Consider the following 115,343-nt stretch of genomic DNA (forward strand, 5'->3'; position numbering starts at 1 on the left):
ACTGGTACAGTTAAGTTTTTCAACGAAGCAAAAGGTTTTGGCTTTATCGAGCAAGAATCTGGGCCTGACGTTTTCGCTCATTTCAGCGCTATCAGCGGTGACGGCTTCAAAACGCTAGCTGAAGGCCAACGTGTACAGTTTACTGTTACTCAAGGTCAAAAAGGCCCACAAGCTGAAAACATCGTTTGTATCTAAACTATTGTTTTAGTTAATACGTTTTAACGTATTAATAGCCCACTGATAGTAATTTATCAGTGGGCTTTTTAATGTCCGCGCTATTTTGCATAGAGCCAGTCTAAACCTTGGATCAGCGTGGTTGGAAATGCCGTCGCATGTTTTGCTTCGGTAATAGCAAACATCAAGCGCACCTGTTTATTATCACTTTACCCCACACACCTAACATGTAAAGAAATCAGAGTGCTTTTTGCACATTAAACGAGGTTGGTCATCACAAGCTTTCATCTTCCTTTCGCTTTTTACAAACTAACTATCAGATTAATTGATTACCCCAATCGTTTTAAACATTGATCTTGATCTAGTTTTTAATCGTTAATCATCTATATTGAATTTATTAAATGAACTTCTATAAGACTGAGTTATCAACCAATTAAGTTAAATAGCAAGTTGGTTATTTTGAACTAAACTTTAAGCGTAGCTTTAATAAATAGAGTTTTTTTATTCCGATACAGGAGCTGAAAATGAGCAATTCAGGTGCGGGCAAATGCCCAATCATGCACGGTAGCAATACACAAGCGTCAAAATCCAACACTGATTGGTGGCCAAACGCCTTAAATTTCGACATTCTTCATCAACACGACACAAAAACCAATCCCTACGGTGATGATTTTAATTATGCCGAAGAGTTTAAAAAACTGGATCTTGAAGCGGTCAAAACAGATTTAATAAACTTAATGACGCAAAGCCAAGATTGGTGGCCTGCTGACTGGGGCCACTATGGTGGTTTAATGATCCGTATGGCGTGGCACTCGGCAGGGTCATATCGTTTAGCGGATGGCCGTGGCGGTGGTGGTACTGCAAACCAGCGTTTTGCACCTTTAAACTCATGGCCAGATAACGCCAACCTCGATAAAGCACGCCGCTTGCTTTGGCCTATCAAGAAAAAATATGGTAACAAGTTATCATGGGCTGACTTAATTATTTTAGCCGGTAACATGGCGTATGAATCAATGGGTTTAAAAACCTTTGGTTTTGCCGGTGGCCGCGAAGATATTTGGCACCCAGAAAAAGATGTGTATTGGGGAGCTGAAAAAGAATGGCTCGCGCCAAGTGATGGTCGCTATGGTGATGTAGCCAAGCCTGACACTATGGAAAACCCATTAGCGGCAGTACAAATGGGCCTAATTTACGTAAACCCTGAAGGGGTTAATGGCCAGCCAGATCCATTAAAAACCGCAGCACAAGTACGTGAAACCTTTGCCCGCATGGCGATGGATGATGAAGAAACGGCAGCCCTTACTGTCGGTGGTCATACTGTTGGTAAAACTCACGGTAACGGTAGCGAAGAAAACCTAGGCCCAGAGCCAGAAGCTGCCGATGTATTCGAGCAAGGGCTAGGTTGGAACAATCATAAAACCCGTGGTATTGGCCGCGATACCATGACATCTGGCATTGAAGGTGCGTGGACTACACACCCGACTAAATGGGATAACGGTTATTGCTACTTATTACTTAACTATGATTGGGAGCTTACCAAAAGCCCAGCAGGTGCGCACCAGTGGGAACCTGTAAATATTAAAGAAGAAGACAAACCTGTTGATGTAGAAGATCCATCAATTCGCTTAAACCCAATAATGACCGATGCCGATATGGCAATGAAAATGGACCCGACTTATCGCAAAATCATCGAGCGCTTTAACGATGACTTTGAGTACTTTAGCGATGTATTTGCGCGCGCTTGGTTTAAGCTCACCCACCGTGACTTAGGCCCTAAATCGCGTTATTTAGGCGCAGATGTACCAAGTGAAGATCTGATCTGGCAAGATCCAGTTCCAAGTGTCGATTACACCTTATCAGATCCTGAAATAAGTGAGCTTAAAGATAAATTACTAAATTGTGGGATTGCAGCGAATGATTTGATCAGCACTGCATGGGACAGTGCTCGCACTTACCGTAGCTCTGATCACCGTGGGGGCGCAAATGGCGCACGTATTCGCTTAAGCCCACAAAAAGACTGGCAAGGTAACGAGCCTGAGCGCTTGGCTAAGGTATTAAGCGCACTTGAAAAAGTACAAGCGGGCTTAAGCAAACCAGTTAGTTTAGCCGACTTAATTGTACTTGCTGGTACAGCCGCCGTGGAACAAGCTGCAAAAGCAGCTGGAGTCAATGTGACTGTACCGTTTACACCTGGGCGAGGCGATGCCACTGACGAGATGACCGATGCAGAGTCTTTCGATGTGCTTGAGCCAATCCACGATGGCTTTAGAAACTGGTTAAAACAAGACTACTCAGTATCACCTGAAGAGCTACTATTAGAGCGCAGCCAACTAATGGGTTTAACTGCACCAGAGGTCACTGTGTTATTTGGCGGTATGCGTATGCTTGGTACCAACTATGGCGGCACTCAACATGGTATATTCACCGATAATGTGGGTACTTTAACAAATGATTTCTTTGTTAATTTAACCGATATGAACAACCGCTGGGAGCCTGCAAGCAAAACGACCTTTAATATCGTTGAACGCAGCTCTGGCACCACCAAATGGACAGCAACACGTGTTGATTTAGTATTTGGCTCAAACTCTATTTTAAGAGCACTGGCTGAATTTTACGCCCAAGACGATAACAAAGAGCGCTTTGTGCAAGACTTTGTTAAAGCATGGGTTAAAGTAATGAACGCCGACCGCTTTGATATTTAATTAAAGCACTAAGCATATTTACAGAACAGCGCGAGAGTGTTAACTCTCGCGCTTTTTATCTATAAATAGTCCTCATCAAGCTCTTCATAAAACTGTAAACCCCCATTACATCATACAAATTACTCAGCCTGAGTTATGACGACACTGTATCCGCGGCACAGTTTTGCAACGACTTACTTTCTGACATATCAATAATCAAGCATCTATCTGGCAGCGCATGGTTAAGATTATCGTAAATGTTGAATGCTTGCGTTAGGGCGGACTTTAGCTGGCAAATGTTTTTACCCTTAGCCTCACGGCTAACAATGCACCTTGTATTGTTATTTAACACCTTGGCCATTGTTTGATAGATTTGCTGAGTAGCTTGAGTAATATCAGCGAAAGCAAGGGTTCCAGCATTTCTCACCAAATAAAAATCCACGACAAAATCGAGTACAGTTTTAGCCTGCAAGCCTTGTTGCTGTGTTTTAGATAGTTGAATATCAGCATTAAACAAAGCTGTAACCTCTAACAACGACATATTCAGTACTTGCTCACGAAATTCCTTCGGCCACTCCCTAGGAATAAACCGCCACTTTGCCAAAGCTTGCAAGTGCATTTTGCTGTAACTATGGTAACTTTTGGCTGTCAAAATACGCTTATTCCACTGTTGTTCTGGGGCGTTTTTCATCAGATAGTCATGCTCTTTATGATATGCACTAAAGAGCAAATCAAACTGGGCAACGTTATCAATTGTAATTGTATCCACCTTCGCTAACTGATTATTAAGTGTAACTAACTTATAAGCAGGGCGGTACGCCGCGATTGAAGGTGCTTGAATATTAAAGAGGGTGTTATGTTCACTCTCTATGACCGATGTGTCATTCATATGCATATGCCCACCAATATGCAGTTTTAAACCTGTTTCAGCGAGTAGTTTTCGAGTATCACTGTTAGGCTCTCGAGTGAGTTGAAAAGCATTGTCACCAAATAGTGATTTAATCGACGCAGTTTGGCCATCGTAAAACTCCCCCATCGGAAAATGACTAAACGCAATCAGGGTTTTATTTTCAGCTTTTGCCCTTTGCACTACTTGTGTGATCCAATTCAATAAAAATGGCTTTTCTGTGAGTACCTTGTTATAACCTGCGTTGCCTGAACCTTGAAACATTAAGTGGTCATTTTTAAACTCAGGAATATACACGTTCGCATCTATGGCCAACAGCCAAAGTCCTGCAACAGGTTCAACTAAATAGCTGGTATCAGGTACTTGATTACAGCGTGATTTATCATTGTGCGCACACTGAGTATAACTTCGCTCAGTAAGCGATGCCCGCTTGCCAAATGGTGTTTCCCAGAGTAAATCGCGGCTATCTGGCTGCAAACCAAAAGCCGCCATTATATCAACAATCTCCTGATAACCTGCATGAGCGATTTTATCGCTGCATACTAACAAATCATCTTTAGTATCTGCTTTACAACGTGGATGATCTGTTGAATAAATACCAATTTGCTGCCCTTGAGAGCCCAAAAAGTCGGCCTTGCCGCCAGCGCTTTTAAATGGCTTAACAGGGTCATGATTCCCCGGAATGGCAAAAAAACGCATGTCATATTGTTTAGCGTAATCAGCTAAAATCGCTTTTAAACCATTCAAATGGACGGGTTGGCCGTCATCAGTAAAATCGCCGGGTAATGCAACTAGTTTTATTCCTTTCGCTGCAATGTCATCTAAGGTCGCAATTAATGCAAAATAGTTTTCATTAAATAATCGAGTAGAATGAATTTGCGCCTGCATACTGCGAATACTGACGGGCTGTTCGCCTTTATACAGCTCAATTCCTTTAAAGCCATCGCCTGAGTAATCACCATAAATATCATGAAAATGAATGTCGGGCACAAAGGCAATTTGCGTTTTAATCGGTGGAGCTGCTTGAACTGTTGCACTCATTAAACCTATGAGCAGAGATAATAATAACTTCATATAAAAGTCCTGTGCCTAGCACTTAGAAAATTAATTCTAAGTAACGAAAAAGCCGGAAGCATAAGCTTCCGGCTGTTGCAGTAATTAAGGTTTAAAAAATAGCTCTAAAACCTAACGATACACGTCGGCCTGAAAACTCATACATTGTCGGGAAGGCAGGATCTAAGGTATAACCTTTAGTTTCTTCGCCAGTAATATTAATGCCCTCAAGAGTCACTTTAACAACATCATTAATATTGTAGCCTAGAGAAACATCGGTTTGACCGTATGCATCACGGTAAACTGGATACATATCACGCTCAATATACTCTACGTATTTATCTTTATAGTTATATGAAATACGCGCGTCAAAGCTGTCGTTTTCATAATAAAAAGTCAGGTTATAGGTTTCATCAGCAAGGCCTTCTGGCGGCGTTGGAATGCCTAAATCAGAGGCACCCGTTAACGAGTTATCTAACGTAGTGTAGTTCGCATTAATACCAAAACCTTCTAGCATGCTATGAAAACGCACAAACGGAATTTGCGCAATAAACTCAATACCACTAACGTCATACGAGCCTTCAGCATTCACTTTTTGATAAACATCAAAGTCATACACACCATCCACTGTGCCGTTATCGTTGTATTTTGTTACGCCTTCCACTACACCAGTAAGTGATTCACGTACTACGCCTTCAATTTCTTTTTCAAAATAAGAAACCGCAAGTAAACCACCTTCTTCTAAGTACCACTCTAAACCAACTTCCCATTGATCAGCATAGGTTGGTTTTAAATCGGGGTTACCATCGCGGTATTTAAATTCGCCTAAGCTTACAGTACGTTTATAAGCAATATCCGTAAGAGCAGGGCGCATTAACGTTTCTGATGCTGCGGCACGTAATACCACGTCGTCATTTAGCTCAAGGGTAAAGTTTACGCTTGGTAATAAGTCAGTGTAGTTACCACTTTTTGATACTGGTGCTGAGGTATAGTTTGTAGAGCCATCATCATTTTGAACCTGATGATAACCTGATGAGTTTACATCTGTATCAATATAGCGCACACCTGTATTAAGCGTTGCCGGCATATCACCAATATCGAAAGCAAAGTCAGCCATTGCGTAAATTGCCGTCGTTTTTTCTTCTACTTGGTAGTATTGATCTGGTTCAAAATCAACAGCAAAGCCAGCATATCTAAGTTGGTTGCGGGCATAGCTATTAGAGATCTGACTCCAATCTTGCTTAGAAGACACTTCAGACAAATACTCCCCACCGTTAACAAGTTCTGAAATACTACTAAGCTGACTGTCGGCAAGCGTGCGCGTGCCTACCCAAGATGAATCTCCCGCTGATGGCCCTGTAACTCGGTTAGTGCCATAGTTACGCTCTTTTGATTTGTCAGTATAACGAGCACCAAACTGTACTTTGCTTAATGCAGGAAAAAAATCTAAGTTAAGTTGGCGAGAAAAGTCTAATTGTGCAGCATATTTATCATCAGAAATAGCCTCAAGATTTACTTCGTTATAATCAAATAAATAGGCCTCTGGAGAATTATACATATCAAATGTATCTGGGTTATCACTTGGGATGGTCTCAGCGCCAGTACTGGTATAGCGTGAACGCGTTGCACGATAAGCTGTGTGCTTTAAGTTAGTTGTTTCGGTTGATTTATCTGCGCCACTGTAACCGATTAAACCATACACATCCCACTGACCAACTAACCAGTCCATCGCAATACTGAATTGCTGATAATCTGTGTCACTGCTGTTTTCTTTACTTAAAAACTCGTGCTGTGTTGCAGCATAGTCAACATCAGTTAATACCGTAATGCCGTAATCACTAAGGGTTGAACTGTCATATTCATTAACACGCTCTAACGAACTGATACTTGATGCGGTATAAGCCGCAGCATCATATTCATCTTCGTGATCATCAAAGTTACCTAATAAGCCATCAAACGTTAAGCTAAACTCGCTACTCGGTTTATATTGTAATGAGAGCGTGGCTCCCCACTTTTCTTGCTCAGTCAGGTAGGCACGATCACCTACTTTATCTAAAAATACTACTCGACTTGTTTCATCACTATCAAAGCGATCATTTATAGTAATGCCGGTATCACGCTCGAGTACATCTGCCGCTTGATCTGACTGCCATTGTGATGAGCCCTTCTTTTCTAACCAACGCGAAAGCGGACGAAAATTAATGCCAGAATTACTGTCAGTGCGGTTAGTACGCTGTGAATAAGCAAAAGAAGCAAGTGCTCCCCAGTCGCCAAATGTGTCACTGGCTAAAAATGCCACTTTAGGATCTGTTTGCTCTGAAATATCGTTATAAGCACCTTCAACCGACGCGACTAATTTACGGTCTTCATAATCAAACGGTCGTGCTGTAGTAATAGCAACGGCTCCCGCAATACCACCTTCCTCGTCCGCCGCAGTCGGTGATTTTTTTACTGTAACACTTTGAATAATTTCCGATGCAAAAAGGTCAAATTCAACATCACGACCACCACTTCCCGATGCCGTAGCAAGGTTATTAATCGACACAAAAGTAAACTCACTCGGCAAGCTTCGTACATTCACCTTTTGACCTAAGCCTTTATTTCGTTCAATGGTCACACCAGGCATACGTTGTAATGCTTCAGCAAGGTTTTGTTCAGGAAAATCAGCGATGTCTGAAGCGACTATCGAATCTGAAAAGCCAATATTGGTTCGCTTTAGGTCTATCGCTTTTTCTAAACTTTTAATATAGCTACCCGTTACAACAATTTGCTCCATTGCTTGCTCATCGTTTTCAGTGTCTTGTGCGTAGCTTGGCGCGACAAGTAACGAGCTTAATGCCAATGCTAAAGGTGATAGGGTAATAATTCGCTTAGTCATCATATTGTTCCTGTTGTATGTATTACGACTTAAAATTGATTTCGCTACTAATGACGCTGCAAAAAATTAATAGGGGACGTATTTATTCGATGAAGTTTTTGTGTCGGTTTTGCGACACTGTAATCATAAAAATGTCATCAAAACATCATAAAAAAGGTGTCACCTTTGCTCTAGTATGAGCGTCTATTAAAGACCCGATGCTGCAGATAACGATTAAAAAACTGATGCCCCAAATACAAACGCCGCTACCTCAGATCAGCGCACAAGGCCAACAAAGTCGACCTCTAGTCAAGTGCTTTATTGCCAATCAAGATGCACTAAAAAACTTCTTTTGTCGGGCTGTAGGCGAACAAGCTGATGCCGATGATTTATTTCAAAAACTACTGATGAAAGCATTAAAAATTGAATGTACAGCGCATATTGATAATCCGTTAGCCTATGGCTATCGCATGGCACAGCACTTAGTAATTGATCATCATCGAGAGCAAAATAAATCTCCCGAAAGCCTAGAGCACGAACCACAGAGTGATGAGCTGTCACTTGAGAATTTGCTAGAACATGAACAGCGCCTGCGTTTATACCAAAAAGTACTCACGCAAATGCCGGCACTGCGCCGTGATGTGTTTATTCGCCGTCGCTTACATGGTGAAAGCCGTCAACAAATATCGCAGAGCTTAGGGTTATCAGAAGAAGCGGTTAAAAAGCATATTTCACGCGCTATGGACATGCTTAAAGACGCAATAAGCGAATTTATTGCTGACTAAATGTCCCCTTAGTGAACGTTAAATCGTTATATTAGTATTAGAGATAGATAGAGAAATAACATGGTCACCTCATCCAAACATGACGATGAAAAGAAAGATCCACTAAAGCAAGCTATTTGGCAAGATGCGGCACTTACCGAAGCACTGCAAAAGCTAGATACGCCAGTTAACGTTGCAGTGTCAACACATAAAAAAACCAACACTCATGCTAACTTTTGGCTGTGGGGCAGTGCACTAGCAGCGAGCGTTATCATGGCGGTAATAGGCGTGGCACAATTAAACCCTGAAGTTACAACAACGCCTGCTACCTTCATTGCCTCGCAACAATTTACGGCAACGTCAGCGACCGAAATTACCTTATCGGATGGCTCTGACGTTGCGTTAAATACGCAAACAAATCTGCAATTTCATGAAAATAGTAAAACCAGACAGGCAACGCTGAGTAAAGGAGAAGCCTATTTTGCAGTTAAACGCGATGAGCAACGTCCATTTACCATTGATACCGGCAATGCAACAGTTAGTGTGTTAGGTACCGCTTTTAATATTGATAAAACTTTAAGTGAAACAACAATTGATGTGTTTCATGGCAAAGTGGCAGTAAACACACGTGATAATTCACAACGTGAAGAACTCATTAAGGGCCAACGCGCTCGCGTTAAAGGTAATAATATTGTCGTCACCACATTTAAAGCTGAGCAACCGGATTGGCAGCTTGGCTGGCTAGATTTAGAAAATGTCACTATTAATGATGCTATTTTTCAACTCAATCGCTATACCGATAAACCACTAATATTGAGTAATGTGGATGCAAGTTTGCGTGTAAGTGGCCGCTTTAAAACGGCAGATGTATTAGGTGCTGCATCTTTAATCGCACAGTTAAATCAACTTGAAGTTAATCAATTTGACGACAGCATTGTTCTATCAGCACCGTAATAAAAGAGTAGGTTAATATTATTTATGACTTAATAAAACAATGTCATAAATTGTTCATCTAAAGTATTCACACTGTGGGTTTGATGAAATAGGAAGGCCGTTCATAAATGTTGCGTATAAGTTGTTCTTTATGTGTAGCACTATTGGGCCTTTCTTTTACTGCCAATGCCACAACGACGAACTTAATAAAGCAACTAACACATCTGTCTGAGCAATTTTCTACAGCTTTAATTTATGATAACACAATACTAAAAGGGCTCTCGGTAGAGCCCGTTCAAGCTACATCCCTCGAAGAGACACTGAATAAATGGTTAACTCCTCATCAATTGAGTTGGCAAAGAACAGCTGCTGGCATCGTTATTTTTAAAACACCAACATCAATTAAAACGCCGCCTATAACTAATCACTCTAAGCAACTAGAAGAGGTTACAGTGACAGGGCAACTACCCTCAACCTCGTCTTCTCAAATGTACAATAACAATTACCAACAAGCGGTAGATTATGCACAGCAAGTAAAAAGTGATTACACCGGAGAAAGTGAAGTGGCAATAGGTGCAATGCTCACACAGTTACCGGCTGAGAACTTAGCTGAAGCTCTGCAAGCAGTGCCTGGCTTGAGTATTACACGCGATCGCGGCGAAGCACTTAATATTAATGCCATGGGGTTAGGTGCAGAGTATCAATTAACTTTATTTAATGGTCATCGCCTCGCCAACACCGAAAACGTTCGTAACTCTAACCAGTATGGGCAACAACATCGATTTGATATCTTTAACGCAGGGCTATTCTCAAATATTACTGTGTATAAAACAGCAGAGCCGAGCTTGCCAAGTGGCGCAATAGGCGCAACCGTAAATTTATTGAGTGATGATCCCCTCGCATATCAAGACAATAACGTGCAAGTAATGCTCACAGCCGCCGCGCTTGAAGGTGAAAAAAACTTTCAACCAAGTTTTGGCTTAACTGCAAATGGTAAAAGTGCAAACGGCGATTTAGGGGGCATTTTTAAAATGAATTACGAAAACCGTCTACAACGGCAATTTCAGTTTGAAAGCTGGCATTGGGGCGAAAACGGCGGCGCCACAAGTGGGTATCAATGGCCTGATATTAACGAAAACACTTTAGTGCCCACCGATGGCTTAGCGCTGACAATTGAAAATGAAGATCGCACCCGTGCGACCTATTATGGCGCTTTAGCTTGGCAGCCTACAGATCAATTAGCTATCAATACCCTCTGGTTTAGGTCCGATACTGACTTTTCATTTGATGAGCACCGTATTTCGATTAATCCACAGAGTCAGTCAGCTCAAGCTCATGTAAGTAATGAGCAAAATAGCCTAGACCAACTTGTCTTTAATAATGTAAGTGCTAAAACCAGTCGCGAAGAGTCTAATCTTTATTACTCAAACCAAACTCTGCAATTAGATGCCAAGTGGCAGCCAAATCAATACCTAACTTTATCTCCTTTTTACAGCCACAGCGAAGCCAATAGCAGTACCCATGACCCTATAGCCCGAGTCCATGTTGCGCTTACTCCAATGCAGGCTTATGTTGCTTTACAAAGTAACGTTGTTGATGAATACAGTTTTGAAAGCAATTTAGGGTTAGTAAGTAGCTACTCACATATTAATCAAATGAGCAAACGTACAATCAATGTACTTAACCAAGTTGATGAATCAGGGATCGATGGTCATTGGCATCGTGCTACTGAGTTTGGCTTGCAGGCTCTTGATTTTGGCTTTTTACATTCAACACAACACTATAACTATACGCGTAAAGATGTCAGCTTAAGCTCTGCTGCACTACAGGCTTTACCGCACTTAGATGGCCGCTGGCTTGAGCCCATCAGTAATGATTTTACAGCTGGGTTTATGAATTCAGCAGTACAACCTTGGTTGATCCCCAAAAGTGATTTGTTCCAACTGTATGATATTAATTTACCGTTTAATGAGATGACGCCTAGTGACCAACTCAATAGCTATAAAGTCGCGTTTGCATCGAAAGAAGGGTATCTTTCATCACACTGGCAATTTGCGCAATTATCTTTAGATGCAGGCCTGCGTTACAGCGATACATTAAGCAAAACATACGGCACACAACTAACCGAACAAGGTGAATTAATCCCTTTAAATAGCAGCCAAAGAGCCAGCGCTTGGTTACCTGCGTTCAAACTAAAATGGCAAGCATCTAACGATTGGCAATGGCGAACAAGTTATAGCCGCACACTTAACAGACCTAATTATTCTGATTTAAACCCTAAGCTACATGTTAACTCAGGTGGCCTACCTTATGCAGAGCTTGGCAACCCAAATTTAGAGTCTGTTATTGCTAATACCAGCACACTTTCTGTCAGTTGGTTACAAGAAGATATAAGCGCTCAGTTACTTGGTTTTAATCATGCTATGGATAACTTTATTGTTGAACAAGCAACACAGATTAATTATCAAGGTAAAGATTATAACTCACTACAACGCACGAACGACGGTAAAGCGCATGTAACTGGTCTACAAGCAAGCACGCAATGGCTGTTACCCTTGCACACCCCCTGGCTGTTACAAACTAGAGTATCAGCCAACCTTACTCATATAACAAAAGCTGATGTGACCACTGAGCATAAAAATAGCTTTCATATTGAAGGAGTGTCTGATTGGAATGGTAACCTGCGCTTTTTGGTTAGTGATGATAAATGGCAAGCGGCATTTAATATAAATTATCGCAGTGACTTTTTGGAGCAACGTGATATCAGTAATAATGCCGATACCTATGTTGAAGCTTATACCAGTACAGATTTAAGCTTTAGTTGGTTTTACTCTGATAATGCCAGTCTACGCTTAGATATATTTAATGCCACTAACGAAGCCCTTACCCGCACAGCCAAAACCGAGCATGCTAGTTCATTAATGAAGGTTGAAGAGTTTGGTCGCCGTTTTGTAGTTAGTTTATCACTAAAAATATAATAATAGCCTTAGCGGGGAATCTTCATTTAACAGCTCCACACATTAAATACATTGGGATAACACTTTTTAAAGCAATTAAATCTTTAACAGTTGCTTTAGTTTATCAGCTCCCGCGCGGCTGGTACTGAGCTCTGACTTTTCTTCATCATTAATAATCACCATCAGCTTGCCGTTAAACCAACGTTGAATTTCTTTTATGTGATCAACATTTACTAGGTAGCTACGGTGAATACGCACAAAATTTTGAGAAGACAAACTGTACTCTAGCTGATCTAAGGTATCACTTAAATGATGTAACGCTTTACCATCATGTGCAAAACTATTGCCCTGCTCTGATTTTATAAACTTAATATCAGCGGGAGATAATAAAAAAATTCGCTCACCACTTTTACTAATGAGTTTATTAAGTTTATTGTCGCTTAACTCGTACTGTGCTTTATCCGATCCATTATTAACCTGTATCACAGCTTGTTGTTGAGCAAGCTGTTGCTGCGCTTTTGCCAGTGCTTTTTTAAGTCGAGCGATAGGAAACGGCTTTAATAAATAGTCAACTGAGGCATGTTCAAATGCCTCTATGGCAAATTGATCATACGCTGTGGTATAGATGATCAACGGTTGATGGTTTAGTAAATCAACAAGCTCTAAGCCATTAATTTCAGGCATTTGGATATCTAAAAGCGCAACGTCAGGTTTGAGTTCATTGATCAATGAAATAGCTTCTTTACCATTTGTTGCAATGCCAACAACGTCAATATTATCCATTAAACTAAGCTGATGAGTGAGTTTTTCTCGTGCCGGCAATTCGTCATCTGCAAAAACCAAACGTAATTTACTAACAGCTTCACTCATAACGCTAACTCCAAACAAACCACCGCGCCGTTATTATTACTCAAATTTATTTTACTATTTCCTAACTGGTTAACCCGTTGCTGGATATTCTTCATGCCAACACCGGTGCCATAACCATGCTTTAACACATGCTCATTAAACCCAATACCGTTATCGCTGACTTTCACTCGAACTAGGTTATCAATAACAGTAAGTTCTATATTTACAGTTAAGCTGTTTTGCTGAGCATTATGCTTAATCGCATTTTCAATAATAGGTTGAATAATGAGAGGCGGAATATGAATACTTTTTAGCTGCTCAGGCAGGGTGTAATTTACCTGCAGTTTTTCACCAAAGCGGGCTTTTTCAATATTTAAATATTTCTCGATAATGGCAAGCTCTTGCTCAAGCGGGATCAATGTTTGTTCTGCTGTATCTAATGAATACCTGAGTATATCAGCAAGTTCATGCAACACTTCGTCTGCTAAATCAGGGTTAGTGTGAATATAAGCTGAGATAGTATTGAGGCTATTAAACATAAAGTGTGGGTTTAGCTGATAACGTAATGTGGCAAGCTGTGCTTTTTTGCGCGAATGCTTCTCAGATGCAACCTTTTTTTTGCTCTCAATATAAATACAAATACAGTAAATACATGAGCCCCAAATTAAGCCATTAAAAATAACAAAAACACCAAGCGGCCTATAATCATCATATAAGCTAACGAGTACGTGATCGGTTATTACATTACCAGTGGCCATAAATACCACCGCAATTAACCACTCTAGCGCTATTTTTGTATTACCATTTTTTCGCAGCTGAAAAATTAATGCCGCCGCCCATACAGGTATCCAGTAAAAAGTAACAAACCACACGAGTGAAGCTATAACAGTATCAATTGAGATAGGTGCTGAGTTACTAATAACAATGGCTAGCGCATAGGCAATATCAACAATGAGTAGTAAACAAAAACTGTATTTATAAAAAGGGTGTTTAAACATAATTAGGATTCTTTTTTAAAAACCATAGCAAATAAACAAGGCCAAAACCAAACTTATTGATTATGGCCTTAGCTGTTTAATAGTAACTAAACTCTTTAATTTCTAATGTATTGTTTAATATAGTGTTGGCTGCGCCTGGCATTTTTCGCCACATAACGTTGAATCCGGTAATCTTTTGTGCCGACCACGTAACAGAGTTACCAAAGCCAAACTGCTTAAAATCGCTAAAAGGGATTTCGATTGTACGCCACTGCTCACTCGGCTTAGCTAATACACTAAAGTTATCCCAATCTTTTACATCACTGTGATAGATTGCCAGAGCAAATGGTACTGTTGACCCTTTGTAAGTAAGTCGCACACCGGTAAAGCCTGATGCATCAACTGGCTGCGGGTATTTAAATTCAGCTCCCGCCCAAGCTCCAAAATTGGTAGGTTTAGCCACTGCTGTATTAATCGTCAGGCTGTGTTTATTTACCGTTAACTCTACGCTGGATTGACCACCCATTACCGCATCACTTAAACCTTGCCACGGCGATTTACCATCAAAATCATCGATAAAACGTTGTGCAGTTGTACTTTGTGCAGTTTTATTACAGGTAGGCCCTTGTGGTTCGATTTTAGCATTTTCGCTTAGTAGCTCTTCTCGGTTAACTTGTTGACCAGATTTATAAACCTGTGAAATTGTATGTATAGCGCTTATATCTTCAATTGGATCTTGTTCTAACAAGATAAAGCTTGCCTCAAACCCCGTTGCTAACTGGCCGATATTTTTACTTTGATTTATTGCCTGTGCGCCATTAACTGTTGCTGCATCAATAATTTGTGCACTCGTTAAGCCCGCCTTTTTTAGCGCGTCAATCTCGTTATGTAAGCCTAAACCATGCAACGTATAAGGGTTCCCTGCATCTGAGCCAGTTCCAATTACAACACCCGCTTGATGTAACTTTTGAATATTAGCGTAGGCAATACTGCGTGCTTGCCAGCTGTGCTCTTTCCATTTTGATGGCTCAGGGACTTTCTCAAATAAGCAGCCTTGCAGTTTATTTGGTACGGGTTTTAGTAACTCTGTTTGCGAGCTTAATGCATGGTTATGCTTTTCATCGCTGTGATTATGATAGACCGCAAGAGTAGGAATATACGTCACCTGATTTTGTTTCATTAAAGCAATAAACTCATCATCTATCGCTTCACTATTAATACCGTGAGCAAGCGCAGTAGCACCCGCTTTTATCGCTCGCTTACCATCTGCTAAAGTGGATACGTGCACAAAGTAAGGTAGGCCAGCTGCTTTAGAACGCTCACCAAGCTCTGCTAACTGGCTATCTGTAAGGGAGCTGCCAGTCCCCCCAAATGTTTCAATCACTGCTTTAGTAAGATGTGGATTAGTCGCCAGGTGCTTTTGCCATAATCCATCAATATCGCTGTCATTACTGATCTCATAGACGCTACCACCAAATTGAGTGCCATGACCCCCAGGATTAGTAAATAAGGTGCCAGCATAAAATAAATTAGGCGTGAGCTGCGTCGCGTTTAATTTTTCCGCTTCATCAAGGGTTTGTTGAAATGAAAACAAATCAACAATATTCGTCACGCCTAAATACAAATTAGCATTAAAATGCGACTTTACCGGTAAATATTGAAACTCTGTAAAATTGCTCCCTGAAGAACCTAAATGTACATGCAAATCAATCAGTCCGGGTAATGCAAATTGGTTTTTCGCGTTAAAGGTTTTATCAGCCTGCAGCTTCTCGCTCGACGCTTTAGTAATGTTTACTATTTTTCCGTCATCAATATACAAACTACTAGGCGCTGAAAAACTTTGCGATTCATACTGGTATACACGTACGTTATCAACTCGTAAGTCCATGGCGTGTACGTTGAACTGAGCGACTAGGCTGAATCCGATGAGTGTTTTTGTTATAGGTCTTGTTATAGCTTTCATTTTAAATTCCTTATCAACATAATTTCTGAGCTGTTGATATGAAATTTAGCGCTTTAAATTGCCTCATTCATTAATGTTTATTTGAACCGACACGATCTGCCTTTGAATCGACATAAACCTCTTTTAATAACTTCCCCCCTTTACCTGAATTTTTTATCTCTGCTGTAAACCCCCGTTACGTTTTGATTAAAAAAGCCACACACTAATATAAATAGTATGTGGCTTTTTAGTCTCTAAGTTAACTTACTGAGTTATTGATTCAATAAGTTCTTTTCAAAAAACTCGGCCATCATTGTGTGGTAATGCAAAGTGGTGCCTTTGCCTTCACTTAGGCTGTGTGAACGGTTAGGGTATGAGAAAAACTCAAACTGTTTGTTGTGCTTAACGAGTTCATCAATTAAGCGCTCTGAGCCTTGGTAATGCACGTTATCATCGCCAGTGCCGTGAATAAGCAATAGCTTACCCGTTAGGTTTTTAGCAAACGTGATAGGCGAAGTGTTATCGTAGCTTTCTGGGTCGGTATTTGGGTTACCCGCATAACGCTCTTGGTAAATGGTGTCGTATAAACGTATATCAGGCACTGGCGCTGAGGCAATCCCCACTTTAAATTTATCACCATGGCGGAACAATAAGTTAAGGGTAGAGCTACCGCCACCTGAGTGACCCCAAACGCCAACGCGGTCGGTGTCTATTACATCCCAACGTTTAGCCATGGCATCGAGCGCATCAACTTGATCTTGCACGGTAATTGATCCGATTTTTTTATAAATCGATTTGCGCCAATCGCGGCCTTTGGGTGCGCGTGTACCGCGGTTATCAACTGATGCGACAATAAAGCCTTTTTGCGTTAACAATGATTTGTACAAGTAGCTATTGCCTTCCCAGCGGTCTTGCACTGTTGAGCCCCACGGTTCACCGTATACGTAAAAAACAATCGGGTATTTTTTACTTTTATCCATGTTCTCTGGGAACATAATGTAGCCGTCAAGCTCGGTGCCATCCTGCGCATTCACTTTAAAAAACTCATGGCTTGGTAAGCTTTGCTCAGCGAGTTTTTCTTTCAGCCCGTTATTTTCAACTAAGGTTTTTACATTACTGTGATTGCTCACTTTAATGATTTCTTTTGTTGGTGGGGTGCCAAATTTAGAATAGCTGTGCATTGCCCATGAGGCATCTTTTGACATGTAATAGCTGTTTGAGCCTTCAAACTCAGCTGGGGTTACACGCACAGGTTTGCTGCTACCATCAAGTGGCGTGCTGTATAAATAGCGCTGGCCAGGATTCTCTGGCGAGGCAATAAAATACATGACATTTTTTTCTTCATTGATAGTGAGCATATCAACAATATCGTAATCGCCAGGCGTTAGGTCAATAATGGTTTTACCATCGCGCGATACACGGTAAAGATGACGCCAGCCGTCACGTTCGCTATGCCAAATAAAGAATTTACCGTCTTTTGACCAGTTGGCTTTATAAAACCATTCGATAAACGCATCGTCTTTGTCTTCTAAAATTTTAGTCAGTTGCTGCTTTTGCCAGTCAAATAACCATACCTTGTTGTGACTTTGCGGGCGGTTTAGGTCTTGGATCATTAATTCATCCCCAGTGCCTGCCCAGCTGATACGTGGAATGTAGCGGTCGCGATTATCACCTTCAAGTTTGGCCCAGCGGGTTTTCTTATCAGCAAGGCTTACCACGCCAACACGAACAGCAGAGTTAGTTTCACCGGCTTTAGGATATGGGAACTCTTTGAGAGTAGGGTAGAGGTCATCTGTGTTGTTGATCATAGTGAAAAATTTAACGTCACTGGTATCAAGCTGCCAATAGGCGATTGATTTGTTATCTGGGCTCCAACGAAAGCCATCAGCAATGGTAAATTCTTCTTCGTATACCCAATCAAAGTTGCCATTTACAATGGTGGCGCTGCCATCGGTTGTAAGGGCAATTACGTCATTGTTGCCAACCGCTTGCATATAAATGTTGTTATCGCGCACGTAAGCCACTTTTGAGCTATCTGGCGAGAATTTAGCAAACATAAGCTTTTTAGGCTCAACGTCTGCACCGCCTAATTGTTGTAATTGATTAGTCTCAAGATTGAGTAACCAAAAGTCACCGCGGCTGCGTGAGCGCCAAACTTGCTCGCTGTTGGTAAATACCATTAGCCATTTACCGTCTTTTGACCATTGGTAGCTTTCGATTGCAAATGGCTCGTCTGCCCCCTCTGGCAATAACTTTTCAAACTCAACTAATACTTTACGGCCCGTACCATCAGCATTGTAAAACACAATGTCGTTGCCTTTTACGCCGTGCTCTTTTTCATCATCTGCTTTAGCATTATCAGCGTCTTCTTTTTTGTTTTTCTCGCTCTCACGTTCTTCAAGTACGGTGTAGCCAGTGCCATCATCAAGCCATTTAAAGTACGTGCTACGCTGTGCTTTAAAGTATTTATCTTTATAGATTTGCTCAAGGGTGAGTGGGTTACTAACTTGGCTCATTACTGTACTCCCAGTGGTATTTTGCGTTACAGAGCAACCTGATAACGTAAGTCCGGCGAGTACCGACAGTACTAAAGCCGAGGATTTGAGTAGTTTCATGTGGAGATCCTAAAGTGAGGTAATGCTTTTGTTATTGTTAAAGATGTCTTGCGATAAGCTTACTTTAGCAAACTTTGTCAGCTAATTGTTGATAGCTTATCGCAGTGATCTATACAACCACCTCAAATATTGCATGCAATATACAAAATTAGCAATTGTTTTTATGTAGTAACCAGACTAACGCATTAGCAGGCTCAACGCCTTTAATACCATTTTTGATACGCTGGCACTTTATTAGCTCAAGCGTATAAACACGGTGGTAATGATCAAAGACTTCTTGAGCACTCACACTGTAAGGCGTGCCATCCCGTTGAGATTGATCATATACACAACAGATGAGCAGTTGTGGGGCATTATGAGTGATCTTAGTTAAATGAGCAGTATATTTTCCTCGTAATGCTAAAGGTAAAGCCACTAAAGCCCCGCGGTCATATATTGCATCAACAACGCCAACTAACGTGGTAGTTAAAGCAAAAATGTCTCCCACCCAAATAGCGAGGTTATGTGCTTGATAAAGTTTTAGTGCGCCATAAGTTGTGACTGTGGCAATTAAAGCTAATGAATCAAAAAGCTGGATTATTGCATCTTCGCTTAGTTCGCTCCCTACAACCTTAAATTGCTGTTCGAGTAACCAAGCAATATCGTTTGTTTTTCCACAAAGTGGCACGAATACTCTGCCATTATGTTTTACATTTAAGTTAGTAAAATAACGATCTAAAAATGGATTCACTTCTTGCTCATGAAAACCAATGTCGTTATTTTGCCATCGTTTTAGCCAATAATTATTCGACATGCCACCCCTCAAAATATCACTAATAAAAGTGCACTGAAATAAAGACCAATACCGAAGACACAATGTGCTGCGCAACTTTTGACTCTAGCAAAAACAGGCTTTTCAGTGTTGCGGGCTGCAATACCGAGCCCTAAAGCAGGTTGCATAACAAAAAATGGCATACATACTGTTAGCACACCAAATAACAAGGCCTGCCAAAAAGTGGGCGATTCAAGCCAATTGTTTGGCATCACCATTAAGAATACCAAAGCAAAAATGATCCCTACTAAATAATGTATAAGCCAACCTAACGCACACTCCTTATTTTGTGCCTTAGCCTTGCCAATAGCAGTATGCCTAAATTGGCCTGTGCGCATTAAACTCACCCAGCGACCTACCAAACAAAAGTTTAACGACGACACCGCAAATACTTTAGCAAGCATGAAACTCCATACATCGAGCAATAGCGTTGCACCAATGCCCATAACAACCACCGAAACCCAATCAATGCTTTCAAACATTAAGATTACCCTTTGCCAAGAAAACGTGGCTACAATGATATAGACTTACAAAAACGTTAAATACAAAGCTTTAATCAATCTTAAATTGCAAAAGTGGAATTATGTTAGACGATATAGTGTTATTTGTGCATATAGTGCAACAAGGTGGTTTATCTCAAGCTGGGGAGTACTTATCACTCCCTGCGGCAACAGTGACACGGCGGCTGCAACGCCTTGAATATCGGCTTGGGCAAAAGTTACTGCATCGCTCGGCGCGCCAGTGTACCTTGACTCAACAAGGCCAAGTTTACTATCAAAGCTACGTCAGTTTAGTTGAGCAATTTGAACAAACCAGCCATCAACTTAACCAACAAAAAGAGCAACTAAGCGGTAAGCTTAAAGTGCTTGCGCCACTGAATATTTGTCATGGTTTTTTAAGGCCTATGTGGTTATCGTTCACTAAAGCGTATCCCGATATTCAATTAGAACTTATTTTAAGTAATCAACTTGAAGACATAATAAAAAGCCAGGCAGATTTAGCCCTAAGAATAGGCCCACAGGAAGATTCGCTATTACAGCAAAAAAAGCTCGGGCAAGCCGATGCTATTTTGGTGGCTACTCCAAGCTATTTAGCCAATAGCACTAAGTTAGAGCAGCCAAGTGACCTAAAACAGCACCGCTTGATTGGCACTACACTAAGAAATAGCTGGCCACTTACTAATACCCAGACTCGCGCCAGTTATACACACATGTGCCGTTTTAGTAGTATTTATAACGATACGGGGTTTGTGAAATATCAACTGTGCGACCATCAAGGCGTGGGATTACTGCCGCGATTCGAAATTATAAACGAGCTTAAAACTGGTGAGTTAGTGAGAGTGTTACCTGCTTGGCAAGGTCTACCAAGGGAAATTTTTGCTATTTGGCCAAGCGGGCGTTTACTTAGTAAAAAATCGGTTTGTTTACGTGATTACATGCACGCATTTATACAACAGCAGCTCCCAGAAGGTTAAGTGTTTTTGTGCCACTGATATTCCATTTGCTTTGCCGTAAGCTCGGCATGTTCTGGGCTTATTAACTCTGATACCAATTGTAAGCTCATATCTATACCCGCAGAAATACCGCCTGAGGTGGTAAATTTACCTTGTGATACCCAGCGTTTATTTGCGATCACATTTAGGCTTGGAAACATAGTGGTGAGATCAGTTTGATCTTCCCAATGCGTCGTAACCGTTAAACCATCGAGTAAATCTGCTTTGGCTAATAAAAATGCTCCCGTACATACTGAAACAACTTTACTAGCAACGCCTGCGGTTTTTCGTATCCAGTTTATTACGGCTGGTTTTTCAAGCTCATGGGTATGCACACCACCAACAACTATGAGCAAATCAATAGCAGGGTGATCAGCAAAACTGTAATGGGGGTTTACAGTGAAACCACCGCGCGCCATAACCGGTGTATTGCTTTTTGCAATAAGGCACACCTGCCAATCGTTATCAGCGAGTCGTTTAGCAGTGCTAAATACTTCAAATGGGCCTGAGAAATCCAGCACTTCGGCATCATCGTAAATATAAATCCCTATGTTCATAATTTGATTCCCTTATGCTTTAGCTTCATTGGCATCAAACATTAAACACTACCTTGCGTTTCAATTACTAAAATACGCGCTTCACCCACAGGGTGGGCTACGTGTTCAGTGCCTATTGAGGCATAAAAAATATCACCACTTTGCAGCACCGTTGAGTGCGTTTCGCCATCTTGCTTATAAAACATTTCAACTTCACCATCAAGTACTACAAAGACTTCTTCACCATCATTAATGTGCCATTTATATGGCTTATCAGTCCAATGTAAGCGGGTCGTAATGCCATTCATGTTGGCAATATCTTTAGCTCCCCACGCTTTTTCTGCGGTAAACTCTTTACCACGAATGATCTGCATACAATCCCCTTATTCATCTAGCTCTAATTGCGCCCGCTCTAAGATTTCAGCAGGTAACTCTTTTTGTACTGATACGCCAAGCTCTTTAAACTCAGAGGCTTGCTTAATTAGGTTACCTTTACCGCGATATAACTGAGAAAACGCTTTGTCGTAGCTTTCTTTGGCTTTATCTAATTGCTTACCAACACCTTCCATACTGGTTAAAAAGCCGTTGAGTTTACTATAAAAACGCTCGGCGCGATTAGCCAGCTCTTTAGAATATTTCGTTTGCTCTTCGAAACGCCATAACTGCTTAACTATATTTAAGCTGGTTAAGAGGGTGGTCGGGGTAGCAACCAAAATGTTCTTCTCTATCGCTTGTTGGTAAATATCGCTTTGGTATTTAAGCGCCTCAACAAACGCTGACTCTATTGGCACAAACATGATCACCACCTCAGGGGAGTTAAGCCCAGGTAAGCGGTCGTACGATTTACTGGCAAGTTCATTAATACGTGCTTTAACCGCCTCAACATGCTCTTTAATTGCTTGTTGAGCCTCTAGCTCAGTATCGGCATTAACATAGCGGGTATAAGCGTTTAGCGATGTTTTAGAGTCAATCACTAAATGGCGACCTTGCGGTAAATATACCACTACATCGGGGCGCAAGCGGCCATCTTCAGTATTAAACGACACTTCGCGCTTGTAATCACTACCGGCTCGCAGTCCTGCGCTGTCGAGCACGTTTTCAAGCATTAACTCGCCCCAGTTACCTTGGGTTTTCTTTTGCCCTTGTAGCGCGTTGCTGAGCTTGTCAGCTTGTTCGGTGATTGCTTGGCTTTTCGCTTGTAAATGCAGTAACTCTATTTTAAGTGCTTCACGCTGTTTTACGTCTTCAACGTGGATCAATTCTAGTTTATCTCTAAACCCTTTAAGCTCACCTTGCACAGGTTTTAATAGCTGTTCAATGCTTTCTTGGTTAAGGGTTTTAAATTTTTGGGATTTGTCTTCAAGAATTTGGTTTGCGAGGTTTTCGAACTCTTTTTTAAGCTGCTCTTTGCTGTCTTTTATATGCTGTAGCTGTTGCTCAAAATGTGTTTGCTTTTGCTCAAGCATGGTACGCATGTTATTGAGATCAACATTGCGCTCATTATATTCTCCCCGCAAAGTGGTTAATTCTGCTTCTGCTTTGCGCCAATAATGACTGTATTGCTGGCTTTGTTTTTCTTGTTCAGTACAGCGAGTTTTATAGTGCTGAGTTTCGTCGCGTTGCTCTTGATGGCTTTGCTGAAGGAGATCATGTTCATCTGCAAGGGCAACATACTGCTGCTGCTTATCGTTAAATTGTGTTTGGGTTAATAACAGCTGCTGTTGTTGCTCATTAATTTGCTGTAATAGTCGCTTACGTCGACCTGCATAAACGGCACTTAAAAGCGCTGTAGAGGTGGCAAAACCAACGCCAACACTTATCCAATCAATACTCGTAAGTAGCTGTATATACATAAATTAAACTTAATTAACCAAAAGACACTTCATCATAACGAATATTAAAACCTCTAGATAGGCGTATTTAGCTAAGTGAACTAAAAATATTACATAGCATTACAAATCACTTGCGTAAGCTCGTTTTCTGAAAAGTTTTCTTCTACACTGAAATGCAATGATTAAGAATGATTAAAAATAACGACTCCTCAACACAAGGATTGATCACATGAACGATATAAAAACCCCTAATATTGAAGTGCAGTGCAAACCTGACAACTACTTTTCAGTTAAAACACTCACCGTTTTACCCCATACTCAAGAGAATTGGCTGACGTTTTTTAATCATGAAGCGACACCAACAGAAGAACTCAGTGTGTATTTTAATAACGGTAGCGATGCTCACCTCAAGAGTATTGAAAAAAAACAGTATCTAGAACTAATTATAAATATTGATCCTTCCGTAGCCGATGACTGGGAGTTTTACGGAAATGGCGTTGAGTACTGTGGCGCTGATAGCAACTGCCAATATAATATTTCCACACTCATCATGGATGACGACACTTTAGTGTTAAGAATTACGCAAGTTGAGCCAACCTATGAATTTATAGGCGCCGACAAAGACAACCTCGATCAAGTAATTGAGGTTACAGAAGGCCAAGAGACTGAGTATTTACCTATCTCGTTTAGGTATACAGCTAAACATGTCCCTTCGGGAAAAATTTATATGTCGCAAGACCCTAAAATAGTGGTGCGTAGACCAGGCACTCTCTAATTTAAAACACTGCGACAGCTAAAAGAAGGGTCATATTGCTGCATTAACACAATAAACTCTTCTTTTTGGCACCATGGTGTAAACCACGGTAATGTAAACCACATAGGGTGATAGCCTATAGTAAGCGATTTTTCTATATACATGATTGCTGACTGAAATTCACCAATCACACTATAAACAAGTGCTGCAGTAAACACGTATTCGTAATGTTCGGCAGCAATACTGATGGCTTTATTGAGTGCCTGCAGTGCCAATTTTGCTTCACCTAGTTGGCTATATGCTTGAGCCACTTCTAACAGGCTATCTAAAGTCTGCTGTGATTGTGTCAGTTCAATTACTTTTAAATAGTTAATAGGATAGGATTCATTGAGTTCAAGGGACTTTTCTATATCCGCTAGGTTAAGCCGATAACTAACATGCTCAGGGTTCATATCAACCGCCTGCTGGGCAACGATTAAAGCTTGCTCAAACTCTCCTTGTAAAGAATACGCAATACTTAAGTTACTTAAATCAATGCTTTCAGCTTTAACAGCTATAGCTTGTTTATACTGCTCAATTGCAACACTTAAATCCCCCTCTGTAAGCGCTATATCTGCCAGTAATTGGTTGGCCATATAGTTTTGCGGGCTAATACTAATTACCTCATTAAGCAGTTTTTTGGCTTCAACTATTTTACCTTGCCACCACAACACTTGCGCTAAGTTCTGCTTAATTCTTGGATTAGCACGTATTTCTAACGCAGACTCAAAGGCGTGCTGTGCCTCGGCTAATTGATCCTGCTGTAAATATAATAAACCTTGTAGCTCGTAAAGTGTTAGCGGACTTGCACCCACTTGCTCAGCTTTGGCTAAATACTGTTTTGCAGCATGCCAGTCCTGCTTAGCAACAGCAATAAGCATAGCGCTTTTAACAAATGCAGGGGTATTTTGATACTCAGCAGGAGCATTAAACAACAGCTTCCTAGCAATCTCTAAATAATCGCTTTGCTGTGACTGCTGATATAAACCAAGCGCCACTTCGCGAAGTAATTCATAGTTAGCGTATAACTGAGGAGTTAATTCAATCGCTTGGGATATTTGATTAAGTAACTCATCGCTATATTCACCCGCTAACTGAACTTGTTGGTATAGCTCTATATGTTGTTGTTGTACTTCATCACTAAGCTGTGCCAAGGGGATATATTTGCTATTAAAGTCAGGGAATAACGCCGTTAATTGCTGAGTACTTAACTGATACATTTGACTGTAATTATCAATCACAATAGGCCATTGCTTTCGCGCTTTAACTGACCATTTTGGAGCCTCTAAACGCTCTAACGTTAAATAGCATTGTGGCTGAATACAATTAAGTTCTGCTGTCACGACTTCTTGTATACCTGTTGCTTGGCTAAGCTTATTTAACTTATCGATAAACGTCAGTTCAGCGCTGGCTCCTTGCTCTATTATTTCGATTTCATCCTGTGAAATAAGGTTTAACCGCTTACTATTAATAATCCCTTGTCTGATCGCATCATCAATAGTCGCTTTAAGCATGCCTGTATCCACAGATAAGAGCTCTGCAGATTTAACTACCGGCGGCAGAAACGCCACAAAATACTCACTCGTTTGGCGTACTTTAAATTGATATATCAAACCGCCTGCAACCAATGCAGCCCCAACCAACAGTGTAAAGAGTAACGGTTTTTTCGTGGTACTTTTCGTTACTTCAAGCTGGTCAATAGGTTGCGTTGCTTGTGCCAAAATTTCTTGTTGGGTAATTGCAATTATCACACTTTGCAGCTTACGAGCTGTCGTAGCTGCGTCGGGAGGGCGACGCTCTTTCTTACGTTGTAATAATTGATCAAGTAAATCACATAATTCATCCGGTAATTTAGGCGTTATTTCGCGGGCATTCATAGGTTTTTCATTCAGAATACTATGCGCAATTGCTTGCGCAGAGCCATTGCCAAATGGATGACGACCACTGATAAATTGAAAAGCTAACATACCAAACGAGAATAGATCGCTGCGAAAGTCTAATGGCTGTTTATTTAGCTGCTCCGGCGACATCGCGCTAGCGCTGCCAAAGCTCGCAATCTCAGTTTGTTCGTTTGCAGCATTATGCTGCAATGTCGCAATACCAAAATCGGTAATTTTTAGTTTTTGTTTGTCGATAAGAATATTGGCAGGTTTGAGATCACAGTGCATCACCCCCTCAGAATGGGCATGTACTAAGCCATCACATAATTGCGCCAGTAGAGCTAACTTTTCAGGTAAGGTTGTAATATGTTGATGCTGAAACTGTTGTAACGTTTTGCCTTTTAAGTATTCCATAACGATACAAATTTGCTTGTCGTACAGTAATACATCATGAATTTGCACAATATTAGGGTGATTGAGCCGCGCAAGTAGCTGCGCCTCAACTAACGGATCACTAAGCGGTCCTTCAGTAAGCTTTAAAAACTTGATCGCTACATAGCGTTTTAACCGGATATCTTCAGCTAAATAAACGCATCCCATCCCTCCTTGGCTTAGTAACTTTATTAATTTGTAGTTAGTTGTTACTTTGTTAAATTGTGATACTTTTTCTTCTTGTTCTTGCGACATCCGAGGTACTCTCTAATTCGCATCCTTTGTAAATCGTATAGGATGCGCCAGCAAAACGCACTTTTCGCAGCTGCCTTTCAATTATATTTTCAGCGTCATGTACATTAGTCAAAACCTCTGAAAATTGCTTTCTAGCGCGATGAATTTGAATATTCAAGTAGCGCATATCAACACCTAAATCCTTTACTAATTGCTCAGTATTGACCCACCCCTGATTTGCTGGCAACACGCCTTTTTTGGCATCCGCGGCACGGTATCGGGCTAAGTTTAAAGTCAGGTAATGATGGCAGCGAACGTGTAAATCAATGTCTTTATCATGATGATGGACTGTTAACTCAGAAGTTTCTTCATCTAAGCTTAAATTAAAAATGAAATCTAACTCATTAATATAAAGTTGCGGAACACTACTCACTTGTGTGTCTACTTCCAAATGACTTGAAAGAAAAACCCACTGTTCATTCGCTAAATTAATCACACTATCATCTTGTAGCATTTCGCACGTGCTAAATTCATCATCATGCAACGATTCAAGATACCATTGACCGCAGTTCGGCTGGTACATTATGGCCCATTCAGGTTGTTCGGCAGGTAATAGATGGTAATTATTGAGTGCTAGAGTTTCTGTGGTCTTATTTTGCTGTGCGTCAAGTTTGACCAATTGATCAACGGGTGGACTGAGGTCTTTAACCACATAAGTAACTTGAGAGTTACCAGCAAAATAAATTTTATCCCCGATATGTAACTCCTCAACGCTATCTTTTTGTAAGCGCTTATGGTTTAACCAAGTACCGTTGAGGCTTAAATCCCTGATGAACCATTTACCATTTAACCACTCAATGATGGTGTGGATTTTCGATACACTCAAGTCATTGACAAAAGTATCAACCGAGTATTGAAAACGGCCAAAGCTATGGTGTGCATATAAAAAGCAACATTCATTCGAATCTTTATTTAATAAATAAGCCATCTTCAATACCCTTCATAAATTAGGTACGCATCTACCCATTGATATTACAATGATTCTAAAACAATAGACACACAAAAAAGAAAATAAAACACAAAAAATTAACATTTACTTATAAAACCACAAGATAGTAAATTATTACTACTGACAACAATATTTTAGCGACAAAATAATGAAATAAATATTACGTGTTATTACATGGCAGGCATAAAAAAAGCCAGCTCAAGGTGGGCTGGCTCAATCATTACTAAAACTAGTAACCAAATGGGAAATCAACATGATGCTTGTGCAAACTGCAATTTAACAACAAGCATAATAGTAGACGCGGGTAATTAAATTTAGTTCAAAAATAATTAAAAAAACTTTCGCACGTGCAAACATAAAAAAAGCCAGCTCAAGGTGGGCTGGCTCAATCATTACTAAACTTAGTAACCAAATGGGAAATCAACATGATGCTTGTGCAAACTGCAATTTAACAACAAGCATAATAGTAGACGCGGGTAGTTAAATTTAGTTCAAAAATAATTTGAAAATTTTGCACGTAGCAAACATAAAAAAAGCCAACTCAAGGTGAGCTGGCTCAATCATTACTAAAACTAGTAACCAAATGGGAAATCAACATGATGCTTGGGTAAACTGCAATTTAACCACAAGCATAGTAATAGACTAAGCAAGTCAAATTTAGTTCAGAAAAAATCCAATTTTTTATAGATTATTCTAACTTTTAATTAAAGACAGCATTTGTTCTTCATCAAACTTAGTAAAACTCATTGATTTTTCAGTAAATAATGCATCAACGAGTGCTTGCTTATGTTGCTGCATTTTAAATACTTTTTGTTCTATGGAATTAGCCATAATTAATTTATAGACAAAGACAGGGTTGGTTTGCCCAATGCGATAGGCACGATCTGTCGCTTGTTTTTCAACCGCGGGGTTCCACCAAGGATCGAAATGGATCACGGTATCTGCTTGGGTAAGGTTGAGTCCTGTACCACCGGCTTTTAAACTAATCAAAAACACTGAGCTTGTTCCGCTGGTAAATTCTGCAATCACTTTATCGCGGTGCCTTGTTTGCCCAGTTAATAAGCTGTAATTGATACCAAGCGAGGCTAGCTGTTCAGCAATAATATCGAGGGCTGAAGTAAATTGACTAAAAATAATAATATTACGACCTTCATCTAACATTACTGGTAAATGTGTACTTAACCAGTCAAGCTTTGCGCTTCTGGCCGTAGTACTTTCATCGAGTAAACGAGGGTGACAACATATTTGTCGCAATTTTAGTAAAGCTTCTAAAAACACCAACTTACTTTTTTGTGCGCCTTGTGAAGCAAATAGGTCGACTATTTTCTGTTCTAATGAATGAGTGATGCTTTGATAGAGCTCTTGTTGTTTAGCCTCAAACTCAAACTCTTTTACTAATTCAGTTTTTAACGGCAGTTCTTGCGCAACCTCTGCTTTAGTACGACGCAAAATAAATGGGAGAATTAATGACTTAAGTTCATTAGCACGTTCAACATCAGCATCTCGCTCTATAGGTGTTTGAAAATGTTCTTTAAAATGAGTCTGCGAGCCAAGTAAAGAGGGCATGGCAAAGTCGAGTAATGATTTTAACTCAAATAAGTTGTTTTCAATTGGCGTGCCACTTAAACACAAGTTAAATTGTGCGTTTAGCCGCTTAACCAAACGGGTTACTTGTGCACTGTCATTTTTAATATATTGCGCTTCATCAAGAATAATATTCTCAAAATATAGCGGCGCATAATAAGCGATATCACGCTTCAATAATGGGTAGGTCGTCAAAATACAATCAGCCTGGGCTAGATGCTGTAATTGCTCGACACGTGCAGCTCCAAAAATAGTGGTAACTTTAATACTACTGGCAAATTTACTTATTTCATTTTGCCAATTACTAATCAGACTGGTTGGACACACAATCAAGGTAGGCCCTGCTTGTTCTCGTTGTCGGGAGTTCGCTAAAAATGCAATCACCTGCAACGTTTTACCTAACCCCATATCATCAGCCAAAATTCCACCTAATTGATGACGCTTTAAAAACTGCAGCCACTGTACGCCTTGTTGTTGATATTCACGTAATTTCACACCATCATTTAGGCCATGCAAAGAGATGCTGTCATCGGTTTCAGAGCTATTAAGCTCAGTAAGGTAGGACTCTAAATGATCATCAACAAGCGTAATATCTAAACTACTGCAATCAATTAAATGCACTAAAAAGGACAGTGGCATTAGTAATTCGTCACGGGTTTTTATAAACTCAAAACGTTGCTTAAAATCAGCTAACACATTGAAAGCAGCTTTACTTATAACGCCAAACTTTTTGCCACTCGCATAATAATAAAAGTGTTCACTTTGGCGGTTTAACGATTCAAACTCAGGGTGATCGTTAGCAAGCACGAGTGAAGCTTTAACATCTGGGATCAATATTTTACTAACAATTTGATGACCTTTACCGCGCTTAACCTCTAAGCCAACACTGCTGAGCGACTTTTTAACAACTAGCTTTTTATCAGTTACTTTCCATCCACGTTGTTTAAGGCCTGGAATGACTTCATACTTAAACCAATGCTGATGTATAACTGATTGTTTGTTAAATATAAATTTATTTTGTAAAGCCCCTTTACAGAGTGTAAAGCCGAGGTTTGTAAGCTCAGTTATCACTGTATTTTCAAGCGAGCTATTAAGTAAGTGTACAGGAGCCTTATTAGGAGCGTAATGCTGATCTTGATAATTAAAGTTAAGCGTTAGCTTTAAATCATTATTGGTATTACTAACTTCAACAACCGCTGATGCATCAGCGACACGCTTTATTCTTTTTCGCTCAGATTGTTGATAATGAGGGATCACGCCATCCCCAAAATTAGCCGCTAACTGTTTATATACTCGATCAAAATTGGCGGTATGAATTGCTGGAATAGCACGTATATGTGCAACTTCTTCGCCGCTCAATGGGGTGCGTAAACGACCAATCCGCAATTTTTCAGTATCAAGATAAGTCGGTGGTGTAGTTTTTAATAATAACCAAGAGTCTCTGCTGTTAATAGATACATTAAGCTGTGTCAGGTCATTCTTGTGTGACCAAGAAAAAATAAGATCCTCAGCGCTATCCGCTTTAATTGCTTGTCTTGTGCGTCCAAAAAATAAACGCTGAGAACTGAGTAGCTGTTGTAATGCATTAAAACCCCATTGCCCTTTAAGCTCAAGGTTACCAAGCGCATTTTGCGAGCGTATCCAAGTATACAAACGAAAATCAGCTTCGAGTAAATCCGAAGGAGTAACAAAACTATTAAGCTGTTGATCAGTTAAGTTGCGGCCAAGGGTGTAATTATGTTCAGCAGAGAATGCAGCAATTTTAGGAGTCAATATAACTCGTGAGTTTTCCACATCGAGTACAAACAATAAAACATTTTTTGCAGATTGTGATTGGGTTTGTTTAAGCGATGTAAGCTCAGTAAACCAATCATTCATAATATAATCTTGGCCATAATCACCTGAGTGATCAATCTTAAGTTTCAACAACACTGCAGCTAAATGTCGACAGTTAGTTTTAGCATTACAAGAACAATGACGATCAACAGCAAAGCCATTGGCTAATTTTCTGATTTCAATATGCTGAGAAAATGTTGTACCTTGATTGCCTAGCATCGACGCATCAATCACAGAAAAATCATGATTGTGCTCTAACCAGTTAATTTGTCCATTTGCGACATACTCTTTTGCTTTACTGAGCACATGCGGTTTAAATAGTTGTTTAATAAACCGTTCAGATAAAGGGAACTGAGTAGCTTGTTCTTGTTTTATCTCTTCGAAAATAGCGAGTAAGTCATTTTTAGATAAGTTAGCAGACATATTGCTCAAGGCAGTAAAAATCAAAAATAATTTCACCAGTATATGATTTATCGGCGTTGAGCTAAAGCATTAAAATGTTTAATCAGACTGGTTGGATCTGAGAACTTAGTAAAAAAGTGTTCTCAACAAAAATATTTGGCTACTTTTTTAGTTAATCACATTTAACCAACAACTAACACACAAGTTATAAACAACTAAGCAAGAAACGAGGGGGTTTACAGATCATATTTTTACTAAGCGATAAGTTATTTACCGGCAAAAAGTGAAAATAAGGGGTATAAGTTAGTAAAAAAATGATCTGAGAGTTAAAAAATAGGTATTTCATACACTCTAGATCATTATTTTACTAACTTAATGAAGGAGGGAGATCAGTATATTACTAACTAAACCTCACCTTCAGATCAGACTTTTATCAACTAATTAAACGCATTTAATAACTTAGTTAATTGCTCTAAGCGTTTGTCTGTCATCACTTTATTATCAATTTTAATGGAGACATCACCACTTTTTAAATTACGTTGCACACTGATATAGTCATTTTCTAACAAAGCCTCACGACGTTGAGTTGATTGTGGCTCAGTGGTCAGCAATTTAGTGATCGCCATAGCACGTTTATCATCGCCAGTGATCTCATCTAAACTTATATCATCAGTTAATTGATTAACGAGTTGATTAAAAGCGTGTTCATCTCGCTCTTTAGCTGCTATAAGCTTTTTGGCGACTTCTCGACCAACATGATTAGCAGTGGGGTATAACGAAAGCACAGCTGCAGGAAGCTTCTCATAGGCTTTAATTGCATCGGCAATGGCAGTATGTGACACACCTTCAATTGCTGCTACTTCACGGTATGACCCTTTTTTGCCTTGCTCAACTAATTCATCTTTAGTTTGTTGATAAGCTTGACCCAGCTCCCATAAGCTCGGAGCAATATATTGATCCGAAGAGATTGCTAAAATCTTAGCATCCTGTTCGGTAAAGTCCGTTGAACTTAATACCATATAGTCGGCGTTACCTAAAATACAAGCCATACGACGACGTGAACCGGCCAGTACCAAGGTTTCATCGCCTTTATCCCAACATAGGGCTGGGTGTTGATTACGTCCGTCCTCGCTTATTGCAGGAAGAATATCAGCCACTGATTTTTCATTTAACAGGATCTGTACGCGGCGATTTTTAGCATAGACCTTAGTGCTAGTTTCAATTTCTGCATGGGGGATCACTTTACAAACAAGCGTGATCTGGCGGTTTGGATCACTTGGTGCAGGCATTTTAATTACATCACCAGCACTGGCTTGCTCTAACAACTCATCTAAACTACTGCTACCAATCGAAGTTGCAAAAGGATCTAAGCTGGTGTCATTTTTACGTTTTTTAGCCATTTTTTGTTAACTACCTTACTTAGGTTCATTCAATTGAGATTGGGTTGAAAGCCAGTTTGAGCGGATCAACATTTCAAGTTCATCGACCACATCCTTGATATTTTCTTGCGCACGCAATAAAGACTCACGGCTGGCAAGACTGTCAGATGTTTTTTGATCAAAAATGGTATTAAATGATGATGAACTGGCGGTAATTGCTGAACTATGATTAATAGGATAGCTCATTACTTGGCGACCGAATGCACTACGAACATCTTTTACAATGTCACGTTGTGAGTGATTACCTTTAACGTAATTAGTCACTAAAAATTGCATAAAATCCCAGCCCTCATGACCTAAAGAAGCCACAGTATGATAAATTTCACCTAATCGTTTAAGATATTTATTGTTTGCATCAAAGTCTACAGCTTCAGGATGAACAGGAATAAGCATAGCTGTTGAAGCCATTAAAGCATTATAAAACATAAAGTTAAGAGATGGTGCTGTATCTATTAAGATGATATCAAATTGATCTTTAACAGGCTCAATTACTTTTTCGAGCAATTTATGATAATGACGCGTAACATCATAACTTGAGCTATCTTTTAACAAGGTTGCTGTTTCGTGCTCAAAGTAAAAATCGTCCATACCAGAGGGTAATATACGAATATTTGGAATATGCGTAGGTAAAAATGCATTTGTAACCAATTGTTGCCAAGTCTCATCAGCATCTAAATCAATACAGTCACGCATTAAATCACCCACAGTGATTGGTTCAGGCTCACTAGGTGGGAAAAAACTTGAAGAAGAACCTTGTGGATCTAAATCAATAATACCAATACGATAGCGCTTGATGTTTGTAGTCGCTAAGGCAGCTGCAATATTAACCATACTAGTGGTTTTACCACAGCCACCTTTAAGTGAGTTAATCACGATAACTTGTAATTTATCATCTACATTACGGTGATCAGGCTGAATATCCATGATATCTGCCATGGCAAAAATATTAACTAAGGTATAAGCATAATGACCGTTAGCACCTCGTTTAATATTCAGTTCATCAAAATCGCCATTATCATGTCTTCGTTTTAACGTACGATTATTACAACCTAAAAGATCTGCGGCTGCTTTTTGGGTGTAGGTGCGCAGTTCTTTTTCTTCTGATTTTAAATGGGCACGATAATGCTGAATACGTCCTGCTAATGATTTTTCTGCTACTTCTGCAGTTGCTTTTAAAAGCCGATAAGTGGAGAGCGCATTATTATGAATTGACATACTTTCTTCCTCAAAGTTAGGCTTTTAGTATAATGTCCATTCAAATGACTGTAAACAACTATTTAAGGCGACATGGCTTTTAATAACAAGACATTAAATAAACTTATTGAAAATTTAAAATCGCTTAGTATAAATAAAGAAGTTTAAAGGTGGTTAAATATATAAGGTAGTAAAGGTTAAGAGCTTAATATTTACATATAACCATATGAAATATATAAATAATAGTAAAAAAAGCAGATCAGGTTTATACTTGGTTAAGATCAGATCTTTAGTTACTGACAGATCGCTATTTTACTAAGTAGAAATTTAGCTATTGAGTTATGCACAGTTTGAGCACAGTATTATGCACAAAAAATGCTGTTCAGATCAATTTTTTACTAAGTAAATTAAGATGTTATCCACTTAGCTCAGCTAAAAATAATGACTTTAATTAGTATAGATCTGATCTGTAGTAGGTATAGATCAGATCTATGCTAACTGATCGACTAATTATCCACAGCCTAATTAGAAAACACATGATTATGTCGTGTATTTTATTGTAAAAAATGAAAATAGACGGACAAAAATTTAGTTGAGTTAGTAAAATTTAGACTTATAACCGCTCAGTTAGTAAAAAAGTGATCTCAAAACATCAAAGATCATGCTATGTTAGTAAAAAAGTGATCTGAAAATATATTTTAAACTCAGATCAAGTTTATACTAACTTAAACATTTAACTTTTACAGTTTAATGTGTTGTTATTAGCTGTCGCAACAAATTTGGAAATAAGAACAATGAACCGAAAGGTCAACATCTCGGTAGATAACTTGCCCGATACATTACGGGGACAGATCCACGGGGTGGAAAGTGCAATTGATAACGAAAGCCTCGCATTATTTACAGATAATAAAGATGTACGCGTATCGCTAGAAAATGCAGCGCATGGCTTACGTGCCTATTCAAATACATTCAATCATTATGATTTGTGGGGACGTTTTGTTCGCTCTGGTCATAAAAAATTACCTCTAGAAGAAGCCCCGAAAAAAACCATTATCACTCGAAAAATATCAGAGAAGGTTGATGGAATTTTATATGATGGTGAAATTAAGATCACACCTGCTGTAGTGAGTAGTCGTAAAGATGGTGAAGATGTTGAATATTTAGTTTGGCCATCAGATCGTGAGGAAAAAGTTGAGCGTGCTCTTATTCGTTTAGCATCAAAAGGCAAAATCGTTAAAATTAATTTTAAGTCCGGTATTCAATATGCTGTGGTTTTTTCGATGAACGAATTGGCCCAAGAACTTAAAGCGGTTGGCCAGTCTATGCCTTACCCGCAAATTAAAGAAGCATTAGAAGCACTGCAAGGTTCAAAATTATCATTTAAGTATTCTGCGACAGATACCAAAAATACAGATATCGATGACTCCTTTTATGAGTCGAATATGAACTTTTTGTCGTCACTTCATTTTAGTGGCAAAAAAGGGCAGGGCGGTAACGTAAAGTGTGTGGCATGTTTGAATGCGTTTGTTCATAACATGATCGATAATCTTGAGTACAAAGGGTATTATTTTAACAGTGCACAAGAATTAAAACGGGGTTTATCCCGATGGATGATGCTTCGCCTTTATCATTTATGGCGGTATGCAGCACCAGGTAAAACATATCACTTCAGATTACTTTCTATCATGGAAAAATATGGTTCAATATATTCGACCGATGATATTACTGAAAATAAGTTAAAAGCATTGCGCCGTGATATGACCACAACAATGAAAGACCTTATTGAGAAAGGGGCTATTTCGGAATATAGCATCACTAATGTGAAAGATGATAAAACCGGAAATATTGTTGATTACACCTATGAGATGCATCCGTCGGATCAATTCTGCGATGAAATACTTACCTTAAACAAGCATAACAAACGTATTGAAATTCAAGGTGGGAAACGTATTGTTGAGAATGCAGTTTTAATTGATGAAGATAAAATTGAAGCTATAGTAGAAGATTGATTTTTATAAATTACGAAATGATACTGTAAGGCCGCTATGTAGCGGCCTTTTTAACATAATCACTTTTCAACTTGCTCCAAGTATAATCTATCAACAAGAAAATCATATTCACGCTTTCGTGGGTGGCTTTGAGGTTTTTGATAGTCTGGTAATGTACCAAGTTTTACATCTGGTTCAGGATTAATCAAAATAAACGGTAAGGCAGCACTTACGTGATAACGGTTTTCTGCCGTGTATCTGACATTGACTTGAGGGCTAACTCGAGTTGGTCGACGAATTCTGAGTTTGTCTTTATCCCCTAAACTGGCAACTCTTAATTGCTCTTGAGCTACGAGCGCTTGCCAACTGTGTTGGTCTATCATGCGCGGATTAGAATAACTCGCTGACTTTTCGAGCATAGCAAGTGCCATTTTTTTGGTAAGTGTTTTCGTTGCATGCTTATGCATCCACGTAAAGCGAACTGAAAAAGGGGAGTTTACTTCAAAATGGATTTTACGATAGGCAGCAAGCGTAATTAAATTTGGGATGGCATTATGGACAGCTTCAAAGCGTGCATCATTGTTATCGATAGCTAAAATACATTCTTTAAATGAAGCCTTTGCTTTATTTAATTGTTGAATACGTGCAACAAGTTGTTCTTGATCTGCATTATCAATTACCAATAGTCCAGGATGACGTTTTAAAACGCGACTGCTTAGGTCTGCTTTTTTATATATATCTTTAAACGAATTTAATATTGATCTGTGAGCTTCATCACCGGTGATTTTATTTACCTGAATAGATTGGGGAATAACCTTCTCATCACGACTTTCAACATCGGGTAGTTGATAATATTCAGCCTTTTTGTAGCCACAAGATTGAAGCTCATCAATAAACAAGTTTGTTAAATCATTGAGCAAATCGAATTGACTTCGAATTTGTACTTTAGTTACCATGAGAACACATCATACTGATTTGATAACATCAGTCTATCATACTGAATAAAGATTCTAAATTACCCTTCGCACATTCCTTTGATTATTTTCAGTTAAGTTTTATTCAGTGTTAAGCTTATTTTCTTATTCAAATAAAGTATGATGTGTTCTTTGTTGTCTTTTAAATAAATCTTGTCTTACATGGCAACTGAGAGTTAAATTAAAATACCCATAAAGTGGCTGTTATGTATTGAGTTTAATCTAAGCTAAAATGTAATCAAAAAGGATTTATTAACGAGGGCAGATATAACAAAATACTTTAAAGGTGTATGGTAGGAATAATACAGAGCTTGTCGTAATCATTAAGCTAAAACTGTGCAAGAATGAGATTGGAAACAAATCTAGCATACAGACAAAAGTAAAAAGTTAGTATAACACAACTCAGTGCTTGGTAAGGTCTAGAGAGTAGGTGGTGGCATTTAACAAATATACTGTGTTATCACTCATCATTTAACGTAATTCACCAACTAAACATGATTATTAATATCGAGAAGCTGACAACGTGTTGAGCGAGGACTTCAACCCTATTTGGAAAATCTAGTTCCTCAGGTTATGTGGCGTAATTAATATTCATGAAGCCTGGATGTATGCATTGTCCAACTGTAAGCTGTACATAAATCCGCTTAATACCACCAACTTAGCAAACAAAGTAATACTGGTGAAAAACAAAGGGCTTTACACTCCGTAGTAATATTTAAGTAGTAACGGAAGTTGTTATATAGTTCCTTACGACGCTAATTAGTGCTTACTGGGGTAATATTGTTGTAGAAACGTCTTCCTAATCATGATTTGGCTATTCAAGAGTCGCAACTTTGCAGAGAGTATATATAGTGCTGTAACCGCGTATTATCATTCTACAATATAAAGATTTACACACGAGCAATGATGAGTAGGTTCCTTTTAAATTGGATGACGATTATTTTAGCGTGTTGATCACAAGTTACACCACCCTTAGCACATAAAAACAAAACCATCCACAACGGTATTAAAATAAATTAAAGCTAGCTGTAAAGACAAGATTACATAGCAATGAATATAAGGTATGATGTGTTCTTTTACGGTTGTATTGTGCAACTTACTCGAAAAACAATGCGTGGGAAGGAGTTAAATAATATAAATGTTTTAAAAAACATTGGCTTATTAGTAAGAATAAAAACCTTCTAGGCTAAAAAAAACCAATAAAATACGAGTAAAATTCAATAATATTTATCTCATAACTAAATAATTGATAATTAGCGAATATAGTCCTTGAACAGGGCCACTGCATACGTTAATTTTCACCTATCAGGTAAATGTAGGAATGAGGAAATTAATATGCAGTCGTGGAACCCAAATAGCTGGAGAGAACTCCCTATACTTCAGCAGCCACAGTATCCGGATCAAGAAGCACTGAAAACTGTTGAAAGCCAATTAAAAAGTGCACCGCCATTGGTTTTCGCAGAAGAGACCCGTAGCTTATTTAAGCAACTGGAAGATGTATGTGAAGGCCGTGCCTTTTTACTTCAAGGCGGTGATTGCGCAGAATCATTTAGTGATTTTAATGCAGCTAACATTCGTGACACTTTTAAAACAATTTTACAAATGGCCGTAGTCTTAACATATGGCGGTAAGTGTCCTGTTGTTAAGATTGCTCGCATGGCGGGTCAATACGCAAAACCACGTTCTGCTGATCTAGAGACTATCGATGGTGTTTCACTACCTTCGTACCGTGGCGATATTATTAACAACTTTGAGTTTACTGAAGAAGCACGTATTCCCGATCCGCAACGTTTAATGACAGCCTATCACCACAGTGCTGCAACATTAAACTTGTTACGTGCCTTTGCACAAGGTGGACTTGCTGATTTACATCAGGTAAACCGTTGGAATATGGGCTTTGTTGCTGCAAATCCTCTAAAAGAAAAGTATCAACAACTTGCCGATAAAATCCAAGATGCTCTTGAGTTTATGGAAGTGTGCGGTATTAACTCAACAATTGCACCGAGCTTAAAAGAAACTGACCTATATACTTCTCACGAAGCGTTACTACTGGGTTATGAAGAAGCGCTTACACGCCGTGATCACTTATCAGGTGATTGGTATGATTGCTCTGCACACTTTGTATGGATTGGTGAACGTACCCGTCAACTAGATCATGCGCACATTGAGTTCTTTAAAGGCATCAAAAACCCAATTGGCGTAAAAGTAGGTCCTGGTATGGACCCTGATGACTTAATTCGTTTAATTGATGCATTGAATCCAGATAACATCCCAGGTCGTTTAACGTTAATTACACGAATGGGCGCAGACGTGCTGCCAGAAAAATTACCAGCACTTGTCCGTAAAGTACAACAAGAAGGCCGTAAAGTCATTTGGAGCTCAGATCCAATGCATGGTAATACCGAAAAAGCGACTTCGGGTTATAAAACGCGTAGCTTTGATAACATCCTACGTGAAATCAGCCAATTCTTCGCTGTACATAAAGCCGAAGGTTCATATGCCGGTGGTGTTCATTTAGAGATGACAGGTCAACATGTAACTGAATGTACCGGTGGTGCCTATGGGTTATCGGATGATGATTTAGCACAGCGTTACCGTACGCAATGTGACCCTCGCTTAAATGCTGACCAAGTATTAGAGCTTGGTTTCTTAGTGGCAGATCTGTTAAAAGACGCTCGAAAGTAAGCTATATACAAAAGTAAAAAGCCGCAACAGCGGCTTTTTTTATGTCCGATACTAATATTAAGCCCTGTAAAGGCTGAATCTGCATCTTGAGTTGGCTTGAATATAGTTAGTACTTACGACGCTCAAGCCCTGTATCGGAAATGATTTTTGCTGAAATTTCTTCAACAGAATGGTGTGTTGAGTTTAAATAAGGCAACTTATGCTTTTTGTACAGCATTTCTACTTCACGAACTTCAATCCGACACTGCTTAAGCGATGCATATTTAGAGTTTGCCATCCGACGTTGACGAATATCAGCCAACCGAACAGGGTCAATCGTAAGCCCAAACAACTTTTGCTTATATGCAGTTAAACAATCCGGCAATTTACCTGTTTCCAAGTCATCTTCTGTAAGCGGATAATTTGCTGCTTTTATACCATATTGTAGTGCAAGGTATAAGCTCGTTGGTGTTTTACCGCTTCTACTTACACCTACTAAAATAATATCAGCCTCAGCATAGTTTTTAATGTTCGCACCGTCATCATTAGTTAACGCGTAATTAACCGCATCAATTCTAAAGTCATAGCTTTTTTCGTGCATTGAATGAGTACGATGCACTTTTGGTACAGGAGCCACTTTCAGCTCATTTTGAATTTTATCGCTAAATGTAGTGAGAAAATCATAACTTACAGCATCTGCAGAACGAATTATTTCACTTAATGTATGATTCACAAAGGTAAAAAATACCAGGGGTTTTTCACCTTCACGTTGCGATGTTGCATTTATTAAGGCTTTTACTTCTTTAGCTTTTGCCTCAGTTTCTACAAATGGGATAGTTTTATGGTTAAATTCGACGGGAAATAAAGACAAAGTCGCATGACCAAATACTTCAGAAGTAATGGCTGTGCCATCAGAAATATAAAATGCAGTTCTCATATTAACCTTTTTCTTACGTTAAAGAGTAAATTGGGGTCCTTACGGTTTACGTAAGGTCTATTGCCAGTGTAGAATGAAGGGGACCTTTTTAGAAGGTTTTCTTTCTTAACTCTCACAGTTAATACGACAATTTGTTTTTTGGAGAAAGACCCGTGCAAGAATACGTTCTCTGGTATCAAGAGCTTGGTATGCAAGATGTTCCACGAGTTGGTGGCAAGAATGCCTCACTTGGTGAAATGATTTCTAACCTCGCTAACGCTGGTGTACAAGTGCCAGGTGGTTTTGCTACAACTGCCGACGCATTTAATGAGTTTTTAGAGCAATCAGGACTCAATGCAAAAATTCACAATATCCTCGACACCCTCGATGTTGATGATGTAAACACACTAGCCAAAGTAGGTGCTGATATCCGCCAATGGATCATCGACACACCATTCCAACCTAATTTAGACCAAGCAATCCGCGATGCATACAGCCAACTCCACGGCGACGCAACAGCAGATGTTTCATTCGCAGTACGCTCATCAGCAACCGCTGAAGATATGCCAGATGCATCATTTGCAGGTCAACAAGAAACCTTCTTAAATGTTCGTGGTATTGACTCTGTAATGGTCGCTATCAAACATGTTTTCGCTTCATTATTTAACGACCGAGCCATTTCATACCGCGTTCACCAGGGGTATGATCACCGTGGTGTTGCATTATCTGCGGGTATTCAACGCATGGTTCGTTCTGACAAGTCAGCTTCTGGCGTCATGTTTAGTATCGATACAGAATCAGGCTTTGAAGATGTCGTTTTTGTAACATCAAGCTATGGTCTTGGCGAAATGGTAGTGCAGGGTGCAGTTAACCCTGATGAATTTTATGTTCATAAACCAACACTTGCTAAAGGTAAACCATCAGTAGTGCGCCGTAACATCGGCTCTAAAGCCATTCAAATGATTTACTCTGCAGATGAATCGCACGGTAAGCAAGTTGAAATTGTTGATGTTGATACCTCACTTTCAAACAAATTCTCGATTACAGATGCCGAAGTGGAAGAACTTGCCAAGCAAGCTGTGATCATCGAAAAACACTATGGCCGTGCGATGGACATCGAGTGGGCCAAAGACGGTAACGATGGCAAACTTTATATCGTGCAAGCACGTCCAGAAACAGTTCGCTCAAACGAAGATACTAATGTCATGGAGCGCTTCCAGTTAAATGGCAGCAGCAACGTGATTGTAGAAGGACGTGCTATCGGCCATAAAATTGGTTCAGGTACCGTACGTGTTCTTAATTCAATTAGCGAAATGGACCAAGTACAAGTTGGCGATATCTTAGTAACAGATATGACCGACCCTGATTGGGAACCTATCATGAAACGTGCAGCAGCGATTGTAACTAATCGCGGCGGCCGTACTTGTCATGCAGCAATCATTGCTCGTGAACTTGGTATTCCAGCTGTAGTTGGTTGTGGCAACGCAACTGACTTAATTAAAGCGGGTCAAGATGTTACAGTATCATGCGCCGAAGGTGATACCGGTTTCATCTACGAAGGTATTTTAGATTTCGAAGTTCTCACCTCACGTGTTGATAAAATGCCAGAACTACCAATGAAAGTCATGATGAACGTTGGTAACCCTGATCGCGCATTTGATTTTGCACGTTTACCACATGCAGGTGTTGGTTTAGCACGTGTTGAATTTATCATCAACCGTATGATTGGTGTTCACCCTAAAGCATTGCTAAATTTTGATGCACAAACTGATGCATTAAAAGCAGAAATAACTGACATGATTGCAGGTTACGAATCGCCTGTAGAGTTCTATATTTCAAAATTGGTTGAAGGTATTTCTACTTTAGGTTGTGCATTTGCACCTGAGCGTGTAATTGTTCGTATGTCTGATTTTAAATCAAACGAATACGCTAACTTAGTTGGCGGCCAGCAATACGAGCCAGAAGAAGAAAACCCAATGATAGGTTTCCGTGGCGCTGCTCGTTATATCTCAGAAGATTTCCGTGATTGTTTTACTCTTGAGTGTGAAGCTATAAAACGTGTACGTAACCAAATGGATATGACTAATATTGAGATCATGATCCCATTCGTTCGTACTCTTGAAGAAGGTAAACGCGTAATTGAATTACTTGAAGAGCATGGCCTAAAACGTGGCGATAACGGCTTAAAAGTGATCATGATGTGTGAACTTCCTTCGAACGCACTTTTAGCTGAAGAATTTTTAGAGCACTTTGATGGTTTTTCTATCGGCTCTAACGATTTAACTCAGTTAACACTCGGACTAGACCGAGATTCAGGCTTAATTGCACATCTTTTTGATGAGCGTAATCCTGCTATTAAAAAGCTTTTATCTATGGCAATTCAAACCGCTAAAGCAAAAGGCAAGTATGTAGGTATTTGTGGTCAAGGGCCTTCAGATCATGAAGACTTTGCAGCATGGTTAGTAGAGCAGGGTATTGATTCTGTTTCACTAAACCCAGATACAGTGATCGAGACTTGGTTATACCTTGCTAAAAAATTAGCAAAATAACGAGCTAAGCTCAGTCATAAAAATGCCAGCTACTTTGCTGGCATTTTTGTTTTTTATTATCACTAAGATTAACGGGCTAATTTCTTATCTAAGAATGCACATGATTTTGTCAGTGCCTTTTGACATAATCGCAAATAATGCCGTGCCTTAGGGTAATAAAATGAAAAACACATTAAACCCGCAATAAAAAATATCAATGATGGCCCAGGTACTACAGCAAAAAATAATCCCAATAACATACACAGGCTACCTAACAATATTAATAAACATTTTTTCATTTTATAAATCCGAGTAACTAAGCGTTTAAACATGAGTATAAGTAATTTGCTTATTATTACGACAAAAAGAGTGTTACAAACTGTAAAATCTTCAATTTCTATTGCGCTTTAGCATGATATAATCGAGCAAATGCCTTAATTTATCACCGTCATGATAGCAACAATAAGCCAACAAGATGCCGCGACCGAATTAGTCGCAAGTTACCTAAAAACAATAACTAAACAAGGATTTACTGGCGATACTGATGCAAGTTACGGCACCCGTCTAATAGCATCAACCGATAACAGTATTTACCAGCAATTACCTCAAGGGGTCATTTTTCCAAAAAACGAAAAAGACATCCAAATTGCCCTACAAACAGCTGCTCACGATCCGTTTTTATCGTTAACATTTGGCCCGCGAGGCGGTGGTACAGGAACGAATGGTCAGTCTTTAACACCTGGAATTGTTGTTGATTTATCACGTTATATGCGTGAAATTCTAGAAATCAATGCTGAAGAAGGCTGGGTACGTGTACAAACCGGCGTTATCAAAGATCAACTTAATGATTTTTTACGCCCTTATGGCTTCTTTTTTGCCCCTGACTTATCAACCAGTAACCGAGCAACCATAGGTGGTATGGTTAATACCGATGCGTCTGGTCAAGGTTCATTGGTATATGGTAAAACCAGCGACCATGTTTTAGGGCTTACCACTTTCTTAGTTGATGGTACAAAAATGTGTACCAGCCCAATCGAGATTGAAAAAGCTAAACTGATTGCTGAGCAAGACACCACAATCGGAAAACTGTATTCAACGGTGTTGAATATCTGCTTATCTGATCGCGAAGCAATTTTGGCCAAATTCCCACGTTTAAATCGTTTCTTAACTGGCTATGACCTAGAGCATACGCTAAGTGATGACTTACAAACTTTCGATATGAGCCGTCTGATCACAGGTTCAGAAGGCTCGCTTGGTATAGTTACTGAAGCCCAACTAAACATTACGCCGATTGCTGAATTTAAAACCTTGATCAACATTAAGTATGACAGTTTTGATTCCGCGTTGCGCCACTCACCATTTTTAGTCGAAGCACGGGCAACCTCTGTTGAAACAGTTGATAGTAAAGTGCTCAACCTTGCACGTCAGGATATTGTTTGGCATTCAGTATCGGACTTAATAACCGATGTTGAAAATAAAGACATGCAAGGCCTCAACATGGTTGAGTTTAACGCTGTATCAGTCGACGACATTAAAGACAAGGTTGATACATTATGTAAGTTACTCGATGATTGCGTAACACAACAAAAAAATGGTGTTATAGGCTATCAACTTACCAGCGATAAAGCAGACATTCTTAAGATTTATGGAATGCGGAAAAAATCAGTTGGCTTATTAGGTAATGTAAAAGGGACTCAAAAACCGCTTGCATTTGCTGAAGATACTGCAGTTCCCCCAGAAAACCTCGCTGATTTTATAGTTGAATTTAGAGCTTTACTCGATAGCCATAATTTACAATATGGTATGTTTGGTCATGTTGATGCTGGCGTATTACACGTACGACCTGCACTGGATATGTGCGATCCAGAACAAGAAAAATTGCTACGAGTGATCTCCGACGCTGTTGTAAAACTTACAGCTAAATACGGTGGCTTGATGTGGGGTGAGCATGGCAAAGGCTATCGTAGTGAATACGGGCCTGAATTTTTTGGAGAACATTTATTCAATCAATTACGCCGGATTAAAGCAGCGTTTGATCCAAACAATCGTATTAACCCAGGTAAAATATGCACTCCTATTGACAGTGAAGACTCACTAGTCAGTGTTGACGATCAAAAGCGAGCTTGGTTTGATAGGCAAATTTCAGTCGATGTTAAAACCAGTTTTAACAATGCCATGACATGTAATGGAAACGGAATTTGCTTTAACTATGACGAAAAATCCCCCATGTGTCCGTCGTATAAAGTTACCGGGGATCGCCGTTATTCTCCAAAAGGACGCGCAAGTTTAATGCGTGAATGGCTACGGTTACAACAAACTAAAGACATCGACTTATTAGAAGTTGAAAAAGAGCTTAATAAAGGTGAAGTGATCACTTGGTGGGAACGATATCAACACAGTCGTGATAAGAAAAAAGGCGTTTACGATTTTTCCCATGAAGTAAAAGAGTCGATGGATGAATGTTTAGCGTGTAAAGCTTGTACCACTGCCTGTCCTATAAAAGTAGATGTACCTACATTTAGGTCTCGCTTTTTAAACTACTACCATAGTTATTATGCTCGCCCGCTGAAAGATTACTTAGTGGGTAATATTGAAAACAGCGCGCCAATTATGGCTCGCTTTTCACGCGTAATTAATCCAATTGTAAAAACTAAACTTGCTAGTTCGTTGATCAAAAAAACGGTGGGTTATGTAGATACACCGTTACTCAGTACCCCGTCACTTAAACAGCGTATTAAAAAACAACACCAGTTTAATTTTGCACAATTGCAGTCACTAAGTGCAGAACAGCAAAGTGACTATGTATTGATTGTTCAAGATCCATTTACAAGTTTTTATGAAGCAGAATTGGTCGAGAGTTTTATAAAAATTATTTCGGCGCTAGGCAAAAAACCCATCCTATTGCCATTTTTACCGAACGGGAAACCACAACACGTAAAAGGATTTTTGCATGAGTTTAAAATTACCGCTAAAAATGCCGCAGCATTTTTAAATTCATTGTCAGAAATAAATGCGCCATTGGTTGGTTTAGATGCATCTTTAGTGATGTGTTACCGTGATGAATACAATTCTATTTTAGAAGATGAACGCGGAAATTTTGAAGTCCTACTTGCTCATGAATGGTTAGCGACACAATCATTTAAACCGCTAGCAAACAAAGTAACTAGTGACACATCGTTTACTTTGTTAAGTCACTGTACTGAAACAACGGCATTGCCAAAAGCTGCAAATGTTTGGCAAACTATTTTTTCTGATTTAGGTTTAACACTTAATACTACGGCAACAGGTTGTTGTGGTATGGCCGGCACATATGGCCACGAAGCTCAAAACCAAAATAACTCCCGCGCTTTATACGAAATGAGCTGGCAGGGTGTAGTTGAAAAAAGTTCGCCAGAACAATTATTGGTAACTGGTTTTTCTTGTCGTAGTCAGGTAAAACGTTACGAAAAATTTAAACCGAAACATCCAATTGAATTGCTAGCAGCAAAGCTTACCTAACTTTTCACTTACTAGAAAAACGGCGAACTACTCAAGTAGCTCGCCGTTTTATTTTATCTGTAAAAAGTAATTTTAAATTTATTTTCTTTTTGAAAAACTATCAGCAATCGGTTTAGTCGTCATGCCATGAATAAATACACTTAATAAAATGGTGGTCATCGCAATCGTAGCTATTTGGTATTTATTTTCAATAGCCGTATCAATAACCATCAAGGTAAAAACGATTGAGGCTAAACCTCGTGGGCCAAACCATGCAAACGTTAATCGCTCTTTAAATTTCAAGTTGGTAAATTGTAGCGATAACATAACCGGAATGATTCTGATCAGCGTGGTACTTAAAAGTGCAAACACAATCACGGTCCAGCTTATATTTGGTAACACTAAATAACTGCAAACAAACCCAAACAAACACCAAATAAGTAAACCTGTAAAATCTGCAATGTGTTCGCTATCTTCAACGAGCTTTTCCCTCAATGGTTGCGCTGTATATTTATCAAAAATTAATCCGGCAACAAAAACTGCAATAAAACCGCTACTGTGAAAACTCTGGGCAATTGAAAATATAGTCATTGCCATACCAACAACTAGAAATGGACTCGTATTGTTTGAAAAATAATGCCGCTTCATTGCAAATTTTATTAATGGAATAATTACCGCCATAGCTAGCACTGCAATAATAAGTGCAATACCGAGTTCTCGGGCAAAAACCAGCGCGGTATCAGCCAAAGAAAATGTAGACGTTGGCTCTTGCGCTAATAACATCAGCACTAAAAAAATCGGCACGCAAAGCCCATCATTCAAACCACTTTCAGTATTTATACCCTCACGAATTTTTTCTGGTACTGCGCTGCTATTGAGTAAGCCTTTACTTAATGCCGCATCTGTTGGCGTTAAAATAATTGCCACTAAGGCAGCTTGCAACAAAGTTAATTGGGTAAACATTAAACTAGCAATAACAATGCCTGCCATTAATGTCAGCGGTAAGGCAACGAAAAGTAATAAACTAGGATACTGAAAACTATGTTTTAACACAGATAGTTTAGTTTTCGCTGCATCCGTGAATAAAAAAATGCTCAAGGTTAACTCAATCAGTGGCAACAAATGATCCATATCACTTTTTAAATAAGCAGTTTCATTAGGCAATAAAAAAGCAATTGCGCCACCTATAACAACAAAAAACATCGGGCCGGTAATTTCAACGCGTTCAAGTTGTCGCATTGAAAGTGAGTAAATTAAAAAAGCTAAGCCAACGCAGGCCAATATACTGTATTGCATTTAAATTTTCCTTTTGAGTCCTGACTTTGCACGTTCCTTTATATTAGTTTGAATATAAATTTGATCGGTGGTCGCAATTTTTGCATGACCTAAATCTTCTGATAAATGTTTAAGTGGGCGTGTTTGTGCATCATGAGTTGCTCCCGTATGACGAAGCCAATGTGCAGTGGCAGCTTCAAGTTGTTCAGCATCATCTTTAAAACCATCATCAAGTAAAGATTGTTTTGCTAAATCAAAACTTTGTTGCACTAGGCGGCGAATTTGTCGAACGGTCATGCCGCCTTGTCCACGAATTTTATGCACTAATGGTTCGGCCTCATCAACACGGGGGAGGGCGGGCAACCCTCGGTATAATCTATAACGTTTTAAATAAGTTACAAAATCATCACTTAACGTTACATCCCGTAATTTATTACCTTTTCCCATTATGCGTAAAAACCAAAAACCATCATTGTCTTGCCAAAAATGTGACATAACTGGTGACCACTGAGGTCGCTCTGATAATTCAGAAATGCGTAAATAAAGACCTTTTAAACAAGCTAACGTGAATAAATTTCTTTCTAAATCAGGTTGATGCTCACATTTATCACGCGTTACCCCAAATACATATTCCCATTGAATATCGCTTAAAGTATCCGGTATTTTAATCTGCGATTGCACCACTAAGTACGGGCTATTCTTTTTTACAACAGGAACAAAGTTAGCAAACGTTTTTTCTTCTAAAATGGCAAATTTATAAAACACATTTAATGCGGTAAACATAGCAGCTAATGTTTGTTGACTGGCAATGGATTCTTTAAGCATAAAAGGGCGCCAGTTTTCGTTTAATCGACGAATACCTTGCTCATCTTTATAACGCCATTGTACTGATGTCATCGTCCATTGTTTATCTGGCTCAACCATAAAATCAACATAAGCTTCGATATCTTCACGCTTTAGTTCAAATACTGACTTTTGTGCAATTAACCAAGACCATAAATAAAAGCGCTCAAGCTCATTGCGAAAACGATTAAACGTCGCCTCTGATTTACGGCCATAAACATAAAGAAATTGGTACAAAAAAACTAATTCTTGCTTTGATTCAGCGACAGTCAAGCCAACTTGCTGTATAAAGGTGGCAAGTTCTGGGTATTCTGATTGCAGTGTATCATCTTCAAGATGAGCAATTTGATACCGTAATTGTTTTAATGTATCGACCAAAGCTACAAGCATATTTGAGTTATTTCTAATAAAATAAGATAGTTATAGTCTATATTTAAAGTCCGATACTGTCTAGTATTGGACTTAACGCAGTTGCAAATTAGCCTAACTCAAAAGATAACTTTGGTTGTTTAAGGAAAGCATATGAAAAAGTTAATAATATTAAGTCTAGCCGCACTAACATTAGTGCTATCGGGTTGTGCTACAACGGGCAGCGCTTCACCAACTGAAAAACGTAACTTAGTGCAAAACATGCGTGCTGATACACTAAGTAAATTATATAAAGAAAAACCTGATGTTAAACAACAAATTGCTAATGCAGCCGGTTATGCAGTCTTTGATAATGCCAATGTAAATGTGGTACTGGCAAGTTTTGGTGGTGGCTATGGGGTTGTAAAAAATAACCTAACGGGAAAATCTACATATATGAATATGGGTGAAGCCGGTTTAGGCCTTGGTTTAGGTGTTAAAGATTTTAATGTTGTTATGGTTTTTCATAATCAAGCCGCGCTAAATCGTTTTATCGAGCACGGTTGGGCTTTTGGCGGTAACGCAGACGCAGCCGCAAAATACCAAGATACCGGCGGTGCAATCACTGCTGAGGCTATCGCCGATCAAGTTACTGTTTATTCATTAACCGAAAATGGCCTTGCATTACAAGCTGTATTAAAAGGCACTAAATTTTGGGTAGATTCTGAGCTAAATTAAGCTTTTAAAACCCCTCTAAAAGTGGGCTAGTTTGTATAACTACGCCCACTTTAATTTACTTTAATCTATTTAACATAACGTAATTTATGGGTTGTTAACTATCAGCTATCAGCTATCAGCTATCAGCTATCAGCTATCAGCTATCAGCTATCAGCTATCAGCTATCAGCTATCAGCTCAAAATAACTTACAGCTTAAATTTTTCAATTAGTTCTAATTCAAACTTTCTTATCACTATACTTTTATCAAACCAGTCCACTAAAGTAAATTTCAATAATTTATATCGACTATTAACTCCTACTCGCCCGTGGGCAGATTGTAAAATTTCCTATCACGACCATATAATGACTCACATTGGGGGAAGTTAAACCATCTGATGGTCAGCGAGGAAATCTGAAACCATGTACAAAATACTTAAGGAGCAAAATAAAACACAAGATGTATATTTTTCAAATCTACAAAGTCAATTACTTGAAATTGTTACTGAAATAGCTATGAGAACTAAAACAAATTAATAAAAAAGAGCCTTAAAAAGGCTCTTGTAATCTCTATTATTTCTTAATGAGATCTTGCTGTAGTTTCTTACGAATTTGCCTCTTTAACAATATGCCTTCCCGATAGTAAGCACATTTAAATGCAAGAGTTATAATTAACGTAAGAAAACTCATGTAGTCAAACATGGCATCTCCTAATTTATCTATTAAAGTAGAAGCTCGCATATTTGACAATCCAACCTAAAAATAATACAATCCAAATGTCACTAAGGTTTGCTATTATTTTGGCGATCTATCTTATAAAACGAACTTCGTTTTGAAATTACGAGCTTTTAGCTCGTTTTTTTTTGTCTATAAAAACTCCTTTACTAAACCAACGAGATTAATTATAACCCCAAGCAAATATTAATACAAATGGCAAGAATATTTAAAAATAACACTATACTTTTTAGTTATATCAAACTAAATTTAGCCATCTAAAATCTCAACCTATTGATAAGTAATCGTTAATTTTTTAACGACTTTATGTTTGATAAAATTACATTCCATAATTTTATTAGTTACCCACAGCCAACTAACAAAATAAATTGTGAAAATTAATTTTTTTCATGTTCATATCGTATGATATCTATTATTGACTGAAGAAAAATATAAGGCTATAGCGAATGACAATATTTGTGAGAAATCTCTCGTAATTTACTAAAAATGGATATGATTGGTTAAATAAAAAGAATATGCAATGCAAAACTGTCAAAGCTGATAGCGAAGTCAAACTATTAATAAAAAAGGTCTTTTCGCCCTTTTCTTTAATATTACGTACCATGAGTTATCCGTTGATAGCCATCAGATCAATCAGCTATAAAAAATAACTTACTGATTAAAATTATCAATTATTTTTAATTCAAAATTACCTGTGGTTATATTTTTATCAAACGCGTCAGCTAACCTTTCTGTTTCACTAAATACTGTGCGCCAGTATTTAATTCGGGTGTCGGCGTCGAGATCAGTGAAGTCGGTTCTGTCGGGGATTTTGCCGTAAGGTAATCCGGCTATAAATTTTTGAGACGGGGTGATCATTACCACGTTGTCGTAATTTTCAGGGGCGACGTTGCGTTTTAAACTTTTATCAAACCACCCTGCTTTTGGTGTTGAATTAAAATGTGGGTATAAAATTAACCCAGGGTTGTTAATTTTTAAATCAAAATGGTAGTCAATTATACCGCCGTCGCGGTACATACCTGGGGGTGACCCTGCTATATTTTTTATACCTTGCATCACTAATGGAATTGAACCCGATGCGAGTAATGCATCTTTTAAATTATCGTTCGTTAAATCTAGTTGTGTGGTTTTAAATTTATAACTGTCTTCAATGGCTAAGTCGCTATTTGGTGCTTGATAAATAAAGCGCTCATATTGCTTGGTCAAAAATCGGCGGTGCACTCGATTACTTAAATAGCTTTTGGTTAACCCCAGTAACTGTAATGCTTTTTTCTCACTGGCTACCAAACCATTTGATTTTGCTACAATAAAATGTGATTTAAACACTGGGTTATTAATTATTTCAGCAACGCCATTATCACCAAAAACATCTTCAAGTAATACCCGTGCTTTTAATGTAATTTCTGCTGGTGTTGGTTTATTGGTCGCGTAACGAGTTTCACTGTAGGATTTTGCTAACCGTGTAATAGCTGCCACAGGATCATTTTGTGAAAAGCATGCCGCGCGAAACGCCCCAGCTGATGAGCCAATTAAGTTTAATTGCTGCGTTCTACCTTTAAAAAACTCACCAAAAAGGTATTTATCTAATCCAAATAAGGTGAACCATTTTGGCCCACCACTTGCGCCTAAAAATGATGTAAAAAGCTCAGGCTTTAAGCCTTGCTCGTTTATTATTTTTGCAGCCGTTTTACCGGCGTGTATTTCAATCATCAAATATCTTAATCTACTTAACGTTCAAACTGCATAAGTATTCAGTTTGAACGTTTTTAAAAATGAGTTAATGCCAAATACCTTTTTCTGTTTTTCCCTGAATTTTAACCTTGTTTGCATCAAATTCGGGCTCGGTATTTTCTGCTCTTTGCTTATTATAATCCGCAGTCACAGCGAGTATTGTTGGCGTTAAGGTGATGATAGCAATAACATTAACCACCGTCATTAACCCTAACGCAATATCGGCTAAATCCCACACTTCTTTTAGTGTGGCCGATGCGCCCCACATCATCATTGATAAGTATAAGAGTGTATAAATGCCGCGCCCGATTTTATTATCGAGCTTAAATAAATGCAGGTTACTCTCGGCGTAGGCATAATTTGCCACCACAGAAGTAAACGCAAATAAGGTAATCGCCGCTACAACAAAGTATACTCCGCCTTGTGCTAAGTGCGCAGTCATGGCTTCTTGAGTTAACCGAATGCCTTCCATTTCGCCACTGATATCAACATCAGCTAATAATATGATCACCGCGGTACAACTACACAGTACGATGGTGTCAAAAAACACCCCCAACATTTGAATGTAGCCCTGAGTAACGGGATGGTTTGGGATTGGAGTCGCGCAAGCAGAAGCGTGAGGCACACTCCCCGCACCGGCTTCGTTTGAATACAACCCTCGTTGAATACCGTTTTTAATTGCTGCGCCCATTGCGCCGGCACCTGCTTCTTGCAAACCAAATGCTGATAAAAAGATATCTTTAAGCATCGCAGGTACTTGGGTGAAGTTTATTAGGGTGATGATCACCGCAGCTAATACAAATATAATGCCCATGATGGGCACAACGCGCTCTGCAAAACGGGCGATTGCTTTAAAGCCCCCGAGTATAATTGACCCAGCAAGAATGGTAATAACAATACCAGAATAAAAGGTTGGAATTTCAAACGCGTAATTAAGTGCATCGGTTATGGTATTTGTTTGCATTGCACTGAAGGTAAAACCGTAACCTAAAAATAAACACAAAGCGAATGCGATGGCGAGAGTTTTGCTGCCTATACCTTGTTGAATATAGTAAGCAGGCCCGCCTCTAAATTCGCCATTACTATCACGCACTTTGTATACTTGACCCAGTACGCTTTCGGCAAAACCCGTGGCCATCCCTAAAATAGCAATCATCCACATCCAAAATATCGCGCCACTGCCACCCAATGATATCGCAACAGCAACACCGGCTAAATTACCCGTGCCTACTCGCGCGCTTAGACCAGTGCACAAAGCTTGAAATGAACTAATATCGTTTTTATCGCATTTGCTGCTTGTGCGTAATAACGAAAACATGTGCTTAAATTTTAAGATTTGAATAAGCTTTAAACGCACTGAAAACCAGATACCCGTAAACAATAAAATATAAATGAGTATTTGCCCTTCGCCCCACAGTAAGTTGTTAATTGTGCCTACAATCAAATCAAACATGCTTTCCCTTTATAGTTTTTATAAAACAACTTCAGAATATTAATTCTTTATTTAAGAATATTTAATTACAATCACTTTATCTTTATCGTATAAATTAGCAAGCACTTATTGGCTGCTGCTACTTTAAAAAAGAATGTTTACAACCCACTACTATTAGCTACATCATAGTGAGTATTGCTTATATTAATATCATGTTTATGAATAGTTTATCTGTTAGATACTACACCCGCACAATTCAAAGCCACCAGCATGACTATCATCAGCTTGTACTGCCCTTGTACGGCTATATTGAAATTGAAGTAGCTAATGTTGCAGCTCGCGTAGGTGTGGGGCAATGTATCGTGATCAAAAAAAAGCAACTGCATGCATTTAAGTCTGATGAGAACGCGCGGTTTATCGTCGCTGATCTAGATAACTTACCAACTAATCTACTAACGATGCCATCTCCTTGCTTTACCATTGATGACAAATTAATGAGTTACTTAAACTTCATTGATAAACAATTACATAGCAAAGCAGCTGATGATGAGAGTCATTTAGCATTTGAGCTTTTTTTACTATTACTTAGTCAACAAACTGCTGGCAACTACATCGATCCTCGTATTAATAATGTGCTGTTATTGTTAAAAAATAATTTAGCTAATAACTATACTCTGGTTGATATGGCAGATACCGCCTGTTTGAGTGTTACTCAGTTTAAAACGGTTTTTAAACAATGCCTACATACAAGTCCTGTTAGATATTTAACTCGTTTACGAATGGAGCACGCAAGATCACTGCTGTGTAACTCTGACTTACCTATTGCGATTATTGGCCAACGGGTCGGTTATGAAGATCCATCGGCTTTTAGCCGTGCATTCAGCCTTTATTATAAACAAACACCGCGGGAGTTAAAAAGGCACCTTTAAGCCAACTAAACCGACTTTATAGCACATTAATTTACTGAGCAATTGCTAAACTCAATCCATCAAATTTTAACTATGAGTTTTATATGTCGACCAGTTTAGGGATATTAGCAATTATTTTGTGGGGTGCATTAGCGCTGTTGGGCAATTTAACAAAGTCTATACCGGCTTTTCAGTTACTGTTTATGTGTTTTTTTATCTCTTTTTTATTGTTATTCATAAAACGAGTGCTCAGTAAGCAAGCTTTATTCACTGCACCAACACTTAGTTTAACGCAAACTGTGATCGGCATTACAGGGTTATTTGGTTTTCATTTTTGCTATTTTATGGCTTTGAAATACGCTCCTCTCATAGAAGTTAGCCTAATCGTTTATTTGTGGCCGCTGCTACTAGGCGTATTTGTGGCTAAAGCTGCAAATAAGTTAAATGCAATTTTAGGTGGGTTACTTGGATTCATAGGTATCGCTTTTTTAATTTCAGACGGCAGTGGCTTTTCTATCAGTACACAGTATTGGCTAGGTTATTTTTTTGCTGCAAGTTGTGCTCTGCTTTGGTCTAGCTATTCATTTATGATGTCTGGGTTTGAAAATCACGTTGATGACATAGGTTGGCTTTCACTTTATGTTGCAGCACTTGCCTTTTTAGCACATATTTATTTTGAAACTACGGTCATCAGTTTTACTGTTAATGAATTACTTGGCATTGTCTTGCTCGGCTTAGGACCTGTAGGTGGCGCATTTTATTTGTGGGATAGTGCATTAAAACGAGGTAATAAAACATTATTGGCTTCGTTAAGCTTTTTAACGCCGCTGCTCTCTACCATTATATTGGTTTTAGCTAAACAGATTAGTTTTTCCTGGTCGGTTGTATTTGCCTTAGCTTTTGTATTAGTCGGCGCGGCTATTAGTAATGTTAAACCCGCAAGTAATAAAAACAGCGAGCCCATATAGACTCGCTGTAATTTTAAAGTGCTGTTAGTTTATAACAGGATGATTAACCGTAGTATTTGTCAGCTTGCTGATATTGCTCAGTTAAATAACAATTACCCGCCGCTAGGCCTAATTTGTAGTCATTACGTAAATCCGCATCAGTACTGCCAAGTAACTTACTATGCAATTTGCTGCCAGCAAAAATCTGTATTACTTCGAGATCTTCAGGCGGGTTTTCCATAAAGTTTAATTCGTCTAAGTAAGCCTGCTCATGCTGTAGTAGATAATCGAGTGATTTAGGGCAGTAACCTGATGCGCAAACAAAGGTTTTCAGTTTATTTACCCAAGCTGATTGTATTGGCAAACTGGCATCAACGGTACGAATAACAACTATCTTGCGCGCACCGCGATTATAAGCCTCTCTTACAGGCAATGGCGCAGCAAGCCCCCCATCCAAAAAGAAGTCATCATCAGCTAACGAACATGTTTCGCAGTCTAACGCTTCATTTGCAGCTGTTTTATCAAACCAAGGGGTTAATCTAACACCTTGCTTATATAAAAACGGTAACGCGCTTGACGCTTTTAGTAACTCACGCCACTGCTGCGCCTCACCTGTTGGAGTTAAGAAATATGGTTTTCTATCGCGTGCGTTTGTGGCTGTGATCAACAACTCTCTTTGACCTAAGCTAGATTTAGCTGTTTTAAAATCAAGGGCACGGTTAAACTCGGTGGTTTTATCAAAATACCAATCTAAATCAACAATGCTTTTTCCAAGTAGACCACGGCCAAGTTGAAAAAACCGTTTATGCCGTGATAAACCTCTAATGAGGCGTTTAGCGTAGCCTTTTTGACGCGCTAAAAAACTCGTTAAGTTTTGTGAACCGGCGGAGGTACCAATAAACAGATCAAAGGGGTCGTAATTGTGCTCAAGCCACGCATCAAGCACACCAGCTGTAAATATGCCACGCTGCCCACCCCCTTCTGCGATCAATGCTGTTTTATTGAACGTGTTTGAGATTGTAGCGTCTTGAGGTTTCACTGTCGGCCTTCCTTTGATTAATTTTGCTGGTTTATACCTTTATTTTAATGAGTTTTATATAAACGTTAAAATTGATTATATAAATTGAATTGATTAATAAAACAGAACGGAAATCAGGATGATCACCGTACTGTCTAGTGAGATCAAGCATAACAATAATTAAATGTATGCCTGCTTAATTTAGTCTTGGTTAATTTAACTATTTTTTAGGTCTGATAAGATTTCAAGTGCGCGATGTCTATCTTTACTTTCATATAAGTCATTAGTAAAAATAAACTCATCAACACCAAGCTCTTTGGCTATCATCTTTAATTTATGAGCAACAGTCACAGGGCCGCCCACCACCGACAAACCTAAAAAGCTTTCAACCTGTGCTTGCTCTTGCGTGTTCCAAAGCCCATCCATCGTTTTTACAGGCGGTGTTAACCATAATGGATCACCTCTTAATAAAGCTAAAATACGTTGTTTTGAGGTGGTTGATAAGAATGCGGCATGCTCGTCGGTATCGGCTGCAACAACAGGTAACCCCAACATGACATAGGGCTTATCAAGAACATTTGATGGTTGAAACTCACGACGATATAACGCAATAGCATCATAAACAAAGCGTGGAGCAAAGTGCCCTGCAAACGCATAAGGCAGGCCTTTTTTAGCCGCTAATTGGGCGCTGTATAAACTAGAGCCGAGCAACCAAATGGGCACATTAGTGTTTTCGCCAGGTATTGCGCGTACTGGGGATACACCATCACTTGGGCCTAGTAATGATTGCAGTTCAGTAACTTCATCAGCAAAATTTTCAGCTCTGCGCTCATCACGCCTAAGTGCTCGGCTGGTTATGTGGTCGCTGCCAGGGGCACGGCCTAACCCTAAATCAATACGACCCGGGTATAAACTTTCAAGCGTACCAAATTGTTCCGCAACGATAAGTGGTGGGTGATTCGGTAACATTACGCCACCTGCTCCAACACGAATGTTTTGTGTTTGACCCGCAATATGACCAATTAATACCGATGTTGCAGCACACACAATACCCGGCATATTGTGATGCTCAGCCATCCAAAAGCGATTAAAACCCAGTTCATCCGCTCTTTGTGCATACGCAACACTGTTGGCAAGTGTACTTGAAACTGTCGAACCTTGTTGCATCGGGCTTAGTTCAAGTAACGAAAACGGGATTGCTGCGAGCTTAGGCATGCTTACTCCTACCAGAGTTTGATTAAATTCATTAAATCGTACCTCAGTAATGGGTCCTGATTATCAAAATTCAACTTACTTTAAGTGCTTTGGATCTGGTGTGCGTAATTGCATTACTAATGGATGTTGTAGGTTTCGCATTTCACGTAACACAAGTTGTGCTACCTCTCTTGCCCCTAATTCATTAAAATGAGTATCATCTTTAACACCAATAGGGTAATTAGGGTGCAGCCCTGCATCTAAATGCATAAAGCGCAAGCGTGAGTTCAATTCTCCCATCGCTTGAAAGTGCTGCTGTGTTACTCGTTCCATATCAATAAAGTCAACCCCAGTTTCACGGGCGACATCTCTGACAATATCAGCATAGATAGGGTGCGTATCTTTGATTTTCCCCTCGTCATCAAAATAACGACGTGTTACCGGAGTCATCAATAATGGGAATGCCTGCTTAGCTCGCACATCAGCTATGAAGTTGCTCAAATTATGCTTGTATTGTTCTGGAGACGTGTAGCGATCTATTTTATGCTTAGACTGATCATTATGACCAAATTGAATAATAACATAATCACCTTTATTGAGTTCTCTGATAATACCGACCCATAACCCTTCACTAATAAAAGTACGCGTACTGCGGCCATTTTTAGCACGATTTTTAATTTCAATATTATCATTAAAAAATATACTAAATGGCATCCCCCACCCTGTTTCAGGGTAATCTTTGATCTCTTTAATTGACATGGTTGAATCCCCTGCCATAAAAAGTTGTATTTTATTGGTTGCTGCCATGTTCGAAAAACTCATGATAAAAAGTATAACTGCTATTAATTTACCCATTCTACTCACTCTATCTTGTTTAAATAAATCAGTTTTAGCTAGGCTGAAATTATTTTTTACGCGTAAATAAAAAATATTTTCAGTAAAGACTTACGTAAATTAAAACATAACACCAACTGCCACCGGTGGCAAATGATAAGTAAAATCATAGTGCTAAATTAAATTTTCGTAATTGGTGATACCGTTTTTCGGTAACATAAATGTAAATAAACAATGAAAAATGTAATTTTTTGCGTTTGACAATCAGTAAAATAAGCTATAGGTTGCTACTTGTGCCACCGGTAGCAAATTGATGTATTAGCTTTATTAACACCAAAGGTTATTACATTTCCTATTTATAATTATAGGCTTATGCATAAGTGGCAAAATAAAAACAAAAGCACAAATCAACAGCATAATATTACGTATGTAATAAAAAGGAACACACAATGAAGACTGCAAGTAAATTCGCGCTAAAGCCATTAAACTACCTCATAAGTGCCTTACTGTTAGGATCCACCTCTTATGCAATGGCAGCAGATGAACAGCCGCAAAATACCACCAAAGCAGACAGTGATATCGAACTCATTCAAGTCACTGGATTTAGATCATCATTAAATAAATCATTAGCAACTAAACGCTTTGAAGTGAATACCACTGAATCTATTGCTGCTGAAGATATAGGTAAGTTTCCAGATCTTAACATTGCAGAATCGTTACAACGGATCCCTGGGGTTGCGATTTCGCGTGAAGGCGGCGAAGGCCGTCAGATCACGTTACGTGGATTAGGCCCGGCATTTACCCGTACCACACTCAACGGTATGGAAGTCCCAGCAAGTACAGACGGAACCGATTCAGGGGGGGGTGTAAATGGAGGCCGCGCTTTTGACTTTAATATATTTGCATCAGAGCTATTTAATCGTGTTGATATTCAAAAAACCCCTACCGCAGCTACAGAAGAAGGCGGTATCGCAGGTACGGTAGATATGTATTCTGCACGCCCTTTTGATTCAACAGGATTTCATGTTGCTGCATCAGCACAAGCCGGTTACAACGACTTAACAGAAGAAGTAGACCCACGCATGGTGTTTATGATCAGTAATACATTTGCTGATGATACGTTTGGTGTTTTATTCTCAGTTGCTAAATCTGAGCGCACAGTGCGCCAAGAAGGTTTTGGTACAGTGCGTTGGACAACGCCGGTTCTAGATGGTGGTGGCATTTATGCTGATACTTCTAATACTGAAGTTATAGGCGCGACAAATACTGGAAACTGTGAGTTCGAAGGACAAACGGTTGATGCCGTAAACTGTTTATATACCCCACGTCTTCCGCGTCCTGACTTTTTTGGTAATGAACAAGACCGTTTAGGTTTTACAGGTTCATTACAGTATGCACCAAATGACGATCTTGTGATTACCCTTGATACGCTGCACAGCACACTCGATAATGACCGTACTATGTACAACTTTTTTGAGATGTTTAGAAATACTTTCAGCGAGATCACTCCTGAGTCAATTACCGTGGCAGAAAACGGCAAGCAGATCCAAGCTGCAACTTTTAATGGTGTAAAATCTCGCGTTGAAAGTCGCCAGCAAATTTCAAAAACAGAATTTAAACAATATGTGTTATCAGGAAAGTACCATTTATCTGATTACCTAACGTTAGATGCCATGGTGGGTACAGCTGAATCCGATGCTCGCTCTGAGCAGTATCGTTATAATATGACCAATAACACACCTCATAGAGTGTCAATGGACTTTGGCACCACTAATAATACAGCGACTATGGATTATGACTATGACACATTAGATGCCAGCTCATTTGATTTAGCCGATGGCCGCTTAAGAGCAACCGATGTATTAAGAGAAAATGATACTGCAAAAATTGATTTATCTTATGAGCTAGACAGTATGAATATACAAGGTGGTATTGCTTATAATGATAGAACCGTCAGCTATGATGAGTCGCAAATTAATGGTTTTCCTGATCAAGATTCTGCTGTTGGGTATTCCCATATGATCCCATACGATGATTTTGGTACTGGCTATGATGGGAGTTTATCACCTTTTTTAGTTGCTGATTTTGATGCCATCAACTCACAGCTGTTGGTTAAAGAGTGGGTACCGCGCAGTGCACAGAGTTGGAAAGTAGAAGAAGAAACCATGGCTGCCTATATCGAGACAAATTTTGAATATGAAATTTCCGATATGTTACTTCGTACCAACGCAGGTGTGCGCTATGTTAAAACTGAAACAACCTCTACAGGGTTTATTCAAACAGACCCCGTTTCAATTGAGAATAGCTATGACAACGTGTTACCGGTATTAAACTTAGCACTTGATGCAACTGACGATGTTATTGTAAGGCTTGGTTTGTCTAAAACAATGACACGTCCGAGCTTAAGTTCATTAAACCCGGGTAACCCATCATTTTCTTATCTAAATGGTACTGTTAGTGCAGGTAACCCATTTTTAGACCCATTCACCTCGACCAATACTGACTTTGGTGTTGAATGGTATTTTGAAGAAGAGTCGTTACTTGCAGCAACCGTGTTTTATAAAGACATAGGCTCGTTCATCACCAGTGATACTGAAGAAAAGTTAGTTGATCCTGCCTACTTACCTTTTATTGATAACGATCCACAATATGACCCATCAAGTGCACTCGATCCACGTACAACGCCATACACACACTATGTACCTGTTAATGGTGAAGGCACTGTAATAAAAGGGATAGAGCTGATTTATCAACAACCTTTCACATTCTTACCTGGCTTCTTACAAAATACAGGCTTAGTTTCAAACTATACCTATGTTTCTGCAGGTGAAATTACTGGCTTGTCAGAAAATTCATATAACTTTACCTTGTACTATGAAGTAGAAGATTACGGTATACGTGCATCAATGAATAAACGTGACAACTATATTACTGATTATACAGGTAATAATGGGAATGCAGAGGAAGCCACCACAGGGCCGACTCATTTCGACCTTTCAGCATTTTATAACATCACTGAAAATGTAACTGTGACATTAGAAGGTATTAATCTGACCGATGAATATGAGCGCCTTTATACTACAGGTGATGGTACGTTAGATTTACCTCGCGAATATAACCACACAGGAAGACAGTTCTTCTTAGGTATACGCTATAACCTATAAGTAGTGTTTGTCTGTGGTCATTTACACAACCATAGACATTCAACATACTCGTTTGTATACCCATTTTGTAGCAAGCTTGCCAGCCCAATTTGGCAAGCTTGTTACGCTTCTCTACAATGGCCATTTTAATATTATTGAAAGTGACATTTCCCCCCCCCCTTCTAATGAACCTTAATAAATCAATATATTTACTGTTATTTTTTGAGCAGCACAAAAGAAGCACCTTGTGTGAATGAACTGTTAACGATGTAATTTATAGTTTGACAACTAATGAAATTGGTTATACCTTTAATTGCCACCGGTGGCAGAGGAATAATTAACTAAACACACGATCGCTTTCCTGTGTGTGATTAGTGACTTAGGTACGAGTTACAGAAAAGATAAGCAATCTAATAATGATCATTAACACTGTTGCTTGTGTTAATTTAATAACAATGACTCTTGATGGACCCAATATGACAACCAGCACACATAATTTTCAATTAAATAAGCTCATGTCTTGTTTACTCTTAAGTGGCGCAATAACGTGCGGACAAAGCTTTGCTGCACAAGAGAATAATGAAATAACAGACACTGATATTGAAGTAATACAAGTTAAGGGCTATAGAAGTTCAATTAATGCCGCATTAAATTCAAAACGTTTTGCCGTAGGTTCCAAAGAAACCATTATTGCTGAAGATATTGGTAAATTCCCTGATCTCAATGTCGCTGATTCTCTCGCCCGTGTGCCTGGTATTTCAATTGAAGAGGATGCTGGTGAAGGTCGCCAGATCACTGTACGAGGTTTAGGTGCTCGTTATGTAAAAACAACTATTAATGGCATGGAGTCAGCTTCTGCTGGCGCAGCGACAGATGGCGCTGGCGGCTCTAATACATCTCGTGCTTTTGACTATAATGTATTTGCATCTGAGTTATTCACACAAATCGATATTAATAAAACCTCATCAGCAGAGCTAGAAGATGGCGGCATAGCAGGTAATGTAAACTTACAAACGGCACGCCCTTTTCAATATGACGGCTTTAAGGGCGCATATAGCGTAAATGGTCGCTACAATGAAATATCTGAAGATTTAGCCCCTCGAGCATCGTTTATGCTTAGCAATAACTGGGATAACACTTTTGGTGCTTTATTTTCTGTGGCTTATTCTGGCGGTACAGTGCAAAGTGAAGGCCCGACCACGGTACGTTGGACTGTTAACAATCCAAACTATTCAGCAGATGGCTTACCGGTTAATCAAGCAGGTGGAACTAATTATCTAACCGCCAGCCCAAAAACTATTCTAATGGAAAATGGTAATTACACTGACGATAACTTGGATGGCTTGTATTTACCACGCATTCCACGTTACTCAGTGTTTTCTAAAGATCAAAAACGTTTAGGTGCAACAGCGGCTTTTCAATACGCCCCCACAGATAATTTATCGCTGAACTTAGATATTTTACATGCCGATTTAGATACGACAATGGAAGAATATCAATATTCGGTGTTATTACGCGATCAAAAAAATATTGTCCCTGAAAACATTTATACTGATGAAAGTAATACCATCGTTGCAGGCTCTTTTTCTAACGCTGTGATCCGCTCAGAAGCCCGTGAAGACAAATCAGAATCACAGTTTGATCAAATTACTTTAACCGGTGACTGGTTTATTAATGATCAATTAAGCCTCAGCTTTTTAGCTGGTAAAGGAAGGTCAAACCTCGACATTCCCTACACACGCACTTTTGCATTAGACAGTGAAGGATCAACGGTGGCTTATAGTTATGATGGTAATATTGATCCATTAATGCTCATCAATAATACTGGTGGAGTTGCCATAGGTAATGGCAGTATGACGACAAATACCCCCTCCTTCGCTTTTGCTGCGGGACAACAACCGGGCGGCACTTACACTCAAGCGCAAATTCAACAACAAATGCTTGATGCTAATAACTATACAATGGGCCTAACACGTAACCGAGCACAAACTATCGAAAGTGAAAATAGCTCGTTTAAAGTTGATTTAGCCTATGAGTTTAACTCTGAGCTTACACTTAAGTTTGGTGTCGGTAAGCGCGCATTTATTACTGAGCAACATGACTTTAGAAATGCATGGAAACAGCTTGATAAAGAAACCAATAAAACCAGCGGTAAAAGTGCCGAAACACAAGTTGTTGATCTAGATCCGGCGCTTATCAATGGGAGTTTATTTGCAACGAATTTAGATCAATTGGGAGTCTCTTTTGGTAATAACGTTGATATCCCAAGTACTTCAACATTAGTAACAAGTACGTGGTTAACACCTGATTATAGCGCTGCGATAAATGCCTTTGGCAATGCCTCTTTCTTTGAGGCAAAAGAAGAATATAAACGGGCCTATTATATAAAAGAAGAAGTAACCTCTGCCTATGTACAACTTGATTTTATCAATGACGTGTTTGATCGTGAACTTCGCGGTAATATTGGCGTTCGCTATATTGATAACAAAAATACCAGCAAAATTGTTAATTTAGATCATATTTATAAAGATGGCTACACTGCAGGCTTTGGTGATGGTGCTAATTATGCTAATGGTTATGGTTGGCGCACAACAGTGAGTAAAGGTGATGATTTTTTACCCTCGTTGAACTTAGCGTATGACTTAACAGAAGCGTTAATTGCCCGCTTTAGTTATTCACATGCCATAACACGCCCTAAGTTATCTGATTTAAGTTCAGCAATTAGTGTTAATGTCCCCGATGCAGAAGACCCCAGTGCAGAAATAAAAATGGGTGCAGGCCCGACGCTAGAACCTTATAAATCCAAACAATATGATGCAGGTTTAGAATGGTATTTTGATGAAGAGTCATTACTGGCTGCCTCTATTTTTATTAAGGATATTTCTGGCTTAACAAAAGCGTCTTCAGATCAAGTACTCACCCAAGCACAACTTGATGAATTAGGCATCGATATTGGTTCGCAAGATCCAAGTACAATAACTTGGCAAGTAACTCAGCTTACCAATACTCCTCCTGAAAATATGTGGGGAGCAGAGTTTATTTACCAACAACCTTTTAGTTTTTTGCCTGAGCCATTTAATAACCTTGGATTACAAGCAAACTATACCTACATAGATTACACGCGAGACATTGAAGACCCATTCTATGGCACGCAACTTAATTTGGTTGAAGAAGAAACATCAAAAAACACGTATAACTTAACACTTTACTATGAAGTAGATAAATGGTCTGCACGCTTCTCTTATAATTACAGAGGTGAATACAATAAGCAGTACCTCAGTGAATACGCTGATGAGTCAACATTTGTTCGTGGTTACGATGCTAAAGCCAAACTTAACTTTTCAAGCCGCTATAACATTAGTGAAAACTTAAGCATTAACTTTGAAGCTGTAAATTTAACTGATGCCTCACAAGATCAATGGAATGATATTTACACTAAACGCCCTTATGAAAACTTGTCAACGGGCCGTCAGTTTATTTTCGGTTTAAGAGGCTCGTTCTAGTACTTTGTTTTTTCAATACTCTCCCCTCATAATCGGTGGTTTTTATCACCGATTATTTTCGCAAATACGCCTTCGTCACTTAAAAAATAACCATTAAAAATTTCAAAAACCACATTGCCACCGGTGGCATTAACTGTTATTGTTTAGCTCTATAATAAAACCTCTCATTGATTTAGAGAGTAATAATTCAGCAGGAACTTTTATGAACAATCAACGCAGGTACTTTTTAAAAGCATTAGCCTCAAGTACTTTACTAACTGCAACCTTAGTTGGCTGTAAATCAGCACCATTATTAACGGCCTTTGATGCACCAATCAGTGCAGATGATTGGCAATTAGCTGAAGATATAAAAGCCGCGATTATTATTCCTAGCTTTGCAAATAAGGTATTTAATATTAAAGACTTTGGTGCTAAAGAAAATGGTCAATTCGATTGTACACATGCAATTAAAAGCGCCATTGAAACCTGCCACGCACAAGGAGGTGGTCAGGTATATATCCCAGATGGCCGCTATTTCACAGGCGCTATTCATTTACTTTCAAACGTTAATCTACACTTAGCAGATAATGCCATACTTAGTTTCAGTACAGATCCTAAACATTACCTACCAGAAGTATTTACGCGCTGGGAAGGCCTTGAAATGATGGGGTATTCACCACTTATTTATGCCTATGAACAAGAAAACATCGCCATCACGGGTAAAGGCACATTACAAGGCAATGGCGATAATCAAACTTGGTGGCCTTGGAAAGGGCCACATAAAGAAGGCCATTGGGATTTAATTAAAGATGAGCAAGGCAATGTGCTTCATCAACGCCAAGCTCGAGATTTGCTAATGGCTGATGCTGAAGCTGGGGTACCTGTTCGTGAACGCATTTACAGTACCGGTGCTTATTTACGCCCTCCTTTTATACAGCCTTATAAATGTAAAAACATTTTAATTGAAGGAGTGACAATCAAAAACTCACCGTTTTGGTTAGTTAACCCCGTTTTATGCCAAAGTGTTACCGTTGATAACGTGAACTTTTCAAGCCATGGACCTAATTCTGATGGTTGCGATCCAGAAAGCTGCGATCTGGTACACATTAAAAATTGTGTATTTGATACAGGCGATGATTGCATCGCAATTAAATCTGGCCGTAATGCCGATGGCCGTCGTGTAGCTGTTGCCTCCCAAAATATTGTTATTGAAAACTGTCATATGAAAGAAGGTCATGGTGGTGTTGTTATTGGTAGTGAAATATCAGGCGGTGTGAACAATGTCTTTGTACAAAACTGTACGATGGATAGTCCCCATCTTGAACGTGCTATTCGCATCAAAACTAATTCAGTTCGCGGTGGTTTAATTGAACATATTCGCATTCGAAATGTTGAAGTTGGTACAGTTAAAAACGCTGTTGTGATCAATTTCTATTATGAAGAAGGTGATGCTGGGCAATTCGATCCAACGGTTCGTGACATTCAAATTGAAAACTTACATTGTAAAAACGTACTGAGTAAAGCGTTTTATCTTAATGGCTTTGAACGTGCGCCCATAAGCGATATTCATTTCACAAACTGTCACTTTGACCTCGTTGGCGATGATTCTATCGTAGCACATGTGAATAATATGAGCTTAACCAATGTCACTTTGAACAAACAGCCGTTAACTATGGCTCAACTAAACAAATAATTGTTAATTAGGATTTTCAATAGGATAAAGTATGACGGCATTTTCAACATTATTAGGCACGCAACCCATACTGCCTATTATTCAAGCAAATAGTACAGAAGAAGGTGTAGCAATCGCTACTGCAATGCACAAAGCAGGCATTCATTTAGTTGAAGTAGTGCTTCGTACTCCCGCATCTCTTGATGCGTTAATTGCGATTAAAAAAGCACTACCAGAATTATGTGTTGGTGCAGGTACCATCACAGATCCTAGCTTGCTAACAAAAAGTATTATTGCAGGCAGTGACTTTATTGTCACACCTGCAGTATCGCCACGATTATTAGATGCCCTGACGCAATCACCGATCCCTGTAGTACCTGGTGTTTCAAATACCGCTGATATTTTACTTGCTAAAGAATTTGGCTTTACTGAGCAAAAACTATTTCCTGCTTCTTTATGTGGTGGTGAGCAATTCTTAAAAGCGGTGAGCAGTGTATTTGCTGATATTCGCTTTTGCCCAACAGGCGGCATTAATGAGCTAAATTATCAAAGCTACTTAGCGCTCAGTAATGTTATTGCCGTAGGTGGTACCTGGATTGCACAATCACAGTGGGTGCATAATAAACAATTTGAAAAAATAACCCAAGCTTGCCTTCAGGTATTAAATAACCATTAATTCTCATATTGACTGCCGTACATTGCCAGTTTAATTTAGCTTTCGATGCCACCGGTAGCAAGTGATAAGTAGAACAATTAAGGAATCTTCTATGTCCAGCAATATTGAACCTTTAGAATTGCACCCAGATCGTTTATTTTCAAGCGACCCTACCGTAGTTAAAATCGCTAGAAAACTTTATGAATCAATTAAAGACTTACCTATCGTTAGCCCTCATGGTCATACTGATCCACGCTGGTTTAATGAAAACAAAAATTTTGGTAATGCAACAGAACTCTTTATAAAACCTGATCATTATGTGTTTAGAATGCTCTACAGTCAGGGGATCCCAATGACCGACTTAGGTGTACCAGAGCATGGCCTACAAGGGGATATGGCACGCGCTAAAGCAGCAGAGCCGGAAAAGGTCTGGCAAATTTTTGCTGATAACTATCATTTATACGCAGGCACTCCTAGTGGCTATTGGCTAGATGCCGTATTCAGCGATGTATTTGGTTTTACTCAAAAGCTATGTACTGAGAATGCACAAGAGTACTATCAAAAAATCACTGCGGCACTGGCCACCGATGCATTTACACCACACGCATTGATGGACCGTTTTAACATTGAACTGATTGCTACAACCGAAGGTGCTCTTGATCAATTACCTCATCACCGCGCAATTGCCGGTACTGGCATGGCAAAAAGAGTGATCACCACTTTTAGACCCGATGATGTGGTTGATGCAAGCCGTGAGGATTTTATTGAAAATATTGCTAAACTCGGGGACATAACCGGTCAAGATACCAGCACTTGGCAAGGCTATTTAGCAGCTATTCAGTTACGTCGTGATTACTTTCGTATTGAAGGGCGTGCAACAGCAACCGATCATGGCCACCCTACGGCATTAACTGCTGACTTATCTACCGCTGAGTGTGAGGCACTATTTGAAAAATGCCGCACGGGCAATTCGTCAGAGCAAGAACAAGAGTTATTCCGTGGCCAAATGCTCACGGAACTTGCTGGAATGAGTATTAAAGATGGCTTGGTAATGCAAATACACCCTGGAGCACATCGTAATCATAACCAAGCGGTATTCGATCAATTTGGCCGTGATAAAGGGTGTGATATTCCAAGCCAAACTGAATACGTTAATGCGTTAAAACCGCTATTGAGCAAATACGGCAACCACCCTGATCTAAAAATCATCTTATTTACCTTAGATGAAACAACCTACAGCCGAGAACTTGCACCACTTGCAGGACATTATCCTAGCCTTAAATTAGGGCCAGCTTGGTGGTTCCATGACAGCCCAGCAGGTATGCTACGATTTAGACAACAAACAACGGAAACAGCCGGATTTTATAATACCGTTGGGTTTAATGATGATACTCGTGCATTCTTATCAATCCCCGCACGGCATGATGTTGCGCGACGTGTCGATTGTCGCTATTTAGCGGAGCTAGTTGCCAATCATCAGATCAGTGAAACAACAGCCCAGACGCTAGCTTATCAACTAACCTATGGGCTAGTTAAAAAAGCATATAATCTCGATAAATAACAACAATAGAGCCACTTGAATGAGTGGCTCAATCATTGAGGACACACAATGACTTTAAAAACAGCACTGTTATCAAAACGCGTTATGATGGGAACAGTTCTTGGTTCAAGCCTATTATTAACGGCCTGCCAAGAACAATCTGAACTGAGTACACCACTGCAAGAGAGCGAGACCAACACCCTTGGTAGTGCCCTCGTTGCAAAATTAGACATTGTTAATCCGTCATCATTTAAACGCCCTGATGAACCTATTTATATAAGCTATTACGACTTAGGCCTGAGTCAAGCCGCTGCATTAACGGTGAAAACAGCCGAGCAAGTGGTAGCAAGTCAAGCTGTCGATGTTGACTCTGATGGTGAACTGGATGGTGTGTATTTTATTGTCGATTTAAATGATAAACCTATTGAAGTGACTATCACTCGACAAAGTAAACAACCTCTCACTAAGCAAACAAAGCGCGTTCAGGCAGATCTTGCCCATAAAGAAGGCGGCGAATGGCAGCCACATTCTCGCCCACCCAAACATCAAATTGGCACTGGTAAAAAAGAGTACGTTGGTGGTCGCTTCAAAAATGTTAATGAGCTTACCCCACCCGCTTATTACACCGATCATTCAAACTGGATCCGATATGAGGGCCCTGGCATAGAGTCAGATAAAGTCGGTTATCGTTTTTACCTTGATTGGCGCAACGGTTTCGATATTTTTGGTAAATTGACTACGAAACCTGTATTACACACTGTTGGTCTTGATGGCTATGATTCGTATCATGACAAACAAGACTGGGGAATGGACATTCTTAAAGTCGGTCATTCACTCGGTGCTGGTGGCTTTGGCCTTATCAATGAAGATGATCAACTAGAACATGTTGCTGAAGTGGCATCACGGACAGCCAGAATTCTTGACAATGGAGATTTACGAGCGAGTATTCAAATTGATTATCAGGGCTGGACTAACAGCTACCAACAACAAAATTTAACCGCAAATATCAGTATGCATGGCGGTTCACGCTTAGCACATGTACAACTGAGTACGGATAAAGATTTGCCTAATTTAGTCGCCGGTGTGGTTAAACACCCTGACACTGAGTTTATCCAAGGCGATCTCGATGCAATGAGTAATTATGGCTACAGCTATATTGCCAGTTGGGGTAAACAAAGTTTAGATAAATCATCACTTGGGATGGCCGTTTTCTTTAAAAAAGGCGATGTTATTGACGTACGCCAAGACAAAAATAACTACCTTGCAGTGCTAAAGCCAAAAGGCCACACGACCCAACGAACAGACTATTATTTTGCCTCTGTATGGCAGCCAGAAAGTGGCATCAGTGATAAAGAAAGCTTTATTGAGTACCTTGATCAACAAGCCCAAAGGTTGACTATTAAACCGCGTATTACGTTGCATACCACAGTCACTGCAAAGCAAACAACACAGAAACTCAATGCCGTAGCTGCAATTAATTGGGCTCGTGCCCTTGGGGATTCTGAACTACAGAGAAAAACGCTGAGCTATCAGGCCAACGGTTGGGATGTTAACCGCAAACGCACTCCAAAATTTGAATATGACATTATAGGCTTACAGCCATATGCATATTACCAGTTGGGGGTAGCAACTAATGAGCAAGTATATAAAGACGTAATAACACAAGTTACAGGCAGTTTTATTGATCAACAAGGGAAGATCAGCGCTTATAAACAAAGCAATTATAACATTGATAACATTCCGCCTGGACGCAACTTGATCCAGCTATATCAAGACACTAAACAGCCACAATACTTAACGGCTGCGAAAGCCTTACGCGAGCAATTACACTTACAGCCTCGTACATCACAAGGCGCATTTTGGCATAAAAATAAATACCAACATCAAGTATGGCTTGATGGAGTTTATATGGGCATGCCTTTTTTAGCTCAGTATGCTAGCTTATTTGAAACGGGCCACCAGCAACAAGAAAGCTTTGCGGAGGTGGTCAATGAATTTAAGCTAACTCGTGAAGCACTACGCGATCCAAAAACAGGACTTTACTACCACGGTTGGGATGAATCTAAACAGCAAGCATGGGCTGATAAACAAACGGGTGTTTCTGCAGAGTTTTGGGGACGTGGTATGGGGTGGCTTGCCATGGCTGTTGTTGATGTACTTGACTACATTCCTGCACAAAACACGAAACAGCGCGCAACCTTGCTTGCTATTGTAAACGAATTGGCCACAGATATTGCCAAAGTGCAAGATGCTGAAACTGGCACATGGTGGCAAGTTTTAGATAAACCAAGCGCTTTGGGGAACTACCAAGAATCAACAGCAACCGCCATGTTTGCTTATTTTTATGCCAAAGCACTTAATAACGGATATATCAATATAGATTATAAAGACACTGCTCTTTTAGCATACCAAGGATTACTTAACCAATTCGCTTTAGTGCACAGCGATGGCACAGTGAGTATGACCAATCAATGTTATGTTGCAGGCCTAGGCTTCGGCCGTGATGGTAGTTACCATTATTATATGAGTGAGCCGGTCAGTAAAAATGATCCAAAAGGAAATGGTCCATTCATTCTTGCAAGCCTTGAAGTAGCAAAACTTCTCACCAAGTTAGACTGAACCATAATTAACACTCCCAGTGAGCATATTACAAATATGCTCATATCACCATCACATCTATTTGCAGATTTTTACCTTTCATGTGATATAAGCTGAGATCTCATTGAATATGTTTAATCATCAAAAACTGAGTGTTTTTACCTTGCTATTACTGTGTTTTAAGCCCTGCACAGCCGCAGATTACACAGTTGCAAACACCTATAACAAACTCGTTAAGCAGTATCCACAGATCCAGCTCCCTGACACCAAGCTACCGAACTCAGTGATAGCACATAAAGCACTCTCCTACAAACAAACTAAAAGCAGTACACAGACTATCGATATTTATCAAAAAAATAAGCAAAGTAAAAAGGCGCCACTGATCATGTTAATCCACGGCGGTGGCTGGCAGTCAGGCACACCAGCATTGATGGCAGCTCTTGCAATTAGTCTTGTAAAACGAGGCTATATAGTTGCCACCCCAAGTTATCGCCTCAGTGATGAAGCGCCTTACCCAGCTGCCCTTGAAGATATAGCGGATGCGTTACTGTGGCTTAAAAAATATGCCTCACGGTATAACATTGATAGCACTAAAATTGCATTAGCAGGTGGCTCTGCGGGTGGTCAATTAGCCGCACTATTAGCGTACAGTGGTGGCATTATTGATGACAGCAACACAAACGCACAGCGTATTAATGTTCAAGCACTTATTAACATCGATGGATTAAGTGATTTTACCTCGCCAGAAGCATTACCGTTTGAAAACAATCCAAATAAAGCAGTCACTTCAGCAAGTAAATGGCTGGGCGGGCGCTACGAATCGATACCAGAGCAGTGGCGCAGCGCTTCCCCTCTTTTCTATATTGATCAAACAGCCCCAGCAACACTGTTCATTAATAGCTCAGTGCCACGTTTTCGCGCAGGCCGCGACAGCGCCATATTAAAATTAAAAGCATTACACATAAGCTGCCAAGTTTATCAATTTAAAGACGCACCTCACTCATTTTGGTTATTCGAGCCCTGGTTAACGCCAACTTATACTGCTATAGATGACTTTTTAGACCGTCAATTTAATAATGGTTTATAGACTACGGTTGGCTATAATTTATAGGCACAATGCCAATTACAGCTAATGTTGTAACTGGCATTAATAATATTACTGAGTCAACGAAATTAAATAGCTGGATAAAATTTGCTGTGCAGTGGCACTTTTAAATTGCGCTTGATGTAGCTTAAACCAGTTATCATCAATGCCATCTTGATCTTCATCGTTAATTAAGCTGAAACCTGCAAATTCTTTTTCATACGCCTGCCAACTGCCTATCAATTCAAACTCATGATCTATTAGGCCATTGTTCTTTATCGTAATACTGTCGGTTAACTGCTGATAAACTATCGAATCAACACTGTCATGAAAAGGGCCATGGGCATTGCGGCTTGCACCAATGTCTTGCAGTTTTATTGCATTATTAAATGATTGCTCTGCACTAATATAGTTCAGCGCTGTTTGCTCTGTAGAGGGAGTAATTGCTTTAGCGCTTAACCAAGGGCTCGTCGCAGTACTGAGTGTTCGCTTAGCTTTTTTAGCCTTTCGGTAATTAACCCCTAAATAGTTATGCTCAGTCAATTGTGGGTTATTTTCAAGTACATTCCCCATAATATATGCTTGATTTTCTTTGATCTGTGGTGAGTACCAAATATCGGCAAACTGCATGATCTTGCTTGCTTTACCTGGCTTATAATAATTATTGATCAGGTTAAAACGACCATTTTCAGATCCATACACATTATTATGCCCCCAGTTAAAAATAATATTATTGATAAGCTCAACAAACTCTTCACTTTGCGAGTACGGTGATTTGAGCCGATGACCATTGATCCTAGGTGTTCGGCTGGCATGATTGGCAATTATATTATTAATAAAACTGGCGTTGGCGCCCCCCCAAATACCACCATAACCATGATCTCCTTTAGGGTGAATCGAATGGCTTAAACTATGCGAGATAATTGAATTTTGTAGGGTAAAGTTTCGATTATTATAAAAACTCGCGGTTTCATCAACTGACCAACTTAACGAACAGTGATCAATAATGACATTATTACTATTACGCACCGTTAATGAATCATCAGCATAGCCAAAGGTGCCTAAGCGAAAGCGTAGATAACGGATGACGACATTGTCAGCAGCGGATACTGTCACAGGAGCACCTACAATTGCGATCCCGCCCGGTGAACTTTGCCCTGCAATGGTGATATTGCCATGTGATATTTTAAGCTCCCCAGCTAATTTGATCACCCCTGATACTGCAAAAACAATCGTACGAGGATGTTTTTGCTTAATAGCATAACGAAGACTACCTGGTTGCGGGTTTTCTAAGTTATCGTCTAATGTGGTTACTCTATACAGTGTGCCATTAATGCCACCACGGCTATATTTGCCAAAGCCTTGAGCCGTGGGAAAAGCCAGATGCGCATCAACCTGCCCTGCATATAAATTAGTCGATAGAGCAATAAACAGCAAGACTATAATACTTAGTAACGCACTGCTTAGATATTTTAAATTATTATTTTGCAAAGTTTGCATAATATTCCTTAGATAATTCGTTTTAAATACTCAATTAAAGAAAAAATTCTCGGTATGAAAATTGACAGCTTCATTAATACAGTGTTAACTTCATGTTATTCCATTTTGCCACCGGTGGCAACTAGGAATTAAAATCAACAGGAATCGCATAACTTGCACACAATTATAAGCCTGAAAAAGGAATAAAAATGAAAAGCATGAGTTTAAGCACGATCGCGACGGCATTAATGATGGCAATGCCACTTTATGCCCAGTCAGCCGATCCTGCACAGCCTAAAGTTGAAAATGATAAATTAACAACTAACGCTGAAAAAAAAGTAGAAGCTGATGATGATATTGAGATTATTGCCGTTACAGGCGTGTATCAAGCTGACTTGAAAGCACGCGCGATGGAACGTGATAGCAAAGCATTTAGCTCAGTTATTGCAACCGATGATATGGGCAATTTCGTTGACCAAAATGTCGCTGAATCACTTCGCAGGATCCCAGGTGTCACTCTGGAACGCAGTGAAGGGGAAGGTAAATATATTGCCGTTCGTGGTCTTGGTCCTAAGTTTGTCTCTGTGAGCATGAATGGTGCAGAGCTATCTGGTGCGGGTGACGACCGCAAAATAGGTTTAGATGGTATTACCAGTGATTCACTTGGTGCTATCGAAGTTTTTAAAACCCTCACCCCTGATATGAATCTAAACTCTATAGGTGGTGCAGTTAACGTTAAAGCAATCTCAGCGTATGAACGTGGTAAAAACACATTAAAAATCAAACTACAAGATTCGTACAATGAACTAAGAGAAGAACAATCACCTAAATTCAGCCTTGACGGTACACAGTTATTTTTAGATGAGAAGATTGGCGTTGGTTTTGCTCTTTCATATGAAGATAGAAAAACACAAGTTGATGAAGTACGTCATCATAGCACTCGTGAATTAAACTTTTTGCAAGGTGGTATTGGTCTCAGCGAAGAGGAACTCAGTGTAGCGCCAGAAATCTTAATCCCTGCTCAACTTGAGAATCGTCGTGAAATTGCTGATCGAGAACGTACAACCGCAACAATCAATGTTGAATTTAAACCTAACGAAGACAGTTTTTATTACATACGTGGTAACTACTCAAATTACACCGATGGTGATGTGGCTCAGCGTGAGTTTTATAACTTCTACAATGGTGATTTAGCCGATGAAGTCATTTACGTTAACCCACAAACTAAAGAGTTTGCCCTCTCTGATATTGATGTATTCAATCAGTACTTTATCCAAGAAGGTGAAACCACGACCACAAACTACAGCTTTGGCGGTGAAAACTATTTTGCTGACACTTGGCGTGTTGATTATGAATACGCGTATTCTAAAACAGACGATGAGTCTGTTGGCGATCGCCGCGCCCAATTCCGTGAACGTGAGAACATTGTTTATGGTCAAGCACGCAGAGACAATATCATAGCTAAAGTACTGACCCCAGCTGAAGCCGCCGCCCTTGGTGGGTTTGCTCTTAAAGATGACGAAGATGTATTTGCAGGTGAAGCAGATGGTGATTTAAGCGATTTATCGAATATGGAATACGATAACTTGTTTATGGAAGACAGCACACGTACAGATGAAATTACCAGTATTAAACTCAACCTACAAAAAGATTTTAATTACGAATACCTTAATTTCGTGAAAATAGGTGGAACCTATAATCAACGCGAACATTACAATAATAAAGACCGTTGGAGTTACACTGTCGATAGTGCCGATTGTGGTGGCGACCAAACCTGTATGGATGTTGCAACATCAAATATTACAGATTACAACTATGCAGTACCTGAAGGTGATTTATTCACCTACCCGTTCGTGTCTCAACAAGACGTCGAATATATTGTAAATTCAACCAAAATTACACGCGACAGTGCCACCGGTGGCGAGGAGTCCATTGATAGTACGAAAGAAGACTATACATTAACCGAAGATACCTATGCAGCCTATGTGATGGCTGAAATTCCTCTGTCTGAGCAGTTAACAGTAATAACGGGTGTTCGCTATGCCCACACTGAGTTCTCATCTACCGGCTTTATGTCACTTGAAAACGATGATTGGAATTTTGGTAATGACAAGATGCTTGATATCGCAGTGCCGCTACCTGAGTCATCGATCACTTACAGTGAGTTTTTCCCAAGCCTCCATGTGCGTTATGAACCAAGTGATACTGTATTAGTTAGAACGTCGTTATGGACCAGTTATACCCGCCCTTCTTTTAAGCAAGCCCGTGGATTTGCAAAGTTTGACGATGATATTAGCTTATGTGACCCAACAACCAATGAATGTTTCAGCACACCAGATGGCCAAAGTGCGATTGAATTACAAGGTTATATTTTAGGTCCTGATAATGCAGTTCAAGTGGGTAACCCCAATTTAGTTGCAATGACATCCGACAACTTCGATGCATCATTTGGTTGGTATCCATCAAAAGAACTCTTTATGGAAGCAGCGGTATTTTATAAAAATATCGATAACTTCATTGTTGATGTTACCGGCATTCAAATGGGTATCGATGAGTTGCCACTGACTTTACCTGTAAATCAGGTCTCAGACTTTGCCATTCCTCAAGATCTCGTATTAAACCAAGTGGATATTACACTCAATGGCGATAAAGCAACCGTTTATGGTATTGAGCTTAGTTACAATCAATTCTTTGACAATGGATTATTTTGGCAAAGTAATATGACCTTTGTTGAAAGTGAAGCAGAACTTGATGCCACAATCCGTCAAAGCAAAATGCAACTACCTGGCCAAGCTGATATGACCGGTAATATCTCGGTTGGTTGGGAAAATGAGTCATTTTCATTTCGGTTAATTAGCAATTACCGCTCAGACATCCTCGAAGAAGTAGGCTCTTGCCCTGTCTCTGCCTCGCTATCAGATCCTCACGCTTGTAAATCATGGGCAGATATCTACCAAGACGATATTTTAACCTTTGATATGAAAGTTAAATATGATTTCACAAAAAATCTAACTGTGTACTTTGATGCCATTAACTTAACGGATGAATCCGATTTACGTTACTTCAAAGGTAATGATTTAGCGGGAGGCGAGATCCTCTATCAACGTGAAGATTATGGTCGTACTTTCCAATTAGGTATGAATTATAAATTTTATTAATAATCAATGAATAACAAAACGTTAATGCCACACACAATTAACGCGTAAATGACACGCTTCATCCTTGGAGGGATGCATGAATAATACAATAAAAATACCATCGTGTTTGCTGATCACAGCGATCTTGGCAGGCTGTGGTGAAGAAAGCTCTATCAATGTCAAAGAAGCCCCTTTGCCACCTATTCAAGGGGTATTTGTTGACAGCCCAGTCGCTGGTTTAACCTACAATAGCCCGTCGGTTACTAATGGAGTAACAACAGCCGAAGGACAGTTTGATTACTTTAGAGGTGAAGCTATCGATTTCTCAATCGGTGCTCTTACCTTTCCAACGGTTTCAGCTGCTAATGTACTCACGCCACTGGCTTTATTTTCTACAGATACCGTGTTTCACCCCGCTGTTATTAATAGCCTACGTTTATTACAGTCCCTTGATGTCGATGGTGATCCTAGTAATGGGATTACAATTAGCGCACAAGCGGCACAAGTTGCACAGATGTCTTTAGCAGAAGGACAAACAGTAACTGACTATTTTAGCAGTGATGAATTTGAGGCCAACGTAAATGCGTGGCTAGCGGATGCAGGTTCCGTGAATAGTACTTTGATCCCAGCAGATCAAGCAATTGTGCACTTTGTTGATTTTATTTTTAAACAATATAACAGCACACAACCTTTAGCATTTAATACCAGTGATTTTACGGGTACCATTTACAACCCGCTAGTTCAAGGCAGTGAAGCAAGTATTGCTCAGTTAGTGTTGACACCTGACGATGAATTAAACTTAGCAGGGACTTTTAGCCATGTTGCTGATGGAGAAGAAACCACAACGGGCAGCTATGCATTCTTATTTGGTAACCGTGTTATTGCGCTTACATCAGGTGAAGGAGAATCTGCAACTACGCAATACATTGTTTCTCGCTCACATAATACTGTAAATAATACCTATAGCGTATGTGCCACTAGCGATCCAAGCGCACTGGCAACACTTGTATTAACGTGTGATAGTAATGATGATGCTAAAAACAATATTTTAGCCTTTTCAGAACAACAAGCCCAAGAAGAGCTGGTTAAACTGAACGATTTAGCACAACAAGCGGGTTTAGCTTTAATTGAAGAGTTTGATACCGATACTGAGACATTTTTCTCATCAAGTTACAAGAGCTTGTCAGATGAGCAAGGTAGCGGCCCGTTATATTTTAAAAGCGGCGGTAGTGCAAAAATTGACGATGTAGCAGGCCAGCTTATTCTTGAAGGTGACCGCATAACAATCGGTAATACCCTACCCGGCAAAGAGTCAGCAGCCTCTGATAGCTCCGGTGTTGGTATTTATAATTTAAGCGAAGGCTTTACCATAAGCTTTGATGTTATCGCCCATAACAATGCGGGGGGATTATCGCTGTATGTTGATAATAATACTGCCAGTCAAAGTAATTCTGTTCACGGTGGTGCATCTAAGTTTTATGGTAAAGATATCAACGAGACCAATACCCCTGTAGGTCAGCGTTTTTCTTATACCTATGTGCCTGGCGAAGATGTCAACACTGGTGCTGATCTCACGCATGTTGATGCCCGTGGTATTTTGAATCCAGATATTAAAAACTCGTATTTCCAAATACGCACTGATTCAGCTGCAATGATTGTCATTGATAATTTAACCATTGAAACAGTGGCGACCGATGTGCCTGATGTTGAACCACCCGTTGAGCCCCCTGTTGAACCGCCCGCTCAAGGTGAGATCCCAACAATAGAATTACCAATCACCACTGACTTTACTATGCTTACAGCAGATATTTTCTCTGTTGATCATCAAAAAATTATTGATGCTAACGGCGATGAAATCCCCATGTTTAGCAAAACGGGTGGCTCAGTTACTGTCATTGATACAGGTTTAGAGCTCAATGGAGGACGTTTTACATTAGGCAACACCACCCCAGGTATTGAAACTGCAGCAACGGATACCACCACCAGTGGTGCGCTGGATTTATCTCGCCCGTACCAAGTGGTGATGGATATCGTGAGTGTAAGCGACCCTGAAGGTGATAATAAATTCCAAATCTATGTGGATAACAACTCCTCAAGCAGTTCTAAATCACTACTCGGTGGCGACTCTCGTTTCTATAATGAACTAATCAACTCGTTAACGCCTGGCCAAACTTTAACTGTACCAGGCCTACTTGCGTCTAAAAATTCATTTTTACAGTTACGCACTGAGACAGGTGGCACTGTGGTGATCAATAACCTCAGAGTTGAATATGTAAAAGATCCATCCGTATTTAGTTGTGACGACGCTCCCCAGTTGTATTTTTGTGACGACTTTGCCAATGGTGACTTAAGTAATTGGCAGATTTTAGCCAAGCCAGATAACATCGAAGCTCCAATGGGTGAGTTTGATGTGCTCGACATGATGGGTAATAGCATGATGCGTTACACAGCAGGTGGTGCAGGTGGTGAAATTATTTTAGCCACTGAAGAAGCGATGGCTAACGTGCCCACTACAGGTAACTACTTTGTTGAAGCGAAAATTCGTCCACGTCAAAATAGCACCACGGCCAATAAGCAAATTTTCCTAATGGCTCGCTACTTAAATGCTGGTAATTGGTATGCTGGTGGCTTAAATGTGCAAAACTCATCAAGCAGCACCCAAGTAGAAGTTGCAGTCAGTAGTGAAGGCTCAATCTCACGCCCAGTGCAAACGAAATCGCCTATTTTACTCGGTGAAAAAGGCGCTACTGAAGACGGTGTGTGGTATACAACACGATTTGAGATGATTGATGATCAACTCACCGTATATTTAAACGGTGAAAAAATGGGCACTGCTAGTGATAGCAGCTATACTGCGCGTGGTTTGATTGGGGTATTCACAAACAACCGTTCGTTTGAAATTGATGATGTTAAAGTGGGCGATCCGAGCATCAAACCTATCCAGCTAACCCTTGATTACAAAGAGCCAGCTTGGGATACCAGTACCACTATGGACCCACTTGTGATCAATGTCACAGCAATCAAAAACGATGGTATTACAGCCGATACCTACACTGTCACATCAAGCAATGATGCTGTGGTCAGTGTGACTATCGATGCAAATATGATCACCCTAACGCCTATTGCTGCAGGTGACGCCACTGTGACGTTTGTATCTGATTCTGATCCAACCATCACTCGAACCATTACAATCTCTGTCGCTGAAGGCTTCGTTATGCCAGATGCTGACTACGGGGATTTAACAAGTAAAGTGATGCCAGCGATTGCTAGCGATAATCAATTTGTTGATACTCAGTTATCGATTACTTTTGATAACGCGCCCACTTTCGGCAGTTTAGGTGAAGTACGTATTTATAAACAAAACGACAACACCCTAGTTGATACCCTAAAAGTAGGTAAGAATGTCGATGTGATTGGCTACACAGGCCAAGATAAATTGCGCTCTGTGTATTACCACCCTCTTACAATTGAAGGTAACACCTTAACCATTAAGCCACATAATAATGTACTTGAATATGGCCATACCTATCGTGTTGTCATTGGGGATGATGTGGTAATTGGCGCTCAATTAAATGGCGCTGACTTTGTCGGCTTAGGTGATAACAGTCAATGGACATTTACTACTAAAGTAACTACACCTGCGAGCAACCAACTACTGGTTGATGATGACGGTGTTGCTGACTTTAGAACTGTGCAAGGTGCCCTCAACTTTGCGATGACAAGCCTTGGTAAAGATGAGCAAACTACGATTTCTATTAAAGATGGCATCTACAATGAGTTGCTGTTCCTACGTAATAAAAATAATGTAACGTTACAAGGACAAAGTCAGGACAATACCATCATTCAGTATGAAAACTACGAAACACTCAATGGTGGCTCTGGTGGCAGTGCGCCAGTCAGCTCAGGCACACCCGGTGGTGGTCGTAGTGTATTCTTGGTTGAAGGCGCTGATATGTTAGTGATCAACAACCTAACATTGAAAAACACCCATTTACGTAACAAGGTTGACTCAAACCAAGCAGAAACGATTTACTTTAATAGTAATGGTCGTTTGGTGGCTAATAATGCCCGCTTTATCAGCGAACAAGACACCTTGTTACTTAAAGGCTACACATGGTTTTACAATACCTTAGTCGCTGGTAACGTAGACTTTATTTGGGGCTATCCTGTTACTGCACTCTTTGAACATAGCGAAATTCGCACGATTGGTGATTCTAAAGACGGTGATCCAACTAAAGACTCATCAGGTGGCTATGTACTGCAAGCCCGTGTGCCAGTACCAACAGATCCTGGTTTTATCTTCTTAAATAACCGTTTTACTCATGGCCCAGGCCCAATTGGCAATGATGTGTTAGATAACTCAACCTACATTGCACGCAGTGGTGGTAATGACAGCTACTTTGACAATGTAACCCTTATCAACAATAAATTTGATACGCATATCGCAACCTCAGGTTGGGCAGTGCAAGGGGTAAATGATCAACCGGCATCAAATCCTGAGATTGCCACAGCGACCAGTGGCTGGCGCGAATACGGCAGCATGGACTTAGCAGGTAATGCGCTTGATTTAAGTGCTCGTGTTGGTGGTTACATTATGCAAGACAGCGACGTGGTTAACTTACTTGACCGAAATGCAATTTTTGCCAACTTTAATGATGGTCAAGGTTGGACACCTGAACCTCTTGCCATACCAGTGTTACCCGATGAGCCTGTAGCAATAACGCCTGTGAATAATAGCCTTGGCTTTGCCGGTTATAATTTTAACCTAACCGGTGGCGCTGGTGGAACTGTAGTAACGGTCGATAATGGTGCAGCGCTTAAATCAGCTTTAGCTCAAGCTAAATCTTCTGGTGTTCCTGTCACTATCTATGTAGATGGTGTAATTACCGATGCAAACAGTGGCGGCGACAACACATCAATCGAAATTAAAGATATGGATAATATCTCAATCATTGGTGTTGCAGATCGGGGGGAGCTCAGTGGCATTGGCATCGCAATTCGTCGTGCTAATAACATCATTATCCAAAACTTGAAAATTCATGAGGTACTTACCGGTGGGAAAGATGGTATTTCAATTGAAGGTGATGAAAATAAACCGACTGCCAATATCTGGATTGACCATAACGAACTTTACTCATCGTTAAATGTTGATCAAGACTATTATGATGGTTTAGTTGACTCTAAATCAGGTGCGCAGAACATCACTATTTCCTATAACTACATTCACGATAGCTGGAAAACATCGCTGCATGGTCACAGTGATGATGACTCAAGCAGTAATAAAAATCGCCATATTACATTTCACCATAACCGGTTTGAAAACATTGTATCGCGTGTTCCATTATTTAGATTTGGTTTAGGTCATATCTTCAACAACTACTATAACAATATCACCTCGAGCGCGATTAACTCACGAATGGGCGCAGAGCTACATATTGAGAATAACTACTTTGAAAATACTAAAAACCCTGTAGTGTCATTTTATTCAAAAGTCATTGGCTACTGGAATACATCAGGCAACTACCTCGGTGAAGGTGTAACTTGGGGCGATGTAGCTGATGGCGATGTGGCTGCAGAAGTAACGCCAACAGGTTTAACACCTACAAGCTCTTACCAAGCGCCTTATGACTATACGTTAACACCCGTAATGGATGTTAAAGCCCATGTAATTGCTCATGCCGGTATTGGTAAGATTGATCAAAGTGATTTAGAGATTCCTGAGATTGCTGCGCCAAGTGAGCCGCCAGTACAAGAGCCCCTTGGTTTACCATTTACTGAGAACTTCTCAGCAGCGAATACTGACGAGTTCTTTAGTAATAGTTACCGTGATTTATCAGGCCTAGCCGGCTCAGGCACGCCTCTGTTTCATCGTGTTACAGGCAGTGTGGAAGTATCTGCTGGGCAATTAACCATGACTGGAGCGCGTATTAGTATTGCTAATACGACACCGGCGGTGGGTACAACCTCAGCAGATGCAAGTACGACGGGCTTACTTGACTTAAGTAACAGTTATCAAGTGAGCTTTACAGTGGCGGATGTTACAGGTAATACCGCAAAAAGCTTCCAGATCTATGTAGATAACAATACTTCTGGTAGCGCTAATTCAATCCACGGCGGCTCATCAAAGTTTTATTCAGTTAAACTTGAAGAGCTTGTCCCTGGGCAAACGTACACAGTTGATGGATTGGTAGCCACAGCGACCTCATTCATCACTATCAGAACGGAAAGTGAAGCCACTATCACACTGGATGAGATAACCATTCAGTAGTTGTAATGAGAGCAGCCAAACGCTGCTTTCATACCAATCGTGTTAAGTTACTGACCATTTATAGCGACAGATAAATGGCGTGATAACAAGGCATAAATTTTGACATATAGTTGTTCTCGGCAATTGCTCCTGCATTGCTCTACCTCCTGCATCCATGCAGTCGTACATGAAAAATTTATAACGCAGTTAGCGCTTTATTTAGCCCGCTAGAATGGTTAAATATTTAAGTCGATTGGTATCCCACAATTTGATAGTTACCAATACCCTTGCCCCGCACAGCAAGGGTATTTTTTTATTCCTATAATTTCATTACCTGACACAGCGAACCTCAGATTGAAGCCCTCATTTACTCCTCATTCTTTTCTCTTTAATGCAATAAAATTTTTAAGTGAATAATTCACAAAGAGATTAAGAAACGCTGAGCTTAAAGAGCTAAGGCATCATGAAATTAAAGTTTTTAAATTAATATTAGGGTCAAACGTGGCGGGACTTGCCCCATTCAAAATGTGCCAGACATAAAAAATAAACGCCCTACTAAGTAAGGCGCATTGTATGTCCGTAACCAAAGGTTCTGAGGGGTTAATTTGTACTACTTAGCGCATCTATTCGTAGATTCACGCTTCACTAAATAGGGGGTGATCACCTCATCGAGTTTTACACGTTCACTTTGAGTTGATTGACTTTTATTAATCAACTTTTGCACCGCTAAGCACGCCATATTCTGCACTGGACGCCGAATAGTGGTTAACGATGGAATAATACGTGAGGCCAAAATATTATCATCAAAGCCTGCCACTGAAAGCTCTTGCGGCACTTTTATATTCAAGTTATTAGCAACACGTAACACACCCGCTGCCATTTCATCATTATTAGCTACTATGGCGGTTGGACGAGGCTCTGTGCTTAATAAACTCATTGCGCACTCTATCCCACTTTCGTAACTGTTTTTCCCTTCTACAATACGATGTGGCGGCAATTGTACATTACACACTTGCAACTCGGCCAAAAAGCCTGCCAAACGCTCAATTGATGAACGATACACTTGCGGACCTGAGATAAAACCAATGTCTTTATGGCCAAGCTCAACTAAGTAGCTGGCCATTTCTTTCATCGCTGCGCGCTCATCTGAAACAACAATGTTATCAGCATCATCTAAATCAACGGATGCTAAACGCACATACGGGCAACCCGCATCACGAATAGCAGCAGCAAGCTCTTTATTTTCTGACACCGGTGGCAAAATAATGACGCCATCAAGTTTAGAGCGTGAGATAAATGACAAACAATCATCAATAAATTCAGCACTTTTAGAGTAACTTGGATGCACAACCAGCTCATAACCTAGCTCTGAACACACACTGAGTGCCCCGCGTTGAACTTGGTCGATATACAGGGCATCGGGGTTATCGTAAATCAAGCCTAATAAGTAAGAACGACTAGACGCTAAACCGCGTGCCTGTTTATCTGGTGAGAAGCCAACTTCCTTTATTATTTGTAAAACCCGTTCTCGGGTAGCCTCGCCAACTGCCCCAGAGCGGTTGATCACACGCGATACGGTGCGTTTCGACACACCGGACAATTTCGCCACATCATTAATCGTTACTGACATAAAAGTTCCTGTTTTAGGATGTAATCAAAGTTTAACACTAACCCTAGATTCATAAAAGTCTCTCGTCAGCCGTTCTTTTAATGAAAGTTAATAACCTGTATTTCAGGGGTGTTAACCGGTGAACGGGTTAAATAAAAGCATGATCTAATAGTAGAAAAGAAAATGGAACTACTTGAGTTCCATTCTAAATAATAATTAGGCTATACGTTACTCTATAAGCCCAAATAAGCGAGGTAATGTTTCACTAATTGCCGGCACATACGTAACCAGCATTAACACTAAAAACATCACGCCATACAGTGGTAACATTGGTTTGATGATTTTATGCAACGATGTTTTGGCCACCGCACAACTGACAAACAATACACTGCCAACCGGTGGTGACACTAAGCCGATTGATAAGTTAAGCACAATCATAATACCAAATTGAATGGGTGACATACCAAATTCCATTGCCACAGGTAAAAAGATAGGTGTAAATATCAACACCGCTGGGGTCATATCAATAAACGCACCAACCAAAATTAAAATTAGATTGATCAACAGTAAAATTAATAATGGGTTATCACTGAGTGTTAAAAAGAACTCACTGACCAATTGTGGAATATGTGTATATGACAATAACCACGACATGCCCGACGATGCCGCAATGATCAACATAACAATGGCCGTTGTTTCACATGCTTTTAATAATAAAGCAGGTAATTCAGCAGGGTTTATTTCACGATAAATAAATACCGACAACACTAACGCATAAATAACCGCGATCGCCCCAGCTTCGGTTGCTGTAAATACTCCACCAATAATGCCGCCAATAACAATAAAAATAAGCAATAAACTCGGTAACGCAGCGAGTATTTTTTCGAGTACAATTTTAAATGGTAATCGTGCGGTTACTGGGTACTTATTTTTAATCGAGTAGATTGCACAAACAATCATCAGTGCCAGGCCAACCAAAATTCCTGGTAAGTAACCTGCAATGAACAAAGCAGCAATCGACACCCCACCACTTGCAATCGCATAAATGATTAAAATATTGCTCGGTGGTATTAACATTCCGGTGGTGGCGGCACTGGCCGTTACGGCTGCAGCAAAACTGGCACTGTAGCCATGTTTTTTCATTTCAGGCACCATAAAACTACCAATTGCTGAAGTTGCAGCCACTGCTGATCCTGAAATTGCGCCAAATAGCATACACGACATCACATTCACTAAGGCTAAGCCGCCAGGTAAAAAACCAATCATCGCCATCGCACATTCAATAAGCCGCTTAGCAATACCGCCTTGCCCCATAATTAACCCAGACAGAATAAAAAATGGGATAGCTAATAATGCAAAGCTATCTATGCCCCCCGCCATTTGTTGGGCTATGGTGGTAGTCGCGGGGGTAAAATCAATGTGCATTAATAATGCAGCTAAAGTCGATAATGCAATACATAAAGATATTGGCACATTAATAAACAATAACGCAAAAAAACAAACGATTAATACTATTGCCGTTAAATCCATTATGCTTCCTCTTTAAATGTTTGCTGAGCGTAGGTGATCAAGTTTTCGATGCAGTTGATAACTATCAATACACCACTGAGCGGTAATACCAGATACACGTAACCCATATTAATACCCAGAGCCGCTGATGTTTGCTTTAATTCAAAACTCAACATCATTAAGCGGCTACCGCCATAGACTAAAATGCTGAGCGCAGTGACTAGCACGCAAATTTCAATAACAAATGAACATTTATGTCTAATTGATGGGATCATTTTTTGGTAAAACAGATCAAGTCCTAAATGGGCCTTAGTTCGATATGCATAGGAGGCCCCTAACACCCCGATCCAAATAAGTAAAAAGCGGGCTAACTCTTCGGTGTACGAGCTTGGTGCACGCAGAATGAATCGTGAAAAAACTTGCCAACAGACAACGGTTACAATCGCTATCATGGCTAAAATCAGTAATCGCTCGATGATGCGATTTAAGTGTGTGTTTAGTTGTCGCATTGTGTGCCTCTACATGCTTTTTATTTTTTTAATATGCTCTGCAACCGCTGTATTAGCGAACGAAGCATGAAAATCAGCCACTTTATCTTGAAACGCTTGCTTATCTGGGTAAGTCACTTCTACCCCCTCTGCAATGACCGCTTTAAGGGCTTCATCGGATGCGCTTTGCCACAATGAGCGTTGATACTCAACCGAGTCTGCCATTGCTTGGCTTAACCATTGTTGTTGCTCACTATTGAGTGAGTTCCACACTTCAAGGCTTGCTAAAATAACGTCAGGAACAAAAGTATGTTCATCTAACGAATAGTATTTGGCAATTTCATAATGACGAGATAGGTAATAACTTGGTGGATTATTTTCTGCGCCATCCACAACCCCTTGTTGCAATGCCGCATACAATTCCCCCCATGCAATCGGTGCTGCTGCGCCGCCTAACGCTTGCACTGTTGCAACCGCTGTTGGACTATTTAACACGCGGATTTTTTTACCAATTAAATCATCCGGCGTATTAATCGCACCATTGGTCGTATAAAAGCTACGGCTACCGGCATCGTAATACCCTAAGCCTTTGAGCCTTGCGGTACTCACTTTATTGAGTAACTCAGCCCCTAAATCACTTTTTAGCACCCGCCAAAAGTGCTCGCTATCACGAAATAAATACGGAATACCAAACACTTTCATCTCAGGCACAAATCCTTCAAGAGGACTTGCTGAGACTTTCGTAATGGATAAACTGCCAATTTGCAGTAATTCAATAAGTTCACGCTCTGAACCAAGCTGACCACCGGGATAAATAACAATTTCCATTGTGTTATTTGAATAAAACGCTAAACGTTCGGCCATATATTCCATTGCTTGGTGTACCACATGGCGGGTATCGAGAGTATGCGCCATGGTCAGTCGCACTGTTTTTTTCTCATTACTGCAACTGCTAAGTAACATTAACGAACACACCAGTACTAATTTTATGAGAAGATTTCTATGCATTATTATTTCTTCTTATCGCTATATGATCACAAAAGAGCTGATTATCTCAGCTCGCTCGGTTGATATTTATCCATATCATCATAATCGAGGTTTTCTCCTGCCATGCCCCAAATAAAACTGTAATTTTGTGTCCCCGCGCCAGAGTGAATAGACCATGGTGGTGATACGACTGCTTGCTCATTATGTACCCAAAGATGGCGAGTCTCTGTAGGCTCTCCCATAAAATGACACACAGCTTGTTGCTCGGGAACTTCAAAATAGAAATACACTTCGTTACGACGATCATGCTGATGAGCTGGCATAGTATTCCAAACACTACCCGGTTTTAATTCCGTTAAGCCCATTTGTAACTGACATGTTTGCACCACAGTATTGATCAGCATTTGATTAATATCGCGCTCGTTGGAGGTTTCAAGCGCTCCTAAATGCAATACATTGGCATCATCGCGGGTGACTAACTTGTTTGGGTACTTGTGATGTGCCGGTGCAGAATTAAGATAAAATTTTGCAGGGTTCTGGCTATCGTGACTTTTAAATACCACATCATTAGTATCTTTACCTAAATACAATGCATCTTTATAGCCAAGCTTAAAATCTTGACCATCAGCAGTCACCGTGCCACTACCACCGACATTAATGACCCCCAGCTCTCGGCCAGCTAAAAAGTTTGCGGCTTTTAAATTATCTACCGTCTCTAGTGTAAGCGGTGTATTTGTTGGTACTGCGCTGCCCACCATAAAGCGTTCATAGTGAGTGTATAGCCAATAAATGGTGTTATCTTGCATGAGTTTATCGACCAAGAACTCATCTCTTAACTGTTGGGTGTTATAGCCTTTCACTTCATGTGGACCAACTGCATAACGTGACTCTATTTGTGTGCTCATAATTGCTACCTAAAATTAAAAATTATCGTGCTAACCAGCCGCCATCAACGGCAAGAATATGGCCATTGACGTAGTCACTGGCTGTTGATGATAAAAAGATGGCTGATCCAATTAAATCTTCAGCTTCGCCCCAACGCCCTGCGGGTATACGTTTTTCAATTTCGCTATTACGGGTCGCATCATCTTGCAAAGCTTGAGTGTTATCTGTTCTGAAATAACCAGGTGCAATGGCGTTAACCTGAATATTATGTTGTGCCCACTCGTTCGCCAACGCTTTAGTTAAACCAGCCACGGCATGTTTGCTCGCAGTGTATGCCGGCACTGTCATACCGCCACTGTAGGACAGCATTGAAGCAATATTTATTATTTTGCCAAAACCTTGTTGGATCATATTCGGCGCTACAGCTTGTGCTAATAAAAAGCTGGCATCGAGATTTACTTTCATCACGTTCTGCCATTGCTCATATGGGTAATCCACTGCGGGGCTACGAAATATTGTGCCACCAACATTAACCAAAATATCAATACTGCCATGGTTTGCTAAAGCTGTTGCTGCTAGGGTATTTACTGAATCTGCATCACTTAGATCTGCAGCATAATCATAAGCCTCCCCCCCCTGTTCTTTGATCATCTGGCACGTTGTTTGGCAGCCCAGCTCTTTACTGCTGCTACAAATAACCTTTGCGCCTGCAGCAGCTAAACCCAGCGCAATTTGTTGACCCAATCCACGGCTTGCACCGGTGACGAGCGCTGTTTTTGAAGTAAGATCAAACAAAGTGGTTGTCATTTTAAATTCCTATAAAAGTATTTATTGCTTAATTACTAACTTGATGTAAATCGAATTAGCTAAACTTGTTAACACCCATTCTTCGCTACCGGTGGCAGTTTGTCAAATATTATTTGCCACCGGTGGCAAATGTGGCTAAGATATAAAAATCAATCAGCCCATATAACGTTTATAGGTTCATATTATGCAAGCACTGAATAGAAAAAACTTTAATAAAAACAAATACCCAACAAAAATAATGCAATACGGTGAGGGAAACTTCTTGCGTGCTTTTATCGATTGGCAAATTGATAAATTGAACGAAACAAGCGATTTAAATGCCGGTGTAGCAGTGATCCGACCTATTGATTATGACGCAATTCCTTTACTTAATGTCCAAGATGGTTTGTATACCACCATTATTCGTGGCCTAAATGAGCAAGGAGAAACGGTCGCTGATCATCGTATTATTAGTTCAATCAATGAAGAAATTCCTGTTTACAAAGATTTCCCACGTTATATGGCACTGGCTGAAAACCCAGATCTGAAAATTATTTTTTCAAATACCACTGAAGCTGGGATTGAGTACATTGATACGGATAAGCTCGATGATGCGCCAGCAAAGGCATTCCCAGCAAAATTAACGCAATGGTTATTCCATCGTTTTAACCATTTTAATGGCTCGCCTGACAGCGGTATGGTGATCATTCCTTGTGAGTTAATCGATTATAACGGCGAGAAACTTAAAGAAATCGTCTTTCAATACTGCCAGCTTTGGCAACTACCACACACATTTGTAACCTGGCTTAATGAGTCTAATTACTTTTGCTCAAGCTTGGTTGACCGAATTGTGACAGGCTTTCCTCGCGATGAGCATCAGCAACTACAAGAATCATTAGGTTACTTAGATAACTTTATGGTGACAGCTGAGTATTTCCATTTATTTGTTATTCAAGGCCCGCAGCATCTCGCTGAGCTACTCTGCCTACAAAACAGTGATCTAAATATCAAAATTGTTGATGATATTTCACCATATAAACAACAAAAGGTGGGGATTTTAAATGGGGCACATACCGCGCTAGTACCACTGGCTTATATGGCAAATATTGACTCTGTTGGGGATGCTCTGGCGGATCCATTGTTTGAAAAGTATTTAACACAATTAATTTTTAGTGAAATCATCCCTACCCTTGATTTGCCAGAAGAAGAACTAAAACGCTTTGCTAATGATGTGCTCAATCGTTTTAGGAATCCGTATATTTGCCATTTATTACTGTCTATCTCTCTCAACAGTATGACTAAGTTTAAGACCCGTATTTTGCCGCAATTACATACTTATGTAGCAACTAATAACGCAGTTCCAAATATGATGGCACTGGCTATTGCTGGGCAAATCTTAATGTATAAAGGTCTACGCAATGAGCAACCAATTGAATTAAGTGACGCACCACAATGGTTAGAGTTATTTAACACCTTATGGCATGACTTTGATAACAATGCATTGTCCCTAACAGCCCTTGTTGAACAAGTTTTAGGCGCAAAATGGCATTGGGAAAGTGATTTAAATGAAATCCCAGAATTAACTGCCACCGTTACCACTCACCTACGTACTATGCTCACCAACGGTGTTGGTGCCACGCTTACTAATCAGTTAGGCCAATAATATGAAAGCACTAATAAAATTACATGCAACCGATGATGTTGCTATTGCAATGCGAAATATCACTGCAGGCGAAATACTCCCTGTTGATAACGAAGAGCTCTTAGTCAATGAGAACATCGATAAAGGCCATAAAGTGGCACTGCGTGATATTGCTAAACAAGAAAATGTAATTAAATATGGCGCGCCCATTGGTTTTGCCCTAGAAAATATTCAAAAAGGCGGCTGGGTGCATACTCATTGTGTTAAAACCACCCTGAACGATGAGTTAGATTATCAGTATATTCCTGAGTTTATTGAGCAAAGTGAAGCAACGCCCTCACCTGCTGTGAATATTTACCGTCGAAAAAATGGCGAAGTCGGTATTCGAAACGAAATCTGGTTGATCCCCACAGTAGGTTGCGTTAATGGCATGATCAATCAAATGATCAAAGAATTTAAACAGCGTAACCCACAGTTAGAAATAGATGGTATTTATGCTTTTCCTCACCAATTTGGCTGCTCTCAGTTGGGTGATGATTTAGACACAACACGGATACTGCTACAAAACATGGCACTGCACCCTAATGCAGGTGGTGCTTTAGTCGTTGGCTTAGGCTGCGAAAACAACCAATTACCAGCCTTTCGTGATGGTTTAGGTGATTACGATGACAGCCGAATTAAATTTTTGATCACCCAACAAGCTGAAGATGAAATTGAAGAAGGCGTGGCTTTACTTGAGCAAATTTATGCGCAAGTAAAACAAGATAAACGCCAACCGGGCACTCTATCTGAAGTTAAATTTGGCCTTGAATGTGGTGGCAGCGATGGTTTGTCTGGTATTACCGCGAACCCAATGTTGGGTTATTTCTCTGATTATTTAATTGCTCAGGGTGGAACCACAGTACTGACTGAAGTTCCTGAAATGTTTGGCGCAGAAACCTTATTAATGTCGCGCTGCAAAGACGAAGACACCTTTAATAAATTGGTTAGCATGGTGAATAACTTTAAAGGTTATTACAAAGCACATAATCAACCGATTTACGAAAATCCATCACCGGGTAATAAAAAAGGCGGTATCACCACCTTAGAAGATAAATCACTGGGTTGTACGCAAAAAGCTGGCACCAGCAAAGTACAAGCAGTATTACATTATGGCGAGCGCTTACAAGTGCCAGGATTAAACCTATTGGATGCACCAGGTAATGATCCTATTGCCACCAGCGCGCTCGGTGCAGCTGGTTGTCATATGGTGTTATTTACTACGGGCCGCGGTACACCTTATGGTGGTTTCGTACCAACACTAAAAATTGCCACTAATTCGGAACTTGCAAATAAGAAAAAACGCTGGATTGATTTTGATGCTGGCGTATTAATTAACGATGTCACGATGGAACAAGTACACGGCGAGTTCGTGCAGTTACTCGTTGATATTGTAAACGGCAAGCCGACTTGCAATGAAATAAATGATATTCGCGAAGTCGCAATTTGGAAAAAGGGAGTAACATTGTAAATGAGCCCTAAGTCCATCGCAATTATTGGCGAGTGTATGGTTGAGCTAAGTGGCCAACCATTTACTGCCATGCAGCAAAACTATGGCGGAGATACCATGAACACCGCCATTTACTTAAAAAAACTTGCTGGTAACACGGTCAACGTTAATTACGTAAGCGCGATGGGCACCGACCCATTGAGTCGTGCATTGATCGATAAATGGCAAGCTCACCATATCAATACAGAGAGTGTACTACTTAGTCATAACAAGCAACCCGGTTTGTATATGATTCAAAATGATGCTTCGGGAGAGCGTACTTTTCAGTATTGGCGAAATGACTCCGCGGCTAAATATTTAGTGCAGCACGAAAACTTTGGTGATGTAGTTAAAGTCCTTGCCCATGTTGACGCCGTTTATTTATCAGGGATCTCATTAGCAATTTTGCCAGAACAAGACTGCCATACCTTGTTGACTCACTTAGCGCAGCTTAAACGACAAGGGGTGATGATCATCTATGACAGCAACTACCGCCCTGCGTTATGGTCTAGTAAAGAACACAGTCAGCAAACTAATAATAAAGCATATGCTCTTGCCGACTTAGCCTTAGTTACCTTTGATGATGAAGTCCAACTTTGGGCAGACACCTCTATCGCCGACTGTACGGCACGCTTGCATCAACAAGGTGCTAACGAAGTCATTATCAAGCTCGGCGCAGAGGGTTGCCAATATAGTAAAAAGCACGTTGATAAATCAGTATCCGTTGAAGCATTTAGTACACAAAAAATAGCAAAAGTGATCGATACAACAGCCGCTGGTGATTCGTTTAATGCAGGGTTCTTAGCATACTGGCTAACAGCACAGCCTATTAAACACTGTGCTCTAGCAGGTAATTTACTCGCAGCCCAAGTGATCCAACAACGCGGTGCCATTGTTGAAATTGACAGCCAAGCAATAAAAAACACAATAGAAAATAATTAACATGATGATGAAACAGTTTTTATTATATTTTTATTTATTCATTGGCTCTTTTGGCTTGCTGGCAGCAACACCACCAATAGGTAGCGAACCGAGTAAAATATTGTCTGTTAATAAGACACAGCCTACTGCCTTTAAAACCATACAAAGTGCCATTGACGCTAGTAGTCAGTATAAGTCTGTCATTATCTTGATTGGGCCTGGGTTATACCACGAGAAACTGTACATCACTCGTAATAATCTAAGCTTAGTAGGCAGTTCGCTTAGCGATACCCGAATCGAGTATGCTGAGCTGCGTAATAACTGGCGAGAAAAACATGACAGTGATTGGGGCGCAGCGGTGATCAATATCGCTGGCAGCGATATTAATATTGTGAACCTGAGTGTCACCAATAATTATGGTCGCTTGCATGATACCGATGAGCACCAATTTGCTATTCGCGGTTTTGAAAGCGCTACGCGGATCATATTACATCAATGTGATATTAGCGCCGATGGTGCTGATACCTTGAGCTTATGGAATAAAGAAAACGGGCTTTATTACCATTCTTATTGCTCATTTACTGGGGCAACGGATATGGTGTGCCCTCGTGGTACAGCGCTTATCGAGCACTCAACGTTTTTCAACCTGAAACAGACCGCAACCTTGTGGCATGACGGTGAACTGGACTCGGAGCAAAAACTAGTGGTCGCAAACAGTACATTTGATGGTGTAGAAAACTTTTGGCTAGGACGTCACCACTACGATGCGCAATTTTATTTGTTTAATAATCAATTTTCTAAAAACATGGCTAATAAAGCTATTTTTAAGAAAACCTATAAAGACACAACGCGTAACCGTAGCAACTATTATGGTGATCGTTACTACTTTTATGCTAATCAGAGCCCGCGAGATCACCTGTGGTTAGCAACCAATATAACTCCTGAGCAATACACACAGTTCACTGAGCCATCGTTAACGCAATGGGTATTTAAAAGTAAATGGCGACCTAAACACGTACTCAATGAACTACAAAAAGTAATACAACAACAGCAGTTTAAAAGCGAGCCGTTTACCTTATAAAAAAATTAACGCCTCGAAACCAAACCTGAGTGCATACCTAAGCCTATTTTTCTAAAATAAATGCTGTGAGACGCTTATTTTATTTAAGTAGACTTCCTCTCATGGGTATGCACTCGAATTGACTGTTTCACACGTTTTACACTGAAAAATATATAATCAAGCCGTTAACTTGCCGTCAGCATCAACACCACGCTGCCAATACGCTGAACATACTATTTTCTCTCGCGGTATCGCATAATTATCAATCGCTAAGTCTTTAATTGTACGCAGCAAAGAGGCTTCGAGTGCCATAAAAATCAATGGCTTTTGCGTATATTGGCTAAGCAACACCGTGATCTGATTAACTACATCGGTTTGTGGCTGCGCTGTCACTAACCAATTAACGCTGTGATTGCTGTGCGCTTTAATGGTATCAAGCGCGATAACATCGTTTGGATCAGCAATATGAATGATCACATCAACATTCGCACTGGCGGGTAGTTGCTGTAAATAGCCGTTGATGGCGTTAATTGCGGTCAGATCAGCAATCATTAAATACTGTGACTGACTAAAATCTTGCAGCTTCTTAGGTCCTGGGCCAGCAATAGCGAGTTTATCACCAGGCTTGGCTTGCTTGGCCCACTCAGTTGCAATACCACGATGCTGATCAACTACAAAATCAAGGGTAATTGTGTGGTTAAGCGTATCTATTGCTCTGATTGTATATGAGCGTCTAGGTGCTGGCTTATCCGCCTTAAGGTCTATTTCCACCTCATCTTGTCCCCTATGAGGTAATAGTACTTTTACATAAGCACCTTGTTGATCTGCTGGGAAATCATGAAACTCATCAGAGCCCACAACCAAACGCTTTAAATGTGGGGCGATATCGGTTGTACTGATCACAGTGGCACGACGTACTCTTCTAGTCATTGTTGTCTCCTCACGATTTTACTCATTGTTTAATTGCACAACGCCCCATTAGTTGATAAAGTCTACTATAAACATTTAATTGACTTTGTCAACTAACTAGGTGTGTAATGCCACAACAAAATTTAGCCTCAACCTTATTTACCCTTACACAAAGTTATCGACTGATTGTAAGAGATGCTATCAATGCCACCGAATTGGGATTGAATGCATTACATGTAAAATGCCTGCATATCATTGCTGATACTCCACACTGCACAGCAAATGATATCGTTAATAAAACACAACGCGATAAAGCACAAATAGCGCGTTTAATTAAAGAACTTTTGTCTTTAGCGCTGATCGCCAAGTGTGCAGATGAAAATGATAAGCGCTGTTTTATTTTGTCATTAACAAACAGCGGCCAAACACTTTATAAAACGTTAAAGCAAGCCGAGAGCACGGTTGATACCCTACTCTGTAAGGGCCTTGACCAAGCACAAATTGATAATTTTTTAATGGTCGCTAACACTATGATCAACAATGTGAATAACCAAAAATAGAAGGGGATTTACGCTTTATAGCGATCTTCTGCTTGGTAATTTATTAACGATTACACTATACTGTACAAACGTACAGTATAGTGTGTTTTTTATATGCTTGTTATTCCAATTTACATCGAAGCGGGTATTTGTGGCTTTGAATCCCCCGCAGCACAATACAAAGAGCTGGGGTTATCCCTTGATCAATTATTAATTAAGCACCCTGATGCAACCTTTATTGGCGTTGCCTCAGGGGAATCAATGCAAGGAGTGGGTATTTTTGACGGTGATTTACTGCTGGTTGATCGCGCTATTGATGCCAAAAATAATGATGTCATCGTAGCCAATCTAAACGGCTTATTTGTCTGCAAGTTACTTGATAAAACCAATGCGCGCTTATTATCAGCATCATCATTGTATGGCCCAGTGCAATTAACCCAAGAAGATGAGTTTCAACTAGAAGGCGTTGTTACCCTTTCTATCCGATTACACCGTACAAATCCTGAGTTACTGCAATGTATGCCTTAGTGGATGCAGTGGCATTTTATGCCAGCGCCGAGAAAGTGTTTAACCCTGCTTTGCGTACTAAACCGGTTGTGGTACTTACTAACAACGACGGCTGTATCTGTGCTGTGTGCCCGATTGCACGACGGCTAAATATTCCTAAGTTTCAGCCTTATTTTAAGGTTAAACATTTATTAGCCAAACATAATGTGGTTATTTGCTCATCTAACTATGAGTTGTATGCCGACTTGAGCGATAAGATGATGAATATCATCAGTCGCTTTTGCGATAATCAGTATGTGTATTCAATTGATGAATCATTTTTGCACTTTAACGGCTTTACGCCACTCATTAATGACTGGCACCAGTACGGCCAGTTAATTCGCCGTACTGTGTGGCGCGAAACTAAACTACCTGTGGGGGTTGGCTTCGGTCCTACGCCAACCTTGGCAAAAGCAGCTAATCATGCCGCAAAAAAACTCAGTGGTTTTAATGGCGTTGCCGTGATTGATAACGAACAATCGCGCACGACAATATTAGCAGCCATGGATGTAGGTGATGTTTGGGGGGTTGGCAGACGCTTGACTAAGAAATTAAAACTACTGAATATTAACAGCGCGCTCGATTTAGCCCAGCAATCCCCATCACATATAAAACGATTATTTAGTGTGGTACTTGCCCGCACTGTGGATGAGCTAAACGGTCGCCCTACTTTAAATTGGCATGATGTACAGCACAATAAGCACGAGGTGTTTTCAACTCGCAGCTTTGCTAATAGGTTAACTTGCCCTATTGCTTTAAAAACAGCGCTAGTGAGTCATGCCATGATTGTTGCACGTAAACTACGCGCCCAGCACTGTGTCACTAAGCGATTATTGCTGTTTATTGCCAGCTCCCCTCATGAGCAACATTACGCAAAAAAATCTCTTATTTATGAACTACCGACCCCCAGTGCCGACAGCACTATCTTTGCTAATGCAGTAACCGCTATTTTCGAACAACTGTATCAAGTGGGTGTACGGTATTATAAATGTGGAGTTGGGGCATTAGAGGTAAGTGCGGCGCAGTTTCAGCAACACGATTTATTTAATCAAAAAACAGATAATATTAAACTTATGTCCTGTTTAGATGCTGTCAATAAACGTTATGGCGCAGATACATTAACCCTTGCCAGTCAGCAACAAACTAACCAATGGCACATGAAACGCACTTTTTTATCGCCCCACTATACAACGCGCTGGCACCACTTACCGAAAATAGCGTGTTGCTAGCGTTGTAACTCAAACTGACAAACGTTATCACTATTTTCCACACTATAATGTAAGCGGCTATCGGCAATAAATCGTAAGGTCTGGCTAGTATTAAGATTATCGCTGTCGTTTTCACAACGAGTATGGCGTAAAGACATAGTGATGCTTTGCGTAGTGTATTTATATTTTGTGGTGACTAAACAGAAATTTGCTACTTTGTTAGTTTGTGTTCCATTATGCAGAGCATTAAACATGATACTATTGCCAAGTTTAAAGCCCAGATCAGGGTTATTTTTATCAAGCCAGGTAAGCGCTCCAGAAGTGCAATTATCCGCAGTACCAGCCACGACTTGATAATTACCCACTTTGCTATTCAACAAAGATATAAACTGACTTTTATTACTGGGCAACTCAGTTTTAGCGCAGCCTAAGGCGCTCATAGATAAGCAGATGGTATACAGTAAGACTTCACTATAACGCATTAAAAACCTAATTATTCGTGGTGTGTACCATCAGCATAGCATAACTACAATAATTAAAATAACATCAATCAGCTAAATGCTTATCTAAGTTATTGAATAAACCGACGTATTATTGCCAATACTTAGCAAACAACTGCGGGTAGGCAAGTTTTAAAAACTTAGCTTTATCTTTAAAACGTTTACCTTTTGGTTGCTCAAGACCTGATGGTACAAACGGTAACTCATCGTCATTACGCGCTTCATAAAGCAACCCGGCTATTAGATCATATTCATCTAAATACGGATAAGGCTGCTCATTTAGGTGATAAACTGGCGTACACTCAGCGAGTGAATCTGGATTTTCCAGCGCAGCGTTAAAGGCGGCCTCACCACGAGAAATCAACCAACAGCGAAATTCAGAAAAACCATAGTCATCGTTACAACCCGCCATTACAAAGGCTGCACCAAATAATTCCCACGTATAGCTTTGGCGCATACAGATACTAAACTGTTTATCAAATTCAATTAGTTGATCATCAGTTAGATCACTTAACAGGCTTTTCAAGCGCTCACTTACCGACTCTGGCTCAGCGGTTTTGTCTTCAACAGTCACTAATTGCCAAAACTCGCTCGATGAAAGCACGCTCATGAGATAATCTCTTTTACACGGCCCACTTGACCATCTTCTAATTGCACCTTAATACCATGAGGGTGAGAGGGTGATTTAGTCAGTAACCGTGAAACAATACCATTAGTAAGGGTACCACTGCGTTGATCTTGTTTTAAAACAATATTGACTTCAATGCCAGGGGAAATTTGAGAACGAGTAGGAACAGCCATAAATATATCTCTTTTACTATTTGGCTCGATTATAGCGGTATGTGAGGCCTACACCAAATTAAACTACAGTGATAGTAATCGTTTGTTGTTCGTTCACTGTTAAAATTGAATTTACCTGTGTATTGATCTCACCCGCTTTCCCAATTAATTGAAAATCAAAACCTTGTCCATTACCATCAAGGATACAACTGAGGTAATTATCACTGATTGTGATTTGGCTTACTCTGCTAATATCAACCTCAGCTATTTTTTTTATTGGCGCCTGTTTTATCACTAATTGATTGTTCACTCGTGTTATTGCATTAACCAAAGCATGTTGTTTTATAAATTTTTCACTGTAGCGTCGTGAGAATGCCCAAAAAGCAATTGCGATAATAAACCCATTACTAAAAACAAGCATCGGCATACCATTAGTTGACGCTGTACTTTGATAAATACCTAAAATAAAAAATATCACAGCAAGGGTTAACAAACTGCGGCGCTTTTGTTTATTCGTCAAATTCGCAAACATAAACTCCCTTACATTGCTAAAAAATTGATTGTCTGTGGCTTTATATCTATAACGGTGAGTTGTTTGTTTATCTCACTTTCAATAGCCGGTAAGTACAGCTCACTCGCAGCGTGTGACAATGCTAAGTCATCAACAAAGTAGCAGGTTACTTGCAATGTATTTGTTGGCTTTTTTAAATTAACTATATGAGTTAAGTGGCTAAAATCGCTATGACTGTCTTTTATATTTTCACAAGCACATGTCAACGCTTTACGCAGCATACTGTTGAGTCGTTTTTCTGTTTTAGTCATTTTTAGTTGTTTGTTCTGTGGCTCTATTTTTTTTATATTCGTCGTAACTATCTTCTTGGCGCTTAATGCATTCATGGTATTCTTTATCGGCCATGTAACTACATTCACCTAAACGCGCAGATTGAATTTCGTGATAACGGCTATCTGATGAGCACGCCGATAAGATAAAAACAATTGAAGCACTAAAAAGTAACTTCAGTGTATTGAAAACCATTAAAAATTCCTTACATTTTATACCGCAAAACTAATTCATCAAACGTGGTTTTGCTGTATATTGCAAACGTTTCAAATTAACTACCGTTAAGGCCGTATTATGATGTTGTCGCAGTTACAAGAGCTGTTCCAGCGTATCGATAAAAGTAAAATATTTCAATCATTTGTTATCGCCGTTATTGTTGTATCTGCATTGACTGTTGGTGCACACACTTACTCATTGCACCCGAGTGTTGAATTTGCGCTGCACTGGATGGACGTTGGGATCACCATATTCTTCTTAATCGAGCTTGTGATCCGCTATGTTGCAAGCAAAGGGATCAAGGATTTCTTTTCCAAAGGCTGGAATATTTTTGATTTTATTATCGTCGTTGGGAGCTTATACCCTGCAGCGGGATCAACTATCTTTATTGCCCGATTGTTAAGAATCTTCCGCGTCTTGCGGCTGGTCTCTATGATCCCAGAACTGCGTTTACTGGTTAACTCATTACTCAAAGCCATTCCACAAATGGGGTATATCGCATTATTGATGTTTGTTATTTTCTACATATATGCCGCAATGGGCAGTATGTTATTCGCAGACATAAACCCCGTGTTATGGGGTGACGTGTCAATCTCAATGTTAACACTATTTAGGATTGCCACATTCGAAGATTGGACCGATGTCATGTACGAAACCATGGCGGTTTATAAGTTAAGCTGGATTTTCTACTTAACCTTTATATTTTTAACGGCGTTTGTATTTTTAAATATGATGGTCGGGGCAATTTTAGAAGTTATGTCTGAAGAGCACCGTAACGCCCGAGAAGAACAAGCAGATGTCGACTCTTTACCAGCAACACAAGGACAAATTAATCAATTAAAAGCTCAACTCGATGAATTAAAAGCATTGCTTGAGAAAAAATAAATAAAAAAGGCTGATAGGTTCTATCAGCCTTTTCACTATCAATTATTAAATTGCTTGATGTACTGGCACTAACTAGAAGCGATAATTTGCACTTAACACAACAGAGCGAGACTGTCCGTAATAACAATAGTAATCGCATGCTGATACATACTCTTTATCTAAAATATTATTCACGTTCAGCTGTAGCTGCCATTGTTCAGCGATACTATAGCTTACAACCGCATCCCATAGGGTGGCACTTTTAACTGTTAAGTCGCTGCTGGCGGGGCTATCTTTTGACTCCCCCATATAACGAAGACCCGAGCCAATATTCAGGCCATTAATACCCGCAAACGATGCATCGTAATCAACCCACACTGAAGCGGCATTTTTAGGAATAAGTCCAGCTTGTTTAGTACCTTGCCCAGCGGTGTCATCGGTTGTGGCATCAGTATAAGTGTAGCTTGCTGTTAATTTAACACTTTGCGATGCCTGAGTGACCGTTTCCAGCTCAATCCCTTGCGAACTCACTTCACCTGTTTGCGTGGCAACAAACGTCGCTGGGTTTGTTACCAAAGCATTTTCTTGAGTAATATCAAACCATGATGCGTTAATGTAACCATCAATGAAGCTTGGTTGGTATTTAACGCCAAGCTCAACTTGTTCACCTTCCAACGGTTTATATAACTCTCCCGTTGCTGGATCTATCGTACTTAACACCTCAAATGACTGCGCATAACTGGCATACGGAGATAAACCACTCTCAGCTAAATACATCACCCCAGCATTAAGTGATAACTGATCATCTTTTTGTGATTGCTGCTGAGCAAGTTTATTACTTTGATTATCTGTTTTAACTTCATCGTAACGTGCACCAACAAGGGCAATCCACTGTGAATCAAATTTAACTTGATATTGCGAATACGCACTTACTTGAGATTTGCTTATTTCGCGGTCAATATTATTAGCAGAATCTAAGGCTGTATAATTACCATACTCAGGCTGCCACGGATCAATGGTCCCAAAGCTATAGTTATCTTGTTCGTCACCATTGGTTTCATGATATTGTAAATCGATACCTGCAAGTAGCGTATGTTCAAGGCGTGCGCTATTCCAATTAGCAACAGCTTTATTATCAAGGGTTACACTTTGATTATTACCATCACGAAATACAATGCCGCGATATAATTGTGTCGCTTGCGGATCTGAATTTGGAAATGCATAAGCGCTACGTAAAAATAAATCGTTATGACCATAATTAAATTTTTGCGATAACACCCATGTATCATTCAAGGTATGTTCGAGGGAGTAACCAACAGACATTTGACTACGCTTATATTTATCATAGTCCGGCTCGCCTAAATTGGTAGCAGGATCTATTTGACCATAAGGCGTATCAATAACCGTACCCGCTGCAGGAAAAAATGGATTAGTAGGCGTACCATCGTCTTTTAGGTAAGTTGCCATTAATGTCATTATTGTTTTATTTGAAATATCAATTTCTAAGCTAGGCGCAAAATAAATACGATCATTTTGTGATCCATTTAGTTCACCGTCATTACTTTTCAATAAACCAACCATACGATAACGCATTGAGTTACTTTCATTCGCTTGACCTGACACATCTAAGCCAATTGATTTAAGGTTGTTATTACCCACTTCCAAGCGTATTTCTCCAGGCGGCGCATAACTTGGTTTTTTTAAAACCGCATTGACCACCCCACCTGGAGGCGCTTCACCAAATAAAATCGCTGAAGGGCCTTTAACAACTTCAACTTGCTGCAAGCCAAATGGCTCAAGCAACCAAGTATAATAGCCATCACGGAATAAACGATTGCCATCTAGATAAGTTGCAGCGTCAAAGCCACGTACTTTAAACCAATCGGTATCATTGTCAGCGCCATATGGCTGCACTGTTACACCTGAGGTATAGCGCAGAGCTTCATCTAATTTTTGTGGAGCTCGAATAGCGAGCTCTTCTTTTGTTAAGATAGAGACCGCTTTAGGCGTTTCTTGGGCAGGGGTATCTATTTTCAATGCCTGAGCGAAAACTTCAATTGATTCAATATCATCTGCTGCTTGAGATTGAAAACTAACAAATCCCCCGAAAGGAACAGCGATAACCGTCAGAATTGCTTTCGTTAATAGATTTAATCTGATGGGGTAACTCACGCGCATGTGCACCTCTGTTTAAGCTTATACAATAATCTAAATTATTATCAAATACATTTAAGTCATTATACTGAACAAAAAACAACGCTGTACAGATTATTCACAAAAACAGAAGAATATTTATATTAGCAATAAAAAAAGAGGACATAGTCCTCTTTTTAAAAACAAAGCGAAAACGAATTAATTGTTATCAACAATAATTCGTAGCATACGACGTAAAGGCTCTGCAGCGCCCCATAATAATTGGTCGCCAACGGTAAATGCGCTGATATATTTAGGACCCATCGCTAATTTACGAATACGTCCTACAGGGATACTAAGCGTGCCAGTTACTTTCACAGGTGTTAAATCAGTAGCTGTAATATCTCGCTCATTAGGAATAACTTTAACCCACTCATTATGTGATGCTAAAATTTGCTCGATTTTCTCAACGCTAATATCTTCACGTAATTTAATGGTCATTGCTTGTGAGTGACAACGCATGGCACCAATACGTACGCATAAACCATCTACAGGCACAGGTTGTTTAGATGAGCCTAAAATCTTATTCGCTTCAACTTGCGCTTTCCATTCTTCTTTTGATTGGCCTGATGGCATTGGCACATCAATCCAAGGAATTAAACTACCAGCCAAAGGCACGCCAAATTGATCTTGCGGCAAATCACTTGATGCAATTTGCTGCGTGACTAGTTTATCAATTTCTAAGATAGCCGCTTGTGGGTCGGCAAGTTTATCAGCAACACTTGCGTGAATAGAACCCATTTGAGCGATTAGCTCTTTCATATTACGCGCACCAGCACCTGAGGCTGCTTGATAGGTCATTGGGCTTACCCACTCAATCAAGTCTTGCTCAAATAAACCACCCAGCGCTAATAACATCAGTGAAACCGTGCAGTTACCACCCACATAGGTTTTAACACCTTGCTCAAGGCCTTGTTCAATCACATCTTTATTGACAGGGTCGAGTACAATAATACTGTCATCACTCATACGAAGAGCAGACGCTGCATCAATCCAGTAACCATCCCAACCGGCTTCACGTAACTGCGGGTAAACGGCTTTGGTATAATCACCACCTTGACAGGTAATAATAATGTCCATTTGCGCGAGTGAGTCAAAATCCATTGCATCGAGTAATGGTTTAGCAGGACCCGCTAAATCAGGGCCAAGTTGACCGGTTTGCGAGGTAGTAAAAAAAGTGGTGTCGATATGAGCAAAATCATTTTCTTGTTGCATACGCTCTAATAATACAGAGCCAACCATGCCCCGCCATCCGACCAATCCTACTTTTTTCATTGTTTGTTCCACTGTTTGAGTCATAAGAAATACCTAATTCATTAAAAATTAAAATTCATTGCGTGAGATTTAATTTTTAGAACAGTTAATCTAGCACTGTGATCGAGGCAACACCAGTGTTACTCATAGAACATAAAATTTTTTCATATTCAATCTATCATCAATTGTTGATAACAACATTGTTTTGCTTCTTAACTAAAGCAGATAATCTTCAAGGCACAAAGCTAACGTCGAAACTAACTACAGTACCCAGCTTATTAATGTGTACATACTGTATTTTCATTCCTAAATAGGTTAATAGAAATGCAATAAATAAGATTTACAATGAACTTGCACTTTGAAGTTAGATGTATTGTGTATTATTTTATTTTTTAAAAGGAATCAAACAAATGAAAACATCATACTTATCTAGCCTAATTGTAGTCTTGTTATCTTTAGGTGTATCAGCACAGGCTAACGAAATCAATGTAGAATCGAATACATCTTTTGCCAGCTCAACAACCAGTGTTGAGCAAGTAACAGGTTCCACAACCAGCTTATCTACAGCGACATATATCAACCCTACCGTACGAGTAAATAATAGTTATAGAAACTTTTTTGTCGGTTCATTATCTGGCAACCAATTTTGCAAAGAGCAAGGCTATAAAGAGGAAGTAACTGGCAGTGCTGTAAAATGTGGTGAAGATGAGTCTTCCTATGCAGAATACGATTGGTACGATAGCGCATGGGCTTCAAAAAGTACTGGGAGTAAAAACCAGTGCTATCCTTTGTATGCAAGCATAAAATGCGGTAACTAGAGTCCACAAAAGAACCCAGAATTATATTTCTGGGTTCTTATAAAGCCTCACTGTATCTGCAGTTTAAAATCCCTGACCTATCTGTTTAAAATCTTAATCCTAATAATAACGCCATATAAAAGTATGTATGCACAATAAGCCACGACAATAAAAAAGCCCTACACAAGGTAGGGCAATTATTGTAAGTTTTTATATTCGCCTTCCTAGGCTATGTTTTAGAACTCGTAAGAGTAACTGATACTTAGTTCAGTGCCTTCATCACGTGAACGAACAATGATATCTGACTGAGTAACCTCTTTATCTTCATTAAGTAAGTTTTGTACTTTGAATTTAACTTTAGAGTTAAAATTTGGATACCAAGTATAAACTAAATCCAATGAGTTAAATGGTTGCTCATACGCATCATCACGACCCGCAACACCCGCAGCAAGAATACGTTCACCAAAAACGTTATAGACTAATGATGCACTATGAATACCATCGGGTGAATCATAGTTTAATTGCATATTAACGACATATTTTGAATGACCTGTCATACGCTTTTTAGGATTAGTTAAATTACCAGCTAATGCAGGGTCGATAGTCGCTTCGGAGTCACTCAATGTAATATTACCACTGGTGAAAAGACCTTCAGTTAGCATTGTAAGGTCTTGTAACCACTCTGCTTCAACACCGTAAACTTCTGCTGTATCGCCATTAACAAAACTAGCAGAGTAATCATCGTCGCCGACTCTTAATACTGTTTCAATTGGCGCTTGAATATCTTTATAGAATGCAGCTACGCTGAATGAGTTACCAGCTTGGCCATAGTATTCATAACGTAAATCGTAGTTTTTAATCGGGCTGCTTTTGAGGCCAACACGTCCAAATGTACGAATATCAGTGAGCGGATCAAAGTATGTAACCGGTACAACTTCACGAAAGTCAGGTCGAACAACAGTTTCACCATAGCCAGCACGAATTTGATAATCTTCACCGCCTAGGTAGGTTAACGACAGAGCTGGATACCAATCATCTTCTAAGATAGTCCCTGCCTCAATCTTTTCAGGAGACCAAATATTTTGTAGGTCTTCACCATCAAAGATTAAACTCGAAGTACCCACAGATGATTGACTAAACTGCTCATAACGAATACCACCGCTAACACGTAGCCATTGATCATAGATAACATCAAAAGAACCGTATCCTGCATCTATTTTTTGCGCAGCGATATAATCATCAGCATCAGGAGCTGTTGGCTCATTAAAGTCGACTAAGACACCATTATTATCGATAAACTCATCTGAAAGATAACCGCTATTAGCAAGAGGATCATTTGTACCATCGTTTATTGTGATTGGTGAGCCTGAGCTGTTATTAACTGTAAAGCTTGATGTATTATACACACGTGCTCTATCTGAAAAATCATAACCAACTTTGAATTCTACCTCCATAGAATCAAAAGTAAGTGGCAGGTTAAAATTACCACCGTATGAAGTAACATGCTCCTCCATGTCTGTATAAGACATGATCACACGGTTGTCATCACCTGTGATTGTTGACCCAGCGTAATTACCTTCACTATCGTATTGGTCTCTAAATTTATAGTTAGCATTTGTTGGAATATCTGTAGTCGCTTCAGAGCGTGTATATTGCCAATCAAAACCAACCCCCCAGTAATCAAGGAAAGTATGTTGGCCTAAAAATTGGCTAATATTTAACTCTCTTTGCTCTAGGTTAAACTCATGGTTACGGTTTGCAATGCCATTACCTGCAATACTAAATGTAGAACTGCCCGCAGGGCTTTGAGAAATTGAAACTTCAGTTTCATCCTCATTATCTACAATGTATAAATGCTGCGCTGAAATACTATGAGTTTTATAAGAATAACCAACACTTCCAGTTAAGTTATAGCGCTCGTTTTCAGTCGTAACTGTAGAGTCTTTTAATGTATTGTAACAAGATGCGGCAACATCTTCCGATGTTTTCAACGTAGTTGAGCAGTTTTCTAAATCCTCTTGATCTTGTGTAATAACTGATGAGAACTGTGTTCTAGAATCCCATTCATTTACATAGGCACCAGAGAGTAAAAAACCGATTTTGCCACCAAAATAAGACTCTTCGTAACTATCGCCTATATGCGCTTTAACACCATATTCGGGATCAATTGAATCTTCTTCTAATGCATAATTTCGCGGCAGTGATTTAAGTAATTGGTTATTAATAGCCGTAGCTTGCTCAGCGCGAGTGCCTTGTTCACTATCAACTAAAAGGTCTCTGCTTACAATATTACTAACACTAAAGTTACCGTGGTATTGCACAATTGCATCTTTTAATGCTTGTGGAATTGCACTGTCTGATCCTGAATATTTATAACCATCATTAGCAGAAGTGTTATACCCAACTCCAAGTTCAACGCCAGCAGTAAACTCTGATGGAATTGATTTAGTGCGAATATCTATATTACCACCACCAAACGCTGCTGGCATATCTGGCGAGTAGGCTTTTTGTACCGCCATACTCTCAATAATACTCGCTGGGAATATATCTAATGGCAGTACATTTCTAGTTAAATCTGGACTTGGAACATATGCACCATTTAAGCGAGCACTTGAATAACGTTCACCTAAACCACGCACATAAATAAATTTACCATCTACGAGCGTTAAACCAGTAACCCGGCGAAGTGCAGATGCAGCATCACTATCACCAGTTCTTGAAAGTTGTTCAGCACCTAGTATATCTGCAACAAAAGCTTGATTTTTACGCTCTTCAACTACGGCAGCTGCGCTACCTTGAAGGCGTGTACCAACAGCAACAACTTCTTCAATTTCGTTATTTTCGAGTTGTTCGTCAGCTGCGCTTACATAACTAGTGTGAATAAACAATCCCAGGCCAATTGCGAGTGACAGTTTACTCAGCCTATATTGTTTTGACATGATTTACATCCTAATCAATTTGATAAAAAACAGGCGCCAATTGCTTGTGACTAAGCATGAAGGCGCCTACATTTCATAACTCTAAATGAGCAGGTATTAGTCTTGAGCAGCTGCTGCAAGAGCAGTTTCAACCCACTTGTACCAGCTAGAGCTAGTATCTTGATCAGATACTGCACCGATGTAATCCACAGTTTCGAAAAAGCTATCATCAAGAATAGTTAAATCATTAGCAGCGATTGTTATATCTGTAGAGGCTGTATTAGTAGCGAAGCCATTATCAGCGAATACTACAACATCATCAGTTAAAATTTCACTACTACCGCCATTTTCAAACCAAGAAGCTTTTGTTTGAGCTGCTAATGGGCCACCCGCAAATGTATCTGTTTCTGCGAAGTTTGATGAACAAGCCATAACAGAATTATTAAACATAATTTTATCGGCTTTTTTTTCTCCCTCAGAAGAAAGCTCGATACAACTCGATTCCACTGCATTTTTCTTAACTAACAAAGCATTATAAATATTAGCATTAAACTCATCGTCAAACTTAAAAGCTTGTGAAGGGTCATCATCACGTACTGACTTAGCGTCAGTAGTCATAACCGTAATATTTGCTAGGGTTGGATTACTTGGTGCCACTTCAGCAGAAGATTCACCTTTAACACCGTCTGATTCAAAACCATTATTACCCATATTTGCAATTGTGCCATCAGCAAGTGTTACAGTGCCGTGTTGAACAAATAAGAATTGACCTTTACCTTGCCAACCTGCATCGAAGTCAAATGAATCATCTTGCGTATCAGTAACAACAATGTGTTTAATTGTCGCTGCACCACCAAAAAACTCGATACCGTCATCAAAACCTTGGTGGATATGCAAGTAATCAAATGCTGAACCGGAACCCACAGCATTAAGCGTTAGTGAGTTAAGGTCATCGCCTTCACCACCCACTTTAGGGCCTGAACCTGCATACCAAATTTTAGCCCACTTAATGCTACCGCTTGAGTCACTATTATCATTACCGCCAAAGTAACTTGTAATACCTTCAGATGGCACATTACATGTAGTTGCTGCTCGCTCTGCATCAGTACATTGATCAGTAATGCCGTTACCGTTGATTATGATACCGCCCCAATCAGCATAACGAGCGCCATTACCTGCACTATCAAAACGGTCAAAAGCATTTGCAGACGTGAATGTAATTGGTTTAGCTTCTGTACCGTTTGCTTGAATTTTAGCACCTCGGGCAATACGAATTATTGCTTCACCAGATTGAAAAGCAAGTGTTGCGCCAGGCTCTACTGTTAAAGTAGGCCCATTTTCCGGCACAACAAAACCGCTTGTTGTATCACCATCGTTGCCAATTAGTAAGGCATCGGAGAATAAGTGAACACCACCATCTGGGATTTCTTTGAAAGTTATATTACTAGTGATCTCAATAGATTTACTTGCGAATGAATCATTGTACGTACAATCTTTACCATCAAAAATACCTTGTACAGTACCTGCATCTGACTCGTAACTAGCACACTCAAAATCATCAGTGTTACCACCACCACTAGTATTATTAGAATTATTCACACTGTTATCTGTAGTCGTACTATTATCGTTAACAGTTGGGGTGATCTCAATATCTCCTCCACAACCTGCAAGCGTCATAGCAGCAGCCACAAGACTGATTTTAAATAAGCCAGATAATTTCATTGTTCACTCCATTTGGGTAATTAATATTTAGTTATTTTATTAGCGCATTAAGTTTTCTGTAGGTCACTTTAAGACACAAAAACCATGTATTAAGGTCACTTAACTTTTTCAACGAGGGATACTTTACGGGAGCTGTGTGACAATACAGTTACACTTTCATAAACATAAAATGACAATGTAATTTAATTAAATAACAATTTGTTAGGAGAAATTACCACGAAAAAAACCGCCCGAAGGCGGTTTTGGTGTTGCGATTATAAAACGTGTTTTGTAATCAAACTGGGAGGGGTTAAATTACAAAAATAGCGGTGGCAAATTATAACAACGCAGTGCGTAATGTTTCCGCGTGTAACTTTTCACGCTTAACATATTTTATCCATTGTTCAGCCAGTCGCTGCGATTTTTTGTGTTTCTCAGCTTGTTCAAACGCTAATATAGAGGCCTCAAAATTTTGCATACTATATTGCGCCATACCTAATGCGACATAAGCATTAGATTCAAAATCAAGAGAACCTTTATCAAGTGCTTTACGCGCTGCATCTGCGGCTTCTTCGTATTGCTCTAAATTTACATACACCTCAGCTAAACGCTGCTCATATTTACCGTGCGTTGAAAGATCCGCCGCTTTTGCAAAGTAACTAACTGATTTATCATCTTCTTTAGCCTGAACCATGGCTTCTGCAATAAACGCATAATTTTTAGCTGACTTTTCAACAACACCAGAGTCAATCCCTTTACTCATCACAACAGCCGCTTTATATGCTAAGCCGTTATATAAGTACACTTGGGAAAGTTGACGTAAATCTGATTTTGACGTAAGAAAACCTTGCTGATATGCGGCTTCAAGCACTGCTAATTGTTGTTTTTCTTTACCTGTTTCGCCATACATGCCGCCGAGTTGTACCCAATATTCTGGCTTGTTATAAAGCTTAACCATACGCTCAAGAACAGCAACAACATTGTCAGTTTGATTAAGTGAGTAATACATCGCTCGTTGCAGAATTAACCAATTTTCTTTTGGCTCTTTCCCTTGGCTATCACTTAACGCAATAGCCTGATTAATATTATCAACACCTTTTTGATACTCTTTTAACTGATAATACGCTTGTGATTTCAACACATAATAGGCGTCGGTTTTTTCTTTTGTATTGATTTGATCCCACTTAGCTAAAAAATCAATAACTTTGTTATAGTCACTATTAGCCATAGCAAGTTGCGCTAAGCTAAACGTGGTACTCACACGTAAACTTTCAGGAATACCCTCTTCAGCAATTACTTTCTCAAAAGCGGCTATCGCCTTAGGCAAGTCATTTTCGTTATAGTAAATGAAGCCGTAAAAGTTATGCATCATAGCAATTTCATATGAGTTCATACTTGAAGAACGCTCATTAATACTATCAAGCGCTTCAAGGCCAGCTTTTGCATCACCATCGTCAGCAAGCTTTTGTGCACGTGCTAATTGGCTATATACTTTTTCACGCAGTGCAGGCACTTTTGTGGTTTTTTGCTCTTGTGCAGAAACGCTCGCAAGCGAAACTCCTGGCAACAATGAGACTAAACTTGGCAGCGCAACACTGGTACCAATAGCAAAAGTACACGCTAATGCAGTTTTTAATAATTTCATAATCGCAATCCTCTGTTTCTAGCCGTTAATTTGGAAAGAAATTTTATTCTGTACACCTGCAACCTCAACAGCTTCACCGTCGATCACACGTGGTTTATATTTAAACTTAAGTGCCGCGTCCATTGCAGCTTGGTCAAACAAGGATTCAGGTTCAGCTTTCACTACTTTCGCATCACGAACAGTACCTTGCTTGGTTACTGTAAACTCAACAATCACATACCCTTCGATACCACGCGATAGTGCTCTGCGCGGATACACAGGAGCTACTTTCACAATTGGTAGGTACTCACCATCACTTGAATCAAGTGCCAACCCACCACCTAAACTTACATCGGCATCGACACTGGCACCAAAATCAAAGTTAGACGCCGATGCATTTGGATCACTGTTTTGCATTTGCGGTGATTCCATAGGCGGAGGCGGCTCTTTTGGTGTTGGTGGCTTTTGCGGTTTACGCTCTTTCTTTTGAACTGTTTCTTCTTTTTTAAGACGAACAAAATCAAGTACGTTACCTTTGACAGGCTCACTCATTGCCCCTTCGCCGCCGGTGATCAATGCTTGCATACCTAAAAAAAGCATAAAGGTAACAACACCGGCAATGACTAATGCAACTAAATATCGCAACATATCAGTTCCTTATGATGCTTCTTGCGCAGCAATTGAAACGTCAAACGCACCTGCAGCACGTGATGCATCCATCACTTTAATTAATACTTCTGTGGTGGCTTTTTTATCCGCTTGGATCACAACGCTACCTTGTGGGTTTTCTGCTTTTAAACGTTCAATGTTTGCTTGTACCGCACGTTCATCGACTTTACGTTTATTAATCCAAATCTCACCCGTATCAGAAATTGCAACTAATATATTTGCACGTTCTTTTTTAACGGCTGTTGCTGCTTCTGGGCGATTAACATCAATACCGGCTTCTTTCACAAATGATGCTGTAACAATAAAGAAGATAAGCATGATAAAAACAACATCTAGCATTGGCGTCATGTTAATTTCTTCTGCTTCGTCTTCTTGTAATAAATTACCTAATGGGGCTCTCATCGTTTACTCCTTGGTAAAGCAGCCCGTTGACTGCTTTACAAATTTTATTAGTGGTCTAAAACCATGTTATCTTCAAGTAGCTCTACTTCACGCTTAGCACGGCGTTGTAAAAATGTAGAAGCAAATACACCAGACAGTGCGCCAACCATCCCCGCCATTGTCGGGATAGTCGCCTTAGAAACACCAGATGCCATTGAGCGTGCACTCCCCGTACCTGTTACGGCCATAACATCAAATACTTCTATCATTCCCGTTACTGTGCCTAATAAGCCAAGTAACGGACATAGTGCAACCATGACATTGATTAACGCTAAGTTGGCATTAAGCTTAATACCAGCGCGTGAGATCATGGCTTGACGTATTTGCTCTGCATGCCAGCTATTACGCTCAGGGCGATTGTGCCAATTTGCTTTAACATCACGCTTGTAGTGCTTATAACCTTGAAAGAAAAATATAAATCGCTCGAGTATCAATAACCACATCGCGAAGATTAACACTCCGATGACCAAGAGGACTTGGCCACCAGTGTCGAGAAAATCACGGATAGCATTGATTGAATCAATCAATAGCACCATGGTTTATGCTCCTTTCTCGCTACGTTCAGCGATAATACCTGCGCTTTGCTCTTGAATGATTAACAAGATGTTTTTAGCGCGCGTGTTAAGCAAGGTGTATAAAAACACAGTGGGGATTGCCACAACAAGACCAAGTACCGTTGTAACGAGTGCTTGTGAAATCCCCCCCGCCATTAGTTTAGGGTCACCAGTACCGAACAGGGTGATTGCTTGGAAGGTATTGATCATACCGGTTACGGTACCGAGTAGACCAAGTAACGGCGCAACCACTGAGATAATTTTAATAAGCGTTAGATTACGGGTGATCTTTGGCATTTCACGTAGAATTGCTTCGCTTAATTTAAGCTCAAGTGTATCGTATGCAACATCTGGGTATTGATCTTTAACTTTCATTACACGACCAAGTGGATTGTCATCACGTGCGACACTGTCTTTAAGCTGGCGACGAACTTTGCCACCAATTAACATCAGCGATAAGAAACGCTCAATAGCGATAAGTAGAGCAACAAGACCAACACCCAAAATGACATAACCTACCGTGCCACCTTGGTGAACTCGTTCTTCAGTATCAGGCGCTTGAACTAATAAGCCAAGGATTGAGCCCCCAGTTGGGTCAAGTGCAAATTGCACAACGCCAGAGTCTGTATTTTGTAGATCTTCTGCCGTAGCTGTAAAACGCGCAACAGGCTGGCGAGTTAATTGGCTAATTGTATTTGTTGCCGCGTTATACTCTAAGTATTTACCGTTAGAAATAAGGTTAAATGCACCTACACGAACAACTTCTTGCTGTGCTTTAGCGCCGCCTTCAACGATTACATCAGTATTGAAGCGGGTAACTTTACCCTGCTCTGTCATTTCGCGTTGTAGTTCATACCACACTTTTTCGATATCTTCGATTGACGCTAGGTTTGAGGTTGAACCCATTTTAACAGCTAGTTCATCCATAAATTTACTACGGTCTTGGATTTGTGCTGACACAACCGAGGTCATAAATTTATTACTTGAGTCCCCTGCAACTTGTTGCAGTACACCAAACAATTCTTTTAATGAACCCATACGGTTAGAAAGCGTATCTGTTAGATTGGCTAATTTTACTTCATTCTCTTCAAATTGCGTTTCAAGGCGCTCAGACTCAGCAAGCATTTGGTTACGTCTTGCCTGAGTATCTTTAAGCATTTGTACTTGTTCATTTTCACGCGATTTAAACGCTTGTTCACGTTGCAGGTTTTGTGCTGACTGTGCAGATTTACCTTGCTCAAGTGTTTTTAATAACGCATCTAAGTCAATTGGCTCTGCTGCCATACACGTAGAGGCAAAACCAAGGCCAGTGACTAAAGCGGCCATTTTTGTCATTTTGGTTAATAATTTCATCGTCATAAACCTCTTATTCAGCCGCGTGTACTGGTAGTGTTAACATATCTGGGGCAAGTTGCTTACGTGCAATGCGTAAACCTTTACTGATCTGGCTAATTGTTGAGTCTGGTAACGCAACAAATGACTTGGTATTTTGATCCCAGCTCCCTGCATTTTTACCATCACGCGTTAAATAGATAAGCTCTAAACGACCAATACGAAGAAAATCAACTTCACGCTCTTGACCTTCAACACTCAGTAAAGCTGTATACGCTTCAATTGTGCGGCCATA

Annotated in this window: 82 protein-coding genes (2 of these 82 only partly in view); 32 read left to right on the forward strand and 50 right to left on the reverse strand. The window is 39.8% G+C overall.

What is annotated here, in order from left to right; genetic code table 11:
* Both PHAL_RS0100930 and katG read left to right on the forward strand, forming a co-directional pair.
* Nucleotides 1-195, forward strand: the 3' portion of a protein-coding gene (locus PHAL_RS0100930) for a cold-shock protein (RefSeq protein WP_016706518.1). The gene continues 15 nt to the left of window position 1, outside the view; the window shows 195 of its 210 coding nt (coding positions 16-210); the start codon falls outside the window, past its left edge; the stop codon is at nucleotides 193-195.
* 503 nt (nucleotides 196-698) lie between these two features.
* On the forward strand, nucleotides 699-2,876 hold the full coding sequence (katG, locus tag PHAL_RS0100940; protein ID WP_016706519.1) for a catalase/peroxidase HPI: 2,178 nt from the start codon (nucleotides 699-701) through the stop codon (nucleotides 2,874-2,876).
* A gap of 133 nt (nucleotides 2,877-3,009) precedes the next feature.
* Here katG and PHAL_RS22660 read toward each other — a convergent pair whose 3' ends face one another.
* Both PHAL_RS22660 and PHAL_RS0100950 read right to left on the reverse strand, forming a co-directional pair.
* On the reverse strand, nucleotides 3,010-4,836 hold the full coding sequence (locus tag PHAL_RS22660) for a metallophosphoesterase family protein (RefSeq protein WP_016706520.1): 1,827 nt from the start codon (nucleotides 4,834-4,836) through the stop codon (nucleotides 3,010-3,012).
* Nucleotides 4,837-4,927: 91 nt separating this feature from the next.
* Entirely contained in the window at nucleotides 4,928-7,696 is a 2,769-nt protein-coding gene (locus tag PHAL_RS0100950) for a TonB-dependent receptor (RefSeq protein WP_138973911.1), read from the reverse strand.
* A 221-nt stretch (nucleotides 7,697-7,917) separates the two neighbouring features.
* Here PHAL_RS0100950 and PHAL_RS22665 point away from each other — a divergent pair, with 221 nt between their 5' ends.
* From PHAL_RS22665 to PHAL_RS0100965, 3 genes are all read left to right on the forward strand, one after another.
* Nucleotides 7,918-8,457 (forward strand): RNA polymerase sigma factor, encoded by a 540-nt coding sequence (locus PHAL_RS22665; RefSeq protein WP_158217499.1) that lies wholly within the window; start codon nucleotides 7,918-7,920, stop codon nucleotides 8,455-8,457.
* Nucleotides 8,458-8,517: 60 nt separating this feature from the next.
* On the forward strand, nucleotides 8,518-9,390 hold the full coding sequence (locus PHAL_RS0100960; RefSeq protein ID WP_016706523.1) for a FecR family protein: 873 nt from the start codon (nucleotides 8,518-8,520) through the stop codon (nucleotides 9,388-9,390).
* A gap of 107 nt (nucleotides 9,391-9,497) precedes the next feature.
* Nucleotides 9,498-12,347, forward strand: coding sequence for a TonB-dependent receptor (locus tag PHAL_RS0100965; protein WP_016706524.1), 2,850 nt, complete (start codon nucleotides 9,498-9,500; stop codon nucleotides 12,345-12,347).
* Nucleotides 12,348-12,422: 75 nt separating this feature from the next.
* Here the strand turns inward: PHAL_RS0100965 and PHAL_RS0100970 are convergent, their stop codons facing one another.
* The 6 genes from PHAL_RS0100970 to PHAL_RS0100995 all read right to left on the reverse strand — a co-directional run bounded on the left by PHAL_RS0100970 (nucleotide 12,423) and on the right by PHAL_RS0100995 (nucleotide 20,002).
* Complete coding sequence (locus PHAL_RS0100970; protein WP_016706525.1) at nucleotides 12,423-13,196, reverse strand: LytR/AlgR family response regulator transcription factor; 774 nt, start codon at nucleotides 13,194-13,196, stop codon at nucleotides 12,423-12,425.
* Nucleotides 13,193-14,173 carry a sensor histidine kinase gene (locus PHAL_RS0100975; protein ID WP_016706526.1) on the reverse strand — a complete coding sequence of 327 codons (981 nt, stop codon included), beginning with the start codon at nucleotides 14,171-14,173 and terminating at the stop codon, nucleotides 13,193-13,195. The genes PHAL_RS0100970 and PHAL_RS0100975 overlap by 4 nt, the downstream gene beginning before the upstream one ends.
* A gap of 76 nt (nucleotides 14,174-14,249) precedes the next feature.
* The gene (locus PHAL_RS0100980; RefSeq protein ID WP_016706527.1) at nucleotides 14,250-16,115 is read right to left on the reverse strand and encodes a CIA30 family protein; all 1,866 of its coding nucleotides are present in this window, start codon (nucleotides 16,113-16,115) and stop codon (nucleotides 14,250-14,252) included.
* 251 nt (nucleotides 16,116-16,366) lie between these two features.
* Nucleotides 16,367-18,709, reverse strand: coding sequence for a S9 family peptidase (locus PHAL_RS0100985; protein ID WP_016706528.1), 2,343 nt, complete (start codon nucleotides 18,707-18,709; stop codon nucleotides 16,367-16,369).
* A gap of 148 nt (nucleotides 18,710-18,857) precedes the next feature.
* The gene (gene tmpT, locus PHAL_RS0100990; protein WP_016706529.1) at nucleotides 18,858-19,502 is read right to left on the reverse strand and encodes a thiopurine S-methyltransferase; all 645 of its coding nucleotides are present in this window, start codon (nucleotides 19,500-19,502) and stop codon (nucleotides 18,858-18,860) included.
* 8 nt (nucleotides 19,503-19,510) lie between these two features.
* On the reverse strand, nucleotides 19,511-20,002 hold the full coding sequence (locus PHAL_RS0100995; protein WP_016706530.1) for a DUF2938 domain-containing protein: 492 nt from the start codon (nucleotides 20,000-20,002) through the stop codon (nucleotides 19,511-19,513).
* Between the two features lie 101 nt (nucleotides 20,003-20,103).
* On the opposite strand from PHAL_RS0100995, the gene PHAL_RS0101000 reads away from it, so the two are divergent.
* A complete protein-coding gene (locus PHAL_RS0101000) occupies nucleotides 20,104-20,994 on the forward strand; it encodes a LysR family transcriptional regulator (protein ID WP_016706531.1) in 891 nt (296 codons plus the stop codon).
* On the opposite strand, the gene PHAL_RS0101005 is transcribed toward PHAL_RS0101000, so the two are convergent.
* The 3 genes from PHAL_RS0101005 to rmuC are packed head-to-tail and all read right to left on the reverse strand — an operon-like array spanning nucleotide 20,991 to nucleotide 23,401.
* The gene (locus tag PHAL_RS0101005; RefSeq protein ID WP_016706532.1) at nucleotides 20,991-21,569 is read right to left on the reverse strand and encodes a DJ-1/PfpI family protein; all 579 of its coding nucleotides are present in this window, start codon (nucleotides 21,567-21,569) and stop codon (nucleotides 20,991-20,993) included. The genes PHAL_RS0101000 and PHAL_RS0101005 overlap by 4 nt on opposite strands.
* Nucleotides 21,570-21,610: 41 nt before the next feature.
* Nucleotides 21,611-21,922, reverse strand: a complete 312-nt coding sequence (locus PHAL_RS0101010; protein WP_016706533.1) for a cupin domain-containing protein — start codon at nucleotides 21,920-21,922, stop codon at nucleotides 21,611-21,613.
* 9 nt (nucleotides 21,923-21,931) lie between these two features.
* The gene (gene rmuC / locus PHAL_RS0101015; protein WP_016706534.1) at nucleotides 21,932-23,401 is read right to left on the reverse strand and encodes a DNA recombination protein RmuC; all 1,470 of its coding nucleotides are present in this window, start codon (nucleotides 23,399-23,401) and stop codon (nucleotides 21,932-21,934) included.
* 208 nt (nucleotides 23,402-23,609) lie between these two features.
* Here rmuC and PHAL_RS0101020 point away from each other — a divergent pair, with 208 nt between their 5' ends.
* A complete protein-coding gene (locus PHAL_RS0101020) occupies nucleotides 23,610-24,155 on the forward strand; it encodes a hypothetical protein (protein WP_016706535.1) in 546 nt (181 codons plus the stop codon).
* Here PHAL_RS0101020 and PHAL_RS0101025 read toward each other — a convergent pair.
* The 5 genes from PHAL_RS0101025 to PHAL_RS0101050 all read right to left on the reverse strand — a co-directional run bounded on the left by PHAL_RS0101025 (nucleotide 24,152) and on the right by PHAL_RS0101050 (nucleotide 34,204).
* A complete protein-coding gene (locus PHAL_RS0101025) occupies nucleotides 24,152-26,740 on the reverse strand; it encodes a serine/threonine-protein kinase (RefSeq protein ID WP_016706536.1) in 2,589 nt (862 codons plus the stop codon). The genes PHAL_RS0101020 and PHAL_RS0101025 overlap by 4 nt on opposite strands.
* Entirely contained in the window at nucleotides 26,703-27,707 is a 1,005-nt protein-coding gene (locus PHAL_RS0101030; RefSeq protein ID WP_016706537.1) for an FHA domain-containing protein, read from the reverse strand. Before PHAL_RS0101030 ends, PHAL_RS0101025 begins: the two co-directional genes overlap by 38 nt.
* A 714-nt stretch (nucleotides 27,708-28,421) precedes the next feature.
* The gene (locus PHAL_RS0101040) at nucleotides 28,422-31,571 is read right to left on the reverse strand and encodes a DEAD/DEAH box helicase (RefSeq protein ID WP_016706539.1); all 3,150 of its coding nucleotides are present in this window, start codon (nucleotides 31,569-31,571) and stop codon (nucleotides 28,422-28,424) included.
* A gap of 416 nt (nucleotides 31,572-31,987) precedes the next feature.
* The gene (locus tag PHAL_RS0101045) at nucleotides 31,988-32,950 is read right to left on the reverse strand and encodes a transcriptional regulator (RefSeq protein WP_016706540.1); all 963 of its coding nucleotides are present in this window, start codon (nucleotides 32,948-32,950) and stop codon (nucleotides 31,988-31,990) included.
* A gap of 15 nt (nucleotides 32,951-32,965) precedes the next feature.
* Nucleotides 32,966-34,204 carry an AAA family ATPase gene (locus tag PHAL_RS0101050; RefSeq protein ID WP_016706541.1) on the reverse strand — a complete coding sequence of 413 codons (1,239 nt, stop codon included), beginning with the start codon at nucleotides 34,202-34,204 and terminating at the stop codon, nucleotides 32,966-32,968.
* 773 nt (nucleotides 34,205-34,977) lie between these two features.
* Here PHAL_RS0101050 and PHAL_RS0101055 point away from each other — a divergent pair.
* Nucleotides 34,978-36,192, forward strand: a complete 1,215-nt coding sequence (locus PHAL_RS0101055; RefSeq protein ID WP_016706542.1) for a hypothetical protein — start codon at nucleotides 34,978-34,980, stop codon at nucleotides 36,190-36,192.
* A gap of 59 nt (nucleotides 36,193-36,251) precedes the next feature.
* On the opposite strand, the gene PHAL_RS0101060 is transcribed toward PHAL_RS0101055, so the two are convergent.
* Nucleotides 36,252-37,127, reverse strand: a complete 876-nt coding sequence (locus PHAL_RS0101060; protein WP_016706543.1) for a DNA replication terminus site-binding protein — start codon at nucleotides 37,125-37,127, stop codon at nucleotides 36,252-36,254.
* 1,353 nt (nucleotides 37,128-38,480) lie between these two features.
* Here PHAL_RS0101060 and PHAL_RS0101065 point away from each other — a divergent pair.
* Nucleotides 38,481-39,830, forward strand: coding sequence for a class II 3-deoxy-7-phosphoheptulonate synthase (locus tag PHAL_RS0101065; protein ID WP_029215964.1), 1,350 nt, complete (start codon nucleotides 38,481-38,483; stop codon nucleotides 39,828-39,830).
* A 106-nt stretch (nucleotides 39,831-39,936) separates the two neighbouring features.
* Here PHAL_RS0101065 and ppsR read toward each other — a convergent pair whose 3' ends face one another.
* Entirely contained in the window at nucleotides 39,937-40,746 is an 810-nt protein-coding gene (gene ppsR / locus PHAL_RS0101070; RefSeq protein WP_016706545.1) for a posphoenolpyruvate synthetase regulatory kinase/phosphorylase PpsR, read from the reverse strand.
* A gap of 152 nt (nucleotides 40,747-40,898) precedes the next feature.
* On the opposite strand from ppsR, the gene ppsA reads away from it, so the two are divergent.
* On the forward strand, nucleotides 40,899-43,274 hold the full coding sequence (ppsA, locus tag PHAL_RS0101075) for a phosphoenolpyruvate synthase (protein ID WP_016706546.1): 2,376 nt from the start codon (nucleotides 40,899-40,901) through the stop codon (nucleotides 43,272-43,274).
* A 68-nt stretch (nucleotides 43,275-43,342) separates the two neighbouring features.
* On the opposite strand, the gene PHAL_RS23720 is transcribed toward ppsA, so the two are convergent.
* A complete protein-coding gene (locus tag PHAL_RS23720) occupies nucleotides 43,343-43,552 on the reverse strand; it encodes a PGPGW domain-containing protein (protein ID WP_080571507.1) in 210 nt (69 codons plus the stop codon).
* A gap of 151 nt (nucleotides 43,553-43,703) precedes the next feature.
* On the opposite strand from PHAL_RS23720, the gene ydiJ reads away from it, so the two are divergent.
* Nucleotides 43,704-46,751, forward strand: coding sequence for a D-2-hydroxyglutarate dehydrogenase YdiJ (ydiJ, locus tag PHAL_RS0101080; protein ID WP_016706547.1), 3,048 nt, complete (start codon nucleotides 43,704-43,706; stop codon nucleotides 46,749-46,751).
* A gap of 78 nt (nucleotides 46,752-46,829) precedes the next feature.
* Here the strand turns inward: ydiJ and PHAL_RS0101085 are convergent, their stop codons facing one another.
* Together PHAL_RS0101085 and PHAL_RS0101090 are read right to left on the reverse strand one after the other, a co-directional pair.
* Complete coding sequence (locus PHAL_RS0101085) at nucleotides 46,830-48,026, reverse strand: cation:proton antiporter (protein WP_016706548.1); 1,197 nt, start codon at nucleotides 48,024-48,026, stop codon at nucleotides 46,830-46,832.
* Nucleotides 48,027-49,238 (reverse strand): tyrosine-type recombinase/integrase, encoded by a 1,212-nt coding sequence (locus tag PHAL_RS0101090; RefSeq protein ID WP_016706549.1) that lies wholly within the window; start codon nucleotides 49,236-49,238, stop codon nucleotides 48,027-48,029.
* A gap of 132 nt (nucleotides 49,239-49,370) precedes the next feature.
* Here PHAL_RS0101090 and PHAL_RS0101095 point away from each other — a divergent pair, with 132 nt between their 5' ends.
* A complete protein-coding gene (locus PHAL_RS0101095) occupies nucleotides 49,371-49,934 on the forward strand; it encodes a lipid-binding SYLF domain-containing protein (RefSeq protein ID WP_016706550.1) in 564 nt (187 codons plus the stop codon).
* 1,363 nt (nucleotides 49,935-51,297) lie between these two features.
* Here PHAL_RS0101095 and PHAL_RS0101110 read toward each other — a convergent pair.
* Together PHAL_RS0101110 and PHAL_RS0101115 are read right to left on the reverse strand one after the other, a co-directional pair.
* Nucleotides 51,298-52,356 carry a patatin-like phospholipase family protein gene (locus PHAL_RS0101110; protein ID WP_016706553.1) on the reverse strand — a complete coding sequence of 353 codons (1,059 nt, stop codon included), beginning with the start codon at nucleotides 52,354-52,356 and terminating at the stop codon, nucleotides 51,298-51,300.
* Between the two features lie 67 nt (nucleotides 52,357-52,423).
* Entirely contained in the window at nucleotides 52,424-53,830 is a 1,407-nt protein-coding gene (locus PHAL_RS0101115; protein ID WP_016706554.1) for an alanine/glycine:cation symporter family protein, read from the reverse strand.
* A 197-nt stretch (nucleotides 53,831-54,027) separates the two neighbouring features.
* On the opposite strand from PHAL_RS0101115, the gene PHAL_RS0101120 reads away from it, so the two are divergent.
* A complete protein-coding gene (locus PHAL_RS0101120; RefSeq protein ID WP_029215965.1) occupies nucleotides 54,028-54,738 on the forward strand; it encodes a helix-turn-helix domain-containing protein in 711 nt (236 codons plus the stop codon).
* An 83-nt stretch (nucleotides 54,739-54,821) separates the two neighbouring features.
* On the forward strand, nucleotides 54,822-55,685 hold the full coding sequence (locus PHAL_RS0101125; protein WP_016706556.1) for a DMT family transporter: 864 nt from the start codon (nucleotides 54,822-54,824) through the stop codon (nucleotides 55,683-55,685).
* Nucleotides 55,686-55,728: 43 nt separating this feature from the next.
* On the opposite strand, the gene PHAL_RS0101130 is transcribed toward PHAL_RS0101125, so the two are convergent.
* The 3 genes from PHAL_RS0101130 to PHAL_RS0101140 all read right to left on the reverse strand — a co-directional run bounded on the left by PHAL_RS0101130 (nucleotide 55,729) and on the right by PHAL_RS0101140 (nucleotide 58,731).
* Complete coding sequence (locus PHAL_RS0101130) at nucleotides 55,729-56,703, reverse strand: patatin-like phospholipase family protein (RefSeq protein ID WP_016706557.1); 975 nt, start codon at nucleotides 56,701-56,703, stop codon at nucleotides 55,729-55,731.
* A gap of 195 nt (nucleotides 56,704-56,898) precedes the next feature.
* Nucleotides 56,899-57,897 (reverse strand): LLM class flavin-dependent oxidoreductase, encoded by a 999-nt coding sequence (locus tag PHAL_RS0101135; RefSeq protein WP_016706558.1) that lies wholly within the window; start codon nucleotides 57,895-57,897, stop codon nucleotides 56,899-56,901.
* Between the two features lie 75 nt (nucleotides 57,898-57,972).
* Nucleotides 57,973-58,731 carry a rhamnogalacturonan acetylesterase gene (locus tag PHAL_RS0101140; protein ID WP_016706559.1) on the reverse strand — a complete coding sequence of 253 codons (759 nt, stop codon included), beginning with the start codon at nucleotides 58,729-58,731 and terminating at the stop codon, nucleotides 57,973-57,975.
* Nucleotides 58,732-59,159: 428 nt separating this feature from the next.
* On the opposite strand from PHAL_RS0101140, the gene PHAL_RS0101145 reads away from it, so the two are divergent.
* The 7 genes from PHAL_RS0101145 to PHAL_RS0101175 all read left to right on the forward strand — a co-directional run bounded on the left by PHAL_RS0101145 (nucleotide 59,160) and on the right by PHAL_RS0101175 (nucleotide 72,887).
* Nucleotides 59,160-61,874, forward strand: a complete 2,715-nt coding sequence (locus tag PHAL_RS0101145) for a TonB-dependent receptor (protein WP_016706560.1) — start codon at nucleotides 59,160-59,162, stop codon at nucleotides 61,872-61,874.
* Between the two features lie 455 nt (nucleotides 61,875-62,329).
* Nucleotides 62,330-65,356 (forward strand): TonB-dependent receptor, encoded by a 3,027-nt coding sequence (locus PHAL_RS0101150; RefSeq protein ID WP_029215966.1) that lies wholly within the window; start codon nucleotides 62,330-62,332, stop codon nucleotides 65,354-65,356.
* Between the two features lie 202 nt (nucleotides 65,357-65,558).
* Entirely contained in the window at nucleotides 65,559-67,028 is a 1,470-nt protein-coding gene (locus tag PHAL_RS0101155; RefSeq protein ID WP_016706562.1) for a glycoside hydrolase family 28 protein, read from the forward strand.
* A 31-nt stretch (nucleotides 67,029-67,059) separates the two neighbouring features.
* Nucleotides 67,060-67,683, forward strand: coding sequence for a bifunctional 4-hydroxy-2-oxoglutarate aldolase/2-dehydro-3-deoxy-phosphogluconate aldolase (eda, locus tag PHAL_RS0101160; RefSeq protein WP_016706563.1), 624 nt, complete (start codon nucleotides 67,060-67,062; stop codon nucleotides 67,681-67,683).
* Nucleotides 67,684-67,774: 91 nt separating this feature from the next.
* Nucleotides 67,775-69,223, forward strand: coding sequence for a glucuronate isomerase (gene uxaC, locus PHAL_RS0101165; RefSeq protein ID WP_016706564.1), 1,449 nt, complete (start codon nucleotides 67,775-67,777; stop codon nucleotides 69,221-69,223).
* Between the two features lie 48 nt (nucleotides 69,224-69,271).
* Nucleotides 69,272-71,821, forward strand: a complete 2,550-nt coding sequence (locus tag PHAL_RS0101170) for a glycoside hydrolase family 88 protein (protein ID WP_016706565.1) — start codon at nucleotides 69,272-69,274, stop codon at nucleotides 71,819-71,821.
* 109 nt (nucleotides 71,822-71,930) lie between these two features.
* Complete coding sequence (locus PHAL_RS0101175; protein WP_016706566.1) at nucleotides 71,931-72,887, forward strand: alpha/beta hydrolase; 957 nt, start codon at nucleotides 71,931-71,933, stop codon at nucleotides 72,885-72,887.
* 69 nt (nucleotides 72,888-72,956) lie between these two features.
* Here PHAL_RS0101175 and PHAL_RS0101180 read toward each other — a convergent pair whose 3' ends face one another.
* Nucleotides 72,957-74,384 carry a pectate lyase family protein gene (locus tag PHAL_RS0101180; RefSeq protein WP_016706567.1) on the reverse strand — a complete coding sequence of 476 codons (1,428 nt, stop codon included), beginning with the start codon at nucleotides 74,382-74,384 and terminating at the stop codon, nucleotides 72,957-72,959.
* 188 nt (nucleotides 74,385-74,572) lie between these two features.
* On the opposite strand from PHAL_RS0101180, the gene PHAL_RS0101185 reads away from it, so the two are divergent.
* Nucleotides 74,573-77,521, forward strand: a complete 2,949-nt coding sequence (locus tag PHAL_RS0101185; protein WP_016706568.1) for a TonB-dependent receptor — start codon at nucleotides 74,573-74,575, stop codon at nucleotides 77,519-77,521.
* A 76-nt stretch (nucleotides 77,522-77,597) separates the two neighbouring features.
* Nucleotides 77,598-83,768: a pectinesterase family protein gene (locus PHAL_RS0101190; RefSeq protein ID WP_016706569.1), complete on the forward strand. Its 6,171-nt coding sequence runs from the start codon at nucleotides 77,598-77,600 to the stop codon at nucleotides 83,766-83,768.
* Nucleotides 83,769-84,357: 589 nt separating this feature from the next.
* Here the strand turns inward: PHAL_RS0101190 and PHAL_RS0101195 are convergent.
* The 6 genes from PHAL_RS0101195 to kduD form a co-directional block, all read right to left on the reverse strand.
* Entirely contained in the window at nucleotides 84,358-85,377 is a 1,020-nt protein-coding gene (locus PHAL_RS0101195) for a LacI family DNA-binding transcriptional regulator (protein ID WP_016706570.1), read from the reverse strand.
* A 207-nt stretch (nucleotides 85,378-85,584) separates the two neighbouring features.
* Nucleotides 85,585-86,886, reverse strand: coding sequence for a TRAP transporter large permease (locus tag PHAL_RS0101200; RefSeq protein ID WP_016706571.1), 1,302 nt, complete (start codon nucleotides 86,884-86,886; stop codon nucleotides 85,585-85,587).
* Complete coding sequence (locus tag PHAL_RS0101205; protein WP_016706572.1) at nucleotides 86,886-87,374, reverse strand: TRAP transporter small permease; 489 nt, start codon at nucleotides 87,372-87,374, stop codon at nucleotides 86,886-86,888. Before PHAL_RS0101205 ends, PHAL_RS0101200 begins: the two co-directional genes overlap by 1 nt.
* Before the next feature lie 9 nt (nucleotides 87,375-87,383).
* Nucleotides 87,384-88,361, reverse strand: coding sequence for a TRAP transporter substrate-binding protein (locus tag PHAL_RS0101210; RefSeq protein ID WP_029215968.1), 978 nt, complete (start codon nucleotides 88,359-88,361; stop codon nucleotides 87,384-87,386).
* Between the two features lie 41 nt (nucleotides 88,362-88,402).
* A complete protein-coding gene (kduI, locus tag PHAL_RS0101215) occupies nucleotides 88,403-89,245 on the reverse strand; it encodes a 5-dehydro-4-deoxy-D-glucuronate isomerase (RefSeq protein WP_016706574.1) in 843 nt (280 codons plus the stop codon).
* A gap of 22 nt (nucleotides 89,246-89,267) precedes the next feature.
* On the reverse strand, nucleotides 89,268-90,032 hold the full coding sequence (gene kduD / locus PHAL_RS0101220; protein ID WP_016706575.1) for a 2-dehydro-3-deoxy-D-gluconate 5-dehydrogenase KduD: 765 nt from the start codon (nucleotides 90,030-90,032) through the stop codon (nucleotides 89,268-89,270).
* 184 nt (nucleotides 90,033-90,216) lie between these two features.
* On the opposite strand from kduD, the gene PHAL_RS0101225 reads away from it, so the two are divergent.
* Genes PHAL_RS0101225 through PHAL_RS0101240 form a run of 4 tightly spaced genes read left to right on the forward strand, consistent with a single transcriptional unit; the run spans nucleotide 90,217 to nucleotide 95,183 of the window.
* Nucleotides 90,217-91,674 (forward strand): tagaturonate reductase, encoded by a 1,458-nt coding sequence (locus PHAL_RS0101225; protein ID WP_016706576.1) that lies wholly within the window; start codon nucleotides 90,217-90,219, stop codon nucleotides 91,672-91,674.
* A 1-nt stretch (nucleotide 91,675) separates the two neighbouring features.
* On the forward strand, nucleotides 91,676-93,163 hold the full coding sequence (locus PHAL_RS0101230) for a UxaA family hydrolase (protein ID WP_016706577.1): 1,488 nt from the start codon (nucleotides 91,676-91,678) through the stop codon (nucleotides 93,161-93,163).
* Nucleotides 93,164-94,123, forward strand: coding sequence for a sugar kinase (locus PHAL_RS0101235; RefSeq protein ID WP_016706578.1), 960 nt, complete (start codon nucleotides 93,164-93,166; stop codon nucleotides 94,121-94,123).
* 1 nt (nucleotide 94,124) lies between these two features.
* Nucleotides 94,125-95,183: a pectinesterase family protein gene (locus PHAL_RS0101240; protein WP_016706579.1), complete on the forward strand. Its 1,059-nt coding sequence runs from the start codon at nucleotides 94,125-94,127 to the stop codon at nucleotides 95,181-95,183.
* A gap of 156 nt (nucleotides 95,184-95,339) precedes the next feature.
* On the opposite strand, the gene PHAL_RS0101245 is transcribed toward PHAL_RS0101240, so the two are convergent.
* Entirely contained in the window at nucleotides 95,340-96,092 is a 753-nt protein-coding gene (locus PHAL_RS0101245; RefSeq protein WP_016706580.1) for a siderophore-interacting protein, read from the reverse strand.
* Nucleotides 96,093-96,199: 107 nt separating this feature from the next.
* Between PHAL_RS0101245 and PHAL_RS0101250 the strand changes: the two genes are divergently transcribed.
* The 3 genes from PHAL_RS0101250 to PHAL_RS0101260 all read left to right on the forward strand — a co-directional run bounded on the left by PHAL_RS0101250 (nucleotide 96,200) and on the right by PHAL_RS0101260 (nucleotide 98,385).
* Complete coding sequence (locus tag PHAL_RS0101250) at nucleotides 96,200-96,631, forward strand: MarR family winged helix-turn-helix transcriptional regulator (RefSeq protein WP_016706581.1); 432 nt, start codon at nucleotides 96,200-96,202, stop codon at nucleotides 96,629-96,631.
* 93 nt (nucleotides 96,632-96,724) lie between these two features.
* Nucleotides 96,725-97,138, forward strand: coding sequence for a translesion error-prone DNA polymerase V autoproteolytic subunit (umuD, locus tag PHAL_RS0101255; protein WP_016706582.1), 414 nt, complete (start codon nucleotides 96,725-96,727; stop codon nucleotides 97,136-97,138).
* Entirely contained in the window at nucleotides 97,126-98,385 is a 1,260-nt protein-coding gene (locus PHAL_RS0101260; protein WP_016706583.1) for a Y-family DNA polymerase, read from the forward strand. The genes umuD and PHAL_RS0101260 overlap by 13 nt, the downstream gene beginning before the upstream one ends.
* On the opposite strand, the gene PHAL_RS0101265 is transcribed toward PHAL_RS0101260, so the two are convergent.
* From PHAL_RS0101265 to PHAL_RS0101290, 6 genes are all read right to left on the reverse strand, one after another.
* Nucleotides 98,382-98,846, reverse strand: coding sequence for a hypothetical protein (locus PHAL_RS0101265; protein WP_016706584.1), 465 nt, complete (start codon nucleotides 98,844-98,846; stop codon nucleotides 98,382-98,384). The two genes, PHAL_RS0101260 and PHAL_RS0101265, sit on opposite strands and share 4 nt — an antisense overlap.
* 109 nt (nucleotides 98,847-98,955) lie before the next feature.
* A complete protein-coding gene (locus tag PHAL_RS0101270) occupies nucleotides 98,956-99,474 on the reverse strand; it encodes a DUF4240 domain-containing protein (protein WP_016706585.1) in 519 nt (172 codons plus the stop codon).
* Nucleotides 99,471-99,665 (reverse strand): YwbE family protein, encoded by a 195-nt coding sequence (locus PHAL_RS0101275; protein ID WP_016706586.1) that lies wholly within the window; start codon nucleotides 99,663-99,665, stop codon nucleotides 99,471-99,473. Before PHAL_RS0101275 ends, PHAL_RS0101270 begins: the two co-directional genes overlap by 4 nt.
* A 58-nt stretch (nucleotides 99,666-99,723) precedes the next feature.
* Nucleotides 99,724-100,176 (reverse strand): hypothetical protein, encoded by a 453-nt coding sequence (locus PHAL_RS0101280; protein WP_016706587.1) that lies wholly within the window; start codon nucleotides 100,174-100,176, stop codon nucleotides 99,724-99,726.
* Nucleotides 100,177-100,184: 8 nt separating this feature from the next.
* Nucleotides 100,185-100,466 (reverse strand): hypothetical protein, encoded by a 282-nt coding sequence (locus PHAL_RS0101285; RefSeq protein ID WP_016706588.1) that lies wholly within the window; start codon nucleotides 100,464-100,466, stop codon nucleotides 100,185-100,187.
* Entirely contained in the window at nucleotides 100,459-100,680 is a 222-nt protein-coding gene (locus PHAL_RS0101290) for a hypothetical protein (RefSeq protein ID WP_016706589.1), read from the reverse strand. The genes PHAL_RS0101285 and PHAL_RS0101290 overlap by 8 nt, the downstream gene beginning before the upstream one ends.
* A 102-nt stretch (nucleotides 100,681-100,782) precedes the next feature.
* Here PHAL_RS0101290 and PHAL_RS0101295 point away from each other — a divergent pair, with 102 nt between their 5' ends.
* Nucleotides 100,783-101,586 carry an ion transporter gene (locus tag PHAL_RS0101295; protein ID WP_029215969.1) on the forward strand — a complete coding sequence of 268 codons (804 nt, stop codon included), beginning with the start codon at nucleotides 100,783-100,785 and terminating at the stop codon, nucleotides 101,584-101,586.
* 72 nt (nucleotides 101,587-101,658) lie between these two features.
* Here PHAL_RS0101295 and PHAL_RS0101300 read toward each other — a convergent pair whose 3' ends face one another.
* On the reverse strand, nucleotides 101,659-103,743 hold the full coding sequence (locus PHAL_RS0101300; protein ID WP_016706591.1) for a TonB-dependent siderophore receptor: 2,085 nt from the start codon (nucleotides 103,741-103,743) through the stop codon (nucleotides 101,659-101,661).
* 174 nt (nucleotides 103,744-103,917) lie between these two features.
* On the reverse strand, nucleotides 103,918-105,057 hold the full coding sequence (gene asd, locus PHAL_RS0101305) for an aspartate-semialdehyde dehydrogenase (RefSeq protein ID WP_016706592.1): 1,140 nt from the start codon (nucleotides 105,055-105,057) through the stop codon (nucleotides 103,918-103,920).
* A 365-nt stretch (nucleotides 105,058-105,422) separates the two neighbouring features.
* Here asd and PHAL_RS0101310 point away from each other — a divergent pair, with 365 nt between their 5' ends.
* The gene (locus PHAL_RS0101310; protein ID WP_016706593.1) at nucleotides 105,423-105,830 is read left to right on the forward strand and encodes a hypothetical protein; all 408 of its coding nucleotides are present in this window, start codon (nucleotides 105,423-105,425) and stop codon (nucleotides 105,828-105,830) included.
* A gap of 215 nt (nucleotides 105,831-106,045) precedes the next feature.
* On the opposite strand, the gene PHAL_RS0101315 is transcribed toward PHAL_RS0101310, so the two are convergent.
* The 8 genes from PHAL_RS0101315 to PHAL_RS0101350 all read right to left on the reverse strand — a co-directional run.
* Nucleotides 106,046-108,748: a TonB-dependent receptor domain-containing protein gene (locus tag PHAL_RS0101315; protein ID WP_016706594.1), complete on the reverse strand. Its 2,703-nt coding sequence runs from the start codon at nucleotides 108,746-108,748 to the stop codon at nucleotides 106,046-106,048.
* 96 nt (nucleotides 108,749-108,844) lie between these two features.
* Nucleotides 108,845-110,449: a hypothetical protein gene (locus tag PHAL_RS0101320; RefSeq protein WP_016706595.1), complete on the reverse strand. Its 1,605-nt coding sequence runs from the start codon at nucleotides 110,447-110,449 to the stop codon at nucleotides 108,845-108,847.
* 316 nt (nucleotides 110,450-110,765) lie between these two features.
* On the reverse strand, nucleotides 110,766-112,073 hold the full coding sequence (locus PHAL_RS0101325) for a tetratricopeptide repeat protein (RefSeq protein WP_016706596.1): 1,308 nt from the start codon (nucleotides 112,071-112,073) through the stop codon (nucleotides 110,766-110,768).
* Nucleotides 112,074-112,091: 18 nt separating this feature from the next.
* Nucleotides 112,092-112,697 carry an energy transducer TonB gene (locus PHAL_RS0101330; protein ID WP_029215970.1) on the reverse strand — a complete coding sequence of 202 codons (606 nt, stop codon included), beginning with the start codon at nucleotides 112,695-112,697 and terminating at the stop codon, nucleotides 112,092-112,094.
* A 12-nt stretch (nucleotides 112,698-112,709) separates the two neighbouring features.
* Nucleotides 112,710-113,123, reverse strand: coding sequence for an ExbD/TolR family protein (locus tag PHAL_RS0101335; protein WP_016706598.1), 414 nt, complete (start codon nucleotides 113,121-113,123; stop codon nucleotides 112,710-112,712).
* A 47-nt stretch (nucleotides 113,124-113,170) separates the two neighbouring features.
* Nucleotides 113,171-113,698, reverse strand: coding sequence for a MotA/TolQ/ExbB proton channel family protein (locus PHAL_RS0101340; RefSeq protein ID WP_016706599.1), 528 nt, complete (start codon nucleotides 113,696-113,698; stop codon nucleotides 113,171-113,173).
* A gap of 3 nt (nucleotides 113,699-113,701) precedes the next feature.
* Complete coding sequence (locus tag PHAL_RS0101345) at nucleotides 113,702-115,069, reverse strand: MotA/TolQ/ExbB proton channel family protein (RefSeq protein ID WP_016706600.1); 1,368 nt, start codon at nucleotides 115,067-115,069, stop codon at nucleotides 113,702-113,704.
* Nucleotides 115,070-115,082: 13 nt separating this feature from the next.
* Nucleotides 115,083-115,343: the 3' portion of a DUF3450 domain-containing protein gene (locus tag PHAL_RS0101350; RefSeq protein ID WP_016706601.1), read on the reverse strand. Its footprint extends 492 nt past the window's final position; the window shows 261 of its 753 coding nt (coding positions 493-753); the start codon falls outside the window, past its right edge; its stop codon occupies nucleotides 115,083-115,085.

This window comes from Pseudoalteromonas haloplanktis ATCC 14393, assembly GCF_000238355.1.
In the GTDB taxonomy this organism is placed as follows: Bacteria; Pseudomonadota; Gammaproteobacteria; order Enterobacterales; family Alteromonadaceae; genus Pseudoalteromonas; species Pseudoalteromonas haloplanktis.

What these genes read in the sequence shown, in the direction of transcription:
- PHAL_RS0101230 (WP_016706577.1), top strand. Translation starts at nt 91,676, where the DNA reads ATGAAAGCACTAATAAAATTACATGCAACCGATGATGTTGCTATTGCA.
- PHAL_RS23720 (WP_080571507.1), bottom strand. Translation starts at nt 43,552, where the DNA reads ATGAAAAAATGTTTATTAATATTGTTAGGTAGCCTGTGTATGTTATTG.
- PHAL_RS0101170 (WP_016706565.1), top strand. Translation starts at nt 69,272, where the DNA reads ATGACTTTAAAAACAGCACTGTTATCAAAACGCGTTATGATGGGAACA.
- PHAL_RS0101295 (WP_029215969.1), top strand. Translation starts at nt 100,783, where the DNA reads ATGTTGTCGCAGTTACAAGAGCTGTTCCAGCGTATCGATAAAAGTAAA.
- ydiJ (WP_016706547.1), top strand. Translation starts at nt 43,704, where the DNA reads ATGATAGCAACAATAAGCCAACAAGATGCCGCGACCGAATTAGTCGCA.
- PHAL_RS0100995 (WP_016706530.1), bottom strand. Translation starts at nt 20,002, where the DNA reads ATGTTTGAAAGCATTGATTGGGTTTCGGTGGTTGTTATGGGCATTGGT.
- PHAL_RS0101270 (WP_016706585.1), bottom strand. Translation starts at nt 99,474, where the DNA reads ATGAGCGTGCTTTCATCGAGCGAGTTTTGGCAATTAGTGACTGTTGAA.
- PHAL_RS0101090 (WP_016706549.1), bottom strand. Translation starts at nt 49,238, where the DNA reads ATGCTTGTAGCTTTGGTCGATACATTAAAACAATTACGGTATCAAATT.
- PHAL_RS0101205 (WP_016706572.1), bottom strand. Translation starts at nt 87,374, where the DNA reads ATGCGACAACTAAACACACACTTAAATCGCATCATCGAGCGATTACTG.
- PHAL_RS0101320 (WP_016706595.1), bottom strand. Translation starts at nt 110,449, where the DNA reads ATGAAATTATCTGGCTTATTTAAAATCAGTCTTGTGGCTGCTGCTATG.
- PHAL_RS0101050 (WP_016706541.1), bottom strand. Translation starts at nt 34,204, where the DNA reads ATGTCAATTCATAATAATGCGCTCTCCACTTATCGGCTTTTAAAAGCA.
- PHAL_RS0101145 (WP_016706560.1), top strand. Translation starts at nt 59,160, where the DNA reads ATGAAGACTGCAAGTAAATTCGCGCTAAAGCCATTAAACTACCTCATA.
- PHAL_RS0101060 (WP_016706543.1), bottom strand. Translation starts at nt 37,127, where the DNA reads ATGGTAACTAAAGTACAAATTCGAAGTCAATTCGATTTGCTCAATGAT.
- rmuC (WP_016706534.1), bottom strand. Translation starts at nt 23,401, where the DNA reads ATGTATATACAGCTACTTACGAGTATTGATTGGATAAGTGTTGGCGTT.
- PHAL_RS0101085 (WP_016706548.1), bottom strand. Translation starts at nt 48,026, where the DNA reads ATGCAATACAGTATATTGGCCTGCGTTGGCTTAGCTTTTTTAATTTAC.
- uxaC (WP_016706564.1), top strand. Translation starts at nt 67,775, where the DNA reads ATGTCCAGCAATATTGAACCTTTAGAATTGCACCCAGATCGTTTATTT.
- PHAL_RS0100950 (WP_138973911.1), bottom strand. Translation starts at nt 7,696, where the DNA reads ATGATGACTAAGCGAATTATTACCCTATCACCTTTAGCATTGGCATTA.
- PHAL_RS0101290 (WP_016706589.1), bottom strand. Translation starts at nt 100,680, where the DNA reads ATGGTTTTCAATACACTGAAGTTACTTTTTAGTGCTTCAATTGTTTTT.
- tmpT (WP_016706529.1), bottom strand. Translation starts at nt 19,502, where the DNA reads ATGTCGAATAATTATTGGCTAAAACGATGGCAAAATAACGACATTGGT.
- PHAL_RS0101195 (WP_016706570.1), bottom strand. Translation starts at nt 85,377, where the DNA reads ATGTCAGTAACGATTAATGATGTGGCGAAATTGTCCGGTGTGTCGAAA.
- PHAL_RS0101025 (WP_016706536.1), bottom strand. Translation starts at nt 26,740, where the DNA reads ATGTCGCAAGAACAAGAAGAAAAAGTATCACAATTTAACAAAGTAACA.
- PHAL_RS0101200 (WP_016706571.1), bottom strand. Translation starts at nt 86,886, where the DNA reads ATGGATTTAACGGCAATAGTATTAATCGTTTGTTTTTTTGCGTTATTG.
- kduI (WP_016706574.1), bottom strand. Translation starts at nt 89,245, where the DNA reads ATGAGCACACAAATAGAGTCACGTTATGCAGTTGGTCCACATGAAGTG.
- PHAL_RS0101140 (WP_016706559.1), bottom strand. Translation starts at nt 58,731, where the DNA reads ATGGGTAAATTAATAGCAGTTATACTTTTTATCATGAGTTTTTCGAAC.
- PHAL_RS0101345 (WP_016706600.1), bottom strand. Translation starts at nt 115,069, where the DNA reads ATGAAATTATTAACCAAAATGACAAAAATGGCCGCTTTAGTCACTGGC.
- ppsR (WP_016706545.1), bottom strand. Translation starts at nt 40,746, where the DNA reads ATGAGAACTGCATTTTATATTTCTGATGGCACAGCCATTACTTCTGAA.
- PHAL_RS0101005 (WP_016706532.1), bottom strand. Translation starts at nt 21,569, where the DNA reads ATGAACATAGGGATTTATATTTACGATGATGCCGAAGTGCTGGATTTC.
- PHAL_RS0101315 (WP_016706594.1), bottom strand. Translation starts at nt 108,748, where the DNA reads ATGTCAAAACAATATAGGCTGAGTAAACTGTCACTCGCAATTGGCCTG.
- PHAL_RS0101065 (WP_029215964.1), top strand. Translation starts at nt 38,481, where the DNA reads ATGCAGTCGTGGAACCCAAATAGCTGGAGAGAACTCCCTATACTTCAG.
- PHAL_RS0101030 (WP_016706537.1), bottom strand. Translation starts at nt 27,707, where the DNA reads ATGGCTTATTTATTAAATAAAGATTCGAATGAATGTTGCTTTTTATAT.
- PHAL_RS0101335 (WP_016706598.1), bottom strand. Translation starts at nt 113,123, where the DNA reads ATGAGAGCCCCATTAGGTAATTTATTACAAGAAGACGAAGCAGAAGAA.
- PHAL_RS0100980 (WP_016706527.1), bottom strand. Translation starts at nt 16,115, where the DNA reads ATGAAAGCTATAACAAGACCTATAACAAAAACACTCATCGGATTCAGC.
- asd (WP_016706592.1), bottom strand. Translation starts at nt 105,057, where the DNA reads ATGACTCAAACAGTGGAACAAACAATGAAAAAAGTAGGATTGGTCGGA.
- PHAL_RS0101210 (WP_029215968.1), bottom strand. Translation starts at nt 88,361, where the DNA reads ATGCATAGAAATCTTCTCATAAAATTAGTACTGGTGTGTTCGTTAATG.
- PHAL_RS0101120 (WP_029215965.1), top strand. Translation starts at nt 54,028, where the DNA reads ATGAATAGTTTATCTGTTAGATACTACACCCGCACAATTCAAAGCCAC.
- PHAL_RS0101095 (WP_016706550.1), top strand. Translation starts at nt 49,371, where the DNA reads ATGAAAAAGTTAATAATATTAAGTCTAGCCGCACTAACATTAGTGCTA.
- PHAL_RS0101300 (WP_016706591.1), bottom strand. Translation starts at nt 103,743, where the DNA reads ATGCGCGTGAGTTACCCCATCAGATTAAATCTATTAACGAAAGCAATT.
- PHAL_RS0101250 (WP_016706581.1), top strand. Translation starts at nt 96,200, where the DNA reads ATGCCACAACAAAATTTAGCCTCAACCTTATTTACCCTTACACAAAGT.
- kduD (WP_016706575.1), bottom strand. Translation starts at nt 90,032, where the DNA reads ATGACAACCACTTTGTTTGATCTTACTTCAAAAACAGCGCTCGTCACC.
- PHAL_RS0101110 (WP_016706553.1), bottom strand. Translation starts at nt 52,356, where the DNA reads ATGATTGAAATACACGCCGGTAAAACGGCTGCAAAAATAATAAACGAG.
- PHAL_RS0101285 (WP_016706588.1), bottom strand. Translation starts at nt 100,466, where the DNA reads ATGACTAAAACAGAAAAACGACTCAACAGTATGCTGCGTAAAGCGTTG.
- PHAL_RS22665 (WP_158217499.1), top strand. Translation starts at nt 7,918, where the DNA reads ATGCCCCAAATACAAACGCCGCTACCTCAGATCAGCGCACAAGGCCAA.
- PHAL_RS0101175 (WP_016706566.1), top strand. Translation starts at nt 71,931, where the DNA reads ATGTTTAATCATCAAAAACTGAGTGTTTTTACCTTGCTATTACTGTGT.
- PHAL_RS0101340 (WP_016706599.1), bottom strand. Translation starts at nt 113,698, where the DNA reads ATGGTGCTATTGATTGATTCAATCAATGCTATCCGTGATTTTCTCGAC.
- PHAL_RS0101055 (WP_016706542.1), top strand. Translation starts at nt 34,978, where the DNA reads ATGAACCGAAAGGTCAACATCTCGGTAGATAACTTGCCCGATACATTA.
- PHAL_RS0101125 (WP_016706556.1), top strand. Translation starts at nt 54,822, where the DNA reads ATGTCGACCAGTTTAGGGATATTAGCAATTATTTTGTGGGGTGCATTA.
- PHAL_RS0101260 (WP_016706583.1), top strand. Translation starts at nt 97,126, where the DNA reads ATGTATGCCTTAGTGGATGCAGTGGCATTTTATGCCAGCGCCGAGAAA.
- PHAL_RS0101310 (WP_016706593.1), top strand. Translation starts at nt 105,423, where the DNA reads ATGAAAACATCATACTTATCTAGCCTAATTGTAGTCTTGTTATCTTTA.
- PHAL_RS22660 (WP_016706520.1), bottom strand. Translation starts at nt 4,836, where the DNA reads ATGAAGTTATTATTATCTCTGCTCATAGGTTTAATGAGTGCAACAGTT.
- PHAL_RS0101020 (WP_016706535.1), top strand. Translation starts at nt 23,610, where the DNA reads ATGAACGATATAAAAACCCCTAATATTGAAGTGCAGTGCAAACCTGAC.
- PHAL_RS0101150 (WP_029215966.1), top strand. Translation starts at nt 62,330, where the DNA reads ATGACAACCAGCACACATAATTTTCAATTAAATAAGCTCATGTCTTGT.
- PHAL_RS0101240 (WP_016706579.1), top strand. Translation starts at nt 94,125, where the DNA reads ATGATGATGAAACAGTTTTTATTATATTTTTATTTATTCATTGGCTCT.
- PHAL_RS0101115 (WP_016706554.1), bottom strand. Translation starts at nt 53,830, where the DNA reads ATGTTTGATTTGATTGTAGGCACAATTAACAACTTACTGTGGGGCGAA.
- PHAL_RS0101325 (WP_016706596.1), bottom strand. Translation starts at nt 112,073, where the DNA reads ATGAAATTATTAAAAACTGCATTAGCGTGTACTTTTGCTATTGGTACC.
- PHAL_RS0100960 (WP_016706523.1), top strand. Translation starts at nt 8,518, where the DNA reads ATGGTCACCTCATCCAAACATGACGATGAAAAGAAAGATCCACTAAAG.
- PHAL_RS0100985 (WP_016706528.1), bottom strand. Translation starts at nt 18,709, where the DNA reads ATGAAACTACTCAAATCCTCGGCTTTAGTACTGTCGGTACTCGCCGGA.
- PHAL_RS0101185 (WP_016706568.1), top strand. Translation starts at nt 74,573, where the DNA reads ATGAAAAGCATGAGTTTAAGCACGATCGCGACGGCATTAATGATGGCA.
- PHAL_RS0101190 (WP_016706569.1), top strand. Translation starts at nt 77,598, where the DNA reads ATGAATAATACAATAAAAATACCATCGTGTTTGCTGATCACAGCGATC.
- PHAL_RS0101000 (WP_016706531.1), top strand. Translation starts at nt 20,104, where the DNA reads ATGTTAGACGATATAGTGTTATTTGTGCATATAGTGCAACAAGGTGGT.
- PHAL_RS0101155 (WP_016706562.1), top strand. Translation starts at nt 65,559, where the DNA reads ATGAACAATCAACGCAGGTACTTTTTAAAAGCATTAGCCTCAAGTACT.
- PHAL_RS0100965 (WP_016706524.1), top strand. Translation starts at nt 9,498, where the DNA reads ATGTTGCGTATAAGTTGTTCTTTATGTGTAGCACTATTGGGCCTTTCT.
- PHAL_RS0101225 (WP_016706576.1), top strand. Translation starts at nt 90,217, where the DNA reads ATGCAAGCACTGAATAGAAAAAACTTTAATAAAAACAAATACCCAACA.
- PHAL_RS0101235 (WP_016706578.1), top strand. Translation starts at nt 93,164, where the DNA reads ATGAGCCCTAAGTCCATCGCAATTATTGGCGAGTGTATGGTTGAGCTA.
- PHAL_RS0100975 (WP_016706526.1), bottom strand. Translation starts at nt 14,173, where the DNA reads ATGTTTAAACACCCTTTTTATAAATACAGTTTTTGTTTACTACTCATT.
- PHAL_RS0101180 (WP_016706567.1), bottom strand. Translation starts at nt 74,384, where the DNA reads ATGCAAACTTTGCAAAATAATAATTTAAAATATCTAAGCAGTGCGTTA.
- PHAL_RS0101245 (WP_016706580.1), bottom strand. Translation starts at nt 96,092, where the DNA reads ATGACTAGAAGAGTACGTCGTGCCACTGTGATCAGTACAACCGATATC.
- PHAL_RS0101280 (WP_016706587.1), bottom strand. Translation starts at nt 100,176, where the DNA reads ATGTTTGCGAATTTGACGAATAAACAAAAGCGCCGCAGTTTGTTAACC.
- PHAL_RS0101045 (WP_016706540.1), bottom strand. Translation starts at nt 32,950, where the DNA reads ATGGCTAAAAAACGTAAAAATGACACCAGCTTAGATCCTTTTGCAACT.
- eda (WP_016706563.1), top strand. Translation starts at nt 67,060, where the DNA reads ATGACGGCATTTTCAACATTATTAGGCACGCAACCCATACTGCCTATT.
- PHAL_RS0101135 (WP_016706558.1), bottom strand. Translation starts at nt 57,897, where the DNA reads ATGCCTAAGCTCGCAGCAATCCCGTTTTCGTTACTTGAACTAAGCCCG.
- PHAL_RS0101275 (WP_016706586.1), bottom strand. Translation starts at nt 99,665, where the DNA reads ATGGCTGTTCCTACTCGTTCTCAAATTTCCCCTGGCATTGAAGTCAAT.
- PHAL_RS0101040 (WP_016706539.1), bottom strand. Translation starts at nt 31,571, where the DNA reads ATGTCTGCTAACTTATCTAAAAATGACTTACTCGCTATTTTCGAAGAG.
- PHAL_RS0101010 (WP_016706533.1), bottom strand. Translation starts at nt 21,922, where the DNA reads ATGCAGATCATTCGTGGTAAAGAGTTTACCGCAGAAAAAGCGTGGGGA.
- PHAL_RS0100970 (WP_016706525.1), bottom strand. Translation starts at nt 13,196, where the DNA reads ATGAGTGAAGCTGTTAGTAAATTACGTTTGGTTTTTGCAGATGACGAA.
- PHAL_RS0101265 (WP_016706584.1), bottom strand. Translation starts at nt 98,846, where the DNA reads ATGCGTTATAGTGAAGTCTTACTGTATACCATCTGCTTATCTATGAGC.
- umuD (WP_016706582.1), top strand. Translation starts at nt 96,725, where the DNA reads ATGCTTGTTATTCCAATTTACATCGAAGCGGGTATTTGTGGCTTTGAA.
- katG (WP_016706519.1), top strand. Translation starts at nt 699, where the DNA reads ATGAGCAATTCAGGTGCGGGCAAATGCCCAATCATGCACGGTAGCAAT.